97 protein-coding genes and 4 pseudogenes are annotated in these 97,455 nt (G+C 56.7%); 58 read left to right on the forward strand and 43 right to left on the reverse strand.

What is annotated here, in order from left to right:
• Positions 1-117 (forward strand): annotated as a pseudogene (locus L248_RS16300) (NAD(P)-dependent oxidoreductase); the annotation flags it as partial.
• 62 nt (positions 118-179) lie between these two features.
• Here L248_RS16300 and mnmG read toward each other — a convergent pair.
• The 6 genes from mnmG to rpmH form a co-directional block, all read right to left on the reverse strand.
• Complete coding sequence (gene mnmG, locus L248_RS04180; RefSeq protein ID WP_022528838.1) at positions 180-2,078, reverse strand: tRNA uridine-5-carboxymethylaminomethyl(34) synthesis enzyme MnmG; 1,899 nt, start codon at positions 2,076-2,078, stop codon at positions 180-182.
• Between the two features lie 10 nt (positions 2,079-2,088).
• Positions 2,089-3,483 (reverse strand): tRNA uridine-5-carboxymethylaminomethyl(34) synthesis GTPase MnmE, encoded by a 1,395-nt coding sequence (mnmE, locus tag L248_RS04185; protein ID WP_022528839.1) that lies wholly within the window; start codon positions 3,481-3,483, stop codon positions 2,089-2,091.
• Positions 3,484-3,992: 509 nt separating this feature from the next.
• Entirely contained in the window at positions 3,993-4,832 is an 840-nt protein-coding gene (gene jag, locus L248_RS04190) for an RNA-binding cell elongation regulator Jag/EloR (RefSeq protein ID WP_022528840.1), read from the reverse strand.
• 40 nt (positions 4,833-4,872) lie between these two features.
• Complete coding sequence (locus tag L248_RS04195; protein ID WP_022528841.1) at positions 4,873-5,715, reverse strand: YidC/Oxa1 family membrane protein insertase; 843 nt, start codon at positions 5,713-5,715, stop codon at positions 4,873-4,875.
• Positions 5,716-5,719: 4 nt separating this feature from the next.
• The gene (gene rnpA, locus L248_RS04200) at positions 5,720-6,094 is read right to left on the reverse strand and encodes a ribonuclease P protein component (RefSeq protein ID WP_040534768.1); all 375 of its coding nucleotides are present in this window, start codon (positions 6,092-6,094) and stop codon (positions 5,720-5,722) included.
• 197 nt (positions 6,095-6,291) lie between these two features.
• Complete coding sequence (rpmH, locus tag L248_RS15570) at positions 6,292-6,432, reverse strand: 50S ribosomal protein L34 (RefSeq protein ID WP_081674917.1); 141 nt, start codon at positions 6,430-6,432, stop codon at positions 6,292-6,294.
• Between the two features lie 560 nt (positions 6,433-6,992).
• On the opposite strand from rpmH, the gene dnaA reads away from it, so the two are divergent.
• The 6 genes from dnaA (at position 6,993) to gyrA (ending at position 16,087) form a co-directional block, all read left to right on the forward strand.
• Positions 6,993-8,369, forward strand: a complete 1,377-nt coding sequence (dnaA, locus tag L248_RS04210; RefSeq protein ID WP_022528843.1) for a chromosomal replication initiator protein DnaA — start codon at positions 6,993-6,995, stop codon at positions 8,367-8,369.
• 174 nt (positions 8,370-8,543) lie between these two features.
• Positions 8,544-9,683, forward strand: a complete 1,140-nt coding sequence (gene dnaN, locus L248_RS04215; protein ID WP_040534772.1) for a DNA polymerase III subunit beta — start codon at positions 8,544-8,546, stop codon at positions 9,681-9,683.
• Between the two features lie 276 nt (positions 9,684-9,959).
• Positions 9,960-10,199: a S4 domain-containing protein YaaA gene (yaaA, locus tag L248_RS04220; RefSeq protein WP_022528845.1), complete on the forward strand. Its 240-nt coding sequence runs from the start codon at positions 9,960-9,962 to the stop codon at positions 10,197-10,199.
• Positions 10,189-11,334 (forward strand): DNA replication/repair protein RecF, encoded by a 1,146-nt coding sequence (recF, locus tag L248_RS04225; RefSeq protein ID WP_022528846.1) that lies wholly within the window; start codon positions 10,189-10,191, stop codon positions 11,332-11,334. The genes yaaA and recF overlap by 11 nt, the downstream gene beginning before the upstream one ends.
• A gap of 47 nt (positions 11,335-11,381) precedes the next feature.
• Complete coding sequence (gyrB, locus tag L248_RS04230; RefSeq protein ID WP_022528847.1) at positions 11,382-13,352, forward strand: DNA topoisomerase (ATP-hydrolyzing) subunit B; 1,971 nt, start codon at positions 11,382-11,384, stop codon at positions 13,350-13,352.
• A gap of 23 nt (positions 13,353-13,375) precedes the next feature.
• The gene (gyrA, locus tag L248_RS04235; protein WP_022528848.1) at positions 13,376-16,087 is read left to right on the forward strand and encodes a DNA gyrase subunit A; all 2,712 of its coding nucleotides are present in this window, start codon (positions 13,376-13,378) and stop codon (positions 16,085-16,087) included.
• A gap of 115 nt (positions 16,088-16,202) precedes the next feature.
• On the opposite strand, the gene L248_RS15060 is transcribed toward gyrA, so the two are convergent.
• From L248_RS15060 to L248_RS04255, 4 genes are all read right to left on the reverse strand, one after another.
• Entirely contained in the window at positions 16,203-16,850 is a 648-nt protein-coding gene (locus L248_RS15060; RefSeq protein WP_051999853.1) for a helix-turn-helix transcriptional regulator, read from the reverse strand.
• 106 nt (positions 16,851-16,956) lie between these two features.
• On the reverse strand, positions 16,957-18,021 hold the full coding sequence (locus L248_RS04245) for a cation diffusion facilitator family transporter (RefSeq protein ID WP_022528850.1): 1,065 nt from the start codon (positions 18,019-18,021) through the stop codon (positions 16,957-16,959).
• A gap of 2 nt (positions 18,022-18,023) precedes the next feature.
• Positions 18,024-18,926, reverse strand: coding sequence for a YhgE/Pip family protein (locus L248_RS04250; protein ID WP_022528851.1), 903 nt, complete (start codon positions 18,924-18,926; stop codon positions 18,024-18,026).
• Between the two features lie 14 nt (positions 18,927-18,940).
• Positions 18,941-19,903 (reverse strand): YhgE/Pip domain-containing protein, encoded by a 963-nt coding sequence (locus L248_RS04255; RefSeq protein ID WP_022528852.1) that lies wholly within the window; start codon positions 19,901-19,903, stop codon positions 18,941-18,943.
• 229 nt (positions 19,904-20,132) lie between these two features.
• Here L248_RS04255 and L248_RS04260 point away from each other — a divergent pair, with 229 nt between their 5' ends.
• Positions 20,133-20,753: a TetR/AcrR family transcriptional regulator gene (locus L248_RS04260; RefSeq protein WP_022528853.1), complete on the forward strand. Its 621-nt coding sequence runs from the start codon at positions 20,133-20,135 to the stop codon at positions 20,751-20,753.
• Positions 20,754-20,879: 126 nt separating this feature from the next.
• On the opposite strand, the gene L248_RS04265 is transcribed toward L248_RS04260, so the two are convergent.
• Together L248_RS04265 and L248_RS15065 are read right to left on the reverse strand one after the other, a co-directional pair.
• Positions 20,880-21,467, reverse strand: a complete 588-nt coding sequence (locus tag L248_RS04265; RefSeq protein WP_040534786.1) for a hypothetical protein — start codon at positions 21,465-21,467, stop codon at positions 20,880-20,882.
• A 392-nt stretch (positions 21,468-21,859) separates the two neighbouring features.
• Positions 21,860-22,828 carry an ArsR/SmtB family transcription factor gene (locus tag L248_RS15065; protein ID WP_022528856.1) on the reverse strand — a complete coding sequence of 323 codons (969 nt, stop codon included), beginning with the start codon at positions 22,826-22,828 and terminating at the stop codon, positions 21,860-21,862.
• Between the two features lie 141 nt (positions 22,829-22,969).
• On the opposite strand from L248_RS15065, the gene L248_RS04275 reads away from it, so the two are divergent.
• The 6 genes from L248_RS04275 (at position 22,970) to L248_RS04300 (ending at position 27,063) form a co-directional block, all read left to right on the forward strand.
• Positions 22,970-23,788, forward strand: coding sequence for an ABC transporter ATP-binding protein (locus tag L248_RS04275; RefSeq protein ID WP_022528857.1), 819 nt, complete (start codon positions 22,970-22,972; stop codon positions 23,786-23,788).
• Positions 23,760-24,539, forward strand: coding sequence for an ABC transporter permease (locus L248_RS04280; protein WP_022528858.1), 780 nt, complete (start codon positions 23,760-23,762; stop codon positions 24,537-24,539). The genes L248_RS04275 and L248_RS04280 overlap by 29 nt, the downstream gene beginning before the upstream one ends.
• Complete coding sequence (locus tag L248_RS04285; RefSeq protein WP_022528859.1) at positions 24,536-25,324, forward strand: ABC transporter permease; 789 nt, start codon at positions 24,536-24,538, stop codon at positions 25,322-25,324. Before L248_RS04280 ends, L248_RS04285 begins: the two co-directional genes overlap by 4 nt.
• 84 nt (positions 25,325-25,408) lie before the next feature.
• A complete protein-coding gene (locus tag L248_RS04290) occupies positions 25,409-25,987 on the forward strand; it encodes a hypothetical protein (RefSeq protein ID WP_022528860.1) in 579 nt (192 codons plus the stop codon).
• A 22-nt stretch (positions 25,988-26,009) separates the two neighbouring features.
• Positions 26,010-26,567, forward strand: coding sequence for a GNAT family N-acetyltransferase (locus L248_RS04295; RefSeq protein ID WP_022528861.1), 558 nt, complete (start codon positions 26,010-26,012; stop codon positions 26,565-26,567).
• Positions 26,560-27,063, forward strand: a complete 504-nt coding sequence (locus L248_RS04300; protein WP_051999854.1) for a TMEM175 family protein — start codon at positions 26,560-26,562, stop codon at positions 27,061-27,063. The genes L248_RS04295 and L248_RS04300 overlap by 8 nt, the downstream gene beginning before the upstream one ends.
• Positions 27,064-27,180: 117 nt before the next feature.
• On the opposite strand, the gene L248_RS04305 is transcribed toward L248_RS04300, so the two are convergent.
• Positions 27,181-27,744 carry a TetR/AcrR family transcriptional regulator gene (locus L248_RS04305; protein WP_051999855.1) on the reverse strand — a complete coding sequence of 188 codons (564 nt, stop codon included), beginning with the start codon at positions 27,742-27,744 and terminating at the stop codon, positions 27,181-27,183.
• Between the two features lie 82 nt (positions 27,745-27,826).
• Here L248_RS04305 and L248_RS04310 point away from each other — a divergent pair, with 82 nt between their 5' ends.
• Positions 27,827-28,573, forward strand: a complete 747-nt coding sequence (locus L248_RS04310) for a sulfite exporter TauE/SafE family protein (protein ID WP_022528864.1) — start codon at positions 27,827-27,829, stop codon at positions 28,571-28,573.
• Here the strand turns inward: L248_RS04310 and L248_RS04315 are convergent.
• Positions 28,557-29,594: an NAD-dependent epimerase/dehydratase family protein gene (locus L248_RS04315; RefSeq protein ID WP_022528865.1), complete on the reverse strand. Its 1,038-nt coding sequence runs from the start codon at positions 29,592-29,594 to the stop codon at positions 28,557-28,559. The genes L248_RS04310 and L248_RS04315 overlap by 17 nt on opposite strands.
• Positions 29,595-29,752: 158 nt before the next feature.
• Here L248_RS04315 and L248_RS04320 point away from each other — a divergent pair, with 158 nt between their 5' ends.
• Both L248_RS04320 and L248_RS04325 read left to right on the forward strand, forming a co-directional pair.
• Positions 29,753-30,301: a MarR family winged helix-turn-helix transcriptional regulator gene (locus L248_RS04320; protein WP_022528866.1), complete on the forward strand. Its 549-nt coding sequence runs from the start codon at positions 29,753-29,755 to the stop codon at positions 30,299-30,301.
• Complete coding sequence (locus L248_RS04325; protein ID WP_022528867.1) at positions 30,282-30,644, forward strand: rhodanese-like domain-containing protein; 363 nt, start codon at positions 30,282-30,284, stop codon at positions 30,642-30,644. The genes L248_RS04320 and L248_RS04325 overlap by 20 nt, the downstream gene beginning before the upstream one ends.
• 87 nt (positions 30,645-30,731) lie before the next feature.
• Here the strand turns inward: L248_RS04325 and L248_RS04330 are convergent, their stop codons facing one another.
• From L248_RS04330 to L248_RS15785, 7 genes are all read right to left on the reverse strand, one after another.
• Positions 30,732-32,003: a Fic family protein gene (locus L248_RS04330; protein WP_040534788.1), complete on the reverse strand. Its 1,272-nt coding sequence runs from the start codon at positions 32,001-32,003 to the stop codon at positions 30,732-30,734.
• Between the two features lie 297 nt (positions 32,004-32,300).
• On the reverse strand, positions 32,301-33,020 hold the full coding sequence (locus L248_RS04335) for an ABC transporter permease (protein ID WP_040534789.1): 720 nt from the start codon (positions 33,018-33,020) through the stop codon (positions 32,301-32,303).
• Complete coding sequence (locus L248_RS04340) at positions 33,013-33,948, reverse strand: ABC transporter ATP-binding protein (protein ID WP_022528871.1); 936 nt, start codon at positions 33,946-33,948, stop codon at positions 33,013-33,015. The genes L248_RS04335 and L248_RS04340 overlap by 8 nt, the downstream gene beginning before the upstream one ends.
• A gap of 83 nt (positions 33,949-34,031) precedes the next feature.
• On the reverse strand, positions 34,032-34,949 hold the full coding sequence (locus tag L248_RS04345; protein ID WP_022528872.1) for a sensor histidine kinase: 918 nt from the start codon (positions 34,947-34,949) through the stop codon (positions 34,032-34,034).
• A 4-nt stretch (positions 34,950-34,953) separates the two neighbouring features.
• Positions 34,954-35,634 carry a response regulator transcription factor gene (locus tag L248_RS04350; RefSeq protein WP_022528873.1) on the reverse strand — a complete coding sequence of 227 codons (681 nt, stop codon included), beginning with the start codon at positions 35,632-35,634 and terminating at the stop codon, positions 34,954-34,956.
• A gap of 290 nt (positions 35,635-35,924) precedes the next feature.
• Positions 35,925-36,791 carry an aldo/keto reductase gene (locus L248_RS15780; protein WP_022528874.1) on the reverse strand — a complete coding sequence of 289 codons (867 nt, stop codon included), beginning with the start codon at positions 36,789-36,791 and terminating at the stop codon, positions 35,925-35,927.
• Between the two features lie 24 nt (positions 36,792-36,815).
• The gene (locus L248_RS15785) at positions 36,816-37,571 is read right to left on the reverse strand and encodes an SDR family oxidoreductase (protein WP_022528875.1); all 756 of its coding nucleotides are present in this window, start codon (positions 37,569-37,571) and stop codon (positions 36,816-36,818) included.
• Between the two features lie 132 nt (positions 37,572-37,703).
• On the opposite strand from L248_RS15785, the gene L248_RS04365 reads away from it, so the two are divergent.
• Positions 37,704-38,096, forward strand: coding sequence for a MerR family transcriptional regulator (locus tag L248_RS04365; protein WP_425423441.1), 393 nt, complete (start codon positions 37,704-37,706; stop codon positions 38,094-38,096).
• Between the two features lie 131 nt (positions 38,097-38,227).
• On the opposite strand, the gene L248_RS15070 is transcribed toward L248_RS04365, so the two are convergent.
• A complete protein-coding gene (locus L248_RS15070; protein ID WP_022528877.1) occupies positions 38,228-38,824 on the reverse strand; it encodes a helix-turn-helix domain-containing protein in 597 nt (198 codons plus the stop codon).
• 399 nt (positions 38,825-39,223) lie between these two features.
• On the opposite strand from L248_RS15070, the gene L248_RS04375 reads away from it, so the two are divergent.
• Together L248_RS04375 and L248_RS04380 are read left to right on the forward strand one after the other, a co-directional pair.
• Positions 39,224-40,585: an MFS transporter gene (locus L248_RS04375; RefSeq protein ID WP_245585275.1), complete on the forward strand. Its 1,362-nt coding sequence runs from the start codon at positions 39,224-39,226 to the stop codon at positions 40,583-40,585.
• 60 nt (positions 40,586-40,645) lie between these two features.
• A complete protein-coding gene (locus tag L248_RS04380) occupies positions 40,646-41,077 on the forward strand; it encodes an RrF2 family transcriptional regulator (protein WP_022528879.1) in 432 nt (143 codons plus the stop codon).
• 70 nt (positions 41,078-41,147) lie between these two features.
• Here the strand turns inward: L248_RS04380 and L248_RS04385 are convergent, their stop codons facing one another.
• Positions 41,148-41,489 (reverse strand): MmcQ/YjbR family DNA-binding protein, encoded by a 342-nt coding sequence (locus tag L248_RS04385; RefSeq protein ID WP_022528880.1) that lies wholly within the window; start codon positions 41,487-41,489, stop codon positions 41,148-41,150.
• A 49-nt stretch (positions 41,490-41,538) separates the two neighbouring features.
• The gene (locus L248_RS04390) at positions 41,539-42,489 is read right to left on the reverse strand and encodes a quinone oxidoreductase family protein (protein ID WP_022528881.1); all 951 of its coding nucleotides are present in this window, start codon (positions 42,487-42,489) and stop codon (positions 41,539-41,541) included.
• A 268-nt stretch (positions 42,490-42,757) separates the two neighbouring features.
• Here L248_RS04390 and L248_RS04395 point away from each other — a divergent pair, with 268 nt between their 5' ends.
• Entirely contained in the window at positions 42,758-43,027 is a 270-nt protein-coding gene (locus L248_RS04395) for a type II toxin-antitoxin system RelB/DinJ family antitoxin (protein ID WP_040534905.1), read from the forward strand.
• Complete coding sequence (locus L248_RS15580; protein WP_081701212.1) at positions 43,020-43,316, forward strand: type II toxin-antitoxin system YafQ family toxin; 297 nt, start codon at positions 43,020-43,022, stop codon at positions 43,314-43,316. Before L248_RS04395 ends, L248_RS15580 begins: the two co-directional genes overlap by 8 nt.
• An 80-nt stretch (positions 43,317-43,396) precedes the next feature.
• Here L248_RS15580 and L248_RS04400 read toward each other — a convergent pair whose 3' ends face one another.
• Entirely contained in the window at positions 43,397-44,485 is a 1,089-nt protein-coding gene (locus L248_RS04400) for a helix-turn-helix transcriptional regulator (RefSeq protein WP_022528884.1), read from the reverse strand.
• A 124-nt stretch (positions 44,486-44,609) separates the two neighbouring features.
• Between L248_RS04400 and L248_RS04405 the strand changes: the two genes are divergently transcribed.
• Positions 44,610-47,294 (forward strand): alpha-L-rhamnosidase, encoded by a 2,685-nt coding sequence (locus tag L248_RS04405; RefSeq protein ID WP_022528885.1) that lies wholly within the window; start codon positions 44,610-44,612, stop codon positions 47,292-47,294.
• A gap of 37 nt (positions 47,295-47,331) precedes the next feature.
• Here the strand turns inward: L248_RS04405 and L248_RS04410 are convergent.
• A pseudogene (locus tag L248_RS04410) lies at positions 47,332-47,610 on the reverse strand (DNA alkylation repair protein); the annotation flags it as partial.
• Positions 47,611-47,810: 200 nt separating this feature from the next.
• Here L248_RS04410 and L248_RS04415 point away from each other — a divergent pair.
• Genes L248_RS04415 through L248_RS04435 form a run of 5 tightly spaced genes read left to right on the forward strand, consistent with a single transcriptional unit; the run spans position 47,811 to position 54,939 of the window.
• Positions 47,811-49,310, forward strand: a complete 1,500-nt coding sequence (locus L248_RS04415) for a hypothetical protein (protein WP_022528887.1) — start codon at positions 47,811-47,813, stop codon at positions 49,308-49,310.
• 25 nt (positions 49,311-49,335) lie between these two features.
• On the forward strand, positions 49,336-50,340 hold the full coding sequence (locus tag L248_RS04420; RefSeq protein WP_022528888.1) for a hypothetical protein: 1,005 nt from the start codon (positions 49,336-49,338) through the stop codon (positions 50,338-50,340).
• The gene (locus L248_RS04425) at positions 50,337-53,465 is read left to right on the forward strand and encodes an SbcC/MukB-like Walker B domain-containing protein (protein WP_022528889.1); all 3,129 of its coding nucleotides are present in this window, start codon (positions 50,337-50,339) and stop codon (positions 53,463-53,465) included. Before L248_RS04420 ends, L248_RS04425 begins: the two co-directional genes overlap by 4 nt.
• The gene (locus tag L248_RS04430) at positions 53,462-54,265 is read left to right on the forward strand and encodes a DUF2399 domain-containing protein (RefSeq protein ID WP_022528890.1); all 804 of its coding nucleotides are present in this window, start codon (positions 53,462-53,464) and stop codon (positions 54,263-54,265) included. The genes L248_RS04425 and L248_RS04430 overlap by 4 nt, the downstream gene beginning before the upstream one ends.
• Positions 54,262-54,939 carry an SAP domain-containing protein gene (locus L248_RS04435; RefSeq protein ID WP_022528891.1) on the forward strand — a complete coding sequence of 226 codons (678 nt, stop codon included), beginning with the start codon at positions 54,262-54,264 and terminating at the stop codon, positions 54,937-54,939. Before L248_RS04430 ends, L248_RS04435 begins: the two co-directional genes overlap by 4 nt.
• Here the strand turns inward: L248_RS04435 and L248_RS04440 are convergent.
• Genes L248_RS04440 through L248_RS04455 form a run of 4 tightly spaced genes read right to left on the reverse strand, consistent with a single transcriptional unit; the run spans position 54,930 to position 56,570 of the window.
• Positions 54,930-55,316 (reverse strand): hypothetical protein, encoded by a 387-nt coding sequence (locus L248_RS04440; protein ID WP_022528892.1) that lies wholly within the window; start codon positions 55,314-55,316, stop codon positions 54,930-54,932. The genes L248_RS04435 and L248_RS04440 overlap by 10 nt on opposite strands.
• A gap of 3 nt (positions 55,317-55,319) precedes the next feature.
• The gene (locus tag L248_RS04445; protein WP_040534801.1) at positions 55,320-55,814 is read right to left on the reverse strand and encodes a GNAT family N-acetyltransferase; all 495 of its coding nucleotides are present in this window, start codon (positions 55,812-55,814) and stop codon (positions 55,320-55,322) included.
• Between the two features lie 38 nt (positions 55,815-55,852).
• Positions 55,853-56,173, reverse strand: a complete 321-nt coding sequence (locus L248_RS04450) for a DUF2568 domain-containing protein (protein ID WP_022528894.1) — start codon at positions 56,171-56,173, stop codon at positions 55,853-55,855.
• The gene (locus L248_RS04455) at positions 56,166-56,570 is read right to left on the reverse strand and encodes a MerR family transcriptional regulator (protein ID WP_051999857.1); all 405 of its coding nucleotides are present in this window, start codon (positions 56,568-56,570) and stop codon (positions 56,166-56,168) included. The genes L248_RS04450 and L248_RS04455 overlap by 8 nt, the downstream gene beginning before the upstream one ends.
• Before the next feature lie 205 nt (positions 56,571-56,775).
• Between L248_RS04455 and L248_RS04460 the strand changes: the two genes are divergently transcribed.
• From L248_RS04460 to L248_RS04495, 8 genes and pseudogenes are all read left to right on the forward strand, one after another.
• Positions 56,776-57,297: a methylated-DNA--[protein]-cysteine S-methyltransferase gene (locus L248_RS04460; RefSeq protein WP_022528896.1), complete on the forward strand. Its 522-nt coding sequence runs from the start codon at positions 56,776-56,778 to the stop codon at positions 57,295-57,297.
• Positions 57,297-57,866, forward strand: coding sequence for a bifunctional transcriptional activator/DNA repair enzyme AdaA (locus L248_RS04465; protein ID WP_022528897.1), 570 nt, complete (start codon positions 57,297-57,299; stop codon positions 57,864-57,866). Before L248_RS04460 ends, L248_RS04465 begins: the two co-directional genes overlap by 1 nt.
• Before the next feature lie 191 nt (positions 57,867-58,057).
• The gene (locus L248_RS04470; RefSeq protein ID WP_040534802.1) at positions 58,058-59,548 is read left to right on the forward strand and encodes an MFS transporter; all 1,491 of its coding nucleotides are present in this window, start codon (positions 58,058-58,060) and stop codon (positions 59,546-59,548) included.
• A pseudogene (locus L248_RS04475) lies at positions 59,542-59,901 on the forward strand (NAD(P)H-dependent oxidoreductase); the annotation flags it as partial. The gene L248_RS04470 and the pseudogene L248_RS04475, both read left to right, overlap by 7 nt.
• A 132-nt stretch (positions 59,902-60,033) precedes the next feature.
• Positions 60,034-60,513, forward strand: coding sequence for a MarR family winged helix-turn-helix transcriptional regulator (locus tag L248_RS04480; protein ID WP_022528900.1), 480 nt, complete (start codon positions 60,034-60,036; stop codon positions 60,511-60,513).
• Positions 60,510-61,268, forward strand: a complete 759-nt coding sequence (locus tag L248_RS04485; RefSeq protein ID WP_022528901.1) for a hypothetical protein — start codon at positions 60,510-60,512, stop codon at positions 61,266-61,268. The genes L248_RS04480 and L248_RS04485 overlap by 4 nt, the downstream gene beginning before the upstream one ends.
• 119 nt (positions 61,269-61,387) lie before the next feature.
• The gene (locus L248_RS04490; RefSeq protein WP_022528902.1) at positions 61,388-61,696 is read left to right on the forward strand and encodes a type II toxin-antitoxin system Phd/YefM family antitoxin; all 309 of its coding nucleotides are present in this window, start codon (positions 61,388-61,390) and stop codon (positions 61,694-61,696) included.
• A 7-nt stretch (positions 61,697-61,703) separates the two neighbouring features.
• Positions 61,704-61,952 carry a type II toxin-antitoxin system RelE family toxin gene (locus tag L248_RS04495; protein WP_022528903.1) on the forward strand — a complete coding sequence of 83 codons (249 nt, stop codon included), beginning with the start codon at positions 61,704-61,706 and terminating at the stop codon, positions 61,950-61,952.
• 208 nt (positions 61,953-62,160) lie between these two features.
• Here the strand turns inward: L248_RS04495 and L248_RS04500 are convergent, their stop codons facing one another.
• Together L248_RS04500 and L248_RS04505 are read right to left on the reverse strand one after the other, a co-directional pair.
• Positions 62,161-63,129, reverse strand: a complete 969-nt coding sequence (locus tag L248_RS04500; protein WP_022528904.1) for an aldo/keto reductase family protein — start codon at positions 63,127-63,129, stop codon at positions 62,161-62,163.
• An 82-nt stretch (positions 63,130-63,211) separates the two neighbouring features.
• Positions 63,212-64,621, reverse strand: coding sequence for an MFS transporter (locus L248_RS04505; protein WP_022528905.1), 1,410 nt, complete (start codon positions 64,619-64,621; stop codon positions 63,212-63,214).
• Between the two features lie 209 nt (positions 64,622-64,830).
• Here L248_RS04505 and L248_RS04510 point away from each other — a divergent pair, with 209 nt between their 5' ends.
• The 11 genes and pseudogenes from L248_RS04510 (at position 64,831) to L248_RS15790 (ending at position 74,661) form a co-directional block, all read left to right on the forward strand.
• Positions 64,831-65,328 (forward strand): RrF2 family transcriptional regulator, encoded by a 498-nt coding sequence (locus L248_RS04510; protein WP_040534803.1) that lies wholly within the window; start codon positions 64,831-64,833, stop codon positions 65,326-65,328.
• Between the two features lie 25 nt (positions 65,329-65,353).
• The gene (locus tag L248_RS04515; protein WP_022528907.1) at positions 65,354-65,974 is read left to right on the forward strand and encodes an NAD(P)H-binding protein; all 621 of its coding nucleotides are present in this window, start codon (positions 65,354-65,356) and stop codon (positions 65,972-65,974) included.
• Positions 65,975-66,215: 241 nt separating this feature from the next.
• A pseudogene (locus tag L248_RS16025) lies at positions 66,216-66,323 on the forward strand (putative metal homeostasis protein); the annotation flags it as partial.
• A gap of 50 nt (positions 66,324-66,373) precedes the next feature.
• Complete coding sequence (locus L248_RS04525; protein WP_022528909.1) at positions 66,374-67,300, forward strand: ABC transporter substrate-binding protein; 927 nt, start codon at positions 66,374-66,376, stop codon at positions 67,298-67,300.
• The gene (locus tag L248_RS04530) at positions 67,287-68,288 is read left to right on the forward strand and encodes a FecCD family ABC transporter permease (protein WP_051999858.1); all 1,002 of its coding nucleotides are present in this window, start codon (positions 67,287-67,289) and stop codon (positions 68,286-68,288) included. Before L248_RS04525 ends, L248_RS04530 begins: the two co-directional genes overlap by 14 nt.
• Complete coding sequence (locus tag L248_RS04535; protein ID WP_051999859.1) at positions 68,285-69,067, forward strand: ABC transporter ATP-binding protein; 783 nt, start codon at positions 68,285-68,287, stop codon at positions 69,065-69,067. Before L248_RS04530 ends, L248_RS04535 begins: the two co-directional genes overlap by 4 nt.
• 17 nt (positions 69,068-69,084) lie before the next feature.
• Positions 69,085-70,791, forward strand: coding sequence for an ATP-binding cassette domain-containing protein (locus L248_RS04540; RefSeq protein WP_051999860.1), 1,707 nt, complete (start codon positions 69,085-69,087; stop codon positions 70,789-70,791).
• Positions 70,788-72,440, forward strand: a complete 1,653-nt coding sequence (locus tag L248_RS04545) for an amino acid ABC transporter ATP-binding/permease protein (RefSeq protein ID WP_022528913.1) — start codon at positions 70,788-70,790, stop codon at positions 72,438-72,440. The genes L248_RS04540 and L248_RS04545 overlap by 4 nt, the downstream gene beginning before the upstream one ends.
• Positions 72,441-72,627: 187 nt before the next feature.
• Complete coding sequence (locus L248_RS04550) at positions 72,628-73,269, forward strand: helix-turn-helix domain-containing protein (protein WP_040534932.1); 642 nt, start codon at positions 72,628-72,630, stop codon at positions 73,267-73,269.
• Between the two features lie 80 nt (positions 73,270-73,349).
• A complete protein-coding gene (locus L248_RS04555) occupies positions 73,350-74,483 on the forward strand; it encodes an NADH-dependent flavin oxidoreductase (protein ID WP_022528915.1) in 1,134 nt (377 codons plus the stop codon).
• A gap of 16 nt (positions 74,484-74,499) precedes the next feature.
• A complete protein-coding gene (locus tag L248_RS15790) occupies positions 74,500-74,661 on the forward strand; it encodes a hypothetical protein (protein WP_155828568.1) in 162 nt (53 codons plus the stop codon).
• Positions 74,662-74,757: 96 nt separating this feature from the next.
• On the opposite strand, the gene L248_RS04560 is transcribed toward L248_RS15790, so the two are convergent.
• The 5 genes from L248_RS04560 to L248_RS04580 form a co-directional block, all read right to left on the reverse strand.
• Entirely contained in the window at positions 74,758-75,504 is a 747-nt protein-coding gene (locus L248_RS04560) for a hypothetical protein (protein WP_022528916.1), read from the reverse strand.
• A gap of 69 nt (positions 75,505-75,573) precedes the next feature.
• The gene (locus L248_RS04565; protein ID WP_022528917.1) at positions 75,574-76,212 is read right to left on the reverse strand and encodes a TetR/AcrR family transcriptional regulator; all 639 of its coding nucleotides are present in this window, start codon (positions 76,210-76,212) and stop codon (positions 75,574-75,576) included.
• A 2-nt stretch (positions 76,213-76,214) separates the two neighbouring features.
• On the reverse strand, positions 76,215-76,988 hold the full coding sequence (locus L248_RS04570; RefSeq protein WP_022528918.1) for an ABC transporter permease: 774 nt from the start codon (positions 76,986-76,988) through the stop codon (positions 76,215-76,217).
• Positions 76,978-77,901 carry an ABC transporter ATP-binding protein gene (locus tag L248_RS04575; RefSeq protein WP_022528919.1) on the reverse strand — a complete coding sequence of 308 codons (924 nt, stop codon included), beginning with the start codon at positions 77,899-77,901 and terminating at the stop codon, positions 76,978-76,980. Before L248_RS04575 ends, L248_RS04570 begins: the two co-directional genes overlap by 11 nt.
• Before the next feature lie 245 nt (positions 77,902-78,146).
• Positions 78,147-79,772, reverse strand: a complete 1,626-nt coding sequence (locus L248_RS04580; RefSeq protein ID WP_022528920.1) for an ATP-binding cassette domain-containing protein — start codon at positions 79,770-79,772, stop codon at positions 78,147-78,149.
• A gap of 202 nt (positions 79,773-79,974) precedes the next feature.
• On the opposite strand from L248_RS04580, the gene L248_RS04585 reads away from it, so the two are divergent.
• The gene (locus tag L248_RS04585) at positions 79,975-80,883 is read left to right on the forward strand and encodes an Rgg/GadR/MutR family transcriptional regulator (RefSeq protein WP_022528921.1); all 909 of its coding nucleotides are present in this window, start codon (positions 79,975-79,977) and stop codon (positions 80,881-80,883) included.
• Between the two features lie 105 nt (positions 80,884-80,988).
• Here L248_RS04585 and L248_RS04590 read toward each other — a convergent pair whose 3' ends face one another.
• Complete coding sequence (locus tag L248_RS04590) at positions 80,989-82,074, reverse strand: Mbeg1-like protein (protein ID WP_040534804.1); 1,086 nt, start codon at positions 82,072-82,074, stop codon at positions 80,989-80,991.
• A 113-nt stretch (positions 82,075-82,187) separates the two neighbouring features.
• Between L248_RS04590 and L248_RS15075 the strand changes: the two genes are divergently transcribed.
• Both L248_RS15075 and L248_RS04600 read left to right on the forward strand, forming a co-directional pair.
• Entirely contained in the window at positions 82,188-82,772 is a 585-nt protein-coding gene (locus tag L248_RS15075; RefSeq protein WP_022528923.1) for a TetR/AcrR family transcriptional regulator, read from the forward strand.
• 112 nt (positions 82,773-82,884) lie between these two features.
• On the forward strand, positions 82,885-83,298 hold the full coding sequence (locus tag L248_RS04600) for a hypothetical protein (RefSeq protein WP_155828569.1): 414 nt from the start codon (positions 82,885-82,887) through the stop codon (positions 83,296-83,298).
• 126 nt (positions 83,299-83,424) lie between these two features.
• Here L248_RS04600 and L248_RS04605 read toward each other — a convergent pair whose 3' ends face one another.
• Together L248_RS04605 and L248_RS04610 are read right to left on the reverse strand one after the other, a co-directional pair.
• Positions 83,425-84,798: an NAD-dependent succinate-semialdehyde dehydrogenase gene (locus tag L248_RS04605; RefSeq protein ID WP_022528925.1), complete on the reverse strand. Its 1,374-nt coding sequence runs from the start codon at positions 84,796-84,798 to the stop codon at positions 83,425-83,427.
• Positions 84,799-84,985: 187 nt separating this feature from the next.
• Positions 84,986-86,008, reverse strand: coding sequence for a zinc-binding alcohol dehydrogenase family protein (locus L248_RS04610; protein WP_022528926.1), 1,023 nt, complete (start codon positions 86,006-86,008; stop codon positions 84,986-84,988).
• A gap of 115 nt (positions 86,009-86,123) precedes the next feature.
• On the opposite strand from L248_RS04610, the gene L248_RS04615 reads away from it, so the two are divergent.
• The 5 genes from L248_RS04615 to L248_RS04640 all read left to right on the forward strand — a co-directional run bounded on the left by L248_RS04615 (position 86,124) and on the right by L248_RS04640 (position 92,700).
• Positions 86,124-86,489 carry a winged helix-turn-helix transcriptional regulator gene (locus tag L248_RS04615; RefSeq protein ID WP_022528927.1) on the forward strand — a complete coding sequence of 122 codons (366 nt, stop codon included), beginning with the start codon at positions 86,124-86,126 and terminating at the stop codon, positions 86,487-86,489.
• Positions 86,490-86,784: 295 nt separating this feature from the next.
• Positions 86,785-88,509, forward strand: a complete 1,725-nt coding sequence (locus L248_RS04620) for an ABC transporter ATP-binding protein (RefSeq protein ID WP_040534806.1) — start codon at positions 86,785-86,787, stop codon at positions 88,507-88,509.
• On the forward strand, positions 88,506-90,287 hold the full coding sequence (locus tag L248_RS04625) for an ABC transporter ATP-binding protein (RefSeq protein ID WP_022528929.1): 1,782 nt from the start codon (positions 88,506-88,508) through the stop codon (positions 90,285-90,287). Before L248_RS04620 ends, L248_RS04625 begins: the two co-directional genes overlap by 4 nt.
• Before the next feature lie 459 nt (positions 90,288-90,746).
• Positions 90,747-92,132: a branched-chain amino acid transport system II carrier protein gene (gene brnQ / locus L248_RS04635; RefSeq protein WP_040534808.1), complete on the forward strand. Its 1,386-nt coding sequence runs from the start codon at positions 90,747-90,749 to the stop codon at positions 92,130-92,132.
• 124 nt (positions 92,133-92,256) lie between these two features.
• Positions 92,257-92,700: a GNAT family N-acetyltransferase gene (locus L248_RS04640; RefSeq protein ID WP_040534941.1), complete on the forward strand. Its 444-nt coding sequence runs from the start codon at positions 92,257-92,259 to the stop codon at positions 92,698-92,700.
• 274 nt (positions 92,701-92,974) lie between these two features.
• Here L248_RS04640 and L248_RS04645 read toward each other — a convergent pair whose 3' ends face one another.
• Positions 92,975-93,430, reverse strand: a complete 456-nt coding sequence (locus tag L248_RS04645) for an ASCH domain-containing protein (protein ID WP_040534944.1) — start codon at positions 93,428-93,430, stop codon at positions 92,975-92,977.
• Between the two features lie 4 nt (positions 93,431-93,434).
• Positions 93,435-94,316: a proline iminopeptidase gene (pepI, locus tag L248_RS04650; RefSeq protein WP_425423439.1), complete on the reverse strand. Its 882-nt coding sequence runs from the start codon at positions 94,314-94,316 to the stop codon at positions 93,435-93,437.
• A gap of 346 nt (positions 94,317-94,662) precedes the next feature.
• Here pepI and L248_RS04655 point away from each other — a divergent pair, with 346 nt between their 5' ends.
• Positions 94,663-95,358: a CPBP family intramembrane glutamic endopeptidase gene (locus tag L248_RS04655; protein ID WP_040534810.1), complete on the forward strand. Its 696-nt coding sequence runs from the start codon at positions 94,663-94,665 to the stop codon at positions 95,356-95,358.
• Between the two features lie 199 nt (positions 95,359-95,557).
• Here L248_RS04655 and L248_RS04660 read toward each other — a convergent pair whose 3' ends face one another.
• Positions 95,558-95,764 (reverse strand): hypothetical protein, encoded by a 207-nt coding sequence (locus tag L248_RS04660; RefSeq protein ID WP_022528935.1) that lies wholly within the window; start codon positions 95,762-95,764, stop codon positions 95,558-95,560.
• Between the two features lie 140 nt (positions 95,765-95,904).
• Here L248_RS04660 and L248_RS04665 point away from each other — a divergent pair, with 140 nt between their 5' ends.
• Both L248_RS04665 and L248_RS16030 read left to right on the forward strand, forming a co-directional pair.
• The gene (locus tag L248_RS04665) at positions 95,905-96,729 is read left to right on the forward strand and encodes a CPBP family intramembrane glutamic endopeptidase (protein WP_040534811.1); all 825 of its coding nucleotides are present in this window, start codon (positions 95,905-95,907) and stop codon (positions 96,727-96,729) included.
• Positions 96,730-97,236: 507 nt separating this feature from the next.
• Positions 97,237-97,455: hypothetical protein (locus L248_RS16030; RefSeq protein WP_196811990.1), on the forward strand; the 219-nt coding region annotated here is incomplete at its 3' end.

Consider the following 97,455-nt stretch of genomic DNA (forward strand, 5'->3'; position numbering starts at 1 on the left):
CTGGCCGAAGCAGCCCGCCAGCGGTTGCAGGCCGCCGTCAACGCCGTTCACGGTGAAGCCAAATTTATCGATATCACCAATAAAAACACGGCGCTGCCGCCCCATCAGGCGCGGTAATCCATACTCAAAAAAGCGCGTCCCTGCAACCAGGAACGCGCTTTTCTCATACCAAAAATAAATTAACCGACCTTCGCAATCTTGCCTTGTTCAATATACACACTGAGAATCGCAATGTCGGCGGGGTTCACCCCGGAGATCCGCTCGGCCTGGGCAATAGTCTCCGGCTGAATCTTCGTCAGCTTCTGGCGGGCCTCAGTAGCAATGCCGTTGATGGCGTTGTAGTCGATGCGGGCCGGAATGCGCTTGGCTTCCAGGCGGTGGAGCCGCTCGATCTTCTGCTGCTCCTTGGCGATGTAGCCGGCGTACTTGATCTGGATGGTGACTTGCTCCACGACGCGGCGATCGACAGCTGGATGGTCTGGCATGAATTGAGCCAGATCCGCATAGCTGACTTCCGGCCGCTTCAAGAAATCGCTGGCCAGGATGCCGTCCTTCAGCGGCGCACCGCCCTTGCTCGCCAGGAAGTCGTCCACCGCCTGGCTGGGCTTGATGCGGATGCTTTGCAGCCGGGCCAGCTCAGCGGCAATGGCCCGTTTCTTCTCTTCGAAGGCGGCGAACCGGGCGTCGTCGATGAGGCCGAGGGCGCGGCCCTTGGCGGTCAAGCGCAGGTCGGCATTATCGTGGCGCAGGATCAGGCGGTACTCGGCGCGACTGGTGAGCAGACGGTAGGGCTCGTTGGTCCCCTTGGTCACCAGGTCGTCGATCATCACACCGATGTAGGCTTCGTCCCGGCCCAGGGTGAAGCCGGGCTTGCCCTGGGCGCGCAAGGCGGCGTTGATCCCGGCCATGATGCCTTGGCCAGCTGCCTCTTCGTAGCCGGAGGTACCGTTCATCTGGCCGGCGGTGAACAGATTCTTCACCCGCTTAGTCTCCAGCGTATGGGTCAGCTGCCAGGGCTCGATGACGTCGTACTCAATGGCGTAACCCGGCCGCATCATCTGGGCGTGCTGCAAGCCGGCGACACTATGCAGCATTTTCTGCTGGATCTCTTCCGGCATGGAGGTAGAAAAGTCCCCCACATAATATTCGCTGGTATCCCGACCCTCCGGTTCCAGGAAAATCTGGTGGCGGGGCTTGTCGGCGAAGCGGACGACCTTATCCTCAATGGACGGGCAGTAGCGCGGGCCGACGCCCTTGATGACGCCCGAGAACATTGGCGCCCGCTTGAGGTTGGCCCGGATGATCTTGTGGGTCTCCTCATTGGTATAGGTCATCCAGCAGGACATCTGGTCCTTCAGGTAGTCTTCATCCTTAGTAGTGAAGCTGAAGGCATTGGGGGTCTTGTCCCCCGGTTCTTCCTGGGTCTGGTCGTAATCGATGGTGTGGCCATTGACCCGGGGCGGCGTACCGGTCTTGAACCGGCGCAGCTTGAAACCCAAGTGCTCCAGACTTTCAGAAAGCTTAATGGACGGAATCGAGTTGTTCGGGCCAGAGGAATACATCAGCTCGCCGATGATGATCTTACCCCGGGAGCTGGTGCCGGCGGTGAGCACCACCGCCTTAGCCCGGTAACGGGCGCCGGTATTGGTGACGATGCCCCGGCACTGACCGTCCTCGACGATCAGGTCCGTGGCCATTCCCTGGCGCAGCGTCAGGTTCGGCGTATTCTCCAGGGTATCCTTCATCACCCGGTGGTAGGCATTCTTGTCCGCCTGGGCCCGCAAGGCCCGCACCGCCGGCCCCTTGCCCGTATTCAGCATACGCATCTGGATGTAGGTGGCATCGATGTTTTTGCCCATCTGGCCGCCTAGCGCATCCACTTCCCGGACAACGATCCCCTTAGCCGGTCCGCCCACGGACGGGTTGCAGGGCATGAAGGCGACCATTTCCAAATTCAAGGTGATCAGCATCGTCTTTTGGCCCATCCGGGCGGCGGCCAAAGCGGCTTCGCTGCCGGCGTGGCCGGCCCCGACGACGATCACGTCGTAGTCTTCACCAGTATATGCAGGGACTGTCATACGTTTCCTCCTACTTTCCTAAACAGAATTGACTGAACAGCTGGGTAATCAGCTCATCCGGGGCGTTTTGCCCAATCACTTCGCCCAGCTTTTCCCAGGCCGTGGTCATGTCGATCTGGACCAGGTCCAAGGGAACATCGTTTTTCAGCGCCGTCACCACATCGTCCAGGGCCGTCTTGGCCTGGGCTAACAACCCGTATTGGCGGGCGTTGGTAACCAGCACGCTGCTCTGGGAATTCTCGATGCCCTCGCCGAAGAACAGGTGGGCGATGGCTGCCTCTAATTCGTCCAGCCCACTGGCCTGCAAGACTGAGACCGGAATGATCAGGGTCTCGTCCGGCACCAATGCGGCCAGATTCTCGGGTGTGATCGCCGCCGGCAGGTCGGTCTTGTTCAGCAGAATGATCCGCTTCTTCGCCTGGGTCGCCTTCAGCAGCTCCCGATCGTCGCTTTGCAGCGGGGCGCTGGCGTCCAGCACCAGCAGTACCAAGTCGGCTTGGCCCAGCGCCTTTTGCGAACGGGCCACGCCGATTTTCTCCACCTTATCCGTCGTGTGGTGAATACCGGCAGTATCCACCAGCTTCAGCGGCACACCGCGGACGTTCACGTATTCCTCCAGCGTATCCCGGGTGGTCCCGGCCACATCGGTGACGATGGCCTTATCCTCGTGAAGCAGGTAATTCAGCAGGCTGGACTTGCCCACGTTGGGCCGGCCGATGATGGCGGTGGCCAGCCCCTCGCGCAGGATCTTGCCCTGATTAGCGGTGGCCAGCAGTTGTGCCACATGGTCCCGCACCGCCGTCGCCTTTTCTAACATCATCTGCCCGGTGACCTCGTCCATCTCGTATTCGGGATAGTCGATGTTCACCTCTTCCTGGCCCAAGACCGAGAAGATCTCCTGGCGCATGGTCTTAATCAGGTGAGAAAGGTTCCCGTCCAGCTGGTCCACCGCCACCTGCATGGCCTTGTCCGTTTTCGCCCGAATCAGATCCATCACAGATTCCGCCTGGGTCAAGTCGATGCGGCCATTGAGAAAGGCCCGCTTCGTGAACTCCCCCGGCTCCGCCATCCGTGCACCGTGACTGAGCAGCAGCTGCAAGATCCGGTTGGTATCGACGATCCCGCCGTGGCAGTTGATTTCAATAACGTCTTCCCGGGTGTAGGTCTTGGGCGCCCGCATCACGCTGACCATCACCTCGTCGACGACACTGCCGTCGCTGGGGTCGATGATGTGGCCGTAATTAATGGTATGACTCGCCACTTTGGCCAGGTTGCGACCCTTAAAGACCCGCTGGGCCACCGGCAAGGCCTGGTCGCCAGAGAGCCGGACGATTGAAATGCCACCCTCCCCCGGCGGGGTGGAGATGGCCGCGATGGTATCGTATGCAGTGATTGAATTTGGCATGGATATTCCCTTCTTTTAACTAATGTACCGGCAGACGGCCCTTGCGTGGTGCCGGCCAGTCTGTCCGGGTTCAGCGGATAGAGGTGATTTTTGCCCGGAGCCCTGGGGCCTCAGCCTTGAAATTGTTGTTAGCGGACGGTCTTTGTCCGCTTACAACAAGGCCGAGCTTTGAGACAAGGGCGGTTCTTGCCCTTGGCTCAAAGTCGGCCCAAGGCGTTCCAGGCCCCAGGGCGGAGGGCAAAAATTACCGGGTCGGGGGAGGACATTAAGTAATCCAGATGGACCTCTCCCGCGGCAACAAAAAAAGTGCGACAACCGAGGACTGTCCACCACCGGACAGTCCCCGGTCAAAGCACTTTGACTACTTTCACCGCGAATTTGAATTAGGACCATGATAGCACGCGCTATCGCCCGCCGCAACTCCCGCAACGCATAAGAAAAGCGCCCCCGCCAAGGGACGCTTTTCTCCCTGGTAATTACCCGGGAAATAATGGCACTGAACTCGAAAACTAGATGACGCTGCCTTTCTTCCGTTCGATGACCACGTACCGCTTGGGTTCGTCGCCCTCGGAATGGGTGATCACGTACGGGTTGTCGGCCAGCGTCGCGTGCAGGACCTTGCGCTCAAAGGAAGGCATCGGGTCCAAGAAGATGGGCTGACCAGTGGCGACCACGTCGCGGGCGGTCTTCACAGCCAGCTTCTCGAGAATCTCTTCCCGCCGTTCCCGGTAGTTGCCCACATTCAGCTCCACCGTGTCGTGACTGTGCGTCAGGTGGGAGAAGAGGATCTGGGCCAGATACTGGAGCGAGTTGATCGTCCGGCCGTGCTTGCCGATGAGCAGCCCCTCCCGATCGGTCGTCAGGAAGAACGTCCACTTGTCGCGGCCGGTCTTCTCGATCTTCACCGTGGTGGGCAGGCCCAGCGCGGTGGTCACGTTGACCACGTATGCGGAGACCTGGGCGAGGGCGGCTTCGATGTGCTGCTCCCGGGGATTGGGTCCGCTGGGCGGTGCCGGGTGATGATGGTGGACCGGCGCGGGCGGCGGATCGCCCGCAGCGGCCGGCACCGGCGCTGCCGCCGGGGTTTCCTCCGGGGCCGCCGCTTGCGGCCGGCGATCATCTCGCAGTTCGTGGTGGTGCTTCTCCGGGGCCGGTACGGCAATATTGAATGAATCCGCATTGATCTCGATCTTATTGATGTTGACGACGGCCGGTTTGCGGCCGAAGCCCAGGAAGCCGCGCTTACCTTCCGCGATCACATCGACAGTGACTTCATCCCGGGCCAAACCCAGTTCGGCCAAGCCGTTGTCGATGGCTTCCTGTAACGTACGTCCTTCGTATGTTGGCATAGTCTTCACGTTCCTCCCTTAACCCTGAGCGGGGCGGCGGTTACCGCTTTTTATACGCCCGGCGTTTGGCCTTGCGCAGCTGTTTCTCTTTCTCCCGCTTGGCCTGTTCCTTTTCTGCCATTTCCCGCTGCATCTGCCACGGGTTCTGGAGAAGCAGGGTCTGCCCAATCTGGAACAGACTGGAGACGACCCAGTAGATGGAGACAGCCGACGGGGTGACCCAGGCGAACCAGAGCATCATGACGGAGGAGAAGACAGTCATGATCATGCCCATGCCGCCCTGTTGGGGCGTCGCCTTCATTGCGATCCAGGAAGAAAGAAAGGTGAAGACACCGGCCAAGATCGGCAGCACGTGCCACGGGTCGGCCTCCCCCAACTGCATCCAGAGGAAGGTCCCCTGCCGCAGTTCCGTCGTCCGGAAGATGACTTGATACAGCATCAGCAGGATCGGCATCTGGATGACTAACGGCAAACACCCGAGCATCGGGTTGATGCCGGCCTCAGAATAAAGCTTCTGGGTCTCTTCGTTCAGCTTCTGGCGGGAATCCACGTCCTTACCGGGATACTTGGCTTGCAGCGCCTTGACCTCGGGCTGCAGCTGCATCTGCTTCTTGGTGCTCTTCGTTTGGAAGTGCATCAGTGGGAGCAGTACGATCCGGATCAGAATCGTGAAGACGATGATGGCCACGGCGTAGCTCATGTGCAGGTTGTGGACCATCCAAAGGAAGAATTGCTGGAAATAGTAGATTACGTAGCGGTCCCAAAAACCAGTGGAGTTCTTGGTGACCGGGCTGGTACCGCAGCCGGTCAGCACAACGACCAGGGCGGCCAGCGCCACGAATAATAGAATGCGTTTGAGTGTCCGTTTCGTATGCTTGTTCACGTCACTAACCTCGTTCTTCTTGATTTGAGTGGGCGGGCGCCGCCAGCAGGCGGGCCAGCGTCAGCACATGGATCAGGTTGCTTTTGGTCGCAGCCATGTCCAAGCTGCCGGCGCCTTTGCGGGCAATGACGAGAAAGTCCATTTGGCGGGGCAGCTCGTCGTGCAGCTCGTGGAGCGACTGGCGGATATAGCGCTTGATCTGGTTGCGCAGCACTGCCGTGTGGCCGACTTTCTTCCCCACACTGATGCCCACGCGGAAGTGTTTCTGCCCTGGACGGGCCAGCTGGTAGATCACGAAGTAGCGGTTGGCTACTGAGTGGCCAGCAGAGAAAACGCGCTGAAAGTCCTTTTCCGATTTCACCCGATATGATTTACGCAAAACGTGTTCCTTCCTGAACCGTTGGCCGCCCGAGCGGCGGCAACGATGTGTTCGATTACTGGAAATGAGCCGCCGCTGCCGCAGCGGCCAGTCGCCACAAAAAAACGGCGAAGCAGCACCACCAGGGGGCTCCTTCGCCGTTTGGCTGGCGCAAAACGTCAAGCACGAGACTTGGGCGGCGCCGCACCGGGCTGCAATTAAGCAGACAGGACGCGACGGCCCTTGGCCCGGCGGCGTGCTAACACTCTGCGGCCGTTCTTAGTGCTCATGCGCTTCATGAAACCATGGACACGGGCACGGTGGATTTTCTTAGGTTGATAAGTACGTTTCGTTGACATCGATTGACACCCCCTCGATTGATAGGTGACGTTTATCCTACAGTGATAAGCGTATTACTAATGAATGATAGCATATTTCAAAGGCCCCGCCAACAGGAAATTGCAAGGGAAAGGCGCTTTTTTTCAAAGGTTGGCAGGATTTCTGTTATAGTACAGCCTGTGGACAAGTCCGGGAAATAATGCCGATTTTTATCCACAGTGCAAAATCGAGTTGTGGATAATTGTTGGATAACGTCCTTTTTAGTCACGTGATTTATCCACCGGTTATTCACCCTTCATGGGCAATCCACAGCCTGTGTTTTTATTATCCACAATGGCGGATAACTGCCTGTGGATAACTTTGTGGGCGCCGTGGTACCTGGTTTTCTTCGTCGTTTCTTGCTGTGGACAACTTGGCTGCTGCTGACAGTTTATCGGCATATCCTCTGCCTGTGGATAACTGTTCATCCTCTGGGTGTTCCTCCTTTGGGAAATAATTATCCACCTGTGGAAAACTATTGGCCGCAATGCTAAACTATTCAGGTGACCCATTCGAGAAACATGGTTAGGGGGGCGAGGCGATGGCCGATAATTTGGCTGACCTTTGGCAATATATCGATCAGAACTTTCAGGAAAAATTTTCTAACTTCAGCTATAAAGCCTGGATTGCGACGGCCAAACCCGTGGCGATTCAAGACGACAAATTGATCATCAGTGTCCCCACGCAGCTGCACAAGGACTACTGGGAGCGGCAGCTGATGGTGCCGGTCGTCGAGCTGGTTTATAAGTATACGCAACGGGAACTGACGCCGATCATTGAGGTCGCTCAGTCCCCCGACACGAATCCGGAGACCGCTGAATTCGGCACCCCGGAAGACACGAAAGCGGCGGCGAAGGCCGACGCCAGTCCGGACTACTTGCGCGAGACCCATCTGAACGACAAGTACACCTTCGACACGTTCGTCATCGGCACCGGCAACCAGATGGCCCACGCTGCGGCGCTGGTCGTCTCCGAGCAGCCGGGACAGACGTACAATCCGCTCTTCCTGTACGGCGGCGTGGGGTTGGGCAAGACCCATCTGATGCAGGCGATCGGTCATCAACTATTAAAGTTGAACCCGCAGGCCAAGGTGAAGTACGTGACCAGCGAGGCCTTCGTCAACGACTACATCACGTCAATTCAGACCCACCGGATGGAGCAGTTCCGCTTGGAATACCGGACCTGCGACTTGCTGATGGTGGACGATATCCAATTCTTCGCCGAAAAAGAAGGGGCCCAGGAGGAATTCTTCCATACCTTCAACGCCCTCTACGAGAATAAGAAGCAGATCGTGCTCACCAGTGACCGCCTGCCCAACGATATCCCCAAGCTGCAGGAGCGCTTGGTCTCCCGCTTCAAGTGGGGCTTGTCCGTGGACATCACCCCGCCGGATCTGGAGACCCGGACGGCGATCCTGCGTAACAAGGCCAACGCCGAACGGCTCGACATTCCCGATGACACGCTGGGCTACATTGCCGCCCAGATCGATTCCAACGTGCGCGAGCTGGAAGGTGCGCTGGTGCGGGTGCAGGCCTACGCCAAGCTGAAGGGCGGGCCGGTGACCACCAGCTTAGCCGCCGATGCGTTGAAAGGCTTGAAGGCCTCGACGACGGAAGAAATTCCCATCAGCCGCATCCAACGGGTCGTCGCCCGCTATTACCACGTGACGGTCCAAGAGTTACAAGGGAAGAAACGCGTCAAAGCCATCGTCAATCCGCGCCAGATTGCGATGTACCTGGCCCGGGAGATGACCGATAATTCCCTGCCGAAAATCGGCCAGGAATTCGGCGGCCGCGACCACACTACCGTCATCCACGGATACGATAAAATCGAGAATGAGCTGAAGAACGACCCCGCCCTGCGCGACAGTGTGAACGAACTGAAGGGATTGATCCGCACGCAGGATGGGGATAACTAGCGGACTTATCCGAAAAGTTATCCCCTGCTTGTCCACAGGCAAAAACCGTGCTGGACCAAGGCTGCAGATACTTATCCCCCGAATCAACAGGCCCTATTACTATTACTATAAATTCTTTTAATAATAATAAAGCGCCGCATCGCACAGACGGAGAAAAGGAAGGATGTAGATGTGATGAAGTTCACAATAAATCGTGATACTTTTATCAAGACACTCAACGATGTTTCACGGGCCATCGCCACAAAGACGACGATCCCGATTTTGACCGGGCTGAAACTGGATTTGACCGCTGATCAGCTGACCATGACCGGCAGTGACGCTGATATTTCCATTGAGGCCAGCATTCCAGTGACCCAAGATACCGCGGCGTTACAGATTGCCGAACCCGGGAGCATCGTGCTGCCTTCCCGTTTCTTCACCGAAATCGTGAAGCGGCTGCCCGAAAAAGAAATGACCATTACGGTCACCGACACCCAACAGGCGGTCATTACTTCCGGCCAGTCCGAGTTCACCATCAACGGCCAGATCAGTGACGAATATCCGCTCTTACCAGAAATTGCCGCTGACCATTCTTTGCAGCTGCCCGCCGATGTCTTGCGGGAGGTGATTGCCCAAACGGTCATCGCCGTGTCCACCCAAGACAGCCGACCGATCCTCACTGGTGTGCACATCGTCATCCACGACGGTGCCCTGCTGGCCGTGGCCACCGATACCCACCGACTGTCCCAGCGGGTCGTCCGGCTGGACGGTGCCGGCGATGCCGATTACGATATCAATATCCCCGGCCGCAGCCTGACCGAACTGGCCCGCACGATCCCGGACACCGTGGCTACGATCGATGTCCGGATCGCTGAGAACCAGGTGCTCTTCCGCTTGGGCGACACCGCCTTCTTCTCCCGGCTGCTTGAGGGTAATTATCCGGATACCCAGCGGCTGCTGCCGACGGAGCATACCACCGCCCTCACCGTGGCCGCCGATGCCTTCCAAGCGGCCATCGAACGGGCATCGCTGCTTTCTCACGAGAGCCGCAACAACGTCGTCCGGCTGGTCCTGACGCCGGAGGCCAATACGGCAGTCCTCTCCAGCACCTCCCCGGATGTGGGGACCGTGCAAGAAGAGATTGCCTTCAAGACCCTCACCGGCGATACCCTGGACATCTCCTTCAATCCGGACTACATGAAGGATGCCCTGCGGGTCGTCGGCCCCAGCGACGTGACCATGGCCTTCACTTCGGCACTGCGGCCTTTCACCATTGAACCGGCCGAAGCCACCAGCCAGTTCATTCAGCTGATCACCCCCATCCGCACCTTCTAAGCCGTTTCTGTATTTATCAGCGCCGCCGACCAATCGTTTTGGTCAGCGGCGCTTTTTTCTGTTAAGAAAGGACATTTCCTCCTAGACCCCGCATATTTCGCCCAGATTTTCGTTCTAAGACGTTTTACGCGTTTTTGACGCTCCACACTATCCTCGATAAAAATGCCGTAAAATACGTCTATACGCCGTTTTTCGTTGTTTTACGGTCTTAAAAAACGTATAATAGTAATGTAAACTTTTTTACCAGACAACCGTCAGAAAGCGAGGTGGCCAGCAGTGGCCGAACACGTCGTCACATTACAAGCAAACGAAGAATTCATTACGGTGGGGCAATTACTCAAAGAAGTCGGCGCGATTCAAACCGGCGGCCAGGCCAAGTGGTTCCTGCGGGAACACCCCGTGGTCGTTGACGGGACACCGGAAGACCGGCGCGGACGCAAACTCAGCGCCGGTACGACCGTCACGGTGCCCGGCAGCGGCGTTGTGACGGTCACTGCGGCACCCCATGTATCTTGATGCGCTGACGCTGCGCCACTTTCGCAACTACGATTCTCTCTCAGTGACATTCTCCCCTGGCTTGAACATCTTGCTGGGCGAGAACGCCCAGGGCAAGACAAACCTGCTGGAGGCCATCTACGTGCTGGCCTTAGCCCGCAGCCACCGGACCCACAACGACCATGAATTGATCGAATGGGGCGCAGACAGCGCCGAGGTGACCGGCCGGGTCGTGAAGAGCAGCGGGACCGTCCCGCTGGCCCTGACGCTGACTAAGAAAGGCAAAAAAGCCACGGTGAACCACTTAGAGCAACCGCGGCTGTCCAGCTACCTGGGCCAGCTGAACGTCGTCCTCTTTGCCCCTGAGGACCTGAATCTGGTCAAGGGGGCACCCAGTGCCCGGCGGCGATTCGTAGATATGGAATTTGGGCAGATGAGCCCCAAGTACTTGTACAACTTGACCCAGTATCGGGCCATCCTGCGCCAGCGCAATAAGTACCTGCGCCAGCTCCACTACCACCAGGCCCACGACCTGGTCTATCTGGACGTATTATCCGACCAGCTGGCCGGGTTCGGGGCGGAGATCATCCACACCCGCCAAGTCTTATTGGACCGGATGATGGTCTTCGCGGATCATCTCCACGGGGAAATTACCCAGGGTAAGGAAAAACTGACGTTCCGCTACGTACTCCCCAATGAGCTGGCGGACGCCCACACGGCGCAAGACTTGTATCAGGCCCTGCTGGCCCTCTACAAAAAGCTGCGCGACCGGGAAATCGACCAATCGGTGACCTTGGCCGGACCGCACCGGGACGATGTCACCTTCATCACCAACGGGAAAGACGTCTCCGCCTTCGGTTCCCAGGGCCAGCAGCGGACCACGGCACTGAGTGTGAAGCTGGCCGAGATCGAATTGATGAAGGAGCAGACGGGGGAATACCCCCTGCTCCTCCTGGATGACGTCCTGTCGGAACTGGACACGGTACGGCAGACCCATTTACTGGCGACGTTCCAGAGCAAGGTGCAGACCTTTCTCACCACCACCGACCTGAGCGGGGTGGCCGAGGACATCGTCCACGACCCGCGCATCATGACCATTGCGGACGGCCAGCTGACCGTCACCGCACCCGGCGCCGGACACGCCGATTCAGAGTAAACGAAGCAGTTAGGTGTCAGAAAACATTGTGGGAGGTATGGCCATTCATGGCAGACGAAGATAAATTAACACCCAAACAGGAAGCCCACGAAGAGCACATGGAGGAGCTGGCGAAGAGTTACAACGCCAGTCAAATTCAGGTGCTGGAAGGGCTCGAAGCCGTTCGTAAGCGGCCCGGGATGTACATCGGGGCCACCAGCAGTCAAGGCCTGCACCATTTGGTGTGGGAAATCATCGATAACGGCATCGACGAGGCCCTCGCCGGCTTCGCCACCAAGATCGAAGTCACTGTCGAAGAGGACGGCTCCGTGACGGTGGAAGATGACGGCCGGGGCATTCCGGTGGACATCCAGAAGAAGACCGGCAAACCGGCCCTCGAGACCGTCTTTACGATCCTCCACGCCGGCGGCAAGTTCGGCGGTGGCGGCTATAAGGTCTCCGGCGGTCTGCACGGGGTGGGCGCGTCTGTCGTCAATGCCCTTTCCACTCATTTGGCTGTGACTGTGGCCCGAGACGGGAAGAAGTACTACATGGACTTCCACCGGGGCAAGGTGAGCACACCGATGAAGCTGGTCGGGGACGTCCCTGAACACGAACACGGCACGATCGTCCACTTCGTTCCCGATCCCGAGATCTTCACCGAGACCACCACTTTCGACGATAAGATCCTGGTCACCCGCATCCGCGAGCTGGCTTTCTTAAACAAGGGCCTGAAGCTGACCTTCACCGATAAGCGCCAGGAGACCCACGAGAAGCTGGTCTTCCATTACGAAGGCGGCATCAAGAGCTATGTTGAATACTTGGACCACGGCAAGGACGTCCTGTTCCAGGACCCAATCTACGTCGAGGGCCAGGAGAAAGGCATCACCGTGGAGGTCGCCCTGCAATACACGACGGGCTACCACTCCATCCTGATGACCTTCGCCAACAATATCCATACCTACGAAGGCGGGACCCACGAGGCCGGCTTCAAGGCCGCCCTCACCCGGGTGATCAACGATTACGCCCACAAGCAGAACATCATCAAGGATCCGGATGAGAAATTATCCGGCGATGATGTGCGCGAAGGCTTGACGGCGGTGGTATCGATCAAGCACCCGGATCCCCAGTTCGAAGGCCAGACCAAGACCAAGCTGGGCAACTCCGACGCCCGGACGGTCACGGACCGCACCTTCGCTGAGATGTTCACCAAGTTCTTGATGGAGAACCCCAACGAAGCCCGGGCCATCGTCGACAAGGGCATGGTCGCCTCCAAGGCCCGGGTCGCCGCCAAGCGCGCCCGGGAGATGACCCGCAAGAAGTCGGGCCTGGAGATCAGCAACCTGCCCGGCAAGCTGGCCGATAATACCAGCAAGGACCCGGAGATTTCTGAACTCTTCATCGTCGAGGGGGATTCCGCCGGCGGTTCCGCTAAGTCCGGCCGCTCTCGCTTGACCCAAGCCATCCTGCCGATTCGGGGCAAGATCTTGAACGTGGAGAAAGCCAGCATGGACCGGATCCTCGCTAACGATGAAATTCGGTCCCTGTTCACGGCCATGGGCACCGGCTTTGGCGGCGACTTTGATATTTCTAAAGCCCGCTACCACAAGGTGATCATCATGACCGATGCCGATGTCGACGGGGCCCATATTCGGGCGCTGCTCTTGACGCTGTTCTTCCGCTACATGCGGCCGCTGGTCGATGCCGGCTACATCTACATCGCCGAACCGCCGCTGTATCAGGTCCGGCAGGGCAAGTACGTGAAGTACGTGGACTCTGACGAGGAACTGCAAGAAGTCTTGCAGACGCTGCAACCCAGTCCTAAACCGGCCATTCAGCGCTACAAAGGGCTGGGGGAAATGGACGCTTCCCAGTTGTGGGATACGACCATGAATCCGGAGAACCGGCGCTTGGAGCGGGTCAACGTGCAGGACGCCATTGAGGCGGATGCCGTGTTCGACATGCTCATGGGCGATAAGGTCGAGCCGCGCCGGGAGTTCATCGAGAAGAACGCCACCTACGCCGACATTGACCTGTAATTTGAGAGGAGACTGCATTTTTCATGGATGAATCACAAGACCGGCGGATCCATACCGTTAACCTGCCGGAGACCATGCGCAAGTCCTTCTTGGACTACGCCATGAGTGTCATCGTGGCCCGGGCCCTGCCCGACGTCCGCGACGGCTTGAAGCCGGTCCACCGGCGCATTCTGTACGGTATGAATGAGCTGGGCGTGACCCCGGACAAGCCCTATAAGAAATCGGCCCGGATCGTCGGGGACGTCATGGGGAAGTACCATCCCCACGGCGACTCCGCGATTTACGAGTCCATGGTGCGGATGGCCCAGGACTTCAGCTACCGCTACCCGCTCGTTGACGGCCACGGCAACTTCGGTTCCGTCGACGGCGACGGGGCGGCGGCCATGCGGTACACCGAGGCCCGCTTGAGCAAGATCGCGACAGAAATGCTGCGGGACATCAACAAGGACACCATCGATTTCCAGGATAACTACGATGGCACCGAACGGGAACCGGTCGTGCTGCCGTCCCGCATTCCGAACCTGCTGATCAACGGGGCAACGGGGATCGCCGTCGGGATGACGACGAATATCCCGCCGCATAACTTGGGTGAGGTCATTTCTGCCCTGCATATCCTGATGCGGAATCCGGACGCGACCACGGCCGACCTGATGGAGGCCCTGCCGGGACCGGACTTCCCGACTGGCGGTGTTGTGATGGGCAAGTCCGGCATCCGCCGGGCATACGAGACCGGCCGCGGGAACATCATCTTGCGGGCCAAGGTCGAGGTCCAGACTGAAAAGAGCGGCAAGGAACGGATCATCGTCCACGAGATCCCCTACATGGTCAATAAGGCCAAGCTGGTGGAGCGGATCGCCGAACTGGCCCGGGACCACCGGGTCGACGGCATCACCACGCTGCAAGACGAGTCCGACCGGGAAGGGATGCGGATCACCATCGATATTCGCCGGGATACCTCGGCGACGGTGGTGCTGAACAACCTGTACAAGCTGACCCCGCTGCAGACCAACTTCTCCTTCAACATGGTGGCTATCGTCGACGGTGCGCCGAAGGTCTTGACCCTGAAGCAGATCCTGGTTTATTACCTGAAGCACCAGGAAGACGTCATCACCCGCCGGACCCGCTTTGACCTGCGCAAGGCCGAAGCCCGGGCCCATATCCTGGCCGGCTTGCGGACGGCGTTGGACCACGTCGACGCCATCGTCTCCTTGCTGCGCAGCGCTCCTAACGGCGACGTGGCTAAGGCCCAGTTGATCGACCAGTTCGACTTGGACGACAAGCAGGCGCAGGCTATCCTGGACATGCGGATGGTCCGTCTGACCGGTCTGGAACGGGACAAGATCGACAGCGAGTTCAACGACTTGCAGGCCGCGATTGCCGACTACAAGGATATTCTGGCCAAGCCTGAGCGGATCCACGAGATCATCTACCAGGAATTGCTGGATATTCAGAAACGCTACGGCGACAAGCGCCGCACAGAGCTCTTGGTGGGCGAAGTGCTGAGCATCGAAGATGAAGACTTGATCGAACAAGAGGACGTCGTCTTGACCCTCAGTCACAACGGCTACATCAAGCGTCTGCCCGCTTCTGAATTCAAAGTGCAGAATCGCGGCGGCCGCGGGATCCAAGGCATGGGCGTGCACGATGACGATTTCATTGAGCACCTCATTTCTTCCTCGACCCATGATGTCCTGCTCTTCTTCACGAACCAGGGCAAAGTCTATCGGGCTAAGGGTTACGAGATTCCGGAATACAGCCGGATGGCCAAGGGTATTCCCATTATCAACTTGCTGGGCATCGATTCCGGCGAGCAGATCCAGACGGTGATCAACGTGGCCGAGAATGATGCCGCGGAACACTACCTGTTCTTCATTACCCGGGACGGGACCGTTAAGCGGACCAGCGTACGCGAGTTCGCTAACATCCGCAGCAACGGCTTGAAGGCCATCAATCTGCACGACGGCGACGAACTGAACAACGTGCTCTTGACGGATGGCCACCAGAACATCATCATCGGCACCCATGACGGCTACTCCGTCTCCTTCAGCGAGACGGCGGTGCGCAACATGGGCCGCGCCGCCAGCGGTGTCCGCGGCGTACGGCTGCGGGCTGACGATTACGTGATTGGTTCCGATATTTTGAAGCCGAATGCCGAAGTGATGGTCATTTCAGAAAAGGGCTACGGCAAACGGACCCCGACCTCCGAGTACCCGATCAAGGGCCGCGGCGGCAAGGGGATCAAGACTGTCAATGTGACCAAGAAGAACGGCCCGCTGGCCGGCTTGACCGTCGTGGACGGCAGTGAAGATATGCTGCTGATCACGAATACCGGCGTGCTGATCCGCTTTGCCGTGACCGATGTTTCCCAGACCGGCCGCGCTGCGATGGGCGTGCGGGTGATTCGTCTGGACGACGATGCCAGCGTGGCCAGTCTCGCGAAGGTCGCACCGGAGGAAGATGACGGCGATGACGGCAGTGACGCGACGGCGCCGGATGGCGGCGGCGATACCGCACCGGCCGGACCGGCTGCTGCCGGCAGTGATGCTGGCGATACGGTCAGCACGGACACGCCGGCGGCGCCAAGTGCTGATGCGGATGCCCCCCAGGAAGGCGCGAACCTGTCGAAGAGTCAATCGAACGCTTTGGACGAGTTGCTGAACCGGGCGACTGAGGACCAGGATAAGGCGGAACACGATGATTCGGACGACAGTCATCATGATAATGATCAGGAGTAAATGAGTTTCACGTAAAAGGCCCCGAGGCGATTGGGTCAACCAGTCGTCTCGGGGCCTTTTTGAATACTCTGAAAGTGTAGTCAACAGTTGCACTACTCACTGAACGGGCGGTAAATCATCGGCCGCTGGCGCTGTTCCGGAGAAGCGCCGATTTGAAGATGGACGTTGTTGCTGGCAGATGGAATAGATTGGACCCCTCATCAAATCCTGGCGTGAACGGCTTGCGGGCGGGGATGACAAGATCGTGTTGGCGGAGGTCGGCGATTGTGGGGTACAGCAAGGTCGTCCCATCGTTCAAGATGACCCGTTTCACTTTGCGGACATAGCCCTGGGCATCGTGGGTGTAATCAACGTTTTTGACGTGGACCACAGTCACAAAGTGGGTTCTCGTCAAATTGTATTCTGCCAATTCTTCGCGATAACTATTCACCAATGTGATGCTAATGATGACAGCTAACACCGCCGCAATCGCAATGACGAACCGATTAGCTTGTTTGGTCAGCATCAGGGTATGCTCCCTTCTCTGGTTGCTGCGGATCTTTTCCTGGGGATTCAGATGGAGGGTCTGAGGATTAAGCACTTGGTCGATGCTGACGTCATAAACCGCGCACAGCAGCAAGAGATTCTCGAAGTCCGGATAGCCCTTGCCGTTCTCCCACTTGGAGATCGTTTGCCGGGTCAGTCCGAGTTTGTCAGCGACCGCCTGTTGGGTCAGGTGGCGGTCGGTGCGCAGCTGGCGCAGCGAATGGCCGAATTCAATCATCACAGGTCACCTCCATGCCTATATTCTAGCAAGAACGGGGGCAGAAAAGGGCTGACGAAGTGTTGCGCGGGGGGAGCGCAACAGAGCGTTGCGGGATGCGTAGGGATTATTTCCCGGGCAATAATGAACTGGCGGCCCTATCAGATCGTTTGAGTCGTGCGGCTATCTTTCCGCGTTGTTGTTCTTCTTTTCTCACCTCCGCCGGGTGCGTCATGGCGGTGGAACAGTCGTAGAACAACGTCCTGTCCGCGCTGGGCTTCACCTGGATGCAGCAGTAGAGCACTGGGAACTGCTGCTGCAGATGGTCCGTGATGCGTTGGCAGATCTGATAAGCCTGTTTGATGTTCATGTGGTCCGAAACGACCACTTCGGCTTCGACGATGATGTTGTCCCCCGAGTAGCGTCCGTCCACGAACGAAACGCCGCTGACACTGGGGGTCGATGCAATCACCTGACTCAGCTCGGCCCGGATGACGGGGGAAAAGCCGTTGGACAGCTTCTCGGCACTGTCACTGAGGATGCGGCTGCCGTTGTAGAGAATGAAAAAGCCCAACAATACTGCGGCGACGGGATCGATCCAGTGGACGTTCAGCAGGGCGGCGCCAAGAATGGCCAGCATCGTGCCGGCGGAAGTCAGGGCATCGCTGAGAAAGTCCCGGGCGGAGGCGGCCAACGAACCGCTGTGGGTGCGGCGGCCGACGAAGTGATTCAGTACGCTCAGACAGAGCATTGTCACCCCGGAGACCGCGGCCATCACGGCGGCTTGGCCCTTGATCGGTGCCGCGTAATGCCCGTTCAGCAGCGCCAGTGTCCCCGTGGCCCCTGTCCAAATGCAGCTGAGCCCGACCAGAAACATCACCAAACCGGAAAGAAAGACGGCCAAATTCTCATACTGCCAATGGCCCTCCAAGTGGAACGTATCCCGGGGCCGCTTGGAGAACGAGAGACCGACAATCAGCGATGCCACCGAGACGATGCCGGTGAAATTGTTTTGGCCGTCGGCAACCAGGGCGGTGGAATGGTCGGCCTGACCGATCATCAGCTCTAACACTGAAATGACGCTGTAGACGAGCAAGTTGAGAAACAGCAGGTTGCGGGAACGGCGCACTTTGTTCCTGCTGGCCGCCTCAATTTGGTCAGAAATGCCGATATGATCCGATTGCGTGGTCATGGTCAATCCGCCTCGTCTTCAATCACGGCGAGCACGCTTTGGTGCAGGCCAATTTGGAAGCGGCCGATCATCAGCAGGTTGAACCCGATGATCAGTCCCGTGATGACCCAGAGATCCAAGGTCAGGGACTGGTGCGTGGAAATGAGGCTGCGCAGGGCATTGATCAAGTAGGTCATCGGCAGCCAGGTGTTAAGGGAACGGGCGAAAGCATTCACCAGGTAGGTGGGATACAGACCGCCCGCGCCGGCCAGCTGCAAGACTAGGACGATGGATACGAGCCAGGTCCCAAAGCCGCCCAGCAGCAGGCGCAAACAGAAAATCAGCGAGAGAAACAGCCATGATCCCAGCAGCAGGACCAAGAAGAAAAGCCCCTGGTCAGCCACGTGCAAATGGGTGGCACTGGTCAAAGACCAGTCGAGCAGGACCGTTTGGAGAACGCCCACCAGGGCTACGACAGACGCTTTGCTTGCCCACCAGGTCAATGCCCAGCGCGGCTTGCGGTGGGGCAGGAAGCCCTCGTACATCGTCCCCAGGGCAATGCCTCCGACATACAGGCCGATGGCAATGGCGAAGGGCGCCATGCCCGTGCCGTTATTGGGGATCTTGGCCACATCACTGGTCACTTCGTGGATCGGTGCCGCCAGGGCATCGGCGTTCCGCGTCGTTGTATGCAGAATCGAGAGCTTCTGCACCCCGGTCGTTAAGCTGCTGGCCAGCGTTGCACTGCCTTTTAGCAACTGGATCGTGCCCGTCTGCAAGGCCGTCGTTCCGGCCGTGAGTTGAGTGGTGCCGGCGGTCAGCGTGGGCAAGTTCTGCTGGATCGCTGCCAGACCGGTACCGATGGCGCTGTTGCCGGCGGCCAAGGTACTGACGCCTTGGGTATAGGTCGTGAGACCAGCGGTCAAGGCAGCGGTGCCGATCAGGAGCTGCCGGCTGCCCCGGGCACTGGCCGTACTGCCGGCGTGAGGGCCTGGAGCCCGCGAGTCAAGGCCATCGTTTCTGCCGTCAGCCGAGTGGGGTTCGCCGCGCCGCTGGTGAGCTGCTGCTGAATGGCCTGCGCCAGGGTCGCGAGTTGAGCCGTTCCCTGGGCCAGCTGCGGGGATTTGGCCGCGAGCTGGGTCAATCCGCTCTGGATCTGGCTGAGCCCGCTGGTCAGCTTCGGTGTATTGGCCGTCAGCTGCGTGAATCCGCTGGCCATGGCGGTATTCCCACTGGCCAATTTGGCATTACCGGCCGTCAGCTGACCGACGCCGCTGCCCATGGCCCGCGTGCCGCTGGCCAGCTGCGTTTCGCCGGCCAACAGTTTCTCACTGCCCGCTGCGAGCTGAGTCCCGCCGGCGGCTGCTTTCTGCATCCCCGCCTGGGCACTGCCCAGCGCGCTTAAGACGATGCCGGCATACATCTTGGTCACTTGCGCGGAGACCTTAGCCTTAATGGCAGTGGCCGCCCCGTTGGTCATCTTCGAGACAATGAAGTTTTGCCCCGAGTTGAAGCGGAAGTACAGATTCATCCGCTGGGGATTTTCACCCATGATGGTGGTGGCCTTTTGAGAAAAGCCCTGCGGCACCGTCAGAATCATGTAATAGCGCCCCGCCCGGAGCCTTTTTTCCGCCGTTGCGGCCGACACGTGATGGAAATCCAAGGCATCCGCCTGTAACAAACTGGTGGTCAAATTCTGACCGATGGCGATCCGTTTACCGTGATAGGTCACGGGGGTATCGTGATCGACGATAGCGACGGGGATACGGTCCATCTTGCCGTAAGTATCCCACATCGAAGAGAGATAAATGAAACAGTAGATGGCTGGGATCAGGGCAATGGCCACGAGGACCACCAGCATCATCTTATGGTGCACAAGATAGGACCACTCGCTTTTGAACATGTGATTACCGCCTTTCAAATTGACACGATGTTCAATTGCGATAGTAGGTGCTTTCGGCGGGCAGAGCAATACGCAAAAAGACGTGATGTGTTCAGTAAAAGACCCTCTGTGTGGGGGATAACTTCGCCTCTTTCTTTTGGCCAGCCGTTTTTTACCTGAACAAAAAACGCCCAACTGTGCATTGCCAGCGGGCGAAAAAAAGTGTTGAATAGAGTCAGAAATAGACAGCGTGTTAAAGGAGACGGCGATCATCGAAACGAATACTAAAATGCTGGCGACGGAAGTGAAGATTCAAAAAGCCTTCGTCCAACTGGTGGGGCGCCAGGGGTTCGATAAACTTAGCGTACAGCAGCTCACCCAGGCCGCGGGCATCAGCCGGGGGACTTTCTACCTGCACTACGTCGATAAGTACGACCTGCTGACGCATTATGAGGATGAGATCGTCACGCATGTCACAGGGATCTTCCGCCGCTACCCCAAGCCGCAGACGGGCACGGAGACGGCGGCTGCGGACAATGCGTTCTTTCAGTTGTTCAAGTATCTCTACCGGCAGCGGGCACTGGCGGCGCTGCTGCTGAACGAGCAGGGCACGCAGACGGTGGTCAAGGTGAAGCAGCTGATTGGGAATGTCTTGCAAGAAACGGGACCAAGCAAAGCAAAATCCCCCGCGGTCATTCCTAGTGATTTTGCCCAGGAAATCGTCAGTCAGGGGATTCTGGATATTGTCATCTATTGGCTCAACCAGCCCACCGTGTTACCGCCGGAACAAGCCTACCAGATCTTTCAGCGGAGCCGCAGTATGACACCGGAGGAGCTGACGCGGGCGATTGGCCCGCTGCCATCAGCGTGAGTCCTATTTTCGGGAAAACTCAGCGCCGCTTCTTATTCTGCTTTCGTTTTTTGTTCCGCCGGCGATAGGCCTGGCGAACCATCCGGCTGGTCGGCTTCTGAGCAGTCGGCTCAGGATTTTGTCTGGCTAGCTCTTGTGCAGCCATTGCAAACTCGCCGCAATTGGCGCGGTGCGGTCTCTGTCGAGTTTTCCTGATTCGATGAGGTGCATTAATAATTGCATCCAACTGCCGAGTAGAAGCTGGTTTTCGTGCAACGTTTGCTCCGGCATCAACTGAATGAGCTGTGTCTGAACATTCTCAGCGGTCCAATTATCCGGCGTTTCGAGGAACTGGGCGTAGAGGGCATCGCCGAAAGGGACGATTGCCTCAAGCACTTCGCCTTGATCGTACGTCGAGCGTAAATCATCCGCCGCCGCCCAGGTCGCCCGGGCGTCTTCAATCAACTGACGATGGACTTGTGTGGCCGTATCCATCGACCATTGTCGATTGCCGACGTTATCCACATGCGGGACGGTCTGGTAACCATCATCTAAAATATCGTTAGCCGGGGCGGTCGGATCATCTGCTTCATCCGGCAGCGGATTCGAAAAGTCAACGCCGATGGCGGTCAGTGCCTCGGTCATTACCCGTGTCGTGGTAAAGGTGACCTGATAAGAGGGGATGCTCAATATTTCGCGATCACTCAGCCAAATTAAAAATTTTTGGATAATCATTGATGTTGCAGAAATTTTGTAACTCGCCATCACTAGAGGCGGGCGTGTCAGCGAAGAGGGCCGCTAAGCTTTTTCGAATATGGCGGGCTTGCCACTGACGCGGATCTTCACCAGCGATAGCAGTGATCTGGGTGAGAAACGTCTGGATGATGGCGAGAACGCTTTGTTGGTTCAGGTAGCGGAGCGTAATGTCGTCCTCTGATTTCTGAAGGACCAGCGAGTATTCTTAGACAAGTTGCTGTAATTGGGCAGGATTTTGATTGTCAGCCATTAGTACGCCACTTTCTTTTCTAGATACATCGATTGTAGCATGTCCGTCCTTTGAGTTCAGAGAGGAAGCGGCCGCAATTGCGGCGGGTTGCACGGGGTATTTCCCGGGAAATGGCGGGCGGTTAACGCGTCCTTGGTTTGGGTTCGCTCAACCGTTGCATCACCAGTTCCAGTTGTCGAAATCGGGCCCGGTTCAACGAATAATATTTTGCCCGGCCCACAGGTTCGATATGCACCAGTCCGGCGCGGTAGAGGACATCGAGGTGGTGAGAAATCGTTGGTGCGGAGAACCCCACTTGGTCGGCGAGATCGACAGCACGCAGCGGTCCGTTGTCATCGAGCAGTCTAATCAGCTGATAGCGGGTCTCGTCGGCCAGTGCTTTCCACGCTGTCACGATTGCCGCTTGGTCCAATGGCTGGGTCGGTACATGGATGAAGAGCGTTTGCTGCTTGCCGAAGAGGCGGATCGTTGGTCCAAAGAATGTTGGTACGAAGTAGAAACGCTGATACGGTCCGCGATTGCGGAATTGTTTACCCATCAGATCTTCCGCCAGGGCCAATGGGTCGTTTGTCTTTAGACGTGTCTCGATGTGCCCTTTAAATGACTTAGCCGCAGCGTCTGCGGAAGAAAAATCAGTGGCAGAAAAACGACTTGCTAAAGCGGTCAAATAGGATTGCAGGTCATTGATAAACGTTGTCTGATGGTCAAATACGTACTGCCCGACGAGCACGGGCAGTTCTTTTTCTTGGGTTTGCAATATTGCTGCCACGGCTGGCCACGTGTCAGCAGTCGCTGCTGATGGGACGCCCAGCATGACGCTGATCAGTTCAGCCGGCGTCCAGCGCGAGGTAATTGCGGCGAATGCTGGGATGCTGAAGCCGGCAACGTCGCTGGCACTGATAATCTCAAGCAACGCTAAGGCGTGCTGTTGGTCCAATGCCGCCAATACGGCTCTGGCCGTCGGAGACAGCGCCAGACCGGCCGTCTTGCCCGTTAAATCATCTGGCAGGGTTAAATGACTGCTGAGCGCCATTTGGGCCACCATGGCAATTTCTAAATCATGTGAATAGGCATACTCTGCAGTAACCATCAAACCGCCCCTGTCTCTTAGTCAAACACCTAACATTATCTTACCAGAAAGTTAGCGTAACGTCTTGCAATTATGCTTCTCATCGGTATAATAATGGGCATCAACAGTTAGACAGGCATCTAACTATAGGAGGCTAAAAAAATGCCGATGATCAAAGTGGATCATTTGGAACGGGACTTTGTCCAACAGAACATTCACTGGTGGAAACGAACATCGACGATCGTTCATGCTGTCCGGGATCTCAGCTTTGCAGTGCAGCCGGGTGAAATTTTCGGACTGCTGGGCCAAAACGGCGCCGGTAAAACAACAACGATAAAAACGTTGACGACGCTGCTCTTACCCACTGCCGGCACCGCCCAGGTCAATGGGTTGGATGTTGCTCGGGACTACAAGGCCATTCGGCAGCACATTAATTTTATTTTCGGCGGCGAACTGGGCTTGTACCGGCGCCTTTCTGCCAGAGACAACCTACTGTATTTTGGCAGTCTCTATCGCCTGCCCTTGCCCACCTTAGCCAAGCGCGCAGATGAGCTGCTGGCACTTGTCGGATTGGACAATGAGGCAGAACGCCTAGTGGAGACTTTCTCCAAAGGAATGATTCAAAAATTGCAAATTGCGCGCGGTTTGATCAATGACCCCTCTGTCTTATTCATGGACGAACCAACGATCGGCTTGGATGCCATGTCTGTCCAGAACCTGCACAAAATCATTCTGCAGGCCAAACAAAAGGGGACCACGATTGTCTTAACGACCCATTATCTGCATGAGGCGGAGGTTTTGTGCGACCACCTTGTCGTCATTGATCAGGGGCAGAAAGTCGCTGGCGGTACCGTTGCGGAAGTCATTGATGCTGGCCAAAAACAAGTACCGGACACAGCCATCACGTCATTGGAAGATGCGTATATTGCGTTGATAGAAGGAGGCGGTACTCATGATCCACGTCATTTGGGAAACCATTAAAGTACAAATGAAGAACTCGTGGGCGCGGCCGATGTTCCGCTTCACATTGGTTGCCAGTCCCGTGCTGAATACCGTCCTCATATACGAAATGTTTCTCCATTCCGGCCGCCATGATGCCACCAGTTATATTATTCTTGGTTCAGGACTGATGGGGCTATGGAGCAGCATTTGCTTCTCGTCCATTGGCGACATCGCCCGGGATCGGTACATGGGGGTCCTGCCTTTTCTCTTCACCAGCCCGAGTAATTACAACTTGTTGATTGTCGCCAAGACCATTGGCAATACAGTGTTAGCCAGCCTGACATTGGTCATTTCAGCGGTGACAGCGGCCGGCTTGTTTCGGTTGACTTTGCAAATTCCTCATCCTGGTCTGTTCATAGCGGCCTTGCTGGTGACCATTGCAGGATTCATTGCCATTTCGATTCCCATCAGTTATTTGATGCTGTTGTCCCGCAAGACCGGACTGTACATGAATGTTTTGGATATTCCAGTGACGTTGTTGTGCGGCTTTGTCTTTCCGTTAAGCATGTTACCCAGCTGGACGCGGCCAATCAGCGCAGTCCTGGTACCCACCTGGTCTACGCGTCTGCTCCAACTCAGTCTGCGGATCACGCCGGATTGGCCAGCGTGGCGCACGACGTTATTATGGAACGGCGGTCTGATTGTGGTCTATGTTGGTTTAACGGCATTATTTTGGCGGGTCATTGAACACCGCGTCCGGCAACAGGCGACCTTGGAGGTGAACGAATGATGACGACCTGGCGCTATTTTTGGCTGCAGGCCAAACTGAGTTTCAAGAGTACGCAATCCATTTTCAAACCGGAGGAATTCTTGCTGCTCGACTTGGGCTACCCAATTATCTCGATGACCTTTTATGTTCTTCTGGCTGCGTACAGTTTTAACCCGGCCACGCTCGCTTCCTGGGTCGTCGGCAACGCGTTCTTGCTATGCATTCACGTGTGTATCTTTGTCATGGGGCAAGCTATTACGGCAGAAAGAGCCCAGGGGCGGTTGCGGACCGTGATCACGGCGCCCACCAGTGACTTACAATTCTTATTGGCGAAGGGTTTCTTTCCCATCATCACGGTCTTTATCACGGTACTCGCCGGCTTTATTATTGGGAGTCAGATTTTCCATATTGACCTGACCCGCATTGCTTGGCTGCCCTTGCTTGCGTGTATCTTCGTCGGAATGGCCAGTGCGACGGCTTTCGGCCTGTTTCTCGCGACATTCAGTCTCATCACCGACAGCATGCACTTTATCCTGAATTTTGTTGCCACCGGTTTATTTATCCTGACGGGCGCAAACTTTCCCGTTACGCAATTACCACTCTTCTGGCGCGGTGTCAGCCAGCTGCTGCCGCTGACGCATAGCATTCAAGCAGCCGGTCAAGTAACGGCAGGACGGATGGCTGGAGTTGGTTGGGACCTACTGATAGAAGGCGGCCTCGCCGTTCTGTATTTTTGTCTGGCAACGGTTGCCATTCGTATGTGCGAGCACTACGCCCGGAAACATGCGACCTTAGAGATGTTTTGAGAATGGCGGCATAAGCGAAAAAACAACCAATCGCTGATTCGTGGTATTCTAAGGCTATCTGCTTGAAGAAAGGAGCCGCCAGCCATGCGGGTCTATACGATTCAGCCGCCTAATGTGGTCCGCCAAATACATCAGTATGGTCAAGTGTCTTCTTTGTGGCATAAAGCGATGGTGCAGCAACGAGGCTGGCGGGATCTGCAAGGCCAGTACGTGTTCGTTTACGATACCTACGCCCGTGAAAAGCACTATCAATTTCACTACGATCAGGGATTATTTTGGGCCGACACTGAGTTTGCGGATCTCGATCATGGCCGCTATCGTTCTTTAGTGTACAAGCGAGCGTCACGTTTCTTACTGACACTCGATGTCCCCGATGCGGAATTGCTGTCGCTTAATCGTACGGCATGGGATATCATGCTGCTGCAGTCGAATCTTTTAGAAAGCAATGCCGACAAGCCGTTGGGCACTGATTGGGACTTGTTGTTTTCACCGACGGTAGAAGCCGTCATGGCTGCAGATTACCGGAAGCATCATCCGGAAGAGATTGACGCCAGTGATGATGACCTGATTGGCGCGAAGCGTGAGGTCGTATTTCCACTCATTAAAGAAGAATGGGTCATTTCTGCACGGCACTTTCGGGGAAAGCAAACCCCGGATTTCTAACCACAAGGGAGATGATGGCCACATGGTACAATTGACGTTTCGACCGCTGCGTTACACTGATGCATCAGCCTATGCGCGTTTCCGGCACGAAGTATTGACCGCAGATCAGGACAACCCATACAGCACCAACATCGTTGCTACTCTTCGCGCCGAGGATACATTCAATACCACGCTGGCCAATCTGGCTGCGGACCGCCATGCCACTCATGATGACCGGGTTCCGCAGGAGGCCTACTTCATGTTTTCTGCAGACGATACGATTCTGGGTCGGGTTCGCTGTCGGCTGGCGATGACCCCGGTGCTGGCCCGGACCGGCGGGCACATCGGCTATTACGTCACCCCCAGTCAGCGCGGCCACGGCTACGCCCGGCAGCTGCTGCAATTTGCCCTGACGATTTACCGGCAGCGGCAGGAGCCTTTCGTGATTGTGACCGCCCTGGTGGACAATGTCGCCAGCCGCAAGACGATTGAAGCATGCGGCGGAGTGCTGCAAGCAATCGTGCCAGAGGGGGCCGACCAGCTGGCGATTTACCACATTATCTTGAATCACCAATCGGAAGATGGAGAGAAAAATGGTTAACAAAACCAGACTGGAAGCATTCACGGACGCGATCGTCGCTATCGCAGCCACAATTATGGTCCTGGAACTGCACGCGCCAAAGGGTTTCACGGTTCGTGGCTTGCTGGCCGAATGGTCGGTGGGTTTGGCATACCTGGTCAGCTTTGCCTTAATCTACGTAGTCTGGTATTATCACCAGAACGCGTTTAAGAAAGCGGCCATTATTTCCAGCAGAACTTTCCTGATCAATGGGTTATGGATTTTCATGGTTACCCTCATCCCGTTCGTGACCAGTTGGGTCGGTGATTACCCGAAGCGCACGCTCCCAGAAATCTTGTATGCAACGGTACTGCTATGCTGGGCAGCCTCGTTCCAGCTACTGGACTGGTCCATCGTTCGGGATAATCTAGCAGCGCAACGGGATGCCAGTAACGGATTTACCCGCCGGCTGGTCCTTTATGGCGGGTTCGTGCTCACGATTGTGGTGGCGTTCTTTGCGCCGGTCTATAGTTTGTGACTGATTGGCGGGGTGACACTCATCGAGATGGTGCAGGTTTTAGGCCAGAAACATTGAAGTGAAGAAAGGAGGGTCACTCTTCGCTGATTCAGTCAGCGCAGGGAAGGCCCTCCTTTCTTACTGTTCAGGAAACAACGGTGCTAAGCACTGATCCACCATCTGCCGGAAACTCTCCTCAGCGCTCATCGCTGGATCATCGAACCACCCGGTCCCCACGTTGAAAATTTCCCCGACGATGAGATTCCGCAGCATCCGTTCGCCGACGATTTGCGTCGCGGCGTCAGCGGGCGTGGATTGAATCAACTGGTTGATGAGCGTTCGCAAGTCAGTCATGGCCCCGGCTGTCGCTGGTGCGTTGTCTTGGTGCACGTGTGCCAATGTGAATTGGGTCAGCCGAAAATGGGCGAGGCCGCTGGTGCGGCATGTCAGCGCCAGTTGGGTCAGCGCGGCGCGGCCGCTCAAACCGAAGAGGGCCTTTTGGAGGCGCGGCACGAGCCAGTGCAGGTTGCGGGCACAGAGCGCATCGGTCAGCGCCGCCTGATTCGGATAATAATTGTAGAGTGCCTGGGAACGGCTGCCCAACGCGCGGGCCAGCGTCGAGAACGTGAGCGGTTCACCGGCGGTAATGAGGGCTGCCGCGTGGTCCAAGATGGTGTCAGCAGATAGTTTCGTTCGGGTCATGTCATCCACTTCTTTCTAATTACATATTGTAATCCATAATTACAAGTTGTAAACTAGGGCCGTTGAAAAGGAAGCGGACAAAATGACAGACGTGGTTTTACTACTCATTGGGCTTTTGATTGGGATCTTTGTGATTTCACTCGGCGGGGGCGGCGGTGCCATTTACTTGGGCGTGCTTACAGCCTTCTTCCACCTGGCGCCCGCAGCCGCCGCGGCGACATCGGTGGTCACCGCCCTGCCTGCACTGCTGCTGGGCGCGTTCGGTTATTACCGGCAAAAGACGATCAACTTCCGTGTGGGTAACCAGATGATGGTCGCGGCGATACCGGCCGTCGTGGTCGGCTCGCTCCTTTCCCCCTTCATCCCGAAAGTCATCTATACGTGGCTCATTGCGGTGATCTTGGTGTTGCTGGGCGTGCAAATCATGGTGCGCGCTCTGCGCCACCAGCAGGCACCGGCGGCGGGCAAGGGAAGTACACTCAAAGCAGCCGGGTTCGGTGTCCTCGCCGGCTTGATGGTCGGCGTGGCCGGCCTCAGCGGCGGCGGCCCGATCATTGCCGGCTTGCTGATCATGGGCCTGGACATGATGCATGCCGTCAGCACCTCCGCCTATGTATTGGTGGGCACGAGTATCGTCGGCGCCATCCTCCATGCCTTCGGCGGTCAAGTCGATTGGTCGGCCGGCGGTTTCCTGATGGTGGGCGCGCTGGCCGGTGCGTTGATTGCGCCGGTCATGATGCGCAAGCTGACGGCGAGCAAGGCGGGGCAATATGTGCAGCCGGTGATGGGGTTGCTGATCATCGTCATGGGGATCAAGACGGTGCTTTAACCAAACCGTATTGGGTCAGCGTGTCGGCAGCGGCTAATACCGCCTCTTCGGCCGAGTATTGGGGGTGCCAGCCTAGAAGATCCTTGGCTTTCTGGTTGCTCACCTGATGACTGATCCGGCGCATCAGATTGCCCTCTTTGGCAGTTTGGTTAAAGCGGGCTGCCGTGTTCAGCACCCAATTGGGGAGCTTCTTCGTCGTTATCGCCGAGGCGAGTTGCGGCCGCTTTTCTCGAATCAATGCCGCCATCTGGGGGAGAGAAAGTGCTTGGTCGGCTACTGCGAGAAAACGGTGATTCAGAGCCGGCGGCTGCATTGCTAAAATATGCAGGGCCGCCACGTCCCGGACATCAACAACCGCCACGGTAATATCGGGAATGAGCTTGGTACTGCCATTGAGCAGGTTGTTGACCAAGCCAAAACTGCCGGATACGTGACTGTTCAGCGCCGGGCCAAGCATCGCGCCTGCGTTGATCGTGGTCAATTGCAGGTGGTGCTGGTCATCGTGAACAAAGGCCCACGCCGCCTTCTCAGCCAGTAATTTGGACCGCTCATACAGTGACAATCCAGGCTGATCCGGATCAGTCCAATCGTCCTCGGTCGTAATTTTATTCTGGTCGAGGTTAGAAAAGCCGACAGCGCCAAAGTTCGCCGTCATAATCACGTGCCGGACACCCGCCTTCTCTGCCGCGGTCAAAATATTCATCGTTCCTTCCGTAGCGACATTGGCCATGGCGGCAGCCGTTTTCTCACCGTTCACAAAGACGGGCGCTGCTACTGAAAATACCGTGTCCACATCGGCGAAAGCAGCTTCCCAGCCCGCTGCTTGGGTTAAGTCGGCGGCCACGAAAGAAAGCTGGTCTAAGTTGGGTACGTGGTGTTTTGCTAAGGTGTCCAGGACATCGCTTTGCTTGTTTAATTGACGCACACTCGTGATGACGGTGTGATTGGACCGGAGCAGCTGGGCGATTAGATGGAGCGCCAGAAACCCGTTGCCGCCGGTGACGAAGACTTTGTTTGACATATGTCGGCTTCTCTCTTCAAAATTGATTAGGCTATTATAGCGCATCTCCCTGATCAAAGAATACAGTTCGCACTGAACTTCCGGGTTGGCATCTCAGGCAGTCCATGCTATACTTCTATTTGGTTAGCCGGCTAACCAAAAGACTGGAGGACATCACTATGAGCTACTACAACTTTGTGGATCGCCCGAGTCAGGCGCGGATCAAGGAAATGGCTGATGAGCTGCATCTGGCCGTTTCGCCAGAAGACGTGCATCTGTTCCTGGACTTCCAACTGGCGTATCGGGAAGTAGAAAAGAACTACGAGAGTCTGGTGGCCAGTTTCGACCTCAGCGAATCCCGGTTCATCATTCTGATGTTCTTGTATTACGCCGATCAGCGCCAGCTGCTGCCGTCGGAGGTTGCCACGAAACTCGGTGTTCAAAAGCCCACCGTCAGCAAACTCCTGAAAGGCATGACCGCCCAGCGTATCGTCACCAGCCACCCGTCCACGACGGATAAACGCGTGCGCTATATTCAGCTGACGGATGCTGGCGAGCAGCTGCTGCGGGCCTTTCTACCGTACAATTACCGCGTCTCGACAGAACTTTTCGCAGATTTCAGTGAAGAAGAAAAGCAGCAGTTTGCCCGCTTGTTACGCAAACTGCTGCACGCCAAAGACAGGATTCACCAATTGGAGGACGAGCATAATGGAAAACGAGAAAATTGAGCTATTGAAAACATACCTGAGCCTGTATATCAACCCCATGACCGTGCTGCAAAGCCAAAAAGCGGGTGATTCACCCTACGTTATTCTGGACGTACGTAACGCCCCCGCACCAGTGAAGAAGGTCCAGATCAAGGGCGCTCAAGCGTTGGCTGCGAAGGATTTGGCGGATCACCTGGGTGAGCTCGATAAGTCCAAGACGTACGTGGTCTATGACTGGAACAGCGGCACCATCTTGGGCCAGCAAGCCCTCTTGATTTTGCTGCAGGCTGGTTTCAAGGCGTTTGAACTGGCTGGGGCGTTGGAAGGCTGGCAAGGGATGAACTTGCCGGTGGAAAATGTCTAAACCCTAATTAATCATTCTAAAAAAGAGCGGCACCGTGGCGAAATGCCTTGGTGTCGTTCTTTCTCGGGCTGTTGATTGATGCACTTGTCACGGCTTTAGCACATCGGGGTTGACGACGTGCTGCAGCGGCTTACCGTTGACCTGCACTAAGATGTGGCGCGCGGTCAGGGCGCTGATGTTTGTCTTGATTTTGGTCTTGGCATACGGGGGATTGAGCCTGGCGACAATTTGCCGATCCTGGATACCTGACGTCTGTTCGTTGTTGAATAGATCAGACTGGAGAATCATCGATACAATATCCCATGCCATTTCAGAAAGGTTCGTTAACCGTTGGCGTATCAATGCCATCTTTTCCGCCAGCTGTTCTTGCCGGTCGTTTAACTGGTCCAGCACATACCGTTGGCCCCAAATAATGATTGTCAACATTGCTTGAACGAACAGCGTCAATTCTCCCCGATTTTCCAGTTGATCCGCTTCTCGAAAAATACGGTAGTAAGTTTTGACGTGTTCGTGAATCGCCGTGGAGACAGATAGCCCCGTGAAGATGTCAAATTTATTGGCCAGATAGGAAGCCAGGAGATAACGCCCCGTGCGACCGTTGCCATCCAAAAAGGGATGCGTGTTCTCAAACATAAAGTGCGTCACGATGGCCTTGAGTACGGGATCAAGGGCGTCGTCGTTCATAAAAGGAATGAGCTGGGCCAATGCCGTGCTAATCTCCTTTTCTGACGCAGGGGGTTGGTGAATCTTGGACGATTCAGTGCCGATGTAAACGGGGGAAGCCCGGAATAGTTCCCCGTCCGGCAACTTGTCGCTATCAATTTCTCCTGCCAGTAAAGTGTCATAAATGATCCGGAAGTCGGGCAGGTTCTTGATTTGCAGGAGACGGCCCGCAATCGTATCTTGGTACATCCGCACAGTGGATTCCAACCGCCGCTGGTGGTGCCCTGCCGGCTGGGTCTCTAGATTACCAATGAGGGTTCCGATTTCTTCCCGGTCGGTTCTGACGCCTTCGATTTCATTGGTGAAGTAAATCTCGTTCAGCAACAAGGCGTTGATAAAACCGGCCTGGGCCACAGGCGGCAGATCCTGATGGTTGTTGGCAATCTGCGTAATCTTGCGGGATTGGGCATGGACTGTGGCGACAGCGGAATTGATGTCTCGAGTCTCCACGAAGAAAACGGGATAACTGACCTCTGGCAAGCCGTCCCGCGTCAATAATGTAGGAAACATGGATGTCACGACCGTCGAAATGCCCGCCAGCCGCTTTTGGTATTCTGCTGTCACCTGCTCTGGGGAAAGCCGCCCTGTTTGACTGGTGCCGTATTTGAACTTGCCGAACAATAGGTAGTGCGCCACTAACTTCGCCTCCAATCCTTTGATTAGCTACTTGCATTGTACAGTGTCGAATTCTATTTTTCAATTTTGGTGTTTTTGAAGAATATAAGTGCGAAAAGGTGGTTCTATTTTTCGATTTCGTCGTTTTTGAAGAATAGAAACCAAAACCGTGTATCTATTTTTCGATTTTGCCGTTTTTGATTTTTATAATAAAAAAACCGGCCCACAAATCTCAAAAACGCCGAAATTGAGATTTGTGGGTCGGTATTTAACACGACATAATTCAAATTTGCTGTTTTTGACGAATAGACTCAGTACCTACAGACTCATTTTCTCAAACCGCCAAGCGTTCAGTATACCGCCGCCAATCACCATCACTAATGCCCCGATGACCGGCTTGCTCACCGCACCCAGGGTGGTGAGGTGGACAGTGGGCAGGTCGCTCACCGCCAGGATCCAGTCAGCGTAGGCGAAAAAGGGCGTGTGGATGAATTGAAAGTGCATGATGGAGACCAGTACCAGCGCCAGGACGCCGCCGGTCAACGCGGCGGTCGTGCTGCCGCTCCAATACAGGATACCGGTGATAATGGTCATTTCGGTGAGGGTGAGCAGGACATAAACCAGCATCTGGCTGAACCAATCGCCCCAGTTAATGGTACCGGGGCCACCGAAGTAACTGCCAGCCAGGAATGCGACGATGTGCAAGGCCCACAACTGGAGGAGCAGGATAATGGTCATGGTTGCCATTTTGCTAAGGAAGTAGCGCAGGCGGGAGACGCCCATCGTCAGCGTGTCTTTGAGCAGGTGCTGAGAAAAGTCGGTTCCAATCACCAGCATGATCAGCGGCAGGAGCCACAGGAACAAGCCTTCGCTGTTATTGATGTGGGTAATCGCGGCCCAGCCGGTGATAGTCGTCTTGCTGTCGTGGCCCCAGGAGAACGTCGCGAAAGCGGTGAAGCCGAGAATGGCCAGCTGCCAGAACAGTAGCGAGCGGGAATGCCGAATCCGGTAAAAATCGGCGCGCATGATATTAAGCATCCTGGCGCACCTCCTTCTTTTCTTCACGCAATAACGTCTTGAAGTAATTCTCCAGGTTCTGCCCCGCCTGGCTGATGCCGGTAACAGGCACGTCGGCACTCACCAGCGCGTGGTTGATGACGCTGATCGGCTGTTGGGCATTGAAGACATGGACTTCGTTGGCCGAGATGACCTTGAAGCTGTTCAGGTGCAGATCCGCCAGCGCGCGGGTCAAGGCAGGCATGTCCTCCGTCGTAATCCGGATATACTGGGCAGTCTCGGCGGTGAATTCCCGCTTTGTGACCTCCCGTACCATGTGGCCGTGGTCAATGAAACCGAAGCGGGTGGCGAGATGGAACAGCTCATCCAGAATATGACTGGAAATCAGGATCGTCGTGTTCTGCTCCCGGTTCAACTTCAGCAGCAGCTGGCGGAACTCAGCAATCGCAATCGGGTCCAACCCGTTGATCGGCTCATCCAGCAGCAGCAGGTCCGGTTTTTTCAGCGTCGCCAGAGCGAGTCCCATTTTTTGCTTCATCCCCAGGGAGAAATGCTTCACCTTTTTCTTGCCGGTATCGGCCAAACCGACAAATTGCAGACTGTCTTCGGCAGCGTGGGGCGTAACGATACCCTGGGCCAGACAGAAGTAGCGCACATTTTGCAGCGCCGTCAGTTCACCGAAAGCGGACGGTGTTTCGATGATCGACCCGACCCGCTGCAGGCTGGCCACGTGGGCTTGATCGACCGGCTGGCCGAACAGCGTGATCGTGCCGCTGGTGGGTGCAATCAGTTGCAGAAAGGTTTTCAGTAACGTCGTTTTTCCGGCCCCATTTCTGCCCACTAAACCGTAAATATCGCCTTGGTGCAGGGTGAGGTTCAGGTCGTCCAGCGCCGTCTGGTGCTGGGAAAACTGCTTGGTGACGTTCTGTGCTTGTAATACAACATCCATTGTCTTGGCCTCCGTATTGACTTGATGGGACTATGATACGGACCAAGCATAAAGTGACTCTTAACCCAATCCTTAACTATGTCTTAACTCGCGGGGCGGTGCTGGGGGAGTGTGACGACGGCGGTGAATTCAGCCGCCGTGGCTGTGAGGGTCAGCGTGCCGCCGAGCAGTTCAGTCAGATGGCGGGTGATGTAGAGACCAAGGCCGGAATTGCCGGTCTGGTCGGCCAGATCCTCGGTGTAGAAGCGGTCCGTGAGCCGCGCCAAGTTGGCGATGGGGTGGGCGATGCCGTTCGTGACGGTGAGGGTCACCGTCTGGTCGGCGGACTGGTCGGTCAGCGCCACGCTAAGCGTCTTGGTCCCGTGGGTCAGCGCATTCCCCAGCAGGTTCTGGACGATACGCCGGGTCTTGTCCTGGTCCAGGTGCACCAGCACCCCGCTGGTAATCGTTGGCGTGACACTGAAGCTGGCCGCTTCCAGGGCGTCGTACAGCGTGAGCAGACTGTTTTGGACGAGGGCAGAAAGGTCAAAGTCGGTGGCTTCCACGGTGAGCCGGTGTTCCGTGATACGGTTGTATTCCAGGAGAGATTCCAGCCGTTCATTGACGGTTTCCAAGTTTTTCTCCGCCTGAGTCAAGACCTGCCGCGCCTTCGTGGGGGACAGGGTCTTTTCTTCCTCCAGATATTGCACATAACCGCTGGCGACGGTCAGCGGGGTGCGCAGATCGTGGGAAATGTTGTTGATGGCTTGGTCGATGTGCTTGGCCACGGCGGCGTTGTCCGCCCGTTCTTGGCGCTGGTCGGCTAATAAAGTATTGATGGCGTTGGCCAGGCGAATAATCAGCGGGTTGCGGCTGGTGGTGCGCACATCGTTGTTGGTCCGGCTGGCGGCAATCACTTGCACCTGGCGGCGGAGATTCCGGAGAGCGAGGAGCAAATAAGCTAAGTAGATGAGACTGGCCGCTACGAGGGCGATGAGGAAGATCGTGAGCAGTGCTGTCATCCGCCTAAACCAGCTTCACGCCGATACCCCAGACCGTGGCGATGTGCTCCTGGTCGGGATCGAGTTGGCGCAGCTTCTTGCGCAGGGCCGCCAGGTGCACGTTGACCGTATTTTCGTCGCCGTAGTACGCTTCGTGCCAGACTTGGGTATAGAGGGCCTCTTTGCTGAAGACCTGGCCAGGATGCTGGAACAGCAGCTGGAGAATATCGAATTCCTTCTTCTTCAGAGAAACAGTCTGGCCGCGACCATGGAGGGCGTAATCTTTGGCAGTCAGAGAGAAAGGCCCAAACGAATACGTCGGCGGCGTGCCGGCCGCCGTTGCGGGACTGGTACTTTGACGCAACGCCACCACGATGCGGGCTTTCAGCTCCTGAATATTGAACGGCTTGGTGATGTAATCAGTGGCCCCGGCCAGCAGCAAACGGGCGACATCCGCCTTATCGCTCAGCGCTGTTAACATAATAATGGGGATCGTCAGCGTTTGGCGCAATTCTTTCAAGACCTCTTCGCCATTCTTCCCCGGCAGCATACGGTCCAGCAGGATCAAATCGAATGGCCGCTGCTGGGTTTGAAGGAGGCCTTCTGTACCGGAATAGGCCTTGGTGAGGGCATAGTCGTCCCCTAGGACCGTGTCGAGCATGGCGCCGATATCGGGATTGTCATCGATGAGCAGAATTTGTTTCACGTGGCACACACCTTTCTCGCCAGTGGATGGGCGGTTAAGTCGTGGCTAAGTTATTTCACTGAAGAAATTATCTGCCATTCTGAACCCGCCTCACCGCTAGTATACATGATTGCACAATCGGCACCAGGCAAAAAAGCCGTTTAGGCCTGCCGGTGGATACCGGTGACTTAAACGGAATCTGAGTGATTTGCTGGCGGATCTTCACAACGAAGATTGATCAGCCAAAGGATTTGAAAAGACCGCGCCGACACTGGCTTCATGCCAGCATCAGCGCGGCCTTTTGGCACTGCTTAATCCAGGATATCTTGGTAAACCGGGAACTTGTCCGACTGACCATAGTCGGCCATGCGGGGCATGGCTTTCAGCTGGTCCATATCGGCGGTACTAATGACGAAATCAACATCCGCATTGCTGGCCATGTGGTCCGGGTTTTCTGTCTTCGGCAGCGGCAGCAGGCCCAGGTGCAGCAGGTAGCGAATACCCAGCTGGGCGATGCTGACCTGGTACTTGTCGGCCATGGCCTTGATGGCTGGGTTCTTGAACATCTCGCCGTGGCCGAACGGCGAATAGGCTTCAACTAGAATATGGTGCTGCTGGGCGAAGGCAATCGTCTTGAACGGGGTCTGGGTAATGTGGGCCAGGACTTGGTCCACCATCGGCGCTGTCGTCGCGTGGTCCAGGATATTCGTCAGGTCCGTCTGGTCAAAGTTCGATACCCCGATGGCCCGCAGCTTGCCGGCTTGGTACGCCTCTTCTAATGCCTGCCAGGCCGCCAGGTTGCCCTCAAAGTACCGGTTATTTTCGTCATATTGGGCCCACGGCCGGGGGGCGTGGATGATCATCATGTCGATGTAGTCCAGGTTCAGCTTTCGCAGCGACTCGTCGATGGCCTTCACAGCCGCGTCATGATCCTTGATTTCGGCGGCCAGCTTGGTCGTCACGAAGATGTCGTGACGGGGAATGCCGCTTGTGCGCACTCCTTCGCCCACACCTTGCTCGTTACCGTAGGCTTCAGCGGTATCGATATGGCGATAGCCGACCTTGATTGCCTGGCGGACCGCTTCGGCCGCCTTGGCGTTGTCGTCGATCAGCCACGTACCGAAGCCGATCTTGGGGATTTTGACCCCGTTTGCTAGGGTATAAGTTTCATTCAACATTGAATTCTGCCTCCGTTTTCTTTCTTAGACTTCCTGTTCCGTGGGCCGAATGAGCATGTCCGAAATGGCGACGTGCTTGGGCTGGTCCACCACGAATGCCACGGCGTTAGCGATGTCTTCCGGGTCGAGGACGTTCATCCGCCGCTGTTCGGCCGTGCTGTTCGCCGCTTCCTTGGCCATTTCTTCCTCCAATGCCGGGTTATCCACGGTCTGCTGCAGCTCGGTAGCTACGGCCCCGGGGGAGATGATGGTGGAGCGGATCCCGTGGAGCCGTTCCTCTTGCCGCAGACCTTCCATGATTGCCCGAACTGCGTACTTGGTGCCGTTGTAGACGGCAGAAACGGGATAGACCACGTGGCCGGCGACGGAATCAGTGGTGATGATCAAGCCGTCGTTCTGCTTCTGCATGATAGGCAGGGCGGCGCCAATGCCGTAGAGAACCCCCATGATGTTCACTTGGAGTTCCTTCTCCCAGTTGACATACTTGGCGTCGGCGAGTTTCTCGCGCGGCATGATACCGGCGTTATTGAAGAGGACGTCGATGCGGCCATACTGGTTGACGGTGAAGTCGATGAGCGCTTGGACATCATCTTTCTTGGTGACGTCGGTCACCCGATAAGTGGCATTATCGCCAATATCATCAACGATGGCTTGCAGCCGGTCCGCTCGGCGGGCCCCGAGAATAACCTTGGCCCCCTCACTGGCGAGGCGCTTCGCTGTGGCTTCTCCGATGCCGGAGGAGGCGCCGGTAATGATGACGACTTTATCTTTGATAGCCATGGAGTTTCCTTCTTTCTGAAATACGTGCTAAGGTTAGCCTACCCCCTAAAGCACACTTTAGGTCAAGAAAAGTTCAGAAATTATTTGGAGGTCTTTTGATTGAGTGCTTATTCTATTGGTGAAATTGCCACGATGACGCAGCTTTCTGTACCAACGATTCGGTATTACGACAAGGAGGGGTTGATCCCCGGGCTGGCGAAGAACGAGGCGGGGGTGCGCTGCTTCAGTGATGACAACCTGGCGGCCTTGCAGATGATCGAGTGTTTGAAGACGGCTGGAATGTCGATCAAGGACATCCGCCAGTTCATGGCGTGGAACGTTGAGGGCGACAAGACGCTGGCAACGCGGTTGGCATTCTTCAATCAGCTGCACGCCACGGTGCTGGACCAGATGGCGGCGCTGCAGCGGACGCTGGATACCGTGGAGTTCAAGCAGCGGTATTACGGACAGGCGGTTGCTGACGGGACGGAGAAGTATGTGAAGGCGGGGAAGAAAGCACCGGGGAATGTCCGGCAAGAGGCGTAATCGGTGAGCTGCGGCGAATAATCTGTGGGGAGAAAAATAGCCATCCGGAGTGGATGGCTGGTATTGGTATTAGTGCCGAGATGCGGCCGGATCACGGCAGTATTAAACATGATCAATGGCCGTGCTGTCGTTTATTGCAGCTTGATTGTTTTGGTAACTTTCCCATCGTGGTTGAGAATCTGGAGGTATTTACCATTACTGAGGGACGGCTGGAGGGTCAAATCCATCTTCTGTCGGTGCTTGAAAGACAAATCCGGTCTTGAGTCCATGCTCAGTTGGATCGTATTGGTGCTGGTAAAGCTGTTGTTCACCATCCACGAGCTAATGCTCCGGTACACCGGTAAGGCGATATGCAAAGTGCCGTCGGTAATTGTCACCGCTTTGACGTCTTGCCCGGCAATATCATGCGGCTGATTCTCCCCTTGGACGAAGAGCCCGCATAGTAGCAAGACGAGCAGGCACAGCCCTGCAATAACGGCGGTTTTGATGTGCTTGGTCTTTGCGTCACGCTTTACCTTTTGAATCATGTTGTTATCTCCCTTGAGTAAATTATCTAGCGAGAGATCCAGCGCGTCAGATAAAGCAATCACCGTGAGCAAGTCGGGGTAGTTTCTTCCCGCTTCCCAGTTAGAAACTGCGGAACGACTCACATTCAACTGGGCAGCAAGCTGCTCCTGCGTGAGGCCCAGGGCTTTTCGTCTTCTTTTGATTTGATTGCCGATGTCCATACCGACGCCTCCGTATTTCTCGCTGCGACAATTATGACGGTTTTGGATAGCTGGTTTAAAGCGCGGCAATCTGTCATTTCTTCAGATTGGGAAGGACAGGATTTCTGACCAAGGAGAAAGTGCTGTGGTGCCTGACCATATCGTAAACCTAAGCTGCTTAATGGACACGTGAATTGCCTGTGGTCGTATTTTTTTGTGGCTGGAGCGGAAGAAGAATCGTGTCATTTCCCGGGAAATAATTACGAGGGGGGCTTTCCTGGCGGTCGCTCTATGTTAGTCAGCGCTAAGTGACAGATTTTTTTGTTGCCGTATTAGTATATAAGGAATATACTAAACACATCAAGTAGAAAAGAGGCAACACTCATGGAAAAAGAACCAGACAAAGCACCTATCGCTGCTATGACATCCGCCCCACACGGTAGCGAGGCAGCGGCAACGACCCGGGTACGCACCATCATTCTCGCCCTAACGCTGATTGGCGCCTTTCTCGGCGTTTTGGATACGTCGATCGTCTATACCGGCACCGTCAAAATGGCGGCGCAACTGCAACTCAATGCCGGCGCGCTGTCGTGGGTTCAGGTGGCCTACGCCTTGACCTATGCCGGCTTCATGCTTGTCGGGGGTAAGCTCGGCGACATCTATGGCCGCAAGCCTTTGTTTATCAGCAGCCTGGTCATTTTTGGAATCGGCAGCCTCGTGGTCGGGGCGGCGACAAACGCTGCCTTGATGATCAGCTTCCGGGCAGTCCAAGGCGTTGGTGCCGCTATTCTCGCCCCTAACTGTTTAGCACTGCTCACCGACACCTTCACCGGTGCTGACCGCCAGCGGGTGATTGGCTATTATGCTTCCGTCATTGGTGCCGGCGCCGCAGTCGGCTTGGTGATCGGCGGGTTCTTCGCCACCTTTGCCTCCTGGCGGGTCGGTTTCTACGTGAATGGGCCGATTGCCCTGGTCATGGTTGTGGTGGCTGCCCGGGTACTCCCCGCCGCGCGCCAGCAAGCCGGCCGCATCGACTGGCTAGGCACGATTCTATCCATTTTGGCGATGACGTCCATTTCTTACGGTTTGGACGGCAGTCCCTGGCCAATCCCCACATTACTGGTCTCTCTAGGATTGTGGGCCGCCTTCATCGCCAGCCAAGCCCGCGTCGCCCACCCGACGATGCCGCTGGAGATCTTTGCGGATAAGGAACGAATGGCATCTTACCTGAGTTCGTTGCTGTTCTCCGCGGCGGCCATCGGCTTCTGGTTCTACACGCCGCAATTCATGCAGAAGGCGCTGGGCTATAATCCGTTCCTGACCGCGCTGGGGATGGTGCCCATGGCGGTCCTGCTGTTCATCGTCGCCGTCCGAGCCGGCAAGCTGGTCCAGCGCTGGTCCAACGCCCGGGTGATGCTGCTGGGTTTTGCCCTGGTGATTGCGTCATTTGCAGAAATGGGCCTGGTCGCCCAGTACGCCAATTATTGGCTCTTATTACTGGGGACGCTGGGCTTTGCGGTTGGCTTTGCGCTGGCCTTTGCCACATTGGCGACAGCGGGCTTGGCGCGGATTCGACCGGCGGTGTCCGGGGCGGCCTCCGGCGTTTATAACACGGCGCGACAGTTCGGCGGAGCGGTCGGATTAGCTCTGTTCGCCATGACCACCGCCCGGTTGACGACAATCACCGCCGTCTTCAGTCAAGCCATGTGGCTCGGGTCGGCTTTCACATTGATTGGCCTCGTCATGGTGTTGGTCCTGATCCTTCCGGCAGAAAGGCATTGACCGCTATTGGTATCTTTGGCATAATCAAATAGACGTAATCAATCATGAGGAGGCTGAGTCATGGCTTTTTCCGTTGCTTTCTCCCAAGCGCTGGAGATCGTCGGCTATGTGAATGCCAAGGCCAACGCGGAACACTACGACTATCTGGGGATCCAGAAGATTTCTGAAATGCTGAATATTCCGGTGCCGAGTATCAAGAAAATCTCCGGCGTGCTTAAAAAGACGGGTATTCTGGACTCAAAAACGGGTATCAACGGCGGGTTGCGCCTGGCGCGGGCGCCCGAGGCGATCTCCGTCTACGATGTGTTCGTCGCCATTGAAGGCACCGCCCCGATTTTTCAGGTGCACACGGACATTAACCGGCAGGCGTTCGTTAATCAGGCCAAAATCGACCGTTGGCTGCAAGCGGGGACTGCTGTCTTGGGACAAGCAGAGACAGCCATGCTGCAAGTTTTCAAAAAAACCAGCATTGCCGACTTGGACAGGATCTGAGCAGAAGAAAAACATCACGAACCGCTTAACTTTGCGGAACGTGATGCTTTTTTTCGTTCCAGAAGGTCGGTCACGCGGTTAGCTGATAACTGGCTGCGGCCAGCTTGATGAGTTCGGTTGGCGCAGCCACGGCATTCACATCCACGGTGAGCCAGTGCTGTTTGTCGAAGTGCCGGCCGGCGGTGATATACGGTAAGGCGTCGCTCAGTTCTGCGGCCACGGCGGGGTCTGCTTTCAGATCCATGTAGAGGCGGCCATCCTGGTGATAGATTAAAGCAAATATTTTCTTGCTGGCCGCATGGCGGACCGCAGTGAAAATAATGCGGTTGTGATTTCCTGGCCGGTTGAATGGCTGGTCGGTGGTTATTGCTTGCCCCTGACTGATGGTGCTGACCAGTTGAGCGATGGTCATGTTCAATTTGGGTCTCTCTCCTTGTCTACAACTTGGCGGCTTTTTCGTTTTAATAAGACAACAGAATCCGGCCATGGGTGTGATGCGTCTTCCCCAGCGCCTGTGCTTCGCGAACTTGTTGGAAGGGCAGCACGGTCTGGATCATACTGGTGAGTGTCCCATTGGCCAGCATCGCCAGCAAGTCCTGGTAATCATGTAAGCCAACACTGCCATTACCGAAGCGGAAGGCTTGCGCGGTTTTTGTCGGTTGGTAAGCGGGTAGCGAAAGAGAAAAAATGGTCAACGGCCCAGCAGTCCGGCTGATCTGATCCAATAGCGCGGCACTGCCGACAGTGTCGATCACTTGCGTGGGCGTTGGTGCGGTCGCCAATGCGGCGGGCAGATCTTGAGTGTAATCCAATACAACATCGGCGCCCAGAGTCAGCAGCCACTCTCTATTTTCTGGACGGGCCAGTGCCACCACTGTTGCCCCGCGTTGCTTAAGCAGCTGAACGAGATAGGTGCCGACGCCGCCGGACGCCCCCGTGATTAAGACCACGTCCCGGGCGGTGGGCCGCGTCTGTCTCACCGCCATCAAGGCGGCATCGGCACCGCCAATCAAAGTCGTGGCGGCAGCCAGATCCACCCCGGCCGGGACGGGAAAGAGCAGGGGCGGCCATTGGGAGTTGATGTATTCCTGGTGGCTGCCGGCGGGAGCGGCCCCGATGACGGCCTGCCCCAGCAGCTGGCGGGAACGCAGAGCCCCGACGGCGGTAACGATGCCGCCGAAGCCGTAACCGACCACTAAGGGCAGGCGCGTGGGCCGCAATTGCTGTAAACGGCCCTCTTCCGTCATGCGGTCATAGGGCAGAACGGGCGTGAACTTGGTTTGGATCATCACCGAGAGCGGGGTCAGATGGGGCTTAGCGACTGTTTGTATCTGGAGGTCCTGGATGCCGTTGTACGAGGTTTGGACAACGGCCCGCATGGTATTGTTGGTTGTTTCTGTTTCTGAAAGCATGGAGCTCATCTCCTTAATTGATTGATGCCCATGTTACTGGGAGATGGCTTGGAGTGAAAATCAGAATACTGATAATGGCCTGGTGCGGGGGCGTCCAGCAGATTAGTACGCAGTAGATATCGGTACAATGGTCAGCAAATTCGGTCCTAATTATTGACACCTTTCACCCTGAAAAAACCAAGAAGCTATCCATTAGCATATGCCATTGTATCCCCCGTGGGTTGCCATTGGCATCAAAACACTGTATTATTTAGATGGAGGTGCCGAGATGGACACAAAAAAGAAAGATACACGATTGAGCATTCGCATTGATCCTGAATTAAAAAAAGCGGGACAAGAAGTGGCGAAAAATATGGGATTCGATTTAACCACGGCGGTGACGATGTTTATTACGAAAATGGTTAAGTCTCACGAGCTGCCTTTTACGCCAACCAGTTTACCCATCGAGACGTTGCGCGCATTGGAGGAAACGGACCACCCGGAAACGCGAAAGCACTACAAGACGCCAAAGGATATGTGGGAGGACATGAATGTATGAGTTGGACCCTACGCCGACATTTCGACGTGATGTGAAGAAGCTCCAAAAAAAGCACTATTCACTGGAGAAACTCGAGCGTGTTGTTGATCTTTTAGCAGCCGGTGGTAACGAAAAAGAATTGGCCGTCCGATACAGTGACCACCCATTATCGTCTGATAGCAGTTGGAAAGAACATCGAGAATTGCACGTTGATGGACCAAGTGGGGATTGGTTGTTGATCTACCGAATATTACAAAACCTGCTTAGTCTTGTTCGTACGGGAAGTCACAAGGCACTATTGGGTAAGTGACAACTTTGGCAAAAATATTAAAAGCAAAAAAACGGGCAGGTTCAAATGAAGCCCTTTTTTATCGCTGGCACTACGTTGTTTCACCGCATCTGCGTGCCCTTATGCACCACCCGATACTGCCCCGGCGTCACCCCGTACCTTGCTCGAAAAATTCGATAAAAATGACTGACGTCCCCATAACCGACCTGGGCGACGATGGCCTCGATGCTGAGTCTGGTGGTGGCCAATAATTGGGCGGCTTCCCGCAACCGCAACTGCTGGAGCAGGGCCGAGAACGACACCCCGGTCGCCTCTTTGATGTACCGGCTCAGATAGCCGTCACTCAAGTTGAAGCGGGCCGCGACCGCGGGCAGCTTGATGTCTGCCTGATGGGCATGAATGTACTGCAAGATGGCCGGCAGTTTTTGCTGACGTTGGCTGCCCGTCAGTACCGCCACCGCGTCAAGATGGCGGCGCACCAGCTGGCCGAACAGCAGCAGGACATAACTATTCATGATGATGGCCCGACCGGCGCGGGGTGGGTCCGCCTGGGTTTCGTCGTACAAGTGCAGGACGGCATCCTGAATCTCCACGTCCGCCGTGGCGGGGAAGAGGAGGATGTCAGAAAAGTGCTGGCCGTACAGCATCTGCCAGAAGAAGTCAGAAATGGTATTGCTGGCCATGAGCAGCGGGGAGAAAGCCGCTTCGAAGGTGCTGCGGCGCATAATGATATTGATGACGATCGTCTGGGCATCATTCACAAAGAAGGCCTGGTCGATGTTGGGGCCGATGATCAGTAAACTGCCTTGGTGGATCGTTCGGGTCTGGCCGTTCAAATAAAATAGGCAGTGCCCTGCGAGGATGTAGGCCAGCTTCACGAATTGCATGCTGTGAATGAATGCCGGCGTATACCGAAGATGTTTGAAGGCGATGATCTCCGACTGGCTCGTACCGGTGGCCGGGAAGAATTCTGCTTCCGAGAAGTGCGCGGCAATGGGAGTGGGCGGTTGTTTAGGGACCGCCTCCCCAGTGCCGGCTTTTTTGGTATACGCCGAAACAAATTCATTCCACGAGCGGACCAGCGGGAAGGCCGGCCCCGGCGTATAGGGCAGATGCTGATACAGTGTGCGGTAGACCTTTTCGGCCGGTGTATCGTGCAACAGTTGGGTGACAAGCTGCGTGCGGTTCATGACCCGCTCCCCCTTTCTATGCTCAGTTTACGGCACTGGTCATATAAAACCAATGACCCTGCCAGTGTAATCTGGTAAGTGGCCAGATACACTGGACGTAAATGTATATTAAGGGGTCTAATGTATGACAATTAAAGCCATTATCCGCATCAACGACACGACGGACTTTCTCTTTACGGCCCAGCCCCAGTTTTCATGGCAGCTGGTCGGCGGGGTGAACACACTATACCAAACAGACTATACGCTCGTTTTGGCGGCTGACCCGGAATGCCGTCAGGTACTGTGGCAGACCACGCGGCATACCAGTCAATCTCTGGCGATTCGTCTGCCGGCGGCGCAGCTTCAACCGGCCACACGGTATTATGCCCGGGTGCGGGTACAAACGAATCAGGGCAGCACTGATTGGTCTGCTCCGGTATCGTGGGCCGACCCGCGCACCGCGTGGCAGGCCGCGTGGATTCGACCGGAAGTGACGGCGGTGGGCGGGCCCAAGGGTCAGCGCCGGCCGTTCATCGCCCAAAAGACATTCACGCTTACGGAACCGCTGGCCGGACGAGCAATCCTGCGCCTTTCTGCCCTGGGTCTCTATCATGCCCAGCTCAATGGCCGTGATGTCGGGGCAGACTACTTCCGTCCGGGCTTCACCGACTATGACCAGCGCGTGCAGTACCAAAGTGGCGACGTGACGGATCTGCTGTGCCAAGGGACTAATGTCCTGACTATTGAGGTGACTGCGGGCTGGTATTCAGGCCTCTATGGCTGGTGGGGCGCGCGGGGGCTGTTCGGCGACACCAACGCCCTCATTGGGCAGCTCGAAATCAATGGCCGGGTGGTCGTGGCCACGGATGACAGCTGGACCGAGTGGGTGGGTCCGCGGCAATACGCGGACTTTTATAACGGCGAGGCATACGACGCCCGTGTTCAGAAGCAGCAGGTCGGACACATGCTGCTGTTCCCCCACAGCCGGGCGGTGCTAGTCCCGCAGGAGGGCCCCAGCGTCCGGGTGGTGGAAAAAATCACGCCTCGGCGCCTATTCCGTGATCCCGCCGGCGACCTCGTGCTCGACTTGGGTCAGAACATCGCCGGCTGGGTGGCGTTCCGCAACCGTCACGTGGCTGCCCCGGGGGTCGTCACGCTGACCTACGGGGAGGTGCTGGACCAAGCGGGGAATTTCTTCCGGGAGAATCTGCGCGGTGCAGACGCTCAAGACACGTACCGGCTCGCGCCGAATGACGGGCAGACGTATCAGCCGCGCTTCACGTACCATGGCTTCCGGTATGTCCGGCTGACAGGCTTCACGGACGCGGTGACCGCGGCGGACTTCACCGGTATCGCCATCAGCAGTCTGCACCGGCAAACGGGCACCTTCACGACCGATCAGCCGGCTGTTAACCAGCTCCAAAGCAATATTACCTGGAGTCAGCGGGGCAACTTCGTGGAGATTCCCACCGACTGCCCTCAGCGCGACGAGCGGGCGGGCTGGACTGCCGACGCGCAAGTCTTCATGCCGACGGCGAATTTCAATGCGGATACGCAATTCTTCATCCGCCGCTGGCTGCGGGACTTCCTCCCTAGTCAGCAGGCCCAGGACGGGGCGCTGCCGGTGGTCATCCCGGACATCCTCCGGGGCGGCTTCAACGGGACCAGCGGCGTGTGGGGCGACGCGGCCGTCTTGATCCCGTGGGCGTTGTACTGCACATACGGCGACTTGCAGATCCTCCAGGAGCAGTACGCCAGCATGCGAGCCTGGGTGGATTATGTTCGCCGGCAGGGTACAGTGGCCGGTCTTTACGATACCGGCGCCCAGCTGGGCGACTGGCTGGCCCTAGACACGCCCGCGGGCAGTTACCACGGCGCCACCGATCAGAACTTCGTGGCGACGGCGTTTTTCGCCTGGTCCACCGCCGTTGTGGCGCAGACCGCCAGACTGCTGGGCGATGTCCCGGCGGCTCAGGACTATACCCAGCTGGACGATACGATTAGAAAAGCGATTCAGCAGACGTACCTCAACGGCATCGTCCCGAAAAAAGATACCCAGACCGCCAACGTCCTGCTCCTGCAGTGCGGCCTGGTTCCGGCGGCTGAGCGGCCCGCCGTTGCTCGGCACCTGGCCGACTTGATTCGGGCTAACGGCCATCACCTGGACACCGGCTTTGCCGGTGCGCCGTATCTGTGCCCGGTCCTTTCTGCCAACGGCCAAACCGAAACCGCTTATGACCTGCTGTTCCAAGATGATTACCCCTCCTGGCTGTACGAAGTGAAGCAGGGGGCGACGACCATGTGGGAGCACTGGGACGGCATCAAGCCGGACGGCAGCTTCTGGAGCAGCGATATGAATTCGTTCAACCATTATGCCTATGGGTCGATCGGCCAGTGGCTGTACGAGACGGTCGCCGGGATCCGCGCCCAGCGGCCGGGGTATCAATGGTCGGTCATCGCTCCGCAACCCGATCCCCAGCGGCGCCTGCACCACGTCCGGGCCAGCATTGCGACGGCTTTTGGCCTGCTCGGGTCTGAGTGGACATTATCCGCTGCGGGCACATTTTCGCTGACTGTGACCGTCCCGGCAAATACGACCGCGCAGGTGGTGTTACCGCAGGGCGCGGGCGAGGAAGAAATGGTCCAGGCCGCCACAGCCGGACAGGCGCAGTTCACTGATGGCACGCTGCATGGCCGGTCAGTCGATTCGTTCGGAGTGCCGTTCACTGAACCAGTGCCGGCGGATGCGGAGGCTTATGCGGTACCAGCCGGGGCATTGGGCTTTACGGTGGGATCTGGAACGTATACGTTTAGCTATCCCGTGCAATAGTCAGAAAGCTGATTACAGACCGTTGGCATGGCGAGGGTTATCCTTTCTGGGGGTGAGAAATAACGAGAAATTTGCTGCCCTCTTTCACCGCCAGAGGCGAAAGGCGATGGTCAGCGATAAAGGCGGCCACCCAGGCAGGGTTATATTTGCTGTAGTCGCGCAGCGCCCAGCCGATGGCTTTTTGAATGAAAAATTCGTCGGTAGCAACGTCGTACACGATAGCTTGGGTCAGCAGGCAGGTATCCACACGGTCTTTCTGCAACAACTGCAAAGTGATCGCCACCCGGCGCATCCAGAAATCCGGGTGCTGGTAGAAGAAGCCCCGCTCACGGTCCTAAGCTTCTATTTATCAGCTGCCGTCACCTGTTTTCTTATGCCCGCTCATCGCGTTCAGCACCGTGATGGCGGGCTTTTTTGTTGCGTGATGATCAGGGATGGTTCTGGAAGGTTGGGCCTTGCTCGTGAATTGTTTATACTAGCTTTAGCAGTATTTCTGACAGAAAGGAGCTCCCGCCCATGGCCATCACCCTCGACCCGCACCTGCGCAATCTTCTCCTGGCCAGCCAGCTGGGGCTCAATCCCAACCACCCGCTGGCCGGCTGGACCGCGCTCACGATTCTTTACCACGACGCCGGGACCAGCGGCGAACCGATCACCCTGGATTACCTGGCGCGGAAGTACAACAACGATTACTTGGACACCGCCGGCGACGAGCAGCCCATTTCGAATGATGTCTTGAAGAAAGTCCTCGCGGTCCTCGCCAATCAGGCCGGGCTCGTGGAGGTCAGCCCGCGCAAGGTGCGGTCACTGATGACCAGCGGCCGCTATCACATTTCTCTCTCCTACGTCTACCGTATTACCAGCAGCGGTATCGAGTACCGGAAGATGATGCAGCGGGTCGTGGATGCAGAAAGTACGATCACGGCGAATACGAACCGGATCGACGAGTACGTCGCGCTGGTGCGGACACTGAGCCAGCCGGTGCGGTCGGGGACGGATACCAAGTTGTATAACAACTTCCAGAATATGCTGACGGCGTACGACGATGTGATGAAGGGCATGCACAAGCTGGAAGACGACCTGGATGAACTGGCCAATGACATTGCCTTCAACCACGGCAGCCAGGCGGCCGCTCACCTGCAGGCAATGCTGCGGGAAAAAGCCATTCCCGCCTATAACAAGATGCTGGACGAGGGCGCTCGGATCCAGCACTTGGCCGGGGATGCCGCGTTCATCGACCAGGTCGCCCATTCCCAGCAGGGCAGCGACGACCTGGACGCTGCCCGGGCCACGGACCAGCAAGATGTTCTGGTGCTCCGCTTCCAGCGCACCCGGACTTACGTGGCGGCGCAGTTGGAGCGGCTGGCGTTGAGCATGAATCCCAGTACGTCGGCCATCGACAGCAGCTTGGATTCGATTTACCTAGTGTTCCAGACCATCCAGAATGTTATCGGCATGCTCAGCCGGGAGTTTGAGCACGCCCGCACTCAGACCATCGATATCAAGGCGCTGTCCCGCCGGTTGGATGATCTGCTGACGCATTATCAGACGGTCCAGATCCCCCAGGCGCTGCCTCCCCATTTGCCCCAGGACCGCACGGTAGAAGACCCGGCCGATTTGCTGGATGCGACCACGATGGGACCGGTGCGGTATGCTGTCCAGCCCACCACCCGCAAGGTGGCGACGGCCGCCGACAATCCGCCCATCGTCGATGATGCCCCGGACGAACGCCAGCAGCACCAAGCCATCGCTGAGTTTACCCACTTGGTCATGACGGACGCGACCCATGGCGCCGTGGCCCATGACCTCACTTTCCGCACCGTGCAGGCTCGGGACGAGGTGGTCAAGCTGTACGCGGCGACTTACTACCCGGTCGTGACGGGGTTTGCGCCGTTTGGCCGGCCCATCAGTCAAGCGGGCAAGATTTCCGCCAGCAGGCCGGTCCGCTTACACGTCGCCGGCGAAACGTATGTCGCCGAACTGCCCAGCGGCTTCACGTTTTCGTTTTCTGAGTAAGGGAAGAAAGGAGGTCTGCACCGCGATGGCGAAACTGACCGAGAACGACCGCTTCATCATCAATGCACTGTTCGACCGCAGTGTCTTCACCAGTTCTTACCAGCCTGGCATTACCCGCGCCAACCGGGCGGCGATCACGTCTCTGCAGACGCCCTCCGGCCAGCAGCGAGTCATTAATTACTGCAAGACTTTGCTGGGCCTGGCGCCGGAGAATTTCCAGGAGAACCTGCTGCTGCTCGTGGGCACAGATTACTTGCGGCCAGTAGCCGTCCACGTTTTGCTAGCGACCCTGAAGGCGATCATTAACGCGCCGGAATTGCAGGCTGGGTCCGGCGATCGCGCAGTGGCCGCTCAGACTGTGGTGCGCCAAGTGCACAGTGTCGTGGCAGAAGTGGATGAGAAAGAAATCCGCCGCCTCATCACCCGCTTGTTTGTGGACCGGTTCGGCCTCTTCACGCCCGACCAATTAGCCAGTACGCCCACCGATACACCGGCAGAAGTGGCCGAGTACTGGGAAGTCAGTCCGGACTTTAACGTCTTTGCCCAAAACGTGGTCAATTATTTGGACCATGCCCGGCGCAACGAGGCGTTGACGGCGGTTCAGCGCGTGAACCGGGTGCTGCTGACCCAGACCTTTCTCAGCCCAGCAAGCGATCCGGCGGTGTGGCCGCTGCTTGCGGCGAACAAGACAGCCATTGCCGACCTCTGGGCCCAAAGCGGGCGGTTCAACCTGGAAGTGGGTAATGGGTACGCCCTGTTATTGGATACGCAGCACACTCCCAGCGTCGCCATGCCTTACCTGGTCGCTCTGGCGGTGGCCCACGAATTGGGGACCGGCGTCCAGGACAGCGGGCTGACGCAAAAAATCAAAGCGGCAGCCCACCGGCTGTATCCGACGAACGCTGTCCCGCCCAGTGTGGTCAAGCAAGCCTTGCGGGACACCGGGTTGATCGAATTCCGCGACGGCTATGCCGTACCGACACCACTGGTCGCTCGTTTCACTGTGCAGCAAGGAGAAGACAAATCATGACCCTGAATCCGCAACTCGTGCCGGTGAGCTATCACCTGCGCCACTTCAACAAGTACAAGACGCTGGACCTGCCTGCCGCGGCCAACGGCAACATGACGCTCATCGGCGAGAACGCCGTGGGCAAGACAACGCTGGCCAACTGTTTCTTCCCCATGCTGGTGGACGGGTCCATCGCTACGCCATCGTTCAACCCGGCGAAGAGTACCGACAAGGTCTCCCAGAGTGCCACGGCCCGCAACAGTCAGCGGGACACGCGGACCTTCGACAGTATGCTGCTGGGCTGGGGGCCGGGGGCGCTGAAGGTGCGCACTGGCTACAGCTATGTCCTGTTCCGCTCGGTCAGGCGCCAGGTGATCCTCGGGTTGGGCGCTCGCCGGGTCAGCGGCGAGACCCGCCAGCATACGTGGTGGTTCGTTGTGATCAGTGAAGACGTGACGGGGGCCCCACTCACCGTCGTGACCACCGATGATGCGGGTCAGTGCCTAGAGGAGAAAGCCTTCCAGGAAGCAAACGCCGCGCTGGGCGACCAGCTGCAGGTGTTCACCACCGCGGTGGCCTACCGGGATTACGTGGCGACCCATATTTACGGCTTCAGCGACGGCAAGACGCTGGGTCTGCTGGCGAACGACTACCGGCTGTTGGCGTCGCCGACCCTGACTTCGGGCAACGAGAAGTTTTCTCCCATCAAGGGGGCGCTGAAGAACGCCCAAGAGGGGATCGATCCGATGGTCATCGCGGCGGTGGCGAACAGTCAGCGGGACGTGAATCAGTACCATGGGCTGCTGCGGCGCATTGACGACGCTCAACGCCGCTTGCGGCGGATGAAGAACGCCATTTTCTTAGCCAATCTGAATTATCTGGAGGCCACCCAGCTGCGGCCATACAACCAGGCGTATACCGCGAATGAACAGGCGAAGGAAGAAAAGACCCAGGCCGAGCAAGAGAAACGGCAGTACGAAACGCAGCTGACCACTTTGACTGCAGCGAAAAACGAGGCCAGTGGTGCAGTGAAAGAGCTCCAGCAGGCTAACGCGGACCAGGGGACTGTAATCGAACGACGGCGCCAGTATGCGGATCAAATCAAGGCCGCCCAAGACAACCTGAGCCGGTTACTCAAGATCCTCGCCGATATTCAGGCCGCCCAAGCCCAGGCGGCCGACTTAGCGACCGCCATTACGGCGCAAGAGACACAGGCAGCGCAATTGATTGACACCGAACTGACGCCCCGGAAAGTCCAGCTCATGGCCCGGTCCAGCCGGCTGCCGGGCCTGGCCCGGGTGATGGAGCGGGGTGCGTGGGCCGATATTCGGGACGGCTTGGCCCGTTATCTGCGCCAGATGGTGGCGGCCAAGGCCGAATACGATCATTATGATACCCTGCTCGACCACTTGAGCCGGGATGTGGCCATTACCCACACCATGCAGGACCAGATGGGCCAGTCGATCGACCGCCATGTCCAGGGCTTCGCCAGCGGCCGGGCGCGGGAAGATTTGCAGGCCGACAACCAGGCCATCCACGAGGGCGGGGCCAGCCAGATGAGCAGCGAGTTCGCCCCGTTGCGGGCCAAGCAAGCGGCACTGCTCACCCAGACGCCGGACCTCAAGGTGTTTCTGACCGAGGGCGCGCTGCTGCCGCAATTGCAGAAAATCAGCCAGCAGATCACCCCGGCGGTGGTGCGGCTGACGAAGATCACCCGGGAGAAAGAGACGTTACAGCAGCGGCAGGATAAGCTGCAGGGTCAAATCGCTGCTTGGCAGCAGACTCTGCCGGCCGACTTCGACGCGGCCGCCGAGCGCCAGCAAATCGAGGACCTGCAGGCGGCTCGAGCGGCCTTGGTGATCGACACCAGCCTGCCCCAGCGGCTGGCGGCGGCCCAGGAGAAAGAAGCCAAACTCAGGGATCAAATCCAGCAATTCACCTATGAACGGGACGTGCGCACCGGCCGGATCGAGTCCCGGCAAGCTGATATTAAACGCTATACCGCCCAGCTCAAGACGCTGGGCGCCGATATTATGAGCAAGGTGACGACGCTCGCCCCGTATTTTCCCGAGGACGTGACCTTACCCGATATTGAAGCGTTACAAGCTTACATCCGCAGCCGCCGCAGCGACATTCGCGGGCACAGTTACGCTGATTTGGGGGGCCAAATTGGCCGGGCCATTCACCACCACGACGGCAACGGCGAGGACCGCAGTGCGGTGGACGTACTCTTTGCTGAGCGCGATCACCCGGACATTGCCAGTGCCATGCGCCAGCAGCGGTCCATCGCCCGGAACGGCCTGACCGTGGTGGCCTTTGATTTGAACGGCGCCTTGGCGATCCTCACTGCCGACCATGCGGCCGTCACGAAGGCCTTGAACCAGAGCAAGACGGGCAACGCGGTGGCGCTGCACACCTATCTGGTGGCCGCGGTCCAGCGGATCAGTGCCCAGTACGCCGTGATCACGGAATATAACCAGATCCTGGCCGCCGGTGCCGCCCACCAGCATATCAAGCTGAAGGTCGCCCTCAGTCCCGCCGAAGGGGTTAAGCCGGCCGTCATCGACGAAGCCTGCGACCCCGAGTTAGATCAGCGGCCGCACCTGGCCGGGCTGATCAACCAGCGGCTGAACCAGCTGGCGAACAATACCGAAGTGGCCGATGACGAGGCGGCTTTCTTAACGGAGGCCAACCGCCTGCTGGATACCCGCCAATGGTCCGACTTCAACGTCTATATTCGCCGGCGGGACAGTGCTGCGGACGACTTCGAATTGGTGGACGACAAGTTCGTGCAGTCCGGCGGGTCGGGGGCAGAAAAGGCCCAGGCGATGGTCCTGCCCCTGCTGCTGGTCCCGAAGATGGTGCTGCAGCGGGCCAAGGCGGCGGATGCGCCGCACTTGGTGATGTTCGACGAATTCGCTGATAAGCTAGACCCGGAGACGGCCAAGGCCTTCGCCAAGACCATCGTCAACTTCGGCTTCAGCTTCATCGCCACCATGCCCAGCGGCGGCCAAAATAAGCTGCTGGCCGACGGTGTGGACAATATTGTGTGGGAAGTGGTCGGGGCCCCTGAGCAGGGTGACGGCCGGTTCCACCTCAATCGGGTGGAGAAGAATATGACGTGGGCAGCCGGCGCGACCGCATGAGCCGCTACACCGATGCCTACGCTGCTGTCGGCCGCCATACCCCGCCGGCTAACGCTGCCGTACTGGACCCGCTTTTCGACCAGATTGCAGCCGGCCGCCAGCTGCCGCCCAGGGCCCAGCAAGCCGTCGCTCTGGGGTTGACCGCGCACGCGCTCAACGACCGCACCGCTGACCCGGCGCTGTTTGACTACTATCGCTGGGTCTTGACCCACTGCTTCCCGGCCGGCCAGCTGAACGAACTGACCGCCCGGCTGATTGGGATGGCCTTCACCGCCGCTAACATTTTCCAGACCGACCTGCCCCAGCCGCTCACGCTGAATCCCTGGCAGGTTCCAGCCATGCTGGATTATCCGCTGGCGGCTGACCGCGCAGTGGTCATCGAGAATAACGGCGTCTTTGCGCTCTTACACCAAGACCATCCGGACTGGCCGCTGATCCTCCAGTCGGGCAACGACTTCAATGCGACCTATGTACAGCTAATTCAGCGCCTGGAGGGGCGCGGTATGCAGTATGCGTACTTGGGCGATATCGACAGCGCCGGCATCCGCATGGCTGATACCTTCGCCGGCCTCCTGCAGCGGACTAGCGCGGCGGCAGTCGCTGCTCTCCAGACTCCCGCCGACGTCACCCGCTGGCTGACATTTTACGGCCGCCAGGATTCCCGGCGGACGAAGCCGCTGACGGTCCGGTACCCGGTTTTCCGAGAAGAAATGACGGCCATTGCGACGTTTGGCAAGTTTGTGGAACAAGAGCAGCTGATGGGGGAGTATGAAGCAAGGATTGGGCGGTGGCTCACATGAATCGAAAACAATTAATTAATGGTCAGAGTAAACAGGAAGTGGTGAAGTTCTTTAGCCAGTACCACTACAAGACGGAATTGGCTGCGCTTTGCCGTGCCCATCACTTGCCGGCAATCGGAACCAAGGCAGAGTTGAATGCCCGATTGCGGGGCGCCATGCTGGGGACAGCAAGCAACATGGCACCAACACCAACACCGACTGCGTCACGCGGCCGTGCCCAGGCCTTGACGGCGTTTGAGATTACGTTAGACACGCCCATCGCCGGCTCCGGGTTTCGGTTCAACGCGGCTGCTCGGGAATTTTTTGCGGCCTATTTTCACATCCGTCGGTTTGCGTATACCAAACCCATGGCCATCGTGAAACGGCAGGCACTGGCCGACCCGTCTCAGAGATTAACTGTGCGGGACTTGGTGACGGTCTACCAGCAAACGCAAGAGCCGGCCGCCAAAAAAGCCTTCCTCGCCAATAATGCTGAGGAAGGCACCTATGAGTGGAACCACTTTGTCCGGGATTTCTGTGCCGATCCAGCGACAGCGCAATACCAGAGCAAGCTAAAAGCGGCGGCCCTATTATGGCGCCAGGTGCGGCAGGGACATGGTGAAAAGCGGTATCGGCATGCACTGCTGGCTGACTACAGCACTCTCCTGCGGCAATACCAGCCTCATCAAAAGTGATACCGAATTGGCGGTTGCGGCGGCTCCGATCGGTGATCGTCATGCGGCGCTGGTTCTTTCTGTGGACGTCCGGCTTGTATCCATTTTTTGATATAGGCGCGGTAGTCTTCGACATTCCATTTGATGTATGCGCCGAGCATAAACGCCAGCGGCCAGAGCAAGACCACCAGGATCCACGAACGAATGTGTAACGCCATGAGGCCCAGCCACACCGCGAAGACGAACATGATGCCGTCGAAAAGCAGGGTATCGATGAACCGCCATTTATTCTTCCGGTGGGTTGGTGCATCGTAATTCGGCCAGCAGGCATAGACCTTGCTGTACAGCTGCTTGTTTTTCTGCAGGGTATCATGGAACCAATGACCTGTTTGGGGCATTTCTTACCTGTCCTTCCGATCGGGGCAGCGTTGTGTACCCAGCACCTTCGCCATGGTTGCATTGCGGAGCGCAACACCGTGGCGCAGTACCGTGTTCCGGTGCAATACATGGTACCCCTGGTGATGGAAGAAAGGCTCTGCGGTCAGTGAAGCAGCAACGGTGACAGTGCGGACACCGGCGCGGCGGGCGTCGTCCTCCAGCTGGCCCACCAGTTGCGTAGCAATCCCCTCGCGCTGGTGGGCAAAGTGCACATAGAGCCGGTCTAAATAACCCGTGGCGGTCATGTTGGCGAAGCCGACGATTTCATCGTTGACGACGGCGACAAGTGTGTCATCGTTCGCCAGCGGCGCGCACCACTGGGCCGGGTCAATGGCGACCGGTGCCCAGGCGTCTTGCTGGACCGGTGTGTAGTCCGGTGTGGTCGATAGGTGCACGGTATCTTGAAAGAGGCGCACGATGGGCACGTCATCAGTATTTCTGTACGGTCGAATTTCCAACAGTATCCCCCCAAAGGTACTATCTGGTCCAGGTGCAGTTACAGCCAGTGGTCGAGCACGGCGTTGATCCCGGCAATAGCGGCGTAGACCACCCCGGCGGGCCAATTGAACGCCCGGCCGATGATGACTGCGGTGCTCCCAAAGATGATGATCTCTACCAGCCCGCGATACCCCTCTGTGAGGCGTGCTGGTGCCATAGGTGCCATGTAATGACTCCAGAATACCATAAGTAAAAGTGGGAAAAGTAGGCCAAGCAGCAGTTTGCTGAGTAAACCGCCGCGCCAGCCGCTGGCAATAAGCAGAATGACCGTGCCGAGTTCGACCAGAAAACGGATGACGGTATTGATGTCTTTAATCATCGATGGTTGCCAGCTTCTCGATGAGTGTATCCAGTGCGGGGGCGCTGGCCGGCGTTGTGACAGCCGTGACCATGGTTTGGGCCAAGGCAGCGAGTTGGCTGTAGTAGGCCGCGGTATGGGCAAACTCGGCTTGTTTAGTCGACATGAGGGCGAGCGTGTCCGCGCGGCAGTCGGCCGTTACGGGTTGAGTGCGCAACGCCAGGACCGTTTTGATTTCAGCGAGGGATAAGTGGGCTTTCTTGAGGTTGGTAATGATTTTGAACGTGGCTTGGTCGGCTGCTGAGTAAAGCCAGTAGTGGTTGGCGGCCCGCTGCGGGACGAGCAGCCCGGTTTCTTCGTAGTAACGGAGGGTATCGCGGGTGGTGTGCATGGCAGCGGCGAAGGCGTGCGTGTTCATTGAAGCCATCTTCTTTCTTGATTGTTTAATCGTAACATGGGGGCTGGCCCCCGGGTCAATGGTCAGGACAGTGTGGGATGAGAAAGCCAGATCGTGATATTTTCCTCCTGCTGGGCGTGCTAGAATGGGGCTACGATAAAGATGAATCACGGGCAGTCGGGTTTTCTGGGACATTTTCGTTGAATTGAGAAAGAGGGCGTGACCAATGGAATTTGCGCAGCAAGTATATCCGTCGCCACTGGGGCCGTTAACGCTGCTCAGTGATGCTGACGCGATACTGGGACTGTGGTTTGCCGACCAGCAGCATTTCGGCGCCGGGTATGACCTCAGTTCAGTGCCGGTGCGGGAAAGTACGCCATTACGCGCTGCGACGGCCTGGCTGGGCCAGTATTTTGCGGGTGAACGACCAGATCCGCGGCAGGTGCCGCTGCACCCGGTAGTCACCGCCTTCCGTCAGCGGGTTCTGGCTGTCCTTGAAACGGTGCCCTACGGTGCGACGATTACCTATCAAGAGATTGCTGATCGCCTACCCGGGGCTTCGGCCGCCGCTGCTCGGGCTGTGGGCGGTGCCGTCGGTCATAATCCCATTTCAATTATCATTCCCTGCCACCGGGTGGTGGGCAGGGACGGGTCGCTCACTGGTTATGCTGGCGGGATCAACCGGAAGATTGCGTTGCTGACCCTGGAAGGGCACGATCCCGAACGGCTCGCACATGACCGTATTTGATGAGCGTCGGCGGAGTACCAACGGATGCGCAATGGGCGGCTATCACCACTAACGACACCGCCGCTGATGGCCAATTTTGGTATGCGGTGCAAAGCACAATGATTTTTTGCCGACCATCCTGTCCGTCCCGCTTACCCAAGCGGGAGAACGTCACTGTGTACGCTGATCCGCATGCTGCTCTGGCCGCGGGTTATCGACCGTGCAAACGATGCCGACCACTGGCCCAGCCCGTCAGTAACGCCACCTGGGTGGCCGAGATCGATACGCTTTTAGCGACGCACTCCCAGGAACCGCTGACCTTGAATGAGCTCGCCAGCCTGGCCCACGGTTCCGCGTCGTATCTCCGCCACGTTTATCAAGCAGCCACCGGTGCAACGCCATTGCAGCGGCTCAAAACGATTCGACTGACACGGGCCAAGGCATTGCTGACAGCAACGGACTTGACCGTTGCTCAGATTGGCGTACTGGTGGGGATACCCACGACTTCTTATTTCATCGCGGCATTTCGCACCGTCTATGGACAAACGCCGCTTCAGTTTCGGCGAGAGTGCCAGAAACGTAATTGCTGATTGTCAGTGATGGGCAGGTAGCTAACATCATTTTATTAATCCCCCGGTGACACCGCACAAACGCTGTCGTCGGGGGATTTTTAAATATTTTTTGGAAATGTTGACACGGTGTCACCATTGCAGTATACTATTTCCAATTAAGTGACACGGTGTCACTTATTTCAAGCCAAGAGAAACCGGGGGTCACCACCATGACCAAGAAAAACAGTACCTTTGCGCTCATCATCTTCATTATTGGGGTCTTCATGTCCGCCCTGGACAACGGTATCATCTCCAGTGCACTGTCGACGATCAATTACTCTTTCCACGTCAACGAAGTCCAAGGCACGTGGGGCATTACCTTGTATACGCTGGGCATGGCCATCGCGACGCCAATCATCGGCAAGTTGGCGGATAAGTTCGGCCGCCGCAAGCTCTTCCTGATTGAGATTGCCATTTTCGCCTTCGGCTCTCTGCTGGTCGCACTGAGCCCGAATTTCATTTTCTTCCTGGCAGCGCGCCTCGTGCAGTCCATCGGTGGCGGCGGGATCTTCATTATTGCCTCTAGCCACATTCTGGCGACATATCCTAAGTCGCAGCAAGGTGCGCTGTTGGGTGCGCTGGGCGCGGTGAACGGCATCGCGTCGGTCGTGGGGCCTAATCTGGGCAGTCTGATCCTGAACCTCACCGGCCAATGGCACTGGCTCTTCCTGATCAACCTGCCAATCGCCATCTTCATCGTGATTGCCGGCTTCTTCGCCATTCCAGAGACCAAGGCAAGCGTCATCAAGGCCTTGGACTACAAGGGGCTGGTACTGCTGACGCTGGGTATCTTCAGCCTCATGCTGGCCATCACCAATCTGTGCAGTGACGCGTTGCTGGCGAGTCTGCTGACGCCGCAGGTTTGGGGCTTGCTGGTGTTGGGGGCGATTCTATTCTTCAGCTTTATGCGGGTGGAGAAAGGCGTACGGGACAACGTGGATCCTTTCTTGCCTTACCAGCTGATCAAGAGTAACGGCTTCCTGCTCACGCTGCTCATGGGCCTGCTGTCCGGTGCGCTGATTGCTGTGTTCGTGTTCATTCCTAGTTTCGTTGAGCAGCGCTACGGCATTTCTGCGAACAACAGCGGCGTCTGGATGAGCGGCATCGGGTTGGGTTCCATTGTTGGTGCCGCAGTCGGCGGCATGCTGGTGAGTAAGCTGGGCGCGACCAAGTCGATCATCGTATCGGGGACCCTGTCGACGATTGGCTTCGGCCTCGTCGCCTTCCTCAGTCCCACTACGCTGTGGTTCATCATTGCATCCACCATCGCCGGCATTGGTTTTGGGATGCTGATGGGGGCACCGTTCTCTGTCTTGATGTCCGAAATTGCCAGCAAGAAAGACAATGGGGTGGCACTGGGGACGCTCTCCGTCAGCCGCCAGATTGGGTTGACGGTGGCCCCGACGATTTATGCCACGTTGATCCAGAGCGGCTTCAGCAAGCTAGCCGTGGCCGGCGGGACGGCCTCCATTGAGAGTTTCTACCGCAGCATCCAGGGAATGGCTGCTGGTGCGCATAGAAGCCAATTGCTGGCTAACTTCTACACGGTGGCTCAGCAAGCTTATCAGAACATGTTTATTCTAGCCGTGGCGGCTTCGGCAATTATCTTGCTCGGTGGGTTGTATCTGCATCAGAAGCATTTGCAGCCGAGTGTCGATTAGAGGCCTTGATTATCGTAACCCCGATTTGGTGGAACGATATTCCTGGAATGCTCAAGGGATTCGTTGATAAAGTGATGAAGGAAGGACCAGGACTGACCCACGTCGTGACGAAGCGAGGTGTTCAGGGCACGTTGACTAACATTAAGAAAGGCTACGTGCTGACGACGTCCACATCGCCGACATTTTACCTGCGGTTCTTCTGCGGCAACGCCATCAAAAAAGTGTTTATCGACGCGACGTTGAAGCAGCTGGGTATCCATCATGTGCGGTGGTCGAATCTGGGTGGGATTACAAGCGCCACTAAGGAAAAGCGGCAGAAGTATCTGCAATCAGTTTCCCAAATGACGTTTTAGGGCAACCCTGAATCCTCGCCAATTATGGTGGGGATACTTTTGATTCGGAATTTTCCGGAGGTCGGGCAGATTGCTTGCACAATATTGTTTAGTACTATACTATAATTGATGTCCAGACAAGGAGGTTCACCTGTGACAACAACATTTGCTGATCTGCTTGACGCATTCCTAAAAGTGAACAATCAACTCACTCAGATTCAAAAAAGGCCGGTGGCGATTACGCCAACGGTAAAAGTGAGCACCAGCGCACTCCATCTTATTGACATCGTGGGTCGCTTTCCCCAAGCCAACATGACTGAACTGGCGATGAAGCTGGGGGTAACCAAAGGCGCAATTTCGCAACAAGTGAGGAATTTGCAACAGCAGGGTCTATTGCAAGCTGTCAACCGGGCGGATGATCAGAAAACCAAGCGTCTCGTGTTGACCAGCCAAGGCAGAACACTCTATCACGCACACCTCGCCCTGCATCGTGATTTGTATGCGGCTGTCCAAGACGATCTGACAGACTTCACTGACGAACAGTTGGCCACCCTCCGCACCATTCTTGAGCAAATCTCCCAAAGTATCACGACGTACCAAGATGAATTAACAGAAAAGAGCGTGCAGCCATGACACCAATGATTTTTGTGATTGATGGGCAACAGGTCAGCAAAGAACGGATCGATGTTTGGGAAATTAATCGCATTGACCATGAGTATCGGTTTTTGACCAAAAAAGGATTCCATTTTTCCTATGAGTTCCCTCAATTGTTAGCCCGGCATGATGTGGCAGGTGCCCGGCAGGAAATGGCTGCAATGAAGGCGGCTCAAAGCCCGGATACATTTCGCCAGCTGTTACTCCCCAAATATACTTTGGGCAATGCTGCTTCCCACATGGCTGCCTTGTTTTCACGACAACGCAGGTTCAGTGTGACGGATATTATTATCCCTCAGTCAGAGCGCACGCCCACAGAGGTGATGACAGCTATCAACGACATTATGTTAATCAACACGGCGGCGCATCGAAAAATCAATTTAGCCACCAACCCTGACCACTTCGTCCTACAAGAGACTGCCAAGAACGTCCAAGAAGTTTTTGAGATCACAGGCGGATCGCCATTACCCACCCATTTCTTTGCGCACTATGGGGATGAGGAAGGCTTACAGTCGCAACTAAGCAAGGGGTTCCACGTGCAGGCTGCCGGGACCGCCCGCCTGGCCGACGGGACGATTATCGGCGGTGTGCGCCATCAAATTAAAAAAGAAGCCGCTGGTTTGCACTTTCGGGCACTGGTAGAGTTTCCGGCACTGGTGCCGAATACCATGATCCGGCAGCACCAATATCATTTGGCGTGTGAATTCAGGGGCTGGTTGGATGCGGTATTATAACGCGCTGCCTAATTAGGTGTATGTAAATCAAATTGCGGTCCCAATAAGTTTTTAAAAAGGCCCTTTATTGACTTAAAAGAGTGTTCTCTGTATTATTTACAATCGGAAGAGATGAGGATATGAAAGTTTTAGACGTCCCCACAGTGAGCATAACCGAGTTAAAGAAAGATCCGGCCAAAGTGGCTAAGATGGCTGCGGACATGGGAATTGGTGTTTACGTCCTGAATCGGGGTAAGGCTATTAGCGTGACGCTCACCCCGGAACAGTATGCCGCGTTAGTTGCTGATCAAGAGAGACTGTTGGACTTAGAAGTGGAACGGCAAGCCATCGAGAATATCAAGAATGACTCAGGTGAGCGGATTCCTGCCGAAAAGGTCATTGGCCATCCTATTGGCGATACCATTGATCCTGATGATGGCTGGGAATAGTTTCTCTATGGACAATTATCAAGTCAGCTTTTATCCCGAAGCCCAAGCAGAATTCGAAAAATTGAAAGGGTCACAACGGGTGTTCGTTGATAAGGTACTCATTCGACTCCGTCAACTTGAAATGAACGCTGGACAAGAGCTGCATGGACCATTAGCAGGTTTTCGCAAGCTCAAAAGCAAAAAAACAGGGTTGCGTATTGTATTTGGTCAGTCGTCCCAAGGAATTACCATTATTGACATTGTGGCGGTCGGCTAGCGCAAGGATTTGCGAGTATACCGGGATGCAGAAAAGCGCATACAAAGAAAAAACGGCCATAATAGATGACTTACAGAAGAAATGAGGTGATTACCCGCATGTGAATGGTGGATAATCACCTCATTTCTTGTTGGTTAACGGTTGTACGTTCGTAAAACGCAAATACGAGTGATCAATGTCTCTTTGATAAGTCTGATAGGGTCTCAGTCTAAATCTCCCGCACAAACTTCTCAAACCCAAACAGCTTGTCAACCTGCGGGTAGTATTCCTTTGGGATCTCCAAGTCAATCGCCTTCAGGTTATTCTGTAACTGCGCCGGCTTGCTGGCACCGGTGATCAGGCTGGAGATGCGGGGGTCCCGCAACGCCCAGGCTAATGCGAAGGTGGCCAAGTCGGTGCCCAATGCATCCGCCATTTTGATCAAGGCTTCTACCTTGTCCAGGTTGGCAGCAGTCAGTTCATCCGCCATCAATCGGGGGTGCGTCGTGGCCCGGGAACCGGCGGGGACGGGCTGGTCTTTGCGGTATTTACCAGTCAGCAATCCTTGGGCCAGCGGGGAGAAGGGCACGATACCGATCCCCAGCTCACCGCACACATCCATTGATTCCTGTTCGATGTAGCGGTCAAACATATTGTATTCCGGCTGCAGCACAGCAATGGGGTGCAGGCCCCGTTCTTGAATGATCAGTTGCGCCTTCAGAATCTGCACTGGCGTCCATTCACTCACGCCGTAGTACAGGATCTTGCCTTGGTCGACCAGGTCGCTCAACGCTTGCAGCGTCTCGGCCAGCGGTGTCTCCGGGTCGAAGCGGTGGGTGAAGTACAAGTCGAGGTAATCCGTTTGCATGTTCTTCAGCGTAGCGTCGATAGACTCCATGATGTGCTTGCGGGAGAGCCCCCGATCGTTGGGACCTTTGCCGGTCGGGAAGAAAACCTTGCTGGAAAGGACCAGTTCTTTACGCGGGAACTCTTGAATCACGTTCCCCAAGAAACGTTCTGCCGCCCCGTTGCTGTACACGTCGGCACAGTCGAAGTAGTTGACGCCGTTTTCGTAGGCCAGCCGAATGGTTTGCGCGGCCAAGTCCTGTTTGGCCTGGTCGCTGACATCGGTCATCCAGCTGCCCAGCGCGATTTCACTGACCCGCAGGCCCTGGCGGCCGAGTTGTCGATATTTCATAAGCGTATTGCCTCCTTGTTTGCAATGCTTTCAGTATACACGGCGAATGTGAGAAAAGTTTGCGGCCTTATTTCTGCGGACCTCAATCTGGATCGTCAGTCGGGGCAGCTGCCGGCACTTTTCTTCCCGCTAACCGACCAATCAGCACCATCGCCAGCAGATAAAGCACGACGTTAATGAGAAAGGTCCATTGCATGATGCCCGCCCAATTCGTACCGCCGTTGGCAATGACGATGCCCATGATGGCGGTGCCGAAGAGGCCGCCAATCTGCTTGTTGGCGTTGAGGGCGGCGCCGGCGACACTGGCGTGGGTCTTGCCGGCGGCGGCCATCAGCAGGGTGGTGCTGGCCGGTACGACAACGCCGATACCGCTGCTCATGACGGCGAAGTTGAGGATGATTGCCCAGAGCGGCAGCGGCGCCAACAAATAGGCCAGCAAGAGCATACTGCCGGCCCCGAGGAGGGTGACCAGAGCCGCCCCTGCCGCCAGCCGGGCCGGCGCGATGCGGTCAGAAAACTTCGCGTAGACCATGTTGCCGAAGATCAGCACGGTCATCCCGGGCAGGATCAGCAGGCCGGCGGTCATGGCGGAGAGGTGCAGCGCCATCTGGTAGTATAAGCCTAAGACGAGCACGATGCCGTACAGTGAGACGTTCGTCAGAAGCCCGACCAAGTTCATTGCCGTGAATTCCGGCTTGCCCAGCAGCACCTTGGGGATAATTGGGGCCTGACTGTGGACCAGCCGCAGAGCGAAAAGGCCGCCGAAGAGGATGGTGAGGCCCAGGAAAATAAGGATGCGCCAGCGCCCGTAACCGAACTGGTTACCTTCGACCAAGAAGATGACGCCGCTGGCCAGCGTGCAAACTAACAGCAGGTTGCTGAGCAGATCGATTTTCACGGTCGCGTCTTTCTTGTCCACCGGGACCTGCCGCAGGATATAAGTAATTGTCAGCAAGCCCAAGGGAATATTGATGAGAAAGACACTGCGCCAGACAAAGAGTTGGAGCAGCGTGCCGCCGATGAAAGAGCCAGTGCCGGTGGCCACAGAAATGATGGCAGTCCAGATACCAAGCATCTTGGGCAGCTGGCCGGAGGGGGCATAAGCGGCATAGAGGATCACCATGGATGAGGGCATGAAGAGGGCGGCCCCAATTCCTTGGATGAATCGCAGAGCAATGAGTAGGGTGATACTGCCGGCGAAGGCACAGCCCAAGGAGGCGAGGATGAAGAGGACCATGCCGGTGACCAGCATGCGCCGGGCCCCGTATTTATTAGCGAGATTCCCGGCGAGCAGCAGCAGGGTACTCAGGGACAAGATATAGGCGTTGATGATCCAGATAGAACTGCCCATGGAAACGACCAGGAATTTCTTGATTTCGGGAACGGCGAGAACGACCCCGGTGGTATCCAGGACGGCCATGATGAAGCCGCAGGAGAGGATCGCGAGCAGCCAAGGGGAGCTGGTTTTCTTTGCGGAGGGTGCTGTTGTCATGAGTGTCACTCTTTCCTAAATGCGGCTTGATATGTACAGAAGGCAGCGGCCGGCGTAGACTATGACCATATAAGCGACAATCGTTATCCCTAATTCCTGGCAGACGCGTCCGTTGGCTAGGAGAGAAAGGGAAATTGGCCAATTGGAGATACTTTTTATCCCCAATTGCCGATGCTTCTCAATATAGAACGCGAAAGGATGCCTGTCAATTGAAAATTTCATCTGGCATGGAACAGGCGGTCTACGTGATCCTGCTGCTCTCTCGCCTGCCCCAAGGTAAAACACTGAATTCCATGACCATCAGCGCCCGCCTCGGGGTGTCACAATCGTACCTGAAGAAAATTATCAAGGCCTTGGTCCGGGAGCACTTGGTAGATTCTGCACCTGGTAAGAATGGCGGCTTCTCCAGTGCACGCCCGCTGAGTCAAATTAACATGTACCAAGTGTTCGGCGCCATCGAAGGGAAGGGCAGCATCTTCAACAGCCAGTATCTGATCAATGACTTCGTTGAGGGCAAGGATAATGGCAACGAACAGGAATGTGTCATTTCTGAAGTGATGGACACCGTGGAAGAAAAGCTGCGCAGCGCGCTGACGTCGGTGACCCTGGATCAGCTGCTGCAGAAAATTGAAAAGATCTACGATATCAGCCAGCTGGATGCGTGGATCGCTGAAGTGACCACGCCCAAAACGGTTACCCAGGGTTAGGTCCAGGAAAGGAACGTGTATAGAAATGAAAGTCTTTGTTATCGGAGCCCATGGCCAAGTTGGGCAGCAGTTAGTGCAGTCTTTATTAGCGCAAGGGGATACCGTTACCGGCGGCTACCGCGATCCAGCCACGCAAGCGCCGGCCGCAGCCCCGCGGCTGATCAGCACCAAGTTGGATCTGGATGACACGATTGGTCAGATGGCCAGTCTGTTCACCGGCCAGGACGCGGTGGCCTTTGCCGCTGGTTCTCGGGGCAAGGCCTTGCTGCGGGTGGATCTGGACGGTGCCATCAAGGCGGAACGGGCGGCGGAGCAGGCCGGTGTGCAGCGCTTCGTGATGCTCAGCGCACTGAACGCGGAACAACCGGGCCAATGGCCGGCAGCGCTGTACGATTATTACATTGCTAAGTATTATGCCGACGAGTGGCTGAAGCGGAATACACAGTTAAATTATGTCATTGTGCAACCCGGCGCGCTGACCAACGATGCGGGTACGGGCAAGGTCACCTTAACGCCCGCAGGGACCGCAGCGATTCCCCGGGCCGATGTGGCCGCTGCCATTGCGGCGGTACTGCACAGCAGTTTACAGCGAACAACGATCAAACTGGCCAGCGGACCAGACCTGATCAGTGATGTGATTAAGTGACGAGTTAAGGAGTGCGGTGTGTTAATGCTGACGGCGGCCAGCATGAGCAGGCCGCCTTTTTTATTTGGTCGGCGAAGTGACCTGCTATTTCACATGAAACAGAGCAGCTCGGCTGTGCCGAAAAACTGGGTTCAGCGTCGAATTATATATGCACACCTGCGCACATGCCCATACGTGCATTCATTGTGGTGTTTCTGCCAGTATCATGGGGCGCGAACGCAAAAAATTGGAGGTCGTTAAAATGACAGAAAAGACAGACATGGCCAGCGCCCACCGGCGGTTGAAGAGTCCGAATAAGAAAACGAAGGCGCGGGCTCTGCAGCTGATCAAGCAGGACAAGTGGAACAAGGCCCACCAGCGGTATGTGGCGGCGCAGGTCAAGGCCCAGGAGGAGGCAGAATGAGAAAATGGGCCTGGGGCATCATCACAGCGTCCGCGGTACTAGGCCTTTCTGCCTGCACGGGGCAAAAGAGTCAAGACAGCGCGGTGCATGTGAGCCGCAGTAAGCAGTCGGCGATGGTCAAATCCAGCGAGCCGACGAAGTATCAGCGGGTCGTGGTCAGCACCGGCACGATCGCCCAATATTTGCAGGTGCTAGATGTCCCTGTGGTGGGGGTGCCCCAAGAGGACAACGTTCCGAATACCATGAAGAAACTGCCAACGATCGGGCAGCCCCGACACATCAATATGGAGAAAGTAATCAGCTTAAAGCCGGATCTCTTCTTGGGGGATGCGGCCATGGCTAGTCAGACGAAACAGTCTCTGGCCGCACAAAGTATCAAAACAACGTACCTCGATAACATGAGTGCCAGCAAAGTCGTCGCGAACATTCAGCAGCTGGGCACCTTATTCGGCCGCAAAGCTCAGGCGGCGAAGATCGTCACCCGCATCCAGAAGCAAGAAGCCCAAGCGATTAAGGGGGCCGCCGCACTGAAGGGGAAGAAAGTCGTCGTCCTCTTTGGAACTGGCGAAAGTTTCATGGTGGCAACAAAGAACTCCTACTTAGGCAGTCTGTTAAGCCAGTTGGGGGTGCATAACATTGCGGACGAACTGGTCCACGCGCCGACGCCCTATATGCCGGTGAGCATGGAATCTGTGGTGGCCAAAAATCCAGATTATATTCTGACGCTGGCCCATGGTCATAAGGAAGTGGCCGCTGGCGCCTTTAAGACAGAAATGGCGAAACCGCTGTGGACCGCTACGACGGCCCACCAAAAGAAGCAGGTCTACGCCCTGGATGACGATACGTATCCTGTTACCGGCAACATTCATGTCGCCCAGACACTGACTAAGTTGAAGGATCTGCTGCTGCATGGTGATGATTGATTCTGCGCGCCGCCGGTGGAGGCTGGCGGCCGGGTTAATTGTATTGCTGGGTGCCGTGCTGGTCCTCAGTATACGGCTGGGCAGCGTCCCCATTCACTGGTCAGAACTGCTGGCCTTGCTCGGCGGGCAAAAGACGGCCCATGCCCTGGTCTTCATGCAGATTCGTCTGCCCCGGGTAGTCTTGTCGCTCGTGACGGGCGTGAATCTCGCACTGGCGGGGCTGCTGCTGCAAACCGTCTTGAAGAACCCGCTGGCCGATCCGGGTATTATGGGCATCAGTGCCGGCGCGGCCTTTGGCGCCACGGTGGTCATGCTGCTGTTTCCAGCGGCCGCGGCGGTAATACCGCTGGCGGCGTTTGGCGGCGGCATGGCCGCCTTTTTGCTTATTTTGGCTTTCTCCTGGCGGCAGCAGCTGGCACCAATCGTGCTGATTCTCGCCGGGGTCGCCGTCAATACCGTCATCAGCGGCGGTCAATCCGTATTGACGACACTGTTCAGCGACCGACTGCAGGGCGTAGTCCTGTGGCTGAACGGCGACCTCAGCGGCAAGACCTGGGGCCAGATCGGGTTAGTATTTGCTTATAGTGTGCCCGCTTACTTGCTGATTGTCCTACTCCTTGGTAAATTAAACGTGCTCAGCTTAAACGATACCGCAGCGGCCAGTCTGGGTGTTCCGGTACGCTTTTACCGTCTCGTCATCGCGGCTGCCGGCGTATACCTGGCGGCAGTGACCGTCGCCCAAGTCGGTTTGATCAGTTTTGTCGGCCTGATTGTGCCCCATATCGCGCGGCTGCTCGTCGGCGGGAATCATCGCGTCCTGGTGCCATTCACGATTCTGGTGGGGGCCTTGGTGGTCTCCTGCGGCGACACCATCGCCCGCACCATCGTGGCCCCGGTGGAGCTGCCGGTGGGGACGATTATGGCGATTTTGGGCGGCCCGTTCTTCCTGTTTCTCTTATTACGGCAGAAAGGGGGCAGTCGCGCATGACCGTAGCATTGATGCGCGGGGACCATTTGCACTTCCGGTTCAGCGGCGCCGCCCAGTGGGCGTTGGCCGACGTGTCGGTGGCGCTGCCTCAGGGTCAGATGACGGCCTTTGTGGGTCCGAACGGATCGGGGAAAAGCACGCTGCTGCACTGCCTGACCGGTACCTGGACCCCTGTTCAGGGAGTTGTCACTTATGCTACGGCCCCTTTGTCCGAGTGGTCCGCTACCCAGCGCGCCCAGCACATCGCCTTAGTACAGCAGGCTCATACCGCTGCGCCGTTGCTGACCGTGCAGGAAATTGTGCGGCTGGGGCGGACCCCGTTTCGCCGGCTATGGCAAGCGTGGACGCCCCAAGACGAACGCGCAGTCCAGGACGCACTGCAGGTGACGGGCTTGGCGGATTTAGCCGGCCGGTCCTATACGGCCCTCTCCGGCGGTCAGCAGCAGCGTGTCTGGCTGGCCTTGGCGCTGGCTCAGGAACCAGCCGTGATCTTCCTGGACGAACCGACCACCTTTTTGGATATTCACTATCAGCTAGCCTTACTGCAGACGCTGCAGCAGCTGCAGCGGAGCCGGGGCTTAACGGTGGGCATCATTCTGCACGACCTCAACCAGGTGCTCCAGTTTGCTGACCAAGTGTACTGTTTACAGGCCGGCCGCGTGGTGGCTGCCGGGCCCCCGGCGGCGGTACTCCAACCGGCGCTCGTCCAGGCGGTATTCGGTGTTCGGGCAGAAACGATTCAGACGCCGCAACAGCATGCGGCGCTGGTGTTTTATTAAGAAAGCAGGTGAAGTCATTGTTCAAAGAATTATTCCGATACGGCCGGGCCGGCCGCGCTGGTGCCTTGCAGCAGATGATTGATGAAGCGGTCATGCTGCTGTTACCAGTGGCGGCGGCCGCTGTCGTTTTGACCTGGTGGACCGAACGGCACTGGTCCTGGGGCGGGCTTGAGCTCATCGCCGGATTGCTGGGGGTGACCGGCGGTTACTATTTACTGCCCGGCGCGCGCCGCCGCATCCAAGAATGGACCGTGCTGGCCAAGCGGGAGATTCGCACCCGCTACTTGCGGGGGCTGTTCACACCGGCATTGGTCGACGACCCAGCACTGACTAGCCATCAGGTGATTCAGCGGGACCTCAACGGGATTGCCCGACTGGACAGCTTTTACGGCACCTTCCTGCCGGCCATTTGTGCCAGCGGTCTGGTGTACGCTGTCCTGGTCGTTCTCGCTGTGGCCTGGCACAGCTGGGTGGCGCTGCTGCCGCTGCTGTGCATGGTGCTGATGGGCGGCGGCATGATGCTGCTGCAAAAACTCAGCCCGACTATCAACCGCCAGTACATGCAGGGCTTTCTTAAAATGGGCGGGCGCTTCTTGGACGACCTCGGCGGGATGCGCACGCTGGTCCTGTTTGGTGCCGGCGAGCGCTCCGCAGCGGCCTTCGCGGAAGATGCCGAATTTTTCCGAGGGAAGACCATGGCGCTGCTCAAGTATCAGCTGCAATCTTTATTTGTCCTGAACGGGGTCGTATTCGCCGGGATCGGCGGCAGTGCGCTGCTCCTGGCCCCCGCCGTCACGACCGGACGCCTCACGCTTACCCAGGCCGGGGTGCTTTGGCTGCTGCTCGCCCAATTGCTGGTCTTTGAGCGCCGTTTGGGCTACTTTATGCACATCATTATGTCTACTCGGCCGGCACTGCAGAATATTTCCCGGGTAATAAGTACGGGCGAAACAGCGCCGGCAGGGCCGACTGATGCTGCCACCAGCGCACCGATCACCACAGTCCGTTTCCAAGACGCCAGCTTCCACTATCCTGACGGGCAGCCGCTGTGGGCCCACGTAACACTGACCCTCCAGCCCGGGCGATTGATTGGCTTAGTCGGCAAGAACGGCAGCGGCAAGAGTACGCTGGCCCAAATTTTGCGCGGCCGACTGAAGATAACGAGCGGGACGGTCATGTTCAACGACGAAACCGCGACGCAACTTACCCCGGCTGAGTTTACCTCTCACGTGGCTTATTTGAATGATCGGCCGTATCTTTTCTCCGGTACGATTGGCGAGAACATCGCCCTCGGGGTCCCGGACCAGACGGGGTGGTGGGCCCAGGTCCAGGCCTTGGGGCTTTGCGCTTTTGTTGAGGCACTGCCCCAGGGGTTAGCCACTCCTGTGGGGGAGAACGGTCGCTTCCTTTCTCCCGGCCAGCGCCAGCAGATCGCCTTCGCTCGGCTGGTACTGATGGCTAAGGATGTTTATGTCTTCGATGAGGCCACGGCAAATATCGATGCGGAGAATGCCCAGATCATGATGACGGCCATGCAGCGCCTGAGCCAAACTAAGATTGTACTGTGCATTACCCACGAATGGCAGGCCATTCGGCTGCTGGATCAGATCAACTTCTTGGCGCAAGGGCGTATCACAACGGCCGGCTATAGCGAGCTGGCGAAGGATAATCCAGACTTCAAGCGCCTGTTAGCTAGTCAACAAGGAATGGAGGCCGCCGGATGATCCATCGGATGCTTTTCTTTATTCGCCGTCTGATTCCAGTCTTGTTCCTAAGCTGGCTGGCCGGCATGGTGGCGGAACTGGGCCAAGTCTTCGTGGCTTGGCAAAGCGGCCGGATTTTGGTCAGCCTGGGGCAGAATGTCGGGCCGTTAACGGCGTGGCTGGCGGTTGGCGTTGTTTTGGCCGCCCTCTGCGCTTACGTCGAACAATACGCCGGGCACTATGTGGCCTTCAAGGTCTTAGCCGACATTCGCAACCACGTGTACCGCAAAGTGGAACAATTAGCCCCGGCGGGTTTGGATAAGCAGCAGTCCGGGGACTTGCTGAAGGCCGTCGGCAGCGACATTGAGGCGATGGAAGTGTTCTATGCCCATACCATTGTCCCGCTGGCCATCGGCATTGGCACGCTGATCGTGCTGCCGCTGTTTTATGCCCAGGCCAGTCTCACCGCGGCCTTCACTATGCTCACGGCCGGTTTACTGGTGGGTTTTGGCCTGCCTTTCTTCCGGTATCGTCAGTTAGCAACGGCCAATGCGCAATTGGCGGCCGTGCAGGGTACCACCCAGCAGCAGATGCTGGAAGCCGTCCGCGGCCGGGATGCGTTGCTGCAGCTGGTGGCCAGCGACCGGACGATTCAGCGGGTCGATGCCCAGTACCAGGTCGAAGGACCCGCTCAGCAACGGGTGGGATGGCTGAACTGGCAGAAAAATTGGCTCGCGTGGCTCATCATCATCGCTGGCTGGTTCCTGCTGGCGGCGGCCAGCGGGGCGGCCACTGGTTATGCCCCAATGCTGCTGCCCTACATGCTGGCCTTCCCGTTCTCCTTCCGGCCGCTGCTGGCGCTGGCCAACCTGCCAGATGCCTTGAGCAACGGCTTCGGTGCCACCCGCCGGATCTGGCAGCTGCTGGACACGCCTGTCCCTGCCACGAACACGGGCGGGACACCGTTGGTACAGCCCATTACCGCACTCACTGTCGCTCATCTGAATTACGCCTATCCTGACCGGGCCCAAGGCGTCTTGGCGGACGTTTCGCTGCACTTGGCGAAAGGCCAGATCGGCGGCATTATCGGCGAGAGCGGAGCCGGTAAGTCGACACTGGCCAAGCTGATCATGAAGTGGTATCCCGCGCCGGCCGGCACGATTCAGGTCAACGGCACACCGATCAGCGACGTGTCCGCGGCCTCGCTTTGGCAGGAGATCAACTATCTGCCCCAGCAGGCCCATATTTTCCAGGCCTCCGTGCGCCAAAATCTAACGCTAGGGGCACCGGAGATAGCCGAAGCCGCCATCACCCGCGTATTGGACCAAGTCCGGCTGACCGAGCGCATCGCCCGCTTGCCCCAGGGCTTAGACACGGTCATCGGGGCGGCCGAACCGGTCCTTTCTGCCGGCGAGCAGCAGCGGCTGGCCTTGGCCCGGGCCTTTCTGCACCCGTCATCAGTGCTGATTCTGGATGAACCCACCAGCAATCTGGATGTGGTCAATGAACGGATCATTCTCAACAGCGTCAAGCAGTACTATCCAGGCATCGTGCTGATGATCACCCACCGGTTAGAAACGCTGGGGATCTGCGATGTCGTGTGGCGGCTGGAGAATGGGCAGATGACGGAAATGCCGACCCGCAAACAAGCAATACAGACGGCCGGTTGATTATTGTGAACCAAGAAGAGCACCAGCCATTGTTCGCAGATTGCGGCAATGGCCGGTGCTCTTTTCAGCATGAACATGAGTAGAACTGCCGCCTAGTCACGACTCTATGATTCTCAGAGCCGTTTTCAGTAAGAAATGCTTGTCCATTTTTGGTCCATCCGTAACAATGGTGACAGGTGGTGAGGAAATGCAATTCAGCGACAAACTCAAGACGGCCCGGCAGCAAAGACAGCTGACCCAAGCACCGGTCGCCGAGCAAATACACGTTTCTCCCAAAACAATTTCCAGCTGGGAGAACGGCCGCAGTTTTCCGGATCTCGGCACATTGGTGCGAATCAGCGACTATTACGGCATTTCATTGGACCAACTACTTAGGGAGGATGAAAGAATCATGGATCATTACGAAACGATCGACAAGCAAGTGCAGCGGGACCGCCGGATTTTTCAAATTACGTATTTTGCCAACGTTATTTTATTAATACTGGCCGTGATTGACCAAGCGGCCTGGGCGCAAGGGGGTTCCCTGAGAGGCTGGCTCACGCCGCTTCTGGTCATCAATCTTGGCATCCTCGCCAGCCACTACCCGGCGTATCGGGAATGGTTCAATACATGGGCGCATCGTCTTTTACTGATCATTTTGTTTTTGGGCATCAGTACACCATTTATCGTCAAGTACCTTCATGACGGGCTTTCAACGGCCAGTATGGCAAGCAATCATGCGGCATACGATATTGGCTATATGCTGGGCGGGATTATCCGCACGTTCGGTCTGACCCTCAGTGTCATTTATGCTGTTTTCGGTTTTGCGGAGTTGAAAGAGACGCATTAATCGATGTTGAGGGTCATTGTTTTCTCGTATCGGTTTGTTAAACTGGGTTCAGTAACTTACCAATAGTAAGGAGACCAACAATGCCTAAATATCAATTCTTGCAGCCGCTCCATTTCTCAAAGAAAGACGTGACGTTAAAGAACCGCATTGTCATCCCGCCCATGACGGAACAGATGGCGTTCCACGATGGCACGGTGACCCAGGACCAGTTACGATACTACAGCCTGCATACCGGCGGCGTCGGGATGTACACCACAGCTGTGGCCAACGTGAACGATCTGGGCAAGGGTTTCGAAGGCGAATTCAGTATTGCTCATGACGAAGACATTCCCGGGTTGACCCGCTTGGCCAACGCCATTAAGCAAAACGGCACCAAAGCCATCGTCCAAATCTTCAGTGCCGGCCGGATGACCAGCAGTCAGGTGCTGCGGGGACAGCAGCCCGTCAGCGCCAGTGCGGTGGCGGCACCGCGGCCGGGTATGGAAACACCCCGGGCGTTGACCGGTGCTGAGGTGCAGCAGACGATCAAGGACTTCGGCGCCGCCGTTCACCGGGCCATCGTGGCCGGATTCGACGGCGTGGAACTGCACGGCGCCAATACTTACCTGTTGCAGCAGTTCTTTTCTCCCCATTCCAATCGCCGGACTGATGACTGGGGCGGGAATGTGCAGGCCCGCATGCGCTTCCCGCTGGCCGTGGTTGACGAGGCGGCCCGGGTCGTGGCGGCCGACGCCGACCGGCCGTTCCTGCTGGGTTACCGGATCTCACCGGAAGAGTTGGAAAAGCCCGGGATTACCATCGACGACACGCTGCAGCTGGTGGATGCCCTGGCAGAAAAGCCGCTGGACTATCTGCACGTCTCGAACTCGGACGTCTGGCGGACGTCGATTCGGGATCACAATGACCAGCGGGTAGTGAATACACTGATCAAGGAGCGGCTGGCCGGCCGGTTGCCAATGATCGTGGTCAGCGGCATGCGGACTCCGGCGATGGTGGCGAAAGCCGCTGAGGTCTTCGATCTTGTGGCCCTGGGCAAAGAAAGCTTGATTGAGCCCCAGTGGGTCGAGAAAGTCCAAGCCGGCGAGGAATCGGCCATTCGTTACGCGGTGGCCGAGAGCGACTTGCCTGAATTGGGCATTGAACCGCCGTTCTGGCAGATGATTCTGCGGACGGCCGGTGGAGCGGAGAATGTGCCGGTAGTAAAACCAGATTAGTGAGGGGGACATATCAATGGCGAAAAGAAACAAGACGGCACGTGTACGGCAGGCAATGAAGGCAGCGGAAAGACGCTTGGATGAGGTTACGCAACGCGCAGAAGCCGATGTTGCTGCTGGTCGGGTGCACTCGTACGCTGGGTTTGCTGACTATCAGAAGGCAATGGACAACCTATAAGTAATAGAGATTGTGAGCGACAATCTGAAGAGAAAACAATAGGCAGCGCATCTTGGATTTTCAAGTTGCGCCGCCTATTGTCGTTAGCCAGTAAAATCAGTCGATCACTCTTTCTCGATCTCCAATCACCAGCTCGGTCCAGCCAATGATCAACCCAGCGCGAATGGCCACGTTCATCGAGCGGGTATGGGAAAACTGAGTACCGTAAACGGGCAGGACGTTGGGTCGGAGGGCCTGGAGATTGGCTACCAGGCGGTGGACCAGCTGCGTGGCCACGCCTTGGTGGGCATAATCCGGATCCAGGAGCTCAATCCCGATTTCCCACGTATGGGCGCCATCCTGGTCGGCATTGGCCACGGCTCGAATATCGCCATTGGCTGTATACTGGACAGAAAACTGGTTCGAATGATCCAACGAATCGGGGCCGTCTTTCTTGCTGAAGTGGAAGATCGGGACGGGTGTTTCGGCAAAGGGCAGAAAGTGCGGGTCAGCGGGCGGTACAGGGAAGAAGGCTGGCGGTACAAAAAACGGACCGTGGTTGGCGATGGCTAAACCATACGGGGCGAGTATCTTATCCAACAGATACAGGTTGGCTGTTTCCATAAACCACTGGCCGGGGGCCTTGGCAAACGTGGCGCTCAGGGCCGCGGTCAGTTTCGCATTATCCGTGCGGCAAAAGAGCCGGTCGCGCAGGCAGACGATGGTCCCCCGGTCCCGGGCCCAGTAGCGGGCGCCAGGGACGGCTGGAGCGGTCGTAAAGAATGAACGGGGCTGGTCGAAGACGGTCGGCGGGCAAGAAAAGTCTAAGGCGAGCTGCTGATTGATCAAGTCATGGGTGTTCACATTACACTGCCTCCTGGTTTTTCTGCCGCTATCGTCCCATAGTTGGCCGGCGGAGACAAGTTATTCGCGTTATTCCCATCCACGGAGCAATGCATTCAGACCCATCAGGTATTGCTGATCGGGGGTGTACTGATTTTTCTCAATAGGCGCTAGCAATTCCCGGACACTGGCCGATGGGGCAGGCAAGTTTTGCATCAGTGCCGGGTCTGGTTGGCCGCCGGGAGTTGGCGGAATGGCTTCCGCCCAGACGAAGCCGAGGGTATAAGCGGTCAGAGAATTAATTAGAAAGACTGTGGTGGTTGTGATCTGCAGTCCTTTTTCTTGTAATACCGGCAGGATTTCTGCCACTAAAGCAAACTCGGATTCTGTGACCAGCGGATGGGTGGAGAGCAGGGTGAGAACATTGGGATGCTGCAATAATGTTCTCCGAAATTGCGTCATCACGCCGATGACCGTGTCTTGCCAGGTCGCACTGCTGGTACCGGGGGCAATGGTGAGGGCCTGTTGCCAAATCGATTCCACCACACCGTCGAAGAGCGCCCCTTGGTTCGGGAAATAGCGATAAACCGCCATCGGGGAAACGGCCATGGCTTGGCCCAGCTTGCGCATGCTGAACTGGGCCAAGCCTTTCTGATCGATCAACGCCAGCGCAGTATCCAAAATATACGAGCGGCTCAATGTCTCCTTGGTGGGTCTGGGGGCTGCCATGATTAATCATCGCCTTCCTTCAATGGCCGGTATCTGAACCCGGCTAAGGACAATATACCGAAGGCGGCGGCAATAAGCAAAAGGACCAGCAGATCATTTCTCACGTCGCTCACCCCGGCAGCGCCGAGACTGATGCGGTGCATCGCGGACAACCCCCAATAGGCGGGATCCAGTCGCGCCAGGTGTTTGGCCCAGGCGGGGAAGGTGCTGGTGGGAGAAAGACTGCCGCCCAGCCCGGCCATGAGGATGCCCAGCAGGTTCGACAGGGAGATGGCCACGTTGGCAGAGGGGGTCCAGCTGACCAGAAGTGTGCCGAAGAGGGTCAGCACGGCCGCGAACGTGAGGACGACCAAGACGAAGGCCCACCAGCTGCCGGTGATACGGAAGCGGAACAGCCAGGTGCTGGCCAGCAGCACCACGGTGAGCTGAATGACCTGGATCAGGTAAGCAATCACGACTTTGCCCAGGATGATGTCACCGAGGGATGTGGCGGATACTTGCAGCCGATTCCACGTGTTCCACGTGGTTTCATCGAAGAACATCTGAATGATCAACTGAATCGAGAAGAAAGAAAACAGGACGGCCAGGCCGGGAATGACCTGTTCTGAGCCGTTTACGTGGACATAACCCTGGGCCAGCAGCTGGATTTTGGCGGCCGGCAGCATAAACGGGGCCATGACCAGCGGTACCAGCATTAAGATGAGCGGGACGGTGGGATCCCCTAATTGTAAGCGGGTGTTCAACTTCGCCACGGCGTAAACTTGTTTAATCGACATGAGTGGCATCCCTTTCGAGCAGTGTATGATAGGCAGATTCAAGGTCGGCTTGGGTGATTTGCACGTCGGTCAACTGCGCATCCCGCACGGCTGGATTCGTCAGTGCCGTTTGCAGGAGCTGGGCAGGACTCGTGGCCGCCGGCACAGAGACGCGCAGATGGTTGGCGTCTTTCTCCCAGCCCGGCAGGCCGGCGGGCAGTCGCCCCTTGAAGGACAGGGTAACTGCCGGGTGGGCGTATTGCCGGATAATACTTTCGGTACTGCCGGTGGCTTGGATCACGCCGTGGTTGAGAAAAGCAATGCGGGCGTGCAGAGCGGCCATTTCTGCCAGATAATGAGTCGTGTAGACGACCGTGATGCCCTGGTCGCTGAGATGGCGGACAGCGGCGATGATGCGGTTGCGCGAGTCGACGTCAGCGCCCACCGTGGGTTCGTCGAGAAAGATGATCTTGGCCGGGCCCATGAGGGCAATGGCAGAGTGCAGCCGGCGTTTCTGGCCGCCGCTCAAGTCCGCCGCTTTCTCGGTTTGCATGTCCTGCAATCCAAAAATCGGCAACACCTGATCGTATTTGGTTTGAACCTGGCGGCCGGACAAGCCGTTGATCGTCCCGAAACTGCGAAGGTTCTGGGCCACCGTCAGTTGCGGGTAGACGGCAATGGCTTGCGGTGCCAGGCCCAGGGATTGGCGGAGGAGCCGTTTGTTCTTGGCCAGCGAGCGGCCAAAGATCTTCACGTCCCCGCCATCGGGGGCAAGCAGCCCCGTCATGATTTTGATCAGCGTCGACTTGCCAGCACCGTTGGGGCCGAGCAGCCCCAGCACTTCTCCTGGCTGGATCGCCAAGGTGACCCCGCGGAGGACCTGTTTCTTCTTGAAGCTTTTGCGAATATTGATAAGCTGAATGGCGGCGGACATAAAATCACTCTCCTGTTTACGTTGTAATTTATGTTTACAGTGTAAACCGAAGAATCAACCTTTGCAAGTGGCGAAGAATATTTGTCCCACGAATAGTTTTGGATCACGAGAAATCGGGCGCCGTCTATTTGTCAGCCAATGGAATTAACACTTCACAACGGCCGACCTTGACCAATGATTGCTTGTATCGTTCAATGATTGGTTGGTTGCCGGCCGCGGGCAGCCCGGAAGCAATCCACCCTTTTTCATTCGTTACCCTCTGTCATTAGCGTCAGCTTTCCCTGGTTCAACTCATAATGCGCATCAAATTTTCGGCGTAGCGCCGCCGACAGATGGTGATCGATCTCCACCACAGTGGCCGGACTGGCCAAGAGGATTCGCTGAATCTCATCCGCTGTCTGCGGATCGAGCGAGGCGGTACCCTCATCCACGACGAGGAATTGCCGTTGATACAAGAATGCCCGGGCTAATTCGATACGTTTGCGTTCACCGCCGGACAAGTTATCACCGTTTTCAGTGATCAGCGTATCCACTCCGTGTTCCTGCGTGTAGGCAAGTAATCCCGCTTGCCGCAGCGCTGAGGTGATTTGCTGGTCAGAAAACGATCGGCCCAAAGTCAGGTTGAAGCGCAACGTGTCGTTGAAAATGTTAGACTCTTGCCGAACTTCACCAAACATTTCTGGAGTCGGTTGCACGTCCTGACCGGCCGCACTGCGGAAACTCACAGTACCGCTGGTCGGCGGGAGAGTCCCCATAAGAATATGAATGAGGGTGGATTTGCCGACACCGGAGGGGCCGGTCAGCAGCACCTTATCGCCCCGCTTGACGCGCAGATCGACACCGCGTAATACGGGCTGGTGAGGGTCATCGGGGTAAGAAAAGACCACTTGGGTCAACTGGAGGGTTGCAAAGGCATCGTCCCCGGCGGCTGGCCAATCGCTTTGGGGACTCGTGTCCGGCAGCGGTTTAAATTGGACTAACTGGGTCAGCATCGGCTGGGTCGCATTCATCTGACTGCGGGACTGCGCAATCGTAAGGAAGCTGTTGATGATCCAGTTGCTGGCATACTGGACGGTCACAAACGACGCCACAGTAAGGCGGCCTTGAATCACCATGACCACGCCGAAGCCGATGGGTACGTACATGCAGACATAGGCGACAACCGCGGCGACCAAGTTGCTGGCGGCAACAGTGTTGTCCCGCCGCCGTTTGGCTGTGACGGACGCATGAATAATTCCCCGCCCTTTCTGCAAGAACAACCCCAGGGCGGCGTAATGGCGGACGGTGGCCGCATTTCTCAACACATCGGACATGAAGGTCATGTACCGGCCGACCCGGCTGCTCCAGTTCTGGGCGCGCTGCTTGGTGCGGCGGGCCAGCAGCTTGGGTGTGAAGGGCGTGACGCTGGCGAAGGCAATGAAGATTAGGGTCAGGCCGAAGTTGTTATGAATGGCCAGCGCCAGCGTGAACACCACCGTGACGACCGCGCGGATCATGGTAAACACTTGGCGCAGGTCATTATTCTCGATCATATCCAAGTCGTTCGTGAGGTAAGAAAGCCGGGCAGAAACGTTGCTCTGGTCGGTCTCAATGAAATCCGAAGTCAGCAGATACTCACGGACGTGTTGGGTAAAAAGCGCCACGTTGCGGTTCAAAGCGCGCTGATAGCCGTAGTCGATGACGGCAAAAAGGATCGTGACGCCGGCAATCAAGGCCACCGTCAGCCAGACCGTTCGGACGTTGACGCGCGGTTGCGTCATGAGGGAGAAGAATTGGGCGTAGGACCACGTGTTGAAGGGAATCGACAGCCCGGCCAGGATAGCCAGGACCACGCTGATGGCGCACCAGCGCCGATCGAGATACTGTTTCATTTCATTGACCCCATTTCTATCGTCGATACCGCCCCAAGGGACGGCCCGGACTTGATAAGCTGAGTTTACAAGCAGAAAAGGGGTGATTCAGCAGTGTCCACTATATGACACGAAAGATGATAGACTATCAGATAGAGCCATTGGACCAAAGGCCGTTCCCCAGCGTTGGCGCATTGAAAAGAAACCAAGGGAGGGATTCATCGTGGGGTTACCGTTAGGAGAAGCGTTCCGCGAGTTCCGCACCAACCGCAACATCAGCTTGCGGCAAGCGGCTGGCGACATTGTGACGAAGTCGTTTCTATCGAAATTTGAACGGGGCCAATCCGCCATTTCTGCTGACAAGTTGTGGGCATTACTGGCACGGTTAAATGTGACGCCGGCAGAATTTCAGTATCGGGTCATGGGGCATGCCCGCCTGCCCAGCGACGATTTCTTTGTCCGCCTCAATCAGGCCGTCGGGAATAATCGGCAGAACATTGCCCAAGCCGACCGCCTGATCGCCGAAGCGGAAGCCCGATATGCGCAATCGGGATTGCCCACTGACCGGATCGATGCCATTGCAGCGCGAGCCAGCAAAGATACGATTACCGATACGGTGCTGCCTGCGGAAGAAATCAATTACGTCCTGGACTATTTGTTTGAAACGGAAGAATGGCTGAGTTACGAAGTGAATGTGATCGATGAGATCCTGATCTTCGTGTCCTACGGCACCCGCCTGCAAATTGCGCAATCACTAATCAAGCATGGGGGCGATTTTGCCTCCGCGAGCCATAATCAAGAGCAAGTGGGCAATACGCTGCTGAATATTTTGGCCCTCATGATTCGCGACCGGCGTTTTGCGGACGCCCAGTCATTATTTGGCCTGTTGGCAAATAATGACATGATTCAATCATCATTGTTCAACGCCCTGAATTTTCAGACTCTGCGATCCGCCGATTGGTTTTTGACCGGTCGCCAGGAGGCCGCTTGGGACGCACTGCACTGGGCGGCGGCAACGCTGCATCACTTGGGACAGGACGAAATGGGGGCAGCCTTTGTCCATCAATGGCATTTGTTAACGCACCAGGCCGTCGACTATGCCGCGGTGGCGGCGGAGAGCAAAGAGAAGTGAATAGACAGTAGACCGTCCCAATGTCTGTCGGTGGCACACCACAAAAAAGGGGGGCACCGGCGGAATTGCTGGTGTCCCTCTTTCGACATGAATTGAGAAATGCCGTTAACTAAACGGCAGCCGCGGGGTCGCGCCTAACGCGTGCCAGAAATGGCCGGCGGCTGTTTTCCACTGGGCCTTCATCGTGTCGGGCATGGCCTTCGCGGCCCGGTAGAACGTCCGCAGCCGGTGCGGGCTGAGCTGCATCAGCTCGCCCATCGTCTGGGCGTGGGCCGCATCAGCCACCCCATAGAGGGAAGCCAGAAAGATACTGCGCTCAATGCGGGACATGTTGTGGAGAAAGCCGGTCACTGTTTTTTGCACGAATCGGAAGAAACGGCCGGTCTCGGCACAAGAAACGAAGCGGCGGCCGTAGATGCGCCAGGAGAAGGGGTCGTGCTGGTCGACAGCAGCTCGGCGAGTGCTGGCGACGACGGCGTAGTCGTGGTGGTTTTCTAACACCAGCCCAAAGATCGATTCCTGCGGGACGATCTTGGTAATGCGGGCACGCATGGCGCGGTAGCGCTTCTCCAAGTGCAAATTGGGTAAAAATCCGGGGCCGTCCAGGTTGAAGACCCGGGTAATGTGCTGGGCCACGGTCTGGGCCGCGTGCAGCGCGGTATAGACGGCGAGGTTGCCGCCCTTCGAGTGGCCGCCGAGGTAATAGCGGCCGGGGTGGCTGGCGTAGACTTCTTGGAAGTAGGCGACGGCCGAACGCTGGGAGGGGATCTCGGACAGGTAGATCATGTTGAAATCTTCCTTCCAGCCGGCGATGGACGCGTCGGTGCCGCGGAAGGCAACATAATAGTGGCCGGGGGTCAGCGCAAACGTCACTGCGGCAAATTGCTGGGCGGCCACGGTGTTGAACTTCTCCCGGTAATGAAGCCAGCGGATGTGGCGGTAGCGCACGCTGGTGATCATCGCCCGCAGCAGTCCGCCGAAGAAAGTCAGTGACCACGTGGTTGTCAAAAGTGTCTGCTGGCTCGCCTGGTCATCGGCCAGGTCCGCCAGTTCGTGGTCGGCCGGCAGCGCGCCAAAGTTCATTGACGCCAGCAGAGCCATAATGGCCCCATCGATCTCGTTGAGCGGCCGCTGGGCAAAGGTTTGGTCCCCGTACCGCGTTACATATTGTTCCAGAAAATTGACAGCCACGCACAGCACCTCCGAATAGAATACTTTTATTTTGCCAGCCTCACTGGAGAAAAGCAACACCTGTATGTTAAACTACAGTTATGTTTTAATTATGAAGCGGGGAGGTCCCTTTTATGGCCAGCATTGATCGGCGCATCGTGAAAACCAAGAAAGCCATCCGGGCCGCGTTGCGTCAGCTGCTGGCGGAGAAGCCGCGGCAGGCGATCACGGTGACAGACGTGGCCCGGACGGCGGATATCAACCGGGCGACATTCTATACATATTATCCCGACGTGGACGCGGTCATCGCGGAAGCTGAGGACGAAGTGACCACGGCGTTGACGGCGCTGCTGGAAGACGTGGACTGGACGGCGGCCTTCCAGCGGCCCACCGCTCTTTTTGCGGTGCTCCACCAGCTCGTGGTCCAGGATTACGCCTTCTACCACGGTCTGGCGACGGAGGACGTGGGCGGATTGTTGGAGAAAATCGGCGCCACATTGAAGGCCCGGCTGCAAGAACGGGTCCCCGCTGACTATTTCCCCGACGACGTCACCAAGACCACGGTCATCGACTACACTGTCGGCGGTCTGGTGGCGGTGTACCGCCGGTGGCTGCAGGACCCGCAAGTGACGCCGCAAGCTCCGGCTATCGTCAGCCAGTTGGCGTTGAAGGGGATCAGCAGCGTGGCGGATTTTCCTGACGACGTGTTGGGCGATTAATTGCGCAAGAATTGATTAAGATGCGCACCATGTGCGGACCCGGCCAAGTGAGCCAACCTATAATGACAGCGATGTAAGAGGTTCCATTTCTCCCTTGGGGAAGAAGGTCCTGATGATGGGTCATCATCGCTGGCTGCTCGCGGCCCTGGTGGCGGTCATCGTGCTCGGCACGGATGGCTCGCTCATTGGCAGTAAGATTGCCCAGTGGGCGGGGGCAGAAAGGCAGCCGCAAATCGCTGCCAGCCAACAGCTGAATCATATTCTCAACGAACGTTCCCCGGCGGCCCTGGCCAAGCTGAGCGGTGATGACGCCACTTACACGTACCAGCAGCTCAAACAGTACCGCCACCGCCGAGTCACCGTCAGCAACTTCTCGGATGACCAGGGCGGCGGCAGCCTGCTCTATTTTGTCGGCACCATGGGCCGTTACACGCACGTTGATTTCCAAATGCGGGCTGTGACCCGCCGTGGCCAAACCCGCTATGTGCTGACCCGCATTGAAATCAGCCCTGGCGATGAGCAGTGATTCAAAATACGTCCGCAACTATGAAAAAGCCCCCGCAAACATTGGCAATGCCAGTCGTTTGCGGGGGCTTTGGCGTATCTTGCGGGCGCAACGCCGCGAATAACGCGAGGTCTGCTTGAACCGAAGTTATTTCACCGACGTATTCAGAATCATGTGCTCGTTCGTAAACGTCGCGAAGCCGATTTCGTCCATTTCACGGCCGTAACCGGAGTTCTTCACACCGCCGAAGGGCAGCTCCGGCGAGGTGATGAACGGCGCGTTGATCGTCGTCATCCCGGTTTCGATGCGGCGGGCAATGGCATCAGCGTGGGCCGGGTCTTGGGAGTACACGACGCTGCCCAAGCCATAGCGGGAATCGTTGGCTAAGGCGATGGCTTCGTCGTCGTTAGTCACTTTGAAGACCTCGGCCACGGGGCCAAAGATTTCTTGGCTGAACAACGGGTTTTGCTTGTCAATGTCGGTTAGAATCGTGGGCTGGATGAAGGCGCCCGGCAAGTCAATTGGCTGGTTGCCGTACGCGACGTGCGCCCCATGGGCAATGGCCTCATCGATTTGGCTTTGGACCTTCTCTTTCGCCCGTTCAGAATTCATCGGGGCCAAGGTCGTGGCTGGGTCCATCGGGTCGCCTGGCTGGTATGTCTTGAAGGCCGCTGCCAGCTGCGCAACGAATTCGTCATAGTGGCTGGCCGGGATAATGAACCGTTTGGACGAGGTGCAGACCTGGCCCACGTTGCGCAGCCGGGCGTTGGGGGCGGCTTGGTAGACGGCGTCCCAGTCGGCATCTTCCAGGGCGATGAAGACATCGGTCCCGCCCAGCTCCATCGACGATTTCTTAAGTTGCTTGCCTGCTTCTTGAGCGACTGATGCGCCGCCCCTTTCTGACCCCGTCAAGGCGACCCCGGAGACCCGGGGATCCGCGATGGCCTGGCTGACTTGATCGTAAGAAAGGAACAGATTCTTGAACGCGCCCTCCGGTGCACCGGCTTCGCGGACCATGTCTTCGAAGGCCGCCGCTGAGCCGGGCGTGTTCGACGCGTGCTTCAGGATCATTGGATTGCCCACCATGAAGTTCGGGGCGAAGACGCGCATCACTTGGTAGAAAGGAAAGTTCCACGGCTCGACGGCGACGAGCACGCCGGTCGCCTGGCGAATGTAGTACGCCTTGCCGTGGCTGCTCGTCAGGGGCTGCGGGGCCATGAAGGCTTCCCCGTGATCCGCAAAATAGTCGGCAATCGTCGCGCAGAGTTCTACTTCGGCTTCGGCCTCGCCAATCAATTTGCCCATGTCGCGGGTCATAATGGCGGCATAATCGTGTTTCTTCTCCCGCAGTAATTGGGCGACCTTGTGCAAAATCGGCCCGCGGGCGGCCGGTGCCTGCCGGCGCCAGTCAGTATAGACGCGGTGGCCCTGGGCCAGTGCGTCTTCTAGATCGGCGTCGGTCGCGGCCGGGTATGTTTTGACCAGTTTGTTCGTATACGGATCAACTGTTTGATATGCCATAAATGGAGCCCTCCAATATGTTTTTTGGTAGCGTCCAATCTACCAATACCAGCATAAATCTCAATCGGTCAATGTGCAAATCAAGATGTGAAAGCTAACAAAATCAGCTAAATACCCAAATATGCACGGACTATATCATTATTGGTATATCCCAATTTGAGACGTGTGGATGCATTAGCCAGGATCCTTAAGCCCATGGCCCGCTCACCACCACTTTGCCGATCATATGGCCGGATTCCACCAAAGCATGGGCTTGCCGCAGACTCGCTGCATTCAGCGGCGTGATCGTCTTCGTCAGCGTACACTGGATCGTTCCGGCAGCCAGCAACGCCGCCATGCGGTCCAAGATAGCCCCCTGGGAATCCAGATCATACCCGTACCAGGACTTGGAATACATCCATTCCCAGGCGAAGGTGGCCCGCTTCTTCGTTAATTTCTGCAAGTCGATGCCCCGCCGGTTCTCGGTGATGGCCGCGATCCAGCCGTCGGGTCGAATCATCTCGGCGATCTCGGGCCAGTGTTCGTCCAGGTGAGAAAGGTTCAGGATATAATCCACATAGCGGTAGCCGGCCTGATGCAGCTGGGCCGGCAGCGGCTGGCGGTGGTTCAGCACGTGGTCCGCGCCGTGCGCCCGGACCCATTGCTGGGATTCCGGCCGCGATGCCGTGGCCAGTACCTGCAGTCCTGCCCAGTGGGCCAATTGGGTGGCGACGGAACCGACCCCGCCGCTGCCGTTGATGATCAGGATGCTGTGGTTCGCGTTCTGGTCCGGCTGGTCCGTGGCGATATGCAATTTCTCAAAGAGGGCTTCCCAGGCGGTCAAACTCGTCAGGGGCATGGCCGCCGCTTCAGCGTCCGTCAGCTGCTTGGGGGCATGGCCGACGATGCGCTCGTCCACCAGCTGATATTCGGCGTCGCTGCCGGGGCGCTTGTAGTTGCCGGCGTAATAGACGCGGTCGCCCACGTGAAATCGGGTGACGGCACTGCCGACTTGGGTCACCGTGCCGACCGCATCCCAGCCGATGACTTTCGGCTGGGCCAATGTTCCGTGACCGGCCCGCCGGGTGCCGGTGTCCACGGGGTTCACCGACACCGCTTTGACGTTCACCAGCAGATCATGGCCGGTGGGGGTGGGCTTTGCTAACGTGATATCCACCAAACTGCGGGGATCACTGATGGGCAGATGCTGCGTGTAACCAATGGCTTTCATTTCAATTCCAGCTTTCTTACTTACTTAACCTTGCATACCCGATGGTAAGTGTCCTACTATCGAAATGTAAGTGAGTAAAATGTAAGCTATCTGATGTCAGAAAGAAGGCTTGTTGATGAAACGTCACGAAGTCTATGATTGTGCCGCGGGCTGCCCGGTTCAAAGTACCGTCCAGTTCATCGCCGGTAAATGGAAGAGTGTCATCTTGTACCATCTGCTGCAAGGCGATGCCACGCAGTTCAGTACACTCGACCGGGCGATTCCCTCTGTGTCCCCACGCATGCTGGCGTTGCAATTAGCGCAATTAGAAGCGGACGGGATCATCGTGAAGAAATGCGGTCCGGCGGTGGACAACCGTACTATGGTCTACGCGCTGACACCCTTTGGTCAAACCTTGGCGCCGGTGATTCAGGCCATGGCGGCCTGGGGAACGGCCTATAATGCGGCCCAGAAGGATAAGCAAGCCGCGGCCGAGCCATAGGCCAGGACGCCGGCCAACCCCGCTCTGGCGGAGCAGCCGCGTCCTGCGCCACTGGCAGACCACCCCTGGTTTTGCGCGGGTACGTTGTCGTGAGACAACTTGAACAAACAGCAAAATCCCTGTAAACTAGGTTCTAATAATTTGCTTTCTTGGTAGTCATCGGAGGGTTTCCTAATACGGGGGCTGGATAAGATGCGGACGGACAAGCCGTTCAATGTCTTATCCTTTTTTAATCTCAAAAAGGAAGACCGCCCGGCTGGATACCGGGACCGGGGAAATGGGAGGATTACGGAACATGAAGACTTTGCTACCGTACATACGGCGTTACCAAAAAGATGCCTGGCTGGCCACGCTGGCGGTTGTGGCCTTAGTGTTTGCCACACTTTGGCAGCCGCGCTTGCTGCAGACGGTGATGGATGCTATTTTGCGCAACGATAAGACGACCGTTTGGCAAGAAGGCATCATGCTGATTGCCTTGGCCTTGCTGGGCATCGCCGCGGGTATCGTGAATACCGTGTATTCTGCCCGTGTCGCCTTAGGGGTGGCGACGGATCTGCGGGCCGACCTGTATCGCAAGGTGCAGACCTTTGCCTACGCGGATGTGGAAAAGTTTTCTGCCTCTAACCTGGTCGTACGCATGACCAACGATATTAACCAGGTGCAGCAGATCGTCATGGCCGGTTTCCAGCAGGTCAGCCGGATTCCGCTGCTGTTTGCCGGGGCCTTCATTCTCGCCATGATGACGATGCCGGAACAATGGTGGGTCCTCCTGATGATGATGGCAATCATCGTCATCGTCAGCTTGTTTTCTTTCCAACGGATGGGGAAATACTTTGCCCAGACCCAGCAGGACATCGAAAACGTGAACACCATCGCCCGGGAAAATCTGATGGGGATTCGGGTAGTCAAATCGTTCGTGCAGGAACCGAATGAAATCAAGAAGTTCTCCCGGGCGTCGGACCGCTTAACGGATGTGACGGCCAAAATCGGCTATCTGTTCGCCATCTTGATGCCGGTGTTCTTCCTGACGGCCAACCTGGCCATCGTTCTCTCTGTCTACTTGGTGGGCCAAAGTATCACTGCCCATCCGGCGTATTTAGCGGCCATCGTCAGTTTCACGTCGTACCTGATGCAGATCCTCTTTGCCGTCATCAACGGCGGCTTTATGATGACCTTTGCCTCCCGGGCAATTATTTCTCTCGGCCGCATCGGTGCCGTGATGAACACGACGCCGAGCATGACCTATGTGCCGGCCAATGATGATATTCAGGTCAACGGCGACATTGCTTTCGAGCACGTTACCTTCACTTACCCGGGGGATGAGAAGCCCACGCTGCAAGATGTCAGCTTCAGTATCCATTCTGGCGACATGCTCGGCATCGTCGGGGCCACCGGATCGGGGAAGACGACGCTGGCCTTGCTGATTGCCCGGCTTTTTGACCCGGACAGCGGCGTGGTCAAGATTGGCGGTATCGATGTGCGCCAGCTGCCAGAAAAGACCCTCCGGGACACGATTGCCTATGTCCTCCAACGGTCGGCCCTTTTCTCCGGGACCATTGCCGGGAACTTAAAACAGGTTCAGCCGGACGCCACGCTGCCCCAGATGAAGTGGGCGGCGAACGTGGCCCAGGCCGCGGAATTCATTGACCGGCTGCCGCAGACCTACAACGCCCCGGTGGAGGAACGTTCTTCGAACTTTTCTGGCGGCCAGAAGCAGCGTCTGACGATTACCCGGGGGGTCATCGCCGACCCGAAGATCCTCATTCTGGATGATGCCACGTCGGCACTGGATGCGCGGTCCGAAAAACTGGTGCAGGAGGCGCTGGACCGGGAATTGAAAAAGACGACCACCATCGTGATCGCCGAAAAGATCGCCTCGATTTTGCGGGCGGACAAGATCCTGGTTCTGGACCACGGCCGCATCGTCGGCAGCGGCACCCACCACGAACTGGTCCGGAATAATGCCGTATACCAAGAGATTTATCAGACGCAGAAAGCACGCGAGGAGGGGTTAGCATGACCGATTTACAAAACGCGGGCCGCTATTACTGGCACTATCTCAAGAAATACTGGTTCGGCTTCCTCGTGACGATCGTGCTCATCAGTATTTCCACCGCGTGTATCGTCATCGCCCCGACCTATTTGGGCCGGGCGATCGAAGAATTGACCCAGTATCTCCAGTTGTGGACCAATCCCGCCACCCGGCCCCAGGACAGCTTCGGCGCCTTCCACACCACCCTGTGGATCTACCTGGCCCTCTATCTGGGCGACGCCAGCAGTATCTTTATTTCCAGCCTGGTCCTGGCCCGCATCACTGCGTATTCCACGGGGACGATGCGCGTCGGTCTGTTCCGCAAGATGCAGCGGATGCAGGTCCGCTATTTCGACGCCCACAGCGATGGCGACATCCTCGCCCGCTACACATCAGACCTGGATAATATTTTCAACGCACTCAACCAGGCCTTGATTGAGATCTTTCTCTCCGTCGCCCAATTCATCGGCCTGCTGATCGTGATGTTCGCCCAGAACGTGACGATGGCCCTGGTCACCATGGCGTCCACGCCGGTCGCCCTGGTCATCGCCGCCTACGTGATGAAGAAAGCCGGTACGGCCGTTAATCGCCAGCAGGATGACATTGGCCAGCTGAACGGTTATATCAACGAACAGATCACCGGGCAGAAAATGATCATCACCAACGGCCTCCAGCAGGATTCGGTCAAGGGCTTCACCCGTTACAACGACCGGGTGCGTTCGTCTGCACTGAGCGGGCAGATCTGGTCCGGCATCTTGAACCCGCTGATGCAGGGCATGTCGCTGCTGAATACGGCCATCGTCATCTTCTTCGGCTCCTGGCTGGCCTTGAACGGCAGCCTGTCCACCGGCGCCGCCCTGGCTCTGGTGGTCGTGTTCGTTAACTACGCCCAGCAGTATTATCAGCCGATCATGTCGCTGACCAGCCTGTACGGGATGATCCAGCTGGCCATCACCGGCGCCCGCCGGGTCGATGAAGTGCGCAACCAGCCGGACGAGGTGAATCCCGCCGATGGCCTGCCGCTTAACGGCATCCAGCATGACGTGCAGATTAAGGACGTGCACTTCAGTTACAACCCGGGCAAGGAGATCCTCCACGGCGTGTCGATCACCTTGCATAAGGGAGAAATGGTCGCCCTGGTCGGGCCCACCGGTTCTGGCAAGACCACAGTGATGAACTTGTTGAACCGGTTCTACGACGTGGACAGCGGCGCCATTACCATTGATGGCACCGATATTCGCCGGTTCGACCTGCACGCGCTGCGAGCTAACGTGGGCATCGTCCTGCAAGACCCCCAGCTGTTCACGGGAACCATTGCGGATAATATCCGGTACGGTGATCCCACCGCTGCGATGGATCGGGTCATTGATGCGGCCCAGCAAGCCAATATCCACGACTTCATCATGAGCCTGCCCCAACAGTACGAGACCACTGTATCGGACGAGCAGAACATTTTCTCGGCTGGTCAAAAACAACTGATGTCGATTGCGCGGACGATCCTGACCAACCCGGCGCTGCTGATTCTGGATGAGGCGACGTCAAACGTGGACACGGTCACCGAGGCCAATATCCAAGCCGCCATGGACAACGTCATGCAGGGCCGCACCAGCTTCGTCATTGCCCACCGGCTGAAAACGATTCTGAATGCGGACAAGATCGTCGTTCTGAAAGACGGCACGATCATTGAGCAGGGCAACCACCACGAATTGTTAGAAGAGAACGGCTTCTACGCCGAGCTGTACCATAACCAGATGGTGTTTGAGTAAATGTCGGCGGGCCTTCCAAAAAATGAGCGTTCGATCGGATCTTTTCTGTTGACTTCTGCCAGATTATTTGTAAAATGGGTGAAAATAAAAGACATCATTAAAAACGATGAGTAGAAGAGTACCGGATGGGCAGTGTCGTCAGCGAGTCTCGATTGGTGCAAGGAGACCTCTGCCTGCTTGGGAAAGTAGTCTATGAGTTGTCCTTGCGACTGCGGAAGCAAGGTCTGGGATTGCCCATTACAGCAAGCGCGTATCGCCCTCTGGAGGCCGTACGCAGTGAGGCCGTTAACGGTGACGTGAACGGTGAAATAAGGTGGTACAGTGCGGCAATCCGCGCCCTTAACAGGTTTGACTGTGGGGGCGTTTTTTTATGGCCCAAAACATCAATTTAAGCCGGCGCCACTAGCCGATCACCTGATCAGCCGACACCCATGTCATTATAAAATGGAGGAATTCTCAATGTCCGAACAACCGAAATTAACAAAACGGCAATACCTTACCCTGGGTTCATTGTTATTAGGCATGTTTTTTGGGGCGGGGAATCTGATATTCCCCATCCATCTGGGTCAGCTCGCTGGCGATGCGTGGCTGCCCGCCGCAGTCGGTTTTTTGCTATCGGCTATTCTGCTGCCCCTGCTCGCGATTATGGCCATCAGCCTCACCCGGGCCAGCAGTATGTACGACTTGGCCCGGCCGGTGGGCCACGGCTTCGCTTTGTTTTTCCTTTTGGCGACCCACGCGAGTCTTGGCCTCCTCATTGCGTCACCCCGGACGGCGACGGTGAGTTACACCATCGGGATTGCCCCATTCCTGGGCAAAGGGCAACAGCAAATCGGGTTACTGATCTTCTCGTTTCTCTTTTTCCTGACCACTTTTTGTCTGGCCTGGAACGAAAGTAAAATCACGACGTACATTGGCAAATTATTGAACCCGCTTTTTCTGATTTTGCTGGCCGCGATCTTCTTCTGGGCCTTTCTCATTAAGGGCGATATCCGGGCGGTGAGCACCACGGGGAACGCAAAATTGATCAGCAGTAATCTCATCAACGGCTTCCTCCAGGGATACAACACGATGGATGCCTTGGCGGGTCTCGGTTTTGGGGTGACAATCATCACCGCACTCAAATTAATGGGCTTGCATCATGCGGGTGGTCGGGCCAAAGCCGTCGCCAAAGTGGGCTCCTTGGCGATGGGATTGGAAGCTGTCATTTATGTGCTCTTGATCATGCTAGGGGCGATCAGTCTTCGCTTTTCTAAACTGACTGAGAACGGCGGTACCGCGTTCAATCAGATTATGACCCATTACACGGGCCTGGCCGGTACCGCATTACTGGAGGCGATGACTTTATTAGCCTGTTTAACCACCGCCATCGGTTTGGTCACGTCCTTTTCCCAGGACCTCGGTCACCGCTTCCCTCGGCTGGGGTACCACTTCTTCCTGCCAGTCACCGCCATTGGGGCGTTCTTCATTGCGAATTTTGGCTTGGATCAGATTATTGCGTACTCCACGCCCATTCTGATGCTGCTGTACCCGTTAGCGATTGCCTTGATCCTGCTGGGCCTGCTTCATCCGTGGATTGGCAAAAATACGCGGATCTATAAGGTGACGGTGGGGTTCACGGTGATTCCCGCCTTGCTGGATGCTGTGCATGCGCTGCCTGCTGGTCTGGCGCGTCTCCCGTTCTTTGCGGCGATTCAGCATTTCGCCACATCCTTTATCCCCTGGTACACGATTGGCATGGACTTTGTGCCGTTTATCGCCGTTGGGTTCCTGGGCGGTCTGATCGCCGCGAAATTGAGCGGGGTTAAGCTGGCGCCTGATTTGCCGGATTCTGATCAAGACTAGATTTTCTGATTGAAAGCGAGGAAACTCAGAGGTGGATGCTTTTCGACCGCGAAGGACCAGGCGGGCGCTATTGTCTGGTTAAACGAAACCACTAACGAACAGATTATTAAGGAGCGGAATCATGATGAAAATAAGCGAGATCCAAGAAAGGTCGCCGGCACTGATTGCCAAGCTCACCGCCGTCTGGGAGAAGTCGGTGAAGGCGACACATCTCTTCCTGTCCGCCACCGAGATTGCAGAAATAAAAAAGGATGTCCCCCAAGCACTGCGGACGATCCCCCATTTAGTTGTTGCCGAAAATGAGCACCAGCGCCCCGTCGCCTTTATGGGCGTAGCCGGCCAGATGCTGGAGATGCTGTTTATCGCTCCTGCGGACAGGGGGAGCGGATTGGGGCGACAGCTCATCCAATACGGAATCGACCGCTATGGTATCACCGTCTTGGCGGTCAATGAACAAAACCCCGCGGCCAAGGGCTTTTATGAGCATATGGGCTTCCGGGTGGAGAAAAGGACAGACCGCGATGAACAGGGGCGGCCGTATCCCTTGTTGTACATGAAATTGAAGTAGCCCGTCATTTGTTGGACAAGTGGGCAAGACATGCTGGCCAGACGAAGCGCCGCTGCGATGAGACGATACAACGCTCATGGCAGCGGCGCTTCTTTTCGTTGGCTGCACTCACGGTTTCGTCGGCGGCTTCTGGGCATTTCTCCGAGCGGCCAGCGCCTGGGACGTCTCACGAATTGCGTTAAGTGGTCGAAATAGGACGGTAAGTGGTGGATAGACCGATACGACAAAAAGCACCCGCACGTTTCGCTGCCGAGACGTCCGGGTGTTAAAGCAATTATTTGTTTGGAATGGGGTAAACCACGTGGAAGGCTTCCAACACGATTCGGACCGTCTTGGGGTCAAAGGCCCGTCCTTCAGCCGCATACGCCTTCTTGAAGAAATCCGCGTGGACCTGGCGCCAATAGGCCAGGCTGCGGTCGCCTTCCCCTTCGCGGTAGGCGTGGTCGGCGGACACTGCCAGAAATGGCTGCACCGTCACCGCGTCGGTATACGTAACACAGACCGGGTGATGCGTGCTGTCGAGGATCACATCATATTCGCCAGGGTGGGGCAGCGGTTCGTCGGGTTCATACAAATCCCGTGCACTGGCCGTGGCAGTTTTCTTGCCAGCGAGAACCAATGCGGCCAGCTTATCGGCATCATCGCCAAATTGGTAGGCATCTGTGAGCGGCGTGCTAGCGGGCAGACCTAGCGCCTTTAGGGCGCGGGCAAAGTAACGGGCTGCGGTCATCGCCTCAGTCATTGGCTTTCAACCAGTGATCCAGCACGCTGATGAATTCGTCGTGCTGGTCCAGCAAAGCCAGGTGGCGGCTGTTCTGGAACAAGTGCCACTTTGCACCGGGAATGTGGTCATACACAGTCTTCGCAATCAGCGGCGTGCACAAGTCGTCGGTCCCATTGGTGACTAGCACGGGAACATGAATCTTGTGCAGTTGATCGGTGACGTCGAAGTCGCTGATGGTGCCGTTCTCGGTGAACTCGTTGGGTCCTTCAGCGATGAGGCTGGCGCGCTTACCGTTGGTGGGCCGGCGCAGGGGTTCGGGCGAGTTCTCATCCGGGTCGTCCCAGCAGTAACGTTCCATGTAGCGGTCATTGGCGGCCAAGTACTTGACGTTGGTGAAGTCTCCGGTGCGCTCGGCTTCAGCGATAGCCTGGCGATCTTCATAACTGAGGTATTTGATCAGCCGGTGCTGCTCGGAGATCCACAGCTTAATGGAAGACGGCGACCCGTCGATCATCACGCTCTTGATCCCTTGGGGGTCGTAACTGGTCAGATAGAACATCTCTAGCATCCCGCCCCAGGACTGACCCAGCATGTGGACCTCGTCCAGGTGGAGGTATTGGCGCAGCGCAATGAGTTCTTCCGCCCAGGTTTCCTTCACGTAGACCGCCGGGTCCTCCGGCAGCGACGACTTCCCGCAGCCCACCTGGTCGTACATGATCAGCTGCCGGCCAGTCTCGGCATAATCGTCCATCAGCTCAAAGTAGTTGTGGGACGAGCCAGGCCCGCCATGGATCAGCAGCAGGGGCGCCTTCCTCGGCGTCTTTTCGCCAACGATGCGATAGTACGTTTTGTATTCACGGAACGGCATGTAACCTTCTTGGATTTTTACCACTCTGGTCAGTCCTTTTTCAGAAATTTTGTGCTTGAGGCGATTGTACAACAATGGGACAGGGGTGTCGCGCACCGGTGCAGGGGCGATCCAGAAAAAAGCGGTATCGCCAGGTTGCTGTACGAACTTGCTTTGCGTTTAGCCTGCTGAATTTAGTGCCGGAACGATACGTTGAGCAGTCTTCGAGACAAGCCGACAAAATCATTAGGATACTGATAGTGATTGGCGTTTCATCTGGGCAGCCTATATATTAGTCCTTGTTGGCGCGATTGATTTCCAGGAGCAGTCAAGCGGAGAGCAGATGCGGCAATCCGTTGTTCAGTATCCAAGAGAAAGAGGGGGTGACGTCATGCTTTATAAGGGATTTCGATTTATTGGTACGGCTATCCTTGCGCTTGTATTGCCGCTGTTTATTGCCATGCCGCTTTTGGCCGATATGGCGTGGGAAGGAACGAAGCTGAGCTCGTGTCCCGTTTCCATCCACTGGGCCGCTTACCTGATTGGGTTCATCCTGGTCTTTCTCATCCTCAAATGGTGGTATAGCCGCTTTGGCAGAAGGAACAATTGGAACATATCCGTCCGCTGGATTCTACTATCAATCCTGTTTGGCGTCATTGCTTACGCTGTTTCAACAGGATTGCTCCTTATATCGTCAAAGTACCCCACTCTTTTCCATCAAGGGGATACTGTCACTGGGTCAAGTAACATTCCACTCTTACACGGTCGATTCAAATGGTTAACATTGATTGCTGCTTCCATAGGGTCACCAATTCTTGAAGAGATTGCATTCCGTGGGATTGTCCTGACGCAATTTGGAGAGCTGCTTAACAACCGTATTCTTGCCGCTGTCATGGCTTCGCTTCTTTTTGCAATTGCCCATATGACGGGTGTGGCTGCCTCCGCCGGAATCTTTTTCATGGGGATGGTCAACGCGGCACTTGACGAACGGTGCGAGTCGTTGACACCGGGAATCATGGTCCACATAACCTATAACACGATTATTTCAGCATCTGCCGTGATGACCGTGAGCGGGTTGTTGAAATAACGAAAGGAGACGCAATATTCATGGTACAGACCAGCAATCAGTTTAAACAGCTGGATAACTCAGATCTCGCAATGATCATGGGTTTTTTGGTCAAAGGCATCGCCGGCGGCGCGGTGTACCCTGCCCGGTAACCGTTACTGGATTGAAACCGGTGATTGCTCTACGCGCAAGACCGCATCGAAGAACGCCGCGGTCTGGTCTAGTCCAGCACGTCGTCTTCATAGGCTTGGGCGTACCGATTTCCCGGTAACAGCGTCAAACGGCTCGCGGGCTGAACTTTCGCCACTCGCTGGAAGAAGGCTACCGCATCTTTGACGGGCACTAATTCATCCAGCGAGTTCATCATGATAATCGGTTCGGGAGTCGGTGTTTGCTGAGTCAGCGGATTGATCGTTGAGAGCGTCAACTGGCTCGTTCGCGGTTTCAGAACCGCAAGTGGTAAGCAACAATGGATTGAAGCTGTATTTGGCTTATTAGCTGACTTGTGAGAGTCATCAGTCAACTCAAACCAGTTGCTTCAATCCATTTTGCTTTGGAGGATGCAGCATGGATACTCAGAAAACGCGCGTTAGAACAATCGGCACCATGTTGCTCTACGCCATATTGATGGCTGGGCACATTGGTATCAACCGATTCGAGGCAGCGCAAGCAATGTCTCAATCCCAAAGCCTGCTGGTCTGGTTGCTGATTGACTTGGCAGAGATTATGGTGATTCTTCTGATGATGAAGTACGTGTTCAAAATTCGCCTGTTAATTGGTAAAGGACATGCGCTGCAACTGACCACGGTGGTTTGGCTGATGCCGATGATCCTTTCCAACGTTGTTTCTGTGCTTCCGCAGCACTTCGTATTTCCCAGCAAGTACCAATTGTTTTTGGTAATTGTGGAAATGACCGCTGCGGTCGTCTTCGAGGAATTGCTTGGGCGAGGTTTAATCATTCCCATCGTCTTGCAGTACACACGCCGGTCAACTGTAGTAGTGACTTTGTCAGCCGTTACTTTCGCCGGAACGCATCTGATCAATGCCCTGTTCCAACCATTACAGCAGGTATTGGGACAAATCCTGTTCACTTTGCTTCTGGGGATTATCCTAGCCCAAGTATATTTGCTAACCGCTGATATTCTTTCGCCAATTGTCCTCCACCTTGTTTGGAACGCATCAATTGTCATACCCGGTTTGTTTGGTACAGGTTATGCCTTCTCCACTGGGATCAACTCGCTGATGCTGATTGTAGGCTTTGCCTGCTTGTTTGCGCTGATTCATCAACACGACCGTCAAATTACGGCTTCCCGTATTCGCAGCTTCACCAATGGAGCGTTTTATGGCCGGCAGGAGTGGGGGGAAAGGAGTTATCGAAGAAAACGGTGGTAACGCTGAAGAAAGTTAGCCACTTTCCATCATTGTCTTGATTCTGGTGCCATACGGTGCTGCAGTCATCTTGGTTCGGGAAATACGTACCAGCAAAAGTCGAAGTTAAGCCCGTTGTGTCCTTGTGGCTGTCGGCGGCATTGCTTTGCTTCTGTGGCGGACGTGGCGAGAGTGGTTTTGTTGCTGGCTGTAATGACAGCAGTGGTACGCTGCTTCTTGCGAACTGAAACACCGTCTGATTACCCAGTTCACGCGCTAACGTGTCCGAGCTTGCGAAAGATTGTAAATTATTAGGATACTGATAGATATTCGCGTCATGATTACGCCCATTGTACACTGGTTTTGTTGGTGAGGTACAGTGCTTCCAGGATGGATGCCTTGACACCGTCTAAGATGCGCAAATCCCAGTAACTGAAAGGATTGTTCATTTTAGAGCGTATCTAGTAAATATTTACCTGGTAATTGACACTGTATCCGGTTGGTAATGTCATTCAGAAAAGGAGTAATATCATGGAAAACAATAGTATTCAATTGCCCGCTTCCTTCACTCGTGATCTTTCAGAAGCGGAATTGGCAAATGTCAGTGGTGCTTGGAGCTTGTTCGGTGTTGTTGCTGGTACTGCCGCAACAGTGGGTGGAGTGGCTGGCCTGCTTGCTCCCGAGCCCACAGGCCTAACCAAGGTTGCTGGTTGGTCGGCTATTACTGGTGGCGTCGCAACAATTGGCCAA

Source organism: Schleiferilactobacillus shenzhenensis LY-73 (assembly GCF_000469325.1).
Classification (GTDB): Bacteria; Bacillota; Bacilli; order Lactobacillales; family Lactobacillaceae; genus Schleiferilactobacillus; species Schleiferilactobacillus shenzhenensis.

Coding starts and splice junctions, on each gene's coding strand:
- L248_RS04550 (WP_040534932.1), top strand. CDS start 72,628: ATGCAATTCAGCGACAAACTCAAGACGGCCCGGCAGCAAAGACAGCTG.
- L248_RS04535 (WP_051999859.1), top strand. CDS start 68,285: ATGACCGTAGCATTGATGCGCGGGGACCATTTGCACTTCCGGTTCAGC.
- L248_RS04430 (WP_022528890.1), top strand. CDS start 53,462: ATGAGCCGCTACACCGATGCCTACGCTGCTGTCGGCCGCCATACCCCG.
- L248_RS04500 (WP_022528904.1), bottom strand. CDS start 63,129: ATGAAATATCGACAACTCGGCCGCCAGGGCCTGCGGGTCAGTGAAATC.
- jag (WP_022528840.1), bottom strand. CDS start 4,832: ATGCCAACATACGAAGGACGTACGTTACAGGAAGCCATCGACAACGGC.
- L248_RS04365 (WP_425423441.1), top strand. CDS start 37,704: ATGACGCAGCTTTCTGTACCAACGATTCGGTATTACGACAAGGAGGGG.
- L248_RS04450 (WP_022528894.1), bottom strand. CDS start 56,173: ATGATTAAAGACATCAATACCGTCATCCGTTTTCTGGTCGAACTCGGC.
- L248_RS04505 (WP_022528905.1), bottom strand. CDS start 64,621: ATGACAACAGCACCCTCCGCAAAGAAAACCAGCTCCCCTTGGCTGCTC.
- L248_RS04305 (WP_051999855.1), bottom strand. CDS start 27,744: ATGACCCGAACGAAACTATCTGCTGACACCATCTTGGACCACGCGGCA.
- dnaN (WP_040534772.1), top strand. CDS start 8,544: ATGAAGTTCACAATAAATCGTGATACTTTTATCAAGACACTCAACGAT.
- L248_RS04380 (WP_022528879.1), top strand. CDS start 40,646: ATGGCTTTTTCCGTTGCTTTCTCCCAAGCGCTGGAGATCGTCGGCTAT.
- recF (WP_022528846.1), top strand. CDS start 10,189: ATGTATCTTGATGCGCTGACGCTGCGCCACTTTCGCAACTACGATTCT.
- L248_RS04495 (WP_022528903.1), top strand. CDS start 61,704: ATGGACAATTATCAAGTCAGCTTTTATCCCGAAGCCCAAGCAGAATTC.
- L248_RS04320 (WP_022528866.1), top strand. CDS start 29,753: ATGAGCTACTACAACTTTGTGGATCGCCCGAGTCAGGCGCGGATCAAG.
- L248_RS04465 (WP_022528897.1), top strand. CDS start 57,297: ATGAGCGTCGGCGGAGTACCAACGGATGCGCAATGGGCGGCTATCACC.
- gyrA (WP_022528848.1), top strand. CDS start 13,376: ATGGATGAATCACAAGACCGGCGGATCCATACCGTTAACCTGCCGGAG.
- L248_RS04565 (WP_022528917.1), bottom strand. CDS start 76,212: ATGGCAGCCCCCAGACCCACCAAGGAGACATTGAGCCGCTCGTATATT.
- L248_RS04280 (WP_022528858.1), top strand. CDS start 23,760: ATGATCCACGTCATTTGGGAAACCATTAAAGTACAAATGAAGAACTCG.
- L248_RS04265 (WP_040534786.1), bottom strand. CDS start 21,467: ATGATTATCCAAAAATTTTTAATTTGGCTGAGTGATCGCGAAATATTG.
- L248_RS04340 (WP_022528871.1), bottom strand. CDS start 33,948: ATGGATGTTGTATTACAAGCACAGAACGTCACCAAGCAGTTTTCCCAG.
- L248_RS04605 (WP_022528925.1), bottom strand. CDS start 84,798: ATGGCATATCAAACAGTTGATCCGTATACGAACAAACTGGTCAAAACA.
- L248_RS04570 (WP_022528918.1), bottom strand. CDS start 76,988: ATGTCGATTAAACAAGTTTACGCCGTGGCGAAGTTGAACACCCGCTTA.
- L248_RS15780 (WP_022528874.1), bottom strand. CDS start 36,791: ATGTTGAATGAAACTTATACCCTAGCAAACGGGGTCAAAATCCCCAAG.
- L248_RS15580 (WP_081701212.1), top strand. CDS start 43,020: ATGTATGAGTTGGACCCTACGCCGACATTTCGACGTGATGTGAAGAAG.
- L248_RS04345 (WP_022528872.1), bottom strand. CDS start 34,949: ATGACAGCACTGCTCACGATCTTCCTCATCGCCCTCGTAGCGGCCAGT.
- L248_RS04310 (WP_022528864.1), top strand. CDS start 27,827: ATGACAGACGTGGTTTTACTACTCATTGGGCTTTTGATTGGGATCTTT.
- L248_RS15790 (WP_155828568.1), top strand. CDS start 74,500: ATGGCGAAAAGAAACAAGACGGCACGTGTACGGCAGGCAATGAAGGCA.
- L248_RS04295 (WP_022528861.1), top strand. CDS start 26,010: ATGGTACAATTGACGTTTCGACCGCTGCGTTACACTGATGCATCAGCC.
- L248_RS04300 (WP_051999854.1), top strand. CDS start 26,560: ATGGTTAACAAAACCAGACTGGAAGCATTCACGGACGCGATCGTCGCT.
- L248_RS04385 (WP_022528880.1), bottom strand. CDS start 41,489: ATGACCATCGCTCAACTGGTCAGCACCATCAGTCAGGGGCAAGCAATA.
- L248_RS04600 (WP_155828569.1), top strand. CDS start 82,885: ATGATGGGTCATCATCGCTGGCTGCTCGCGGCCCTGGTGGCGGTCATC.
- L248_RS04435 (WP_022528891.1), top strand. CDS start 54,262: ATGAATCGAAAACAATTAATTAATGGTCAGAGTAAACAGGAAGTGGTG.
- L248_RS04545 (WP_022528913.1), top strand. CDS start 70,788: ATGATCCATCGGATGCTTTTCTTTATTCGCCGTCTGATTCCAGTCTTG.
- L248_RS04655 (WP_040534810.1), top strand. CDS start 94,663: ATGCTTTATAAGGGATTTCGATTTATTGGTACGGCTATCCTTGCGCTT.
- L248_RS15070 (WP_022528877.1), bottom strand. CDS start 38,824: ATGGACATCGGCAATCAAATCAAAAGAAGACGAAAAGCCCTGGGCCTC.
- L248_RS04285 (WP_022528859.1), top strand. CDS start 24,536: ATGATGACGACCTGGCGCTATTTTTGGCTGCAGGCCAAACTGAGTTTC.
- L248_RS15060 (WP_051999853.1), bottom strand. CDS start 16,850: ATGATTGAATTCGGCCATTCGCTGCGCCAGCTGCGCACCGACCGCCAC.
- L248_RS15075 (WP_022528923.1), top strand. CDS start 82,188: ATGGCCAGCATTGATCGGCGCATCGTGAAAACCAAGAAAGCCATCCGG.
- L248_RS04415 (WP_022528887.1), top strand. CDS start 47,811: ATGGCCATCACCCTCGACCCGCACCTGCGCAATCTTCTCCTGGCCAGC.
- L248_RS04575 (WP_022528919.1), bottom strand. CDS start 77,901: ATGTCCGCCGCCATTCAGCTTATCAATATTCGCAAAAGCTTCAAGAAG.
- mnmE (WP_022528839.1), bottom strand. CDS start 3,483: ATGCCAAATTCAATCACTGCATACGATACCATCGCGGCCATCTCCACC.
- L248_RS04610 (WP_022528926.1), bottom strand. CDS start 86,008: ATGAAAGCCATTGGTTACACGCAGCATCTGCCCATCAGTGATCCCCGC.
- L248_RS04325 (WP_022528867.1), top strand. CDS start 30,282: ATGGAAAACGAGAAAATTGAGCTATTGAAAACATACCTGAGCCTGTAT.
- L248_RS04460 (WP_022528896.1), top strand. CDS start 56,776: ATGGAATTTGCGCAGCAAGTATATCCGTCGCCACTGGGGCCGTTAACG.
- mnmG (WP_022528838.1), bottom strand. CDS start 2,078: ATGACAGTCCCTGCATATACTGGTGAAGACTACGACGTGATCGTCGTC.
- L248_RS04425 (WP_022528889.1), top strand. CDS start 50,337: ATGACCCTGAATCCGCAACTCGTGCCGGTGAGCTATCACCTGCGCCAC.
- L248_RS04275 (WP_022528857.1), top strand. CDS start 22,970: ATGCCGATGATCAAAGTGGATCATTTGGAACGGGACTTTGTCCAACAG.
- L248_RS04455 (WP_051999857.1), bottom strand. CDS start 56,570: ATGAACACGCACGCCTTCGCCGCTGCCATGCACACCACCCGCGATACC.
- L248_RS04405 (WP_022528885.1), top strand. CDS start 44,610: ATGACAATTAAAGCCATTATCCGCATCAACGACACGACGGACTTTCTC.
- L248_RS04625 (WP_022528929.1), top strand. CDS start 88,506: ATGACCGATTTACAAAACGCGGGCCGCTATTACTGGCACTATCTCAAG.
- L248_RS04665 (WP_040534811.1), top strand. CDS start 95,905: ATGGATACTCAGAAAACGCGCGTTAGAACAATCGGCACCATGTTGCTC.
- L248_RS04555 (WP_022528915.1), top strand. CDS start 73,350: ATGCCTAAATATCAATTCTTGCAGCCGCTCCATTTCTCAAAGAAAGAC.
- L248_RS04620 (WP_040534806.1), top strand. CDS start 86,785: ATGAAGACTTTGCTACCGTACATACGGCGTTACCAAAAAGATGCCTGG.
- L248_RS04245 (WP_022528850.1), bottom strand. CDS start 18,021: ATGACCACGCAATCGGATCATATCGGCATTTCTGACCAAATTGAGGCG.
- L248_RS04485 (WP_022528901.1), top strand. CDS start 60,510: ATGACACCAATGATTTTTGTGATTGATGGGCAACAGGTCAGCAAAGAA.
- L248_RS15785 (WP_022528875.1), bottom strand. CDS start 37,571: ATGGCTATCAAAGATAAAGTCGTCATCATTACCGGCGCCTCCTCCGGC.
- gyrB (WP_022528847.1), top strand. CDS start 11,382: ATGGCAGACGAAGATAAATTAACACCCAAACAGGAAGCCCACGAAGAG.
- L248_RS04315 (WP_022528865.1), bottom strand. CDS start 29,594: ATGTCAAACAAAGTCTTCGTCACCGGCGGCAACGGGTTTCTGGCGCTC.
- L248_RS04395 (WP_040534905.1), top strand. CDS start 42,758: ATGGACACAAAAAAGAAAGATACACGATTGAGCATTCGCATTGATCCT.
- L248_RS04530 (WP_051999858.1), top strand. CDS start 67,287: ATGGTGATGATTGATTCTGCGCGCCGCCGGTGGAGGCTGGCGGCCGGG.
- L248_RS04390 (WP_022528881.1), bottom strand. CDS start 42,489: ATGCTTTCAGAAACAGAAACAACCAACAATACCATGCGGGCCGTTGTC.
- L248_RS04490 (WP_022528902.1), top strand. CDS start 61,388: ATGAAAGTTTTAGACGTCCCCACAGTGAGCATAACCGAGTTAAAGAAA.
- L248_RS04375 (WP_245585275.1), top strand. CDS start 39,224: ATGACATCCGCCCCACACGGTAGCGAGGCAGCGGCAACGACCCGGGTA.
- L248_RS04290 (WP_022528860.1), top strand. CDS start 25,409: ATGCGGGTCTATACGATTCAGCCGCCTAATGTGGTCCGCCAAATACAT.
- dnaA (WP_022528843.1), top strand. CDS start 6,993: ATGGCCGATAATTTGGCTGACCTTTGGCAATATATCGATCAGAACTTT.
- L248_RS04525 (WP_022528909.1), top strand. CDS start 66,374: ATGAGAAAATGGGCCTGGGGCATCATCACAGCGTCCGCGGTACTAGGC.
- L248_RS04440 (WP_022528892.1), bottom strand. CDS start 55,316: ATGCCCCAAACAGGTCATTGGTTCCATGATACCCTGCAGAAAAACAAG.
- rpmH (WP_081674917.1), bottom strand. CDS start 6,432: ATGTCAACGAAACGTACTTATCAACCTAAGAAAATCCACCGTGCCCGT.
- L248_RS04420 (WP_022528888.1), top strand. CDS start 49,336: ATGGCGAAACTGACCGAGAACGACCGCTTCATCATCAATGCACTGTTC.
- L248_RS04255 (WP_022528852.1), bottom strand. CDS start 19,903: ATGTTCAAAAGCGAGTGGTCCTATCTTGTGCACCATAAGATGATGCTG.
- L248_RS04615 (WP_022528927.1), top strand. CDS start 86,124: ATGAAACGTCACGAAGTCTATGATTGTGCCGCGGGCTGCCCGGTTCAA.
- L248_RS04335 (WP_040534789.1), bottom strand. CDS start 33,020: ATGCTTAATATCATGCGCGCCGATTTTTACCGGATTCGGCATTCCCGC.
- brnQ (WP_040534808.1), top strand. CDS start 90,747: ATGTCCGAACAACCGAAATTAACAAAACGGCAATACCTTACCCTGGGT.
- L248_RS04580 (WP_022528920.1), bottom strand. CDS start 79,772: ATGAAACAGTATCTCGATCGGCGCTGGTGCGCCATCAGCGTGGTCCTG.
- L248_RS04470 (WP_040534802.1), top strand. CDS start 58,058: ATGACCAAGAAAAACAGTACCTTTGCGCTCATCATCTTCATTATTGGG.
- L248_RS04640 (WP_040534941.1), top strand. CDS start 92,257: ATGAAAATAAGCGAGATCCAAGAAAGGTCGCCGGCACTGATTGCCAAG.
- L248_RS04645 (WP_040534944.1), bottom strand. CDS start 93,430: ATGACCGCAGCCCGTTACTTTGCCCGCGCCCTAAAGGCGCTAGGTCTG.
- L248_RS04400 (WP_022528884.1), bottom strand. CDS start 44,485: ATGAACCGCACGCAGCTTGTCACCCAACTGTTGCACGATACACCGGCC.
- L248_RS04515 (WP_022528907.1), top strand. CDS start 65,354: ATGAAAGTCTTTGTTATCGGAGCCCATGGCCAAGTTGGGCAGCAGTTA.
- L248_RS15065 (WP_022528856.1), bottom strand. CDS start 22,828: ATGGTTACTGCAGAGTATGCCTATTCACATGATTTAGAAATTGCCATG.